The organism is Variovorax sp. J31P179, assembly GCF_030316985.1.
GTDB lineage: Bacteria > Pseudomonadota > Gammaproteobacteria > Burkholderiales > Burkholderiaceae_C > Variovorax > Variovorax ginsengisoli_B.
On sequence record NZ_JASZYL010000004.1, the window covers coordinates 167866 to 279041 of the forward strand.

General features: G+C 67.5%; 103 protein-coding genes (2 of these 103 only partly in view). 57 read left to right on the forward strand and 46 right to left on the reverse strand.

What is annotated here, in order from left to right:
* Positions 1–179 carry the 5' portion of a hypothetical protein gene (locus tag QTI17_RS11850; RefSeq protein WP_286519694.1) on the reverse strand. 1 nt of this gene lie to the left of the window's left edge, so only the first 179 of its 180 coding nucleotides appear in the window; the start codon lies at positions 177–179; the stop codon is cut by the window's left edge — 2 of its three bases fall inside, at positions 1–2.
* Between the two features lie 88 nt (positions 180–267).
* Here QTI17_RS11850 and QTI17_RS11855 point away from each other — a divergent pair, with 88 nt between their 5' ends.
* Positions 268–1470 (forward strand): M20 aminoacylase family protein, encoded by a 1203-nt coding sequence (locus QTI17_RS11855; protein ID WP_286533313.1) that lies wholly within the window; start codon positions 268–270, stop codon positions 1468–1470.
* 33 nt (positions 1471–1503) lie between these two features.
* On the forward strand, positions 1504–2481 hold the full coding sequence (locus tag QTI17_RS11860; protein WP_286533314.1) for a tripartite tricarboxylate transporter substrate-binding protein: 978 nt from the start codon (positions 1504–1506) through the stop codon (positions 2479–2481).
* 23 nt (positions 2482–2504) lie between these two features.
* On the opposite strand, the gene QTI17_RS11865 is transcribed toward QTI17_RS11860, so the two are convergent.
* From QTI17_RS11865 to QTI17_RS11890, 6 genes are all read right to left on the reverse strand, one after another.
* Positions 2505–3428 carry a c-type cytochrome gene (locus tag QTI17_RS11865; protein WP_286533316.1) on the reverse strand — a complete coding sequence of 308 codons (924 nt, stop codon included), beginning with the start codon at positions 3426–3428 and terminating at the stop codon, positions 2505–2507.
* Positions 3429–3529: 101 nt separating this feature from the next.
* Positions 3530–3850 (reverse strand): hypothetical protein, encoded by a 321-nt coding sequence (locus QTI17_RS11870; RefSeq protein ID WP_286533318.1) that lies wholly within the window; start codon positions 3848–3850, stop codon positions 3530–3532.
* Between the two features lie 92 nt (positions 3851–3942).
* Positions 3943–4113, reverse strand: coding sequence for a hypothetical protein (locus tag QTI17_RS11875; RefSeq protein ID WP_286371840.1), 171 nt, complete (start codon positions 4111–4113; stop codon positions 3943–3945).
* Between the two features lie 35 nt (positions 4114–4148).
* Complete coding sequence (gene dbpA / locus QTI17_RS11880; protein ID WP_286533320.1) at positions 4149–5546, reverse strand: ATP-dependent RNA helicase DbpA; 1398 nt, start codon at positions 5544–5546, stop codon at positions 4149–4151.
* A gap of 8 nt (positions 5547–5554) precedes the next feature.
* Positions 5555–5827, reverse strand: a complete 273-nt coding sequence (gene infA, locus QTI17_RS11885; protein ID WP_286519699.1) for a translation initiation factor IF-1 — start codon at positions 5825–5827, stop codon at positions 5555–5557.
* Between the two features lie 54 nt (positions 5828–5881).
* Complete coding sequence (locus QTI17_RS11890) at positions 5882–6130, reverse strand: hypothetical protein (RefSeq protein WP_286533322.1); 249 nt, start codon at positions 6128–6130, stop codon at positions 5882–5884.
* A 392-nt stretch (positions 6131–6522) separates the two neighbouring features.
* Between QTI17_RS11890 and QTI17_RS11895 the strand changes: the two genes are divergently transcribed.
* On the forward strand, positions 6523–7599 hold the full coding sequence (locus tag QTI17_RS11895; protein WP_286533324.1) for a S1C family serine protease: 1077 nt from the start codon (positions 6523–6525) through the stop codon (positions 7597–7599).
* Here QTI17_RS11895 and QTI17_RS11900 read toward each other — a convergent pair.
* Positions 7596–8651 (reverse strand): sugar phosphate isomerase/epimerase family protein, encoded by a 1056-nt coding sequence (locus QTI17_RS11900; protein ID WP_286533326.1) that lies wholly within the window; start codon positions 8649–8651, stop codon positions 7596–7598. The genes QTI17_RS11895 and QTI17_RS11900 overlap by 4 nt on opposite strands.
* Before the next feature lie 164 nt (positions 8652–8815).
* On the opposite strand from QTI17_RS11900, the gene QTI17_RS11905 reads away from it, so the two are divergent.
* Positions 8816–9697 (forward strand): gamma-glutamyl-gamma-aminobutyrate hydrolase family protein, encoded by an 882-nt coding sequence (locus QTI17_RS11905; protein WP_286533328.1) that lies wholly within the window; start codon positions 8816–8818, stop codon positions 9695–9697.
* A gap of 9 nt (positions 9698–9706) precedes the next feature.
* Here QTI17_RS11905 and QTI17_RS11910 read toward each other — a convergent pair whose 3' ends face one another.
* Together QTI17_RS11910 and QTI17_RS11915 are read right to left on the reverse strand one after the other, a co-directional pair.
* Positions 9707–9880, reverse strand: coding sequence for a hypothetical protein (locus QTI17_RS11910; RefSeq protein ID WP_286533330.1), 174 nt, complete (start codon positions 9878–9880; stop codon positions 9707–9709).
* An 11-nt stretch (positions 9881–9891) separates the two neighbouring features.
* Entirely contained in the window at positions 9892–12825 is a 2934-nt protein-coding gene (locus tag QTI17_RS11915; protein ID WP_286533333.1) for a DNA topoisomerase III, read from the reverse strand.
* A 252-nt stretch (positions 12826–13077) separates the two neighbouring features.
* Between QTI17_RS11915 and QTI17_RS11920 the strand changes: the two genes are divergently transcribed.
* Genes QTI17_RS11920 through QTI17_RS11935 form a run of 4 tightly spaced genes read left to right on the forward strand, consistent with a single transcriptional unit; the run spans position 13078 to position 18790 of the window.
* Positions 13078–13704 (forward strand): SET domain-containing protein, encoded by a 627-nt coding sequence (locus QTI17_RS11920; protein WP_286533334.1) that lies wholly within the window; start codon positions 13078–13080, stop codon positions 13702–13704.
* A gap of 2 nt (positions 13705–13706) precedes the next feature.
* Positions 13707–14504, forward strand: coding sequence for a biotin--[acetyl-CoA-carboxylase] ligase (locus QTI17_RS11925; RefSeq protein WP_286533335.1), 798 nt, complete (start codon positions 13707–13709; stop codon positions 14502–14504).
* Positions 14505–14512: 8 nt separating this feature from the next.
* On the forward strand, positions 14513–14695 hold the full coding sequence (locus tag QTI17_RS11930; RefSeq protein WP_286510978.1) for a sporulation protein: 183 nt from the start codon (positions 14513–14515) through the stop codon (positions 14693–14695).
* A 57-nt stretch (positions 14696–14752) separates the two neighbouring features.
* A complete protein-coding gene (locus QTI17_RS11935) occupies positions 14753–18790 on the forward strand; it encodes a Pls/PosA family non-ribosomal peptide synthetase (protein ID WP_286533337.1) in 4038 nt (1345 codons plus the stop codon).
* 21 nt (positions 18791–18811) lie between these two features.
* Here the strand turns inward: QTI17_RS11935 and QTI17_RS11940 are convergent, their stop codons facing one another.
* The 3 genes from QTI17_RS11940 to QTI17_RS11950 form a co-directional block, all read right to left on the reverse strand.
* Positions 18812–20230, reverse strand: a complete 1419-nt coding sequence (locus QTI17_RS11940; protein WP_286533816.1) for a sensor histidine kinase — start codon at positions 20228–20230, stop codon at positions 18812–18814.
* Positions 20231–20308: 78 nt separating this feature from the next.
* Complete coding sequence (locus tag QTI17_RS11945) at positions 20309–20983, reverse strand: response regulator (protein ID WP_286510980.1); 675 nt, start codon at positions 20981–20983, stop codon at positions 20309–20311.
* A gap of 29 nt (positions 20984–21012) precedes the next feature.
* Positions 21013–21486 carry a MarR family winged helix-turn-helix transcriptional regulator gene (locus QTI17_RS11950; protein WP_286533340.1) on the reverse strand — a complete coding sequence of 158 codons (474 nt, stop codon included), beginning with the start codon at positions 21484–21486 and terminating at the stop codon, positions 21013–21015.
* 145 nt (positions 21487–21631) lie between these two features.
* Between QTI17_RS11950 and recA the strand changes: the two genes are divergently transcribed.
* The 4 genes from recA (at position 21632) to QTI17_RS11970 (ending at position 24139) form a co-directional block, all read left to right on the forward strand.
* Complete coding sequence (gene recA / locus QTI17_RS11955; RefSeq protein WP_286533342.1) at positions 21632–22753, forward strand: recombinase RecA; 1122 nt, start codon at positions 21632–21634, stop codon at positions 22751–22753.
* An 8-nt stretch (positions 22754–22761) separates the two neighbouring features.
* Positions 22762–23211, forward strand: coding sequence for a recombination regulator RecX (gene recX, locus QTI17_RS11960; RefSeq protein WP_286533344.1), 450 nt, complete (start codon positions 22762–22764; stop codon positions 23209–23211).
* Positions 23212–23279: 68 nt separating this feature from the next.
* On the forward strand, positions 23280–23687 hold the full coding sequence (locus QTI17_RS11965) for an Xre family toxin-antitoxin system antitoxin (RefSeq protein ID WP_286533346.1): 408 nt from the start codon (positions 23280–23282) through the stop codon (positions 23685–23687).
* Positions 23687–24139: an RES family NAD+ phosphorylase gene (locus QTI17_RS11970; RefSeq protein ID WP_286533348.1), complete on the forward strand. Its 453-nt coding sequence runs from the start codon at positions 23687–23689 to the stop codon at positions 24137–24139. The genes QTI17_RS11965 and QTI17_RS11970 overlap by 1 nt, the downstream gene beginning before the upstream one ends.
* A 21-nt stretch (positions 24140–24160) precedes the next feature.
* Here QTI17_RS11970 and argC read toward each other — a convergent pair whose 3' ends face one another.
* Positions 24161–25084, reverse strand: a complete 924-nt coding sequence (gene argC / locus QTI17_RS11975; RefSeq protein ID WP_286533350.1) for an N-acetyl-gamma-glutamyl-phosphate reductase — start codon at positions 25082–25084, stop codon at positions 24161–24163.
* A gap of 180 nt (positions 25085–25264) precedes the next feature.
* On the opposite strand from argC, the gene sucC reads away from it, so the two are divergent.
* The 16 genes from sucC to QTI17_RS12055 all read left to right on the forward strand — a co-directional run bounded on the left by sucC (position 25265) and on the right by QTI17_RS12055 (position 42722).
* Positions 25265–26428: an ADP-forming succinate--CoA ligase subunit beta gene (gene sucC, locus QTI17_RS11980; protein WP_286533352.1), complete on the forward strand. Its 1164-nt coding sequence runs from the start codon at positions 25265–25267 to the stop codon at positions 26426–26428.
* Positions 26429–26438: 10 nt separating this feature from the next.
* Positions 26439–27332 (forward strand): succinate--CoA ligase subunit alpha, encoded by an 894-nt coding sequence (gene sucD / locus QTI17_RS11985; protein WP_286509620.1) that lies wholly within the window; start codon positions 26439–26441, stop codon positions 27330–27332.
* Between the two features lie 94 nt (positions 27333–27426).
* Positions 27427–28107 carry a TerC family protein gene (locus QTI17_RS11990; RefSeq protein WP_286533354.1) on the forward strand — a complete coding sequence of 227 codons (681 nt, stop codon included), beginning with the start codon at positions 27427–27429 and terminating at the stop codon, positions 28105–28107.
* A 29-nt stretch (positions 28108–28136) separates the two neighbouring features.
* Entirely contained in the window at positions 28137–28946 is an 810-nt protein-coding gene (locus QTI17_RS11995) for a Stp1/IreP family PP2C-type Ser/Thr phosphatase (RefSeq protein ID WP_286519721.1), read from the forward strand.
* Positions 28947–29010: 64 nt separating this feature from the next.
* Entirely contained in the window at positions 29011–29667 is a 657-nt protein-coding gene (locus QTI17_RS12000) for an FHA domain-containing protein (RefSeq protein WP_286533356.1), read from the forward strand.
* 45 nt (positions 29668–29712) lie between these two features.
* Positions 29713–31980, forward strand: a complete 2268-nt coding sequence (locus QTI17_RS12005; RefSeq protein WP_286533357.1) for a CHASE2 domain-containing protein — start codon at positions 29713–29715, stop codon at positions 31978–31980.
* Between the two features lie 36 nt (positions 31981–32016).
* Positions 32017–32829: an MBL fold metallo-hydrolase gene (locus tag QTI17_RS12010; RefSeq protein WP_286533359.1), complete on the forward strand. Its 813-nt coding sequence runs from the start codon at positions 32017–32019 to the stop codon at positions 32827–32829.
* A gap of 50 nt (positions 32830–32879) precedes the next feature.
* Positions 32880–33173 (forward strand): helix-turn-helix domain-containing protein, encoded by a 294-nt coding sequence (locus QTI17_RS12015; protein ID WP_286533361.1) that lies wholly within the window; start codon positions 32880–32882, stop codon positions 33171–33173.
* Positions 33170–34435: a type II toxin-antitoxin system HipA family toxin gene (locus tag QTI17_RS12020; RefSeq protein ID WP_286533363.1), complete on the forward strand. Its 1266-nt coding sequence runs from the start codon at positions 33170–33172 to the stop codon at positions 34433–34435. Before QTI17_RS12015 ends, QTI17_RS12020 begins: the two co-directional genes overlap by 4 nt.
* A gap of 202 nt (positions 34436–34637) precedes the next feature.
* A complete protein-coding gene (locus QTI17_RS12025) occupies positions 34638–35084 on the forward strand; it encodes a pilin (protein WP_286533364.1) in 447 nt (148 codons plus the stop codon).
* 83 nt (positions 35085–35167) lie between these two features.
* Positions 35168–37153 (forward strand): hypothetical protein, encoded by a 1986-nt coding sequence (locus QTI17_RS12030; protein WP_286533366.1) that lies wholly within the window; start codon positions 35168–35170, stop codon positions 37151–37153.
* Positions 37154–37170: 17 nt separating this feature from the next.
* Entirely contained in the window at positions 37171–38148 is a 978-nt protein-coding gene (locus QTI17_RS12035) for a glycosyltransferase family 2 protein (protein ID WP_286533367.1), read from the forward strand.
* A gap of 62 nt (positions 38149–38210) precedes the next feature.
* Positions 38211–39533 carry a lipopolysaccharide biosynthesis protein gene (locus QTI17_RS12040; RefSeq protein WP_286533368.1) on the forward strand — a complete coding sequence of 441 codons (1323 nt, stop codon included), beginning with the start codon at positions 38211–38213 and terminating at the stop codon, positions 39531–39533.
* A 33-nt stretch (positions 39534–39566) separates the two neighbouring features.
* The gene (locus tag QTI17_RS12045) at positions 39567–40658 is read left to right on the forward strand and encodes a glycosyltransferase family 4 protein (protein ID WP_286533369.1); all 1092 of its coding nucleotides are present in this window, start codon (positions 39567–39569) and stop codon (positions 40656–40658) included.
* A 16-nt stretch (positions 40659–40674) separates the two neighbouring features.
* Positions 40675–41592 carry a glycosyltransferase family 2 protein gene (locus tag QTI17_RS12050; protein ID WP_286533370.1) on the forward strand — a complete coding sequence of 306 codons (918 nt, stop codon included), beginning with the start codon at positions 40675–40677 and terminating at the stop codon, positions 41590–41592.
* Positions 41589–42722, forward strand: coding sequence for a glycosyltransferase family 4 protein (locus QTI17_RS12055; protein WP_286533372.1), 1134 nt, complete (start codon positions 41589–41591; stop codon positions 42720–42722). The genes QTI17_RS12050 and QTI17_RS12055 overlap by 4 nt, the downstream gene beginning before the upstream one ends.
* A gap of 3 nt (positions 42723–42725) precedes the next feature.
* Here the strand turns inward: QTI17_RS12055 and QTI17_RS12060 are convergent, their stop codons facing one another.
* Both QTI17_RS12060 and QTI17_RS12065 read right to left on the reverse strand, forming a co-directional pair.
* Positions 42726–43532 (reverse strand): hypothetical protein, encoded by an 807-nt coding sequence (locus QTI17_RS12060; protein ID WP_286533374.1) that lies wholly within the window; start codon positions 43530–43532, stop codon positions 42726–42728.
* On the reverse strand, positions 43469–44635 hold the full coding sequence (locus QTI17_RS12065; protein ID WP_286533376.1) for an ArnT family glycosyltransferase: 1167 nt from the start codon (positions 44633–44635) through the stop codon (positions 43469–43471). Before QTI17_RS12065 ends, QTI17_RS12060 begins: the two co-directional genes overlap by 64 nt.
* A gap of 65 nt (positions 44636–44700) precedes the next feature.
* On the opposite strand from QTI17_RS12065, the gene QTI17_RS12070 reads away from it, so the two are divergent.
* The gene (locus QTI17_RS12070; RefSeq protein ID WP_286533377.1) at positions 44701–45561 is read left to right on the forward strand and encodes a class I SAM-dependent methyltransferase; all 861 of its coding nucleotides are present in this window, start codon (positions 44701–44703) and stop codon (positions 45559–45561) included.
* A 1-nt stretch (position 45562) separates the two neighbouring features.
* On the opposite strand, the gene QTI17_RS12075 is transcribed toward QTI17_RS12070, so the two are convergent.
* Positions 45563–46750: a glycosyltransferase family 4 protein gene (locus QTI17_RS12075; RefSeq protein WP_286533817.1), complete on the reverse strand. Its 1188-nt coding sequence runs from the start codon at positions 46748–46750 to the stop codon at positions 45563–45565.
* Between the two features lie 116 nt (positions 46751–46866).
* Here QTI17_RS12075 and QTI17_RS12080 point away from each other — a divergent pair, with 116 nt between their 5' ends.
* Both QTI17_RS12080 and QTI17_RS12085 read left to right on the forward strand, forming a co-directional pair.
* Positions 46867–48150, forward strand: coding sequence for a nucleotide sugar dehydrogenase (locus QTI17_RS12080; protein ID WP_286533378.1), 1284 nt, complete (start codon positions 46867–46869; stop codon positions 48148–48150).
* Between the two features lie 365 nt (positions 48151–48515).
* Positions 48516–48758, forward strand: coding sequence for a hypothetical protein (locus QTI17_RS12085; RefSeq protein ID WP_286533379.1), 243 nt, complete (start codon positions 48516–48518; stop codon positions 48756–48758).
* A gap of 15 nt (positions 48759–48773) precedes the next feature.
* Here QTI17_RS12085 and QTI17_RS12090 read toward each other — a convergent pair whose 3' ends face one another.
* Genes QTI17_RS12090 through QTI17_RS12115 form a run of 6 tightly spaced genes read right to left on the reverse strand, consistent with a single transcriptional unit; the run spans position 48774 to position 56273 of the window.
* Complete coding sequence (locus QTI17_RS12090) at positions 48774–52946, reverse strand: PilC/PilY family type IV pilus protein (RefSeq protein WP_286533380.1); 4173 nt, start codon at positions 52944–52946, stop codon at positions 48774–48776.
* A 19-nt stretch (positions 52947–52965) separates the two neighbouring features.
* Entirely contained in the window at positions 52966–53577 is a 612-nt protein-coding gene (locus tag QTI17_RS12095) for a pilus assembly PilX family protein (protein ID WP_286533381.1), read from the reverse strand.
* Complete coding sequence (locus QTI17_RS12100; RefSeq protein ID WP_286533382.1) at positions 53574–54782, reverse strand: PilW family protein; 1209 nt, start codon at positions 54780–54782, stop codon at positions 53574–53576. The genes QTI17_RS12095 and QTI17_RS12100 overlap by 4 nt, the downstream gene beginning before the upstream one ends.
* Positions 54779–55201 carry a type IV pilus modification protein PilV gene (gene pilV, locus QTI17_RS12105; RefSeq protein ID WP_286533383.1) on the reverse strand — a complete coding sequence of 141 codons (423 nt, stop codon included), beginning with the start codon at positions 55199–55201 and terminating at the stop codon, positions 54779–54781. Before pilV ends, QTI17_RS12100 begins: the two co-directional genes overlap by 4 nt.
* The gene (locus tag QTI17_RS12110) at positions 55198–55815 is read right to left on the reverse strand and encodes a pilus assembly FimT family protein (RefSeq protein WP_286533385.1); all 618 of its coding nucleotides are present in this window, start codon (positions 55813–55815) and stop codon (positions 55198–55200) included. The genes pilV and QTI17_RS12110 overlap by 4 nt, the downstream gene beginning before the upstream one ends.
* Positions 55809–56273, reverse strand: a complete 465-nt coding sequence (locus QTI17_RS12115; RefSeq protein ID WP_286533386.1) for a type IV pilin protein — start codon at positions 56271–56273, stop codon at positions 55809–55811. The genes QTI17_RS12110 and QTI17_RS12115 overlap by 7 nt, the downstream gene beginning before the upstream one ends.
* Before the next feature lie 472 nt (positions 56274–56745).
* Between QTI17_RS12115 and QTI17_RS12120 the strand changes: the two genes are divergently transcribed.
* Positions 56746–58137: a PglL family O-oligosaccharyltransferase gene (locus QTI17_RS12120; RefSeq protein WP_286533387.1), complete on the forward strand. Its 1392-nt coding sequence runs from the start codon at positions 56746–56748 to the stop codon at positions 58135–58137.
* Here QTI17_RS12120 and moaC read toward each other — a convergent pair.
* Entirely contained in the window at positions 58122–58601 is a 480-nt protein-coding gene (gene moaC, locus QTI17_RS12125; RefSeq protein ID WP_286533388.1) for a cyclic pyranopterin monophosphate synthase MoaC, read from the reverse strand. The genes QTI17_RS12120 and moaC overlap by 16 nt on opposite strands.
* 55 nt (positions 58602–58656) lie before the next feature.
* On the opposite strand from moaC, the gene QTI17_RS12130 reads away from it, so the two are divergent.
* On the forward strand, positions 58657–60234 hold the full coding sequence (locus QTI17_RS12130; RefSeq protein WP_503011042.1) for a M48 family metalloprotease: 1578 nt from the start codon (positions 58657–58659) through the stop codon (positions 60232–60234).
* Positions 60235–60255: 21 nt separating this feature from the next.
* Here the strand turns inward: QTI17_RS12130 and QTI17_RS12135 are convergent, their stop codons facing one another.
* From QTI17_RS12135 to QTI17_RS12145, 3 genes are read right to left on the reverse strand one after another with little or no spacing between them, the layout of a single operon-like run.
* Positions 60256–60612 carry a phage holin family protein gene (locus QTI17_RS12135; RefSeq protein WP_286519753.1) on the reverse strand — a complete coding sequence of 119 codons (357 nt, stop codon included), beginning with the start codon at positions 60610–60612 and terminating at the stop codon, positions 60256–60258.
* Positions 60613–60632: 20 nt separating this feature from the next.
* On the reverse strand, positions 60633–61097 hold the full coding sequence (locus QTI17_RS12140) for a hypothetical protein (protein WP_286533389.1): 465 nt from the start codon (positions 61095–61097) through the stop codon (positions 60633–60635).
* 56 nt (positions 61098–61153) lie between these two features.
* Positions 61154–61891 (reverse strand): TerC family protein, encoded by a 738-nt coding sequence (locus QTI17_RS12145; RefSeq protein WP_286533390.1) that lies wholly within the window; start codon positions 61889–61891, stop codon positions 61154–61156.
* A 416-nt stretch (positions 61892–62307) separates the two neighbouring features.
* Here QTI17_RS12145 and QTI17_RS12150 point away from each other — a divergent pair, with 416 nt between their 5' ends.
* Positions 62308–62760 carry a DUF3717 domain-containing protein gene (locus tag QTI17_RS12150; RefSeq protein ID WP_286533392.1) on the forward strand — a complete coding sequence of 151 codons (453 nt, stop codon included), beginning with the start codon at positions 62308–62310 and terminating at the stop codon, positions 62758–62760.
* A gap of 9 nt (positions 62761–62769) precedes the next feature.
* Positions 62770–63069, forward strand: a complete 300-nt coding sequence (locus QTI17_RS12155; protein ID WP_286533393.1) for a DUF2007 domain-containing protein — start codon at positions 62770–62772, stop codon at positions 63067–63069.
* A 15-nt stretch (positions 63070–63084) separates the two neighbouring features.
* Here QTI17_RS12155 and QTI17_RS12160 read toward each other — a convergent pair whose 3' ends face one another.
* Both QTI17_RS12160 and purB read right to left on the reverse strand, forming a co-directional pair.
* Positions 63085–63645 (reverse strand): YaeQ family protein, encoded by a 561-nt coding sequence (locus tag QTI17_RS12160; RefSeq protein WP_286533394.1) that lies wholly within the window; start codon positions 63643–63645, stop codon positions 63085–63087.
* Positions 63646–63727: 82 nt separating this feature from the next.
* Entirely contained in the window at positions 63728–65107 is a 1380-nt protein-coding gene (gene purB / locus QTI17_RS12165) for an adenylosuccinate lyase (RefSeq protein ID WP_286533395.1), read from the reverse strand.
* Positions 65108–65229: 122 nt separating this feature from the next.
* Here purB and QTI17_RS12170 point away from each other — a divergent pair, with 122 nt between their 5' ends.
* Positions 65230–65841 (forward strand): glutathione S-transferase N-terminal domain-containing protein, encoded by a 612-nt coding sequence (locus QTI17_RS12170; RefSeq protein ID WP_286533396.1) that lies wholly within the window; start codon positions 65230–65232, stop codon positions 65839–65841.
* Positions 65842–66210: 369 nt separating this feature from the next.
* Here the strand turns inward: QTI17_RS12170 and QTI17_RS12175 are convergent, their stop codons facing one another.
* A complete protein-coding gene (locus QTI17_RS12175; RefSeq protein ID WP_286533398.1) occupies positions 66211–66834 on the reverse strand; it encodes a glutathione peroxidase in 624 nt (207 codons plus the stop codon).
* A gap of 128 nt (positions 66835–66962) precedes the next feature.
* On the opposite strand from QTI17_RS12175, the gene QTI17_RS12180 reads away from it, so the two are divergent.
* A complete protein-coding gene (locus QTI17_RS12180) occupies positions 66963–67820 on the forward strand; it encodes a ferritin family protein (RefSeq protein ID WP_286533399.1) in 858 nt (285 codons plus the stop codon).
* A gap of 15 nt (positions 67821–67835) precedes the next feature.
* Here the strand turns inward: QTI17_RS12180 and QTI17_RS12185 are convergent, their stop codons facing one another.
* Together QTI17_RS12185 and glnE are read right to left on the reverse strand one after the other, a co-directional pair.
* Complete coding sequence (locus QTI17_RS12185; RefSeq protein WP_286533401.1) at positions 67836–68843, reverse strand: septal ring lytic transglycosylase RlpA family protein; 1008 nt, start codon at positions 68841–68843, stop codon at positions 67836–67838.
* Complete coding sequence (gene glnE / locus QTI17_RS12190) at positions 68836–71619, reverse strand: bifunctional [glutamate--ammonia ligase]-adenylyl-L-tyrosine phosphorylase/[glutamate--ammonia-ligase] adenylyltransferase (RefSeq protein WP_286533402.1); 2784 nt, start codon at positions 71617–71619, stop codon at positions 68836–68838. Before glnE ends, QTI17_RS12185 begins: the two co-directional genes overlap by 8 nt.
* Before the next feature lie 25 nt (positions 71620–71644).
* On the opposite strand from glnE, the gene QTI17_RS12195 reads away from it, so the two are divergent.
* From QTI17_RS12195 to QTI17_RS12210, 4 genes are read left to right on the forward strand one after another with little or no spacing between them, the layout of a single operon-like run.
* Positions 71645–75742, forward strand: a complete 4098-nt coding sequence (locus QTI17_RS12195) for a YhdP family protein (RefSeq protein WP_286533404.1) — start codon at positions 71645–71647, stop codon at positions 75740–75742.
* A 22-nt stretch (positions 75743–75764) separates the two neighbouring features.
* On the forward strand, positions 75765–76580 hold the full coding sequence (locus QTI17_RS12200) for a carbon-nitrogen hydrolase family protein (protein ID WP_286533405.1): 816 nt from the start codon (positions 75765–75767) through the stop codon (positions 76578–76580).
* Positions 76581–76587: 7 nt separating this feature from the next.
* Positions 76588–78636, forward strand: a complete 2049-nt coding sequence (locus QTI17_RS12205) for a two-component system sensor histidine kinase NtrB (RefSeq protein WP_503011043.1) — start codon at positions 76588–76590, stop codon at positions 78634–78636.
* Positions 78637–78647: 11 nt separating this feature from the next.
* Positions 78648–79274: a response regulator transcription factor gene (locus tag QTI17_RS12210; protein WP_286509668.1), complete on the forward strand. Its 627-nt coding sequence runs from the start codon at positions 78648–78650 to the stop codon at positions 79272–79274.
* A 6-nt stretch (positions 79275–79280) separates the two neighbouring features.
* On the opposite strand, the gene QTI17_RS12215 is transcribed toward QTI17_RS12210, so the two are convergent.
* Both QTI17_RS12215 and QTI17_RS12220 read right to left on the reverse strand, forming a co-directional pair.
* A complete protein-coding gene (locus QTI17_RS12215; protein WP_286533407.1) occupies positions 79281–79931 on the reverse strand; it encodes a YiaD family glycine zipper/OmpA-like lipoprotein in 651 nt (216 codons plus the stop codon).
* Positions 79932–80136: 205 nt separating this feature from the next.
* Complete coding sequence (locus tag QTI17_RS12220; RefSeq protein ID WP_286533409.1) at positions 80137–80274, reverse strand: hypothetical protein; 138 nt, start codon at positions 80272–80274, stop codon at positions 80137–80139.
* Here QTI17_RS12220 and mltA point away from each other — a divergent pair.
* Positions 80273–81409 carry a murein transglycosylase A gene (gene mltA / locus QTI17_RS12225; protein ID WP_286533411.1) on the forward strand — a complete coding sequence of 379 codons (1137 nt, stop codon included), beginning with the start codon at positions 80273–80275 and terminating at the stop codon, positions 81407–81409. The genes QTI17_RS12220 and mltA overlap by 2 nt on opposite strands.
* Here mltA and QTI17_RS12230 read toward each other — a convergent pair whose 3' ends face one another.
* Both QTI17_RS12230 and QTI17_RS12235 read right to left on the reverse strand, forming a co-directional pair.
* A complete protein-coding gene (locus tag QTI17_RS12230) occupies positions 81410–81565 on the reverse strand; it encodes a hypothetical protein (RefSeq protein ID WP_286519775.1) in 156 nt (51 codons plus the stop codon).
* A gap of 47 nt (positions 81566–81612) precedes the next feature.
* Positions 81613–82101, reverse strand: a complete 489-nt coding sequence (locus QTI17_RS12235; RefSeq protein ID WP_286533413.1) for an Lrp/AsnC family transcriptional regulator — start codon at positions 82099–82101, stop codon at positions 81613–81615.
* Between the two features lie 106 nt (positions 82102–82207).
* Here QTI17_RS12235 and mdeB point away from each other — a divergent pair, with 106 nt between their 5' ends.
* From mdeB to QTI17_RS12260, 5 genes are all read left to right on the forward strand, one after another.
* Positions 82208–84865 (forward strand): alpha-ketoglutarate dehydrogenase, encoded by a 2658-nt coding sequence (gene mdeB, locus QTI17_RS12240; protein ID WP_286533414.1) that lies wholly within the window; start codon positions 82208–82210, stop codon positions 84863–84865.
* A 61-nt stretch (positions 84866–84926) separates the two neighbouring features.
* Entirely contained in the window at positions 84927–85814 is an 888-nt protein-coding gene (gene ltnD, locus QTI17_RS12245) for an L-threonate dehydrogenase (protein WP_286533415.1), read from the forward strand.
* Between the two features lie 19 nt (positions 85815–85833).
* The gene (gene otnI, locus QTI17_RS12250; RefSeq protein WP_286533416.1) at positions 85834–86658 is read left to right on the forward strand and encodes a 2-oxo-tetronate isomerase; all 825 of its coding nucleotides are present in this window, start codon (positions 85834–85836) and stop codon (positions 86656–86658) included.
* The gene (locus QTI17_RS12255) at positions 86655–87857 is read left to right on the forward strand and encodes an amidohydrolase family protein (protein ID WP_286533417.1); all 1203 of its coding nucleotides are present in this window, start codon (positions 86655–86657) and stop codon (positions 87855–87857) included. Before otnI ends, QTI17_RS12255 begins: the two co-directional genes overlap by 4 nt.
* A complete protein-coding gene (locus QTI17_RS12260) occupies positions 87854–88312 on the forward strand; it encodes a RidA family protein (RefSeq protein ID WP_286533419.1) in 459 nt (152 codons plus the stop codon). The genes QTI17_RS12255 and QTI17_RS12260 overlap by 4 nt, the downstream gene beginning before the upstream one ends.
* Here QTI17_RS12260 and acs read toward each other — a convergent pair.
* Positions 88306–90291, reverse strand: coding sequence for an acetate--CoA ligase (gene acs, locus QTI17_RS12265; RefSeq protein WP_286533420.1), 1986 nt, complete (start codon positions 90289–90291; stop codon positions 88306–88308). The two genes, QTI17_RS12260 and acs, sit on opposite strands and share 7 nt — an antisense overlap.
* A 163-nt stretch (positions 90292–90454) precedes the next feature.
* On the opposite strand from acs, the gene QTI17_RS12270 reads away from it, so the two are divergent.
* From QTI17_RS12270 to QTI17_RS12285, 4 genes are all read left to right on the forward strand, one after another.
* The gene (locus QTI17_RS12270; protein ID WP_286533422.1) at positions 90455–92428 is read left to right on the forward strand and encodes a hybrid sensor histidine kinase/response regulator; all 1974 of its coding nucleotides are present in this window, start codon (positions 90455–90457) and stop codon (positions 92426–92428) included.
* Positions 92425–93186, forward strand: coding sequence for a response regulator transcription factor (locus QTI17_RS12275; protein WP_286533423.1), 762 nt, complete (start codon positions 92425–92427; stop codon positions 93184–93186). The genes QTI17_RS12270 and QTI17_RS12275 overlap by 4 nt, the downstream gene beginning before the upstream one ends.
* 135 nt (positions 93187–93321) lie before the next feature.
* Complete coding sequence (locus tag QTI17_RS12280) at positions 93322–93630, forward strand: DUF485 domain-containing protein (RefSeq protein ID WP_286533424.1); 309 nt, start codon at positions 93322–93324, stop codon at positions 93628–93630.
* Positions 93627–95351, forward strand: coding sequence for a cation acetate symporter (locus tag QTI17_RS12285; protein WP_286533425.1), 1725 nt, complete (start codon positions 93627–93629; stop codon positions 95349–95351). Before QTI17_RS12280 ends, QTI17_RS12285 begins: the two co-directional genes overlap by 4 nt.
* On the opposite strand, the gene QTI17_RS12290 is transcribed toward QTI17_RS12285, so the two are convergent.
* Positions 95248–95973: a 3'-5' exonuclease gene (locus QTI17_RS12290; RefSeq protein ID WP_286533426.1), complete on the reverse strand. Its 726-nt coding sequence runs from the start codon at positions 95971–95973 to the stop codon at positions 95248–95250. The genes QTI17_RS12285 and QTI17_RS12290 overlap by 104 nt on opposite strands.
* Positions 95973–97823, reverse strand: a complete 1851-nt coding sequence (locus QTI17_RS12295; protein WP_286533427.1) for a putative nucleotidyltransferase substrate binding domain-containing protein — start codon at positions 97821–97823, stop codon at positions 95973–95975. Before QTI17_RS12295 ends, QTI17_RS12290 begins: the two co-directional genes overlap by 1 nt.
* A gap of 5 nt (positions 97824–97828) precedes the next feature.
* Between QTI17_RS12295 and QTI17_RS12300 the strand changes: the two genes are divergently transcribed.
* Complete coding sequence (locus QTI17_RS12300) at positions 97829–99094, forward strand: bestrophin-like domain (RefSeq protein WP_286533429.1); 1266 nt, start codon at positions 97829–97831, stop codon at positions 99092–99094.
* Between the two features lie 26 nt (positions 99095–99120).
* Here the strand turns inward: QTI17_RS12300 and QTI17_RS12305 are convergent, their stop codons facing one another.
* The 7 genes from QTI17_RS12305 to QTI17_RS12335 are packed head-to-tail and all read right to left on the reverse strand — an operon-like array spanning position 99121 to position 105726.
* Entirely contained in the window at positions 99121–99786 is a 666-nt protein-coding gene (locus tag QTI17_RS12305; RefSeq protein ID WP_286533432.1) for a TetR family transcriptional regulator C-terminal domain-containing protein, read from the reverse strand.
* Between the two features lie 40 nt (positions 99787–99826).
* Positions 99827–100795, reverse strand: a complete 969-nt coding sequence (locus QTI17_RS12310; RefSeq protein ID WP_286533434.1) for a PDR/VanB family oxidoreductase — start codon at positions 100793–100795, stop codon at positions 99827–99829.
* A 10-nt stretch (positions 100796–100805) separates the two neighbouring features.
* Positions 100806–101825 carry an ABC transporter substrate-binding protein gene (locus QTI17_RS12315; RefSeq protein ID WP_286533436.1) on the reverse strand — a complete coding sequence of 340 codons (1020 nt, stop codon included), beginning with the start codon at positions 101823–101825 and terminating at the stop codon, positions 100806–100808.
* A gap of 35 nt (positions 101826–101860) precedes the next feature.
* Positions 101861–103252: an FAD-binding oxidoreductase gene (locus tag QTI17_RS12320; RefSeq protein ID WP_286533438.1), complete on the reverse strand. Its 1392-nt coding sequence runs from the start codon at positions 103250–103252 to the stop codon at positions 101861–101863.
* Entirely contained in the window at positions 103249–104130 is an 882-nt protein-coding gene (locus tag QTI17_RS12325; RefSeq protein WP_286533440.1) for an ABC transporter permease, read from the reverse strand. Before QTI17_RS12325 ends, QTI17_RS12320 begins: the two co-directional genes overlap by 4 nt.
* A complete protein-coding gene (locus QTI17_RS12330) occupies positions 104108–104902 on the reverse strand; it encodes an ABC transporter ATP-binding protein (protein WP_286533442.1) in 795 nt (264 codons plus the stop codon). Before QTI17_RS12330 ends, QTI17_RS12325 begins: the two co-directional genes overlap by 23 nt.
* A gap of 2 nt (positions 104903–104904) precedes the next feature.
* Complete coding sequence (locus tag QTI17_RS12335) at positions 104905–105726, reverse strand: creatininase family protein (protein ID WP_286533443.1); 822 nt, start codon at positions 105724–105726, stop codon at positions 104905–104907.
* Between the two features lie 187 nt (positions 105727–105913).
* On the opposite strand from QTI17_RS12335, the gene QTI17_RS12340 reads away from it, so the two are divergent.
* The 5 genes from QTI17_RS12340 to QTI17_RS12360 form a co-directional block, all read left to right on the forward strand.
* Complete coding sequence (locus QTI17_RS12340) at positions 105914–107152, forward strand: NAD(P)/FAD-dependent oxidoreductase (protein ID WP_286533444.1); 1239 nt, start codon at positions 105914–105916, stop codon at positions 107150–107152.
* Positions 107153–107222: 70 nt separating this feature from the next.
* Positions 107223–107738, forward strand: coding sequence for a DUF1269 domain-containing protein (locus tag QTI17_RS12345; RefSeq protein ID WP_286533445.1), 516 nt, complete (start codon positions 107223–107225; stop codon positions 107736–107738).
* Between the two features lie 48 nt (positions 107739–107786).
* Positions 107787–108935: a cytochrome c oxidase subunit II gene (locus tag QTI17_RS12350; RefSeq protein ID WP_286533446.1), complete on the forward strand. Its 1149-nt coding sequence runs from the start codon at positions 107787–107789 to the stop codon at positions 108933–108935.
* Positions 108932–110683 (forward strand): cytochrome c oxidase subunit I, encoded by a 1752-nt coding sequence (ctaD, locus tag QTI17_RS12355; RefSeq protein WP_286533448.1) that lies wholly within the window; start codon positions 108932–108934, stop codon positions 110681–110683. Before QTI17_RS12350 ends, ctaD begins: the two co-directional genes overlap by 4 nt.
* Positions 110684–110739: 56 nt before the next feature.
* A protein-coding gene (locus tag QTI17_RS12360; protein WP_286533450.1) for a cytochrome c oxidase subunit 3 family protein crosses the window boundary here: on the forward strand, positions 110740–111176 show its 5' portion. 187 nt of this gene lie beyond the right edge of the window; only the first 437 of its 624 coding nucleotides appear in the window; the start codon lies at positions 110740–110742; the stop codon falls past the right edge of the window.

Here is a 111176-nt window from a genome sequence, read left to right on the forward strand (position 1 = left end):
CAGGCCGTATCGGTCCGCTTGGTGACCTCGCTCAACTGGAGCTCGATGCGGAAGAGTCGCTCGTTCAGGATCGCGGTCTGCAGCCGCAGCGCCTCGATGATCGCGCGGGTCGGCGCGTCGGGGGCATGGGTCGACAGCTCCTGCAGTTCGTGCAGCTTGTTGCGCAGTTCGTTGCTCATGGCAAGGCTCCATCGGGGTCGGTACCGCGCATCGTAGTCGGCCTGCGTCAGAATGCGCTGCTATCGTTTTCTCGTAGACCGGACCCCCATGAAGCTCGCCGAATCCTTTGCGGACGTTTCCCGCTTCGTCGCCATCCGCCGCGACATCCACGCCCACCCCGAACTCGGCTTCGAGGAGCACCGCACCTCCGAGAAGGTGGCGAGCCTGCTCGAGGAATGGGGCATCGAGGTGCACCGCGGCATCGCCGGCACCGGGCTGGTCGGCGTGCTGCGCCGCGGCAACGGCAAGCGGACCATCGGCCTGCGCGCCGACATGGACGCGCTGCCGCTGCACGAGGCCAACGAATTCGCCCACAAGTCGACCCACGCCGGGCGCATGCACGCCTGCGGCCACGACGGCCACACCACGATGCTGCTGGCCGCCGCCTGGCACCTGGCGCAGCAGGGCGCGGCTTTCGACGGCACCGTCCACTTCATCTTCCAGCCGGCCGAGGAGATGGGCAAGGCGGGTGCCAGGAAGATGATCCAGGACGGCCTGTTCGAGCGCTTCCCGTGCGACGCGGTCTTCGCGCTGCACAACTTCCCGGTCGGCGACGTCGGCCGCTTCGCGCTCAACGAAGGCGCGCTGATGGCATCGAGCAACACCTACAAGATCACGCTGCGCGGGCGCGGCACGCATGCCTCGATGCCGCACACCGGCCTCGACCCGGTCGGCGCGGTCGTCGCGCTGGCGCAGGCGCTCGCGACCCTCGTGCCGCGCACCATCGCCAGCACCGAGCGCGCCCTGCTCGCCGTCACGCAGCTGCAGGGCTCCGATGCGCCGAACGTGATCCCCGATGTCGCCTCGGTCGGCGGCACGGTGCGCACCTTCTCGATCGCCGCCCTGGACCTGATCGAGGCGCGCCTGCGCACCGTCGCCGAGGGCATCGCCGCGGCGCACGAGTGCACGGCCGAGGTGAGCTTCGTGCGCGCCTCGCCGCCGGTCGTCAACCATCCGGCCGAGGCCCGTTTCGCCGCCGAGGTGATGCGCGAGGTGGTCGGCGCCGACATGGTCACCGACGACTTCCCGGCCGTGATGGGGGCCGAGGATTTCGCCCACATGCTGATGGCGCGGCCCGGCTGCTACGCCTTCCTGGGCAACGGCGACGGCGACCACCGGCTCGACGGCCACGGCCCGGGGCCCTGCATCATCCACAACACCTCGTTCGACTTCAACGACCAGATCATCCCGATCGGCGCCAGCTACTTCGTGAAGCTGGTGGAGCGCTGGCTCCCGGTCGGCGGCCGCTGAGCGCACTTTTTTTTCTTCCCACAACAAGAAAGCATGCAGATGTCGAATCCGTTGACCCGTCGATCCCTGGCCGCGGCCGCCGCCTGGCTGGCATTGGGCGCCGCGCTGCCGGCGCGCGCGCAGCAGCGCGTGATCCGCATCGTGGTGCCCTTCGGCACCGGCGCCGTGCAGGACACCGTGGCGCGCGCCTTCAACAACGAGTTGGGCGCGGCGCTCAACGCCGCGGTGATCGTCGAGAACCGGGCCGGCGCCGGCGGCACGGTCGGTGCGGCCCTGGTGGCCAAGGCGCCGCCGGACGGCAACACGCTGGTGCTGGCGGCGGCCAGCCACCACATCGCAGGCTTCCTCTACAGCAAGCTGCCCTACGAGCCGCTGAAGGACTTCGTGGGCGTCGCCAACCTCGGCAATGCCGGCTACGTGCTCGCGGTGGCGAGCGACCTCGATGTCGCGAACACCGCCGACTTCATCAAGCGGGTCAAGGCCAACCCCGGCAAGTACAACTACGCCTCGGCCGGCAACGGCAGCGCCACGCACCTTGCGATGGCGTCCTTCCTGGCCAGGGCCGGCCTGGAGATGACCCACATCCCGACCAAGTCGACCGGCGAGGCGGTCAACGAGGTGCTGGCCGGCCGCGTGCAGGCCGTGATCTCGTCGAGCGTTGGCGTGATGGGATTCCAGAACGACCCCCGCATGAAGCTGCTGGCCTCCACGGGCCAGGCGCGCAGCCAGTTCCTGCCCACGTTGCCCACCGTGGCGGAAAGCGGACTGCCGGGCTATGCCTTCGACTCCTGGATCGGCCTGCTCGCACCGGCCGGCACGCCCAAGGCCGAGGTCGAGCGCCTCAATGCGGCCACCAACAAGGTGCTGGCCGATCCGGCGATCCAGGAGCGCTTCAAGCGCCTCGGCGTCGAGCCGCGCAGCCAGAACGCCGAAGAGTTCCAGAAGCTGCTGCGGGCCGACTGGGACGCGATGGGCGCCGTGGTCAAGGCGTCGGGCGCGAAGGTCGACTGAGCCGGTCGGCCTGGCCGGTCGCACTAGCCGTGCGGGCTCGGCGGCAGGCTCTTCAGGAACAGGTACAGCGCCTGCACGTCGATGTCGCTCATTTCGCGCAGCGATCCGAAGGGCATCACCCGCACCGGCGTGCCATCGGGCCGCGTGCCGCTCCTGAAGAGCTGCTGGAAGGCGGCCGCATCGGCATAGCGCGTCATGGCCGTGCCCTCGCCGGGCGTCAGGTTGGCCGCCGCGGGCCAGTCGGGCGGCCCGCCGGGGATCTTGCCCCCATTGAGCTTCTCGCCATGGCAGCCCAGGCACATGTTGGCCACGTAGGCGCCGTGCTTCAGGCTCAGGCCTTCGGGCACCGGCGGCTCCGGCGGCCGCCCATGGTCGATCTTGGCGGCGGCGTCCCGCATCAGTCCGAAGCCATAGAAGGCGCGCACCGGCAGCGGCAAATCGACCACCGGGCCACCGCCGCTCGCCGGCGGCATGTGGCGCAGGTGGGCGACCAGCGCGGCCAGGTCGTCGTCGGTGAAGCGGTTGTAGTCCTCGCTCGGCATCACCATCAGGGGCCGGCCCAGCGGATTGACGCCGTGGCGGATCGAGCGCTCCCAGTCGGCCGGCGTGTAGCCGGCGACCACGCTGCCCGGACCCGGGCTGATGTTGGGCCCGGCAATGCGCATGCCCTTGCCGTCGTCGAGGAACACCTTGCCGCCGCCCTGGGCGCCATGGCAGTCGACGCAGCCGCGCGAGGCGAACAGGTAGCGGCCGCGTTCGATCGCCGCGGCGTCGTCGCGGAACGCCACGCCCCGCGCCGGGATGTCGATCTTGCGTTGCATCTTCCGTTGCGCCAGCTGGTCGCCGGCGAACAGGGCCGCCGCGGCCAGGGCGACCAGCAGCGCCAGCGCCAGCAGGATGCGCTTGAGCCAGCGCCGGCCCGGATGGGTGAGGGATGGATCGGTCAAGAAGGGACCTGTGCGTGTGAAAACGCATGATGGCGTACGTTTAGTACTGCCGTCCATACCACCTTTGCCAGAGGACCTGGCCGACCGGGAGACGGCCGCTTCTAGCCCGACGCCGCGTCGAGCGGCGGGCAGTCCCAGCCCAGCAGCTCGGCCAGCCGCCGGACGATCCACTCGGCTTCCGCGCCCGACACCCCGGCGTCGGGCACCGCCAGACCGGCGTGGATCCGGCGCAGGATCTCGTCCTCCGAGGGCACCTCGACGTGATGCAGCACCTGCGCATGCGCAACCAGGTGGTTGGCCAGGTCCTCGCAGATCTCGTAGCGGGCGCGCACGACCGCGATCGGCTCGGCGAGGCGTTGCCTGGTGTCGGTGTAGACCGCGAAGAACGAGGGCGGGATGTCGATCTGGTAGTCGTCGGACATGGGTGCAGGCCTGGGATCCAAATGAAAAACGCGCCCGGGGGCGCGTTTCGAGAGTGCATGCGCCGCGGCGGCGCAGACGACCCGGTGGGCGATCAGCCGCCCTTCTTGGCCCGCTTGCCGGGGTTCTTCTTGCTGCGGGTCGCGGTGCCGCGCTCCAGGCTCACCTTTTGGCCGCCACCCGACTTGGGGACGTTGTAGCCGGGTTGCGGGACGGGCTTGGGGGTGGCAATGCGGTCTGCCTCGGTGCGGATTTTCTTGGGCATGGAAAGCTCAGGTGATAAGAAATCGAAGGACGTAATTAAGCCACATCGTCGAGCAGCCGCACTTTGACGGTCTTGCCCTTGACGCGGCCGGTGGAAAGCTTGTGCGCAGCCTCGCGCGCGATGCGCCGATCGACCGCCACGTATGTGGAGAATTCGTTGACGTTGATCTTGCCGACCTGGTCGCGCGTGAAGCCGGCCTCGCCGGTCAGCGCGCCCAGCACGTCGCCGGCGCGGATCTTCTCCTTGCGACCGCCGACGATCTGCAAGGTGGCCATCGGCGGCTGCAGCGGACCGGCGGCATCGGCCGTGAGCTCGGCCAGCGGATGCCATTCGGATTCGCGGCCCTGCAGCTGCTCGATCTTGCCGACGCTGCCCATCTCGTCCATGCTCGCGAGGTTGAGCGCCAGGCCTTGCGCCTCGCCGCGGCCGGTGCGGCCGATGCGGTGGATGTGGACCTCGGAGTCGGGCGTGACGTCGACGTTGATCACCGCCTCGAGGTCGGCGATGTCGAGGCCGCGCGCCGCGACGTCGGTCGCCACCAGCACCGAGCAGCTGCGATTGGCGAACTGCACCAGCACCTGGTCGCGTTCGCGCTGCTCGAGCTCGCCGAACAGGGCCAGCGCGCTGAAGCCCTGGGCCTGCAGCACCTGCACCAGGTCGCGGCATTGCTGCTTGGTGTTGCAGAAGGCGAGCGAGCTTTGCGGCCGGAAGTGGTTCAGCAGCAGGCTGACCGCATGCAGGCGCTCGGTGTTCTTGACCTGGTACCAGCGCTGGACGATCTTGCCCTCTTCGTGCTGGGCCTGCACCGTGATCTGCTGCGGGCTCTTCATGAACTGCGCCGCGAGCTTCTGGATGCCCTCGGGGTAGGTGGCCGAGAACAGCAGCGTCTGGCGCTCCTTCGGGCACAGCCGGGCGACCTTCACGATGTCCTCGAAGAAGCCCATGTCGAGCATCCGGTCGGCTTCGTCGAGCACCAGCGTGTTCAGCGCCTCGAGGTTCAGGCTGCCGCGGTCGAGGTGGTCCATGATGCGGCCCGGCGTGCCGACCACGATGTGGGCGCCGTGCTCGAGGCTGGCCAGCTGGCCGCGCAGGGCGACGCCGCCGCAGAGCGTGACCACCTTGATGTTTTCCTCGGCCCGGGCCAGGCGGCGGATTTCGGTCGTGACCTGGTCGGCCAGCTCGCGCGTCGGGCACAGCACCATGGCCTGGACGGCGAAGCGGCGCGGATTGAGGTTGGCCAGCAGGGCCAGCGCGAAGGCGGCGGTCTTGCCGCTGCCGGTCTTGGCCTGGGCGATCAGGTCCTTGCCGAGCAGCGCCACCGGCAGGCTGGCTACCTGGATCGGCGTCATCTGCAGGTAGCCGAGCTGCGTCAGGTTCGCGAGCGCCTGCGGCGACAGCGGCAGCGTGGCGAAGTCGGTGGCGGGACCGGTCACGGGGAGGGTCAGCGGCGCTGCGAGTTGTTGCCGCCGCTGTTGACCGGCGGCGGACCACGGCGTTCCAGATGGCGGAACGTGATGCGGCCCTTGGTCAGGTCGTAGGGCGACAGCTCGAGCGACACCTTGTCGCCGGCCAGGATGCGGATGTGGTGCTTGCGCATCTTGCCGCCGCTGTAGGCGATCAGCTGGTGGCCGTTGTCGAGGGTGACGCGGTAGCGGGAGTCAGGCAGCACTTCGGTCACTGCGCCGTTCATTTCGATCAGTTCTTCCTTGGGCATGAATTACCTTTTGAATGGGATTGTCGTAATTGGATAGGAAATCGGTGTGCCGAATCAAGCGGCGCAAGGCGTGCGTGTTGCGCTGCGTTCGCGAATCCAGCCCAGGCCCTGGTCGATCGCGTAGCCGACGGCCGCCGCGTGACTGGCAAAACTGGGCGTGAAACGCATCACGCGGTCGTGCGTGCCGCTGCCGCGGCCGGATCGGATCGAGACCGATGCCGCATAACGGCCGTCGTCCAGGTCCTTGATGAGCGGCGAGACAAGGTACTTGCCCACTGCGATGCTGTGTTGAATGATGTCCATCGAAAGCCTTGGCAAATCCGCGACGCCGCGAAATGCCGAAATTGAGATTGAATAAAACGAGCGCAGGCCGGCCGGAAATGGCGCCCACCGGAGCGGACAGCGCGCTGTTCGCTTCAACAAAGTACGAAGGCAGTGGTGGCAAATCTTGGGCGCCCGGTCTGGCGCTCCAACACACTGTGGTGCCGGCTGGTCACGAGGGGCCCGGAGATCTCCAGAATCTCCAGCCTGGCCGGCAAATGACGAAAGTGCTTCGTCGTTAAATCGAAACGAACCCCGGATTATATCCGATCTGGCATGACAGTTGCTATTTCAGCTTCGTGACACTCCGCCCGGCGCTTGCGGGAGAGGCGCTTGCGGCGCACCATGGCGCCATCGTTCCAAGGAGCGCTGCCATGCAAAACCACCCCTTCGCCAAGCGGCCGCCGGCGCCGCCCCGGCGCTGGTGCTCGCAGTGGGTCGGGGTTTGGCTGGCCGCGCTGGCATGGCTCCCGCTGGCGCAGGCGGCCACCCCTGCGACGGCGGTCGATGCCGCCCGGGCCGAGGCCCAGGTGCAGGCGCTGCAGCGCGCCGGCGACGCGGTCGTCGCGCTCGAGGTCACGGCCACCGAGGGGGCCACCTCGGCCGAGAACCTGGGCCGGCAGCGCAGCGGGTCGGGCGTGGTGATCGGGCCCGACGGGCTGATCCTCACGATCGGCTACCTGCTGCTGGAGGCCGAGACCATCGAAGTCCTGACCCAGGACGACCGCCGGCTGCCGGCTCGCCAGGTGGCCTACGACCTGGCGACCGGCTTCGCGCTGGTGCGCCCGCTGGTGCCGCTGCCCGGCATCGAGCCGGTGCCCCTGGCCGGCGTCGGCGGGCTGCGGCCGGGCGAGCCGCTGCTGGCCGCCACCGGCGCCAGCGGCGGCACCGAGGTGGCGTTCACGCGCCTGGTGGCGACCCGGCCGTTCTCCGGCAACTGGGAGTACCACATCGACATCGCCCTCTTCACCAGCCCGCCGATCGCCAACCACAGCGGCGCCTCGCTGTTCAACCGCGATGGCGAGCTGGTCGGCATCGGCAGCCTGCTGGTGCGCGAGGCGGGTGGCCCGAACCGCCTGCCGGGCAACATGTTCGTGCCGGTCGAGCTGCTGCGGCCGGTGCTGGCCGAGATGCAGTCGACCGGCCGCACCCGCGCCAGCGTGCGGCCCTGGCTCGGGCTCTCGTCCTTCGAGCGCGATGGGCATGTGCAAATCGTGCGTGTCGACCGCTGGGGGCCGGCGCTCGAGGCCGGCCTGCAGCCAGGCGACGTGGTGCTCGAGATCGACGGCGTCCGGGTGGCGACGCTCGAGGCTTTCTACAAGCAGCTCTGGACCCGGCCGGACGCCGAGGCCGACGTCGAGCTCACCGTGCAGCAGGGCACGCAGATCCGCAAGGTCAAGGTGCACGCGGTCGACCGCATGCGGACCTTGCGCAAGCCGCAGGGGATCTAGGCGATCCCCAGCATCTTCCGGTTGGCCGCCCTGTCGGCCCCGCCGCCGGCGAAGTCGTCGAAGGCACGATCGGCCACGCGGATGATGTGGCGCTTGATGAACTCGGCGCCTTCGCGCGCGCCGTCCTCCGGGTGCTTGATGCAGCACTCCCATTCGAGCACCGCCCAGCCCGGGAAGTCATACGCCGCCATCTTCGAGAAGATGGCGCCGAAGTCGACCTGGCCGTCGCCGAGCGAGCGGAAGCGCCCGGCGCGGTCGATCCACGACTGGAAGCCGCCGTACACGCCCTGCTTGCCGGTCGGATTGAACTCGGCGTCCTTGACGTGGAAGATCTTGATCCGCTCGTGGTAGTGGTCGATGTAGGCCAGGTAGTCGAGCTGCTGCAGCACGAAGTGGCTCGGGTCGTACAGCAGGCAGGCGCGCGGATGGTTGCCGACCCGCTCGAGGAACATCTCGTAGCTCACGCCATCGTGCAGGTCCTCGCCCGGATGGATCTCGTAGCAGACGTCGACGCCGGCCTCGTCGAAGGCGTCGAGGATCGGCTTCCAGCGCCGCGCCAGTTCGTCGAAGGCTTCCTCGATCAGGCCGGCCGGGCGCGGCGGCCAGGAGTAGAGGTAGGGCCAGGCCAGCGCGCCCGAGAAGGTCGCGTGCGCCGTCAGGCCGAGATGGGCCGAGGCCTGCGCCGCGTAGTGCAGCTGCTGCACGGCCCATTGCTGCCGCTTGACCGGATCGCCGCGCACCTCGGGCGCCGCGAAGCCGTCGAAGCCGGCGTCATAGGCCGGATGCACCGCCACCAGCTGGCCCTGCAGGTGGGTCGACAGCTCGGTGATCTCGAGGCCGTGGCGGGCCAGCGTTCCCTTGACTTCGTCGCAATAGGTCTTGCTCTCGGCCGCCTTGCGGAGGTCGAAGAGGCGCGCGTCCCAGCTCGGTATCTGCACGCCCTTGTAGCCCAGGCCGGCGGCCCAGCCGGCGATGGCGTCGAGGGAGTTGAAGGGCGCCGTGTCGGCGGCGAACTGGGCCAGGAAGATGGCCGGCCCCTTGATCGTCTTCATGTGCTTGTCTCCGGGTCGTGGGGCATCGATGATGCCATCGCGGCATGCCGTCCGACAGTGCGTCAGCCTGGCCGTCGCAGTGCACGTCGCGCCGGAAGGCGACACAATGGCCACTGCCACTCCACATAGCAGGGCCGCGGGGCACTCGCGGCGCAACAGAGCCAATGTCACAAACCGTTTCGGGGCGCCTCAAGATCGGTCTTTCCGCCTGCTTCTCCCACGCCGATCCCGCGCGCTCGCTGTTCACCAACAAGACGCTGCAGTATGTGGAGCAGTCGATCACGCACTGGCTGATGTCGGCCGGCGCGATGGTGGTGATGGTCCCCTGCCCGACCGGCGCCACCGCGCGCGGCGACACCAAGCTGTCGCATTACGCCGAATGGCTCGACGGCGTCGTGATGCACGGCGGCGCCGATGTCTGGCCCGGCAGCTACGGCGAGGTGCCGCTCAAGGACGCCTGGGTGGGCGACCGCATCCGCGACCTCTACGACCTGGCGCTGGTCGAGGCCTTCGAGCAGGCCGGCAAGCCGATCTTCGGCGTCTGCCGCGGCTTGCAGCTGATCAACGTGGCCTTCGGCGGCACGCTCTACCAGGACATCGAGGCCCAGCACCCGAACGCGCTGCGGCACCGCGACGCCGAGACCTACGACCAGAACTTCCACGAGATCAGCATCACGCCCGGCTCCCGCCTTTCCAAGCTCTACCCGGGCATGGAAAGCGCGCGCGTCAACAGCATCCATCACCAGGGCGTCAAGGACCTGGCGCCGGGCTTCGAGGTCGATGCGTGGAGCATCCCCGACCGCATTCCCGAAGCCATCCGCCGCAAGGGGAACCGCGGCCGCAGCTACATCGCCGCGACCCAGTGGCACCCTGAGTTCCATACCTACGGCGCCACCGACACCGTCGACGACACGGCCATCCTGCAAGACTTCCTGTGGGCCTGCGCCACCGCCAAGGTCAGCCCCCGGGGGCCGCTGCGCAGCGCCCCCGGCCGCATAAAAAACCGGGCGGCACGGCTGCTGCGGCAGGCCCTCCTGATGCGTTGAGCCGCGCCGTCAGCGGCTCTGGTTCTTGACGTTGCTGACGTTGGCGTCGATCGTGCCGAACACGGTGATTCCGCTGCTGCTGCTCGCGGCACTGCCGCCGTCGGCGCCCGAGGCACCGCGCGATGCACAGCCCGCCGCCAGGCAGAGTGTGGCGGCGAACGCAGCCGCAATGAGTGTCTTCATGCGAATCCCCTTCATGCGCCGAGATGCTTGCCGACGATGCCGGCCAGCTCGAACATCGTGACCTGGTCCTTGCCGAACACCGGCTTGAGCTTGGCGTCGGCATTGATGGCGCGCTTGTTGGCCGCGTCCTGCAGGCCGTTGGCCTTGATGTAGTCCCACAGCTTCTTGATGACCTCGGTGCGCGCCACCGGTTCGGCGCCGATCACCGCGGCCAGCGCGTCGCTGGGCTTGAGTCCGGCGCCCGGCTTGCGCGGCGCCTTGGGCGCGGCGGCCTTCTTCGCCGCCGCGACCTTCTTGGCCGCCGTCGTCTTGGCTGCCGCCTTCTTCGCTGCCGCCGGCGCCGCCTTGGCGAAGGTCTTGCGCGGCGGGAACTTGCTGGTCCGCGGCTCGAACTCGAAGGTCACCTTGCCCTCGTCCTTGTTCCACGTGAGAAAGGCCTTGAAGGCGCGGCGGGTGCGCATCGAGACGAACTTGTCGAGCAGGTCGGTCTTGCCGGTGGCCAGCAGCTTCTCGACCTGGGCCCGCTCGATCGGCTGCTGCAGGATGATCTTGCCGGTCTTGAAGGTGCAGCTCGGCGTCGGCTGCGCGGTGGTCGGCACCGATTTCTCGCAGACGTAGTTGCTGCCGTGCTCGAACACCGGCGCGCCGCAGACCGGGCACGGGCCCACGGTGTCCTGCTGGCTGAAGTCGACGATCTCGCCGGTGTCGGCGTTCTTGTCGTCGCCGAAGTCGAACTCCAGCTTCCAGTTCTTCGCCTCGTCGTCGAACTTCAGGATGATCTCGGAGGTGAAGGGCCACCCGGCCTTCGAGCGGAAGCCTTCCAGCGGGCCGATGTGCTTGTCGCGCAGCAGCGCCTCGGCCTCGGCCACCTCGAAGGTGCGCCCGGCCGGCGACTTGCCGAACGAGAAGCCGCAGGGCTCTTGCCCCGGCTTGCCGGTGCAGCTGTAGCGGCGGTAGTTCTCCTTGACCACGCCGCCGCAATTGGGGCACGGCGTCGCCAGCGTGGCGTAGTCGCCGGGCACGGTGTCGCGGTCGTATTCCTTGGCCTTCTTGACGATGTGCTCCGTCATCTCGGCGATCTCGCGCATGAAGGCCTCGCGGCTCAGCTTGCCGTGCTCCATCTGCGCGAGCTTGTATTCCCATTCGCCGGTCAGCTCGGCCTTGGAGAGTTCCTCGACGCCGAGACCGCGCAGCAAGGTCATCAGCTGGAAGGCCTTGGCGGTCGGGATCAGTTCGCGGCCTTCGCGGATCATGTATTTCTCGGCCAGCAGGCCTTCGATGGTGGCCGCGCGCGTGGCCGGCGTGCCCAGGCCCTTCTCCTGCATGGCCTCGCGCAACTCGTCGTCGTCGATGGTCTTGCCGGCGCCTTCCATCGCGCCGAGCAGCGTGGCTTCCGAATAGCGCGCCGGCGGGCGGGTCTTCAGGCCCTTGAGGTCGACCGATTCGGCCTTCACGACCTCGCCCGGCTTGACCGGCACCAGGCGCTTGCCGTCCTTGTCGTCTTCCTTCTCGTCGTCCTCGGCTTCCTTGCCCCAGATCGCCAGCCAGCCGGCCTTCACGAGCACCTTGCCGTCGGTGCGGAACGGGTACTTCTTGCCGCCCTGCTCGACCGTGCTGATGCGCGTCGTGACCTGGTACTCGGCGCTCGGGAAGAACACCGACATGAAGCGCCGCACCACGAAGTCGTACAGCTTCTGCTCGGCATCGGACAGGCCGCTGGGCGCCTGCAGGGTCGGGATGATCGCAAAGTGGTCGCTGACCTTCGCGTTGTCGAAGATGCGCTTCGACGGCTTCACGTAGTTGTTGTCGACCGCCTGCTGCGCGAAGGGCGCGAGGTGCTTCATGCCGCTGTTGGCCAGCATCTTCATCGTGTCCTTGACCACCGGCAGGTAGTCCTCGGGCAGCGCGCGCGAGTCGGTCCGCGGATAGGTCAGCGCCTTGTGGCGTTCGTAGAGGCTCTGCGCCAGCGCCAGCGTGGTCTTGGCGCTGAAGCCGAAGCGGCCGTTGGCCTCGCGCTGCAGCGAGGTCAGGTCGAACAGCAGCGGCGATGCGCTGGTGGTGGGCTTGCTCTCTTCGGTGACGGTGGCGGGCTTGCCGCGCGCGGCGTCGGCGATCTCGCGCGCCTCGCGCTCGTTCCAGACCCGGTCGGCACGCTGCTCGGGGTCGGGCACGCCGTCGGGGCCGGGCGGCGGCTTCTTCCAGTTCGGGTCGAACCACTTGCCCGGGTAGCTGCCGGCCTCGGCCAGGAAGCTGCCGTGCACTTCCCAATAGTCGCGGCTGACGAACTTGCGGATCTTTTCCTCGCGCTCGACCACCACCGACAAGGTCGGCGTCTGCACCCGCCCGACTGTGGTCAGGAAGAAGCCGCCGTCGCGCGAGTTGAAGGCGGTCATGGCGCGCGTGCCGTTGATGCCGACCAGCCAGTCGGCCTCGGAGCGCGAGCGGGCGGCGTCGGCCAGGCCCTGCATCTGCTTGTCGGTGCGAAGCTGGTCGAAGCCGTCGCGGATCGCCTGCGGCGTCATCGACTGCAGCCACAGCCGCTTGACCGGCTTGCCCAGCGGCGCCTTGCCGCCGGCGTATTGCTCGATCAGGCGGAAGATCAGCTCGCCTTCGCGGCCCGCGTCGCAGGCGTTGACCAGCTGGGTCACGTCCTTGCGCTTGGCCTGCTTGACCACCGCGTTGAGCCGCGTCTTGGTTTTGTCGACCGGCTTCAGGTCGAAGCGCGGCGGGATCACCGGCAGGTTGGCAAAGCTCCACTTGCCGCGCTTGACGTCGAATTCTTCCGGCGCCTGGATCTCGACCAGGTGACCCACGGCACTGGTGACGACGTACTTGTCGTTCTCGAAGTGCTCGTCGTGCTTGTCGAACTTGCCGGCCACCGGCGTCAACGCGCGCACGATGTCCTGCGCCACCGAGGGTTTTTCTGCAATCACCAACGTTTTCATTCAACCAATCCTATTCATTCAGTCCACTTCCGCATCCCCCGACAGGGGTTGCCCCCTCCCCTGGCCGCCCCACGCGAGGCGGGGCTGGGGGCGGCCAGGCCGCCACCGGGCCGCCCCAAGGCGGCCTGCGCCCCCTCGGGGGGCAGCGAACCACACGAAGTGGGGAGCGTGGGGGCGACATTTACAATCGGCGGTTCTCGCGTGCGTACGCGCACGCGCATGCGTACATATTCAAACTAACAGACTTCGGCGATGCCTTCCAAATCCCCCATTTCCGGCGGCCGCCGAATCCAGACCCGTCGCTCCGGGGTCCACGGCAACGGCGTCTTCGCCGTGCAGGATATTGCAGAAGGCGAAACGCTCATCGAATACAAGGGCGAGATCATTTCCTGGAAGGAAGCCCTCCGGCGCCATCCCCACGATCCGACCCAGCCGCAGCACACCTTCTACTTCCACGTCGACGATGACCGCGTGATCGACGGCAATGTCGACGGCAACGCCTCGCGCTGGATCAATCACTCTTGCGAGCCGAATTGCGAGGCCGACGAGCAGAACGGCCGGGTTTTCATCAAGGCGCTGCGCAACATCGCGGCCGGCGAAGAGCTGAGCTACGACTACGGGCTGATCATCGACGAGCCGTACACCAAGAAGCTGCTGTCCGAGTTCCCCTGCTGGTGCGGCTCGGCGGACTGCCGCGGCACGCTGCTGGCGCCGAAGGACGACGACGAGGTCAAGAAGAAAAAGAAGAAGAAAAAGGCCAAGAAAAAGGCCGAAAAGAAGGCTGCAAAGCAGGCCGACAGGCAATCCGCCAAGGCCGACAAGAAAAAGAACGCCAAGGCTGAAAAGGCCGAGAAGGCCGAGAAGGCCGACAAGCGCTGAGCATGCCCGCCCCCTGGTTCGAAGACGAGATCGCGCAGAGCCTGGCGCCGTTGCTGCCCGGCATCGGCGTCGAGGTGGTGCCCGAGATCGGTTCCACCAACACCGAGCTGATGCGCCGTGCGCGCGAAGGCGACAACGCCGCGGTGCTGCTCGTGGCCGAGCGCCAGACCGCCGGCCGCGGCCGCCTGGGGCGTCCCTGGCAAAGCGCCCAGGACGCCCGCGAGCCGAGCTCGCTGACCTTTTCGCTCGGCCTGTCGCTGGCCCCGCGGGACTGGTCCGGCCTGTCGCTGGCGGTCGGCGTCAGCGTGGCCGAAAGCCTGGACCCCTCCGGCGCCGCTGGCCTGGGACTCAAGTGGCCGAACGACCTGTGGGTCGGCGAACGCAAGCTCGGCGGCATCCTGATCGAAACCGCCCTGCTCCAGCCCGATGTCGCCGAGCGCTACCTCGTGATCGGCATCGGCATCAACATCGGCGCGCGCGAAGCGGCGAACCTCAGCACCCCGCCCGCCTGGCTGAAGGAATGGCGGCCGGGCGCGACGCCGGGCGAGGTGCTGCGCGAGATCGCCGCATCGCTGGTGCGCGACGTGCTGCTGTTCAGCGGCAGCGGCTTCGTGCCCTTCGCGGCCCGCTTCGCCGCGCGCGATGTGCTGCGCGGCCGCGAGGTGCGGCTCAGCGACGGCACCGAAGGCCACTGCGAAGGGGTCGGATGGGGCGGCGAACTGCTGGTCCGGACGGCCTCGGGCGTCCAGATGATCAGCAGCGCCGAAGTCAGTGTCCGGCCCCGTCCCGCCCCGATTTGACAGGACCCATGCGCCTGGTCGTCATCCTCCTGCTCGTCGCCAACCTGGGCTATTTCGCCTGGACCCGCGGCGCGCTGGCCCTCTTCGGCGCCGAGCCCGCGCGCTTCAGCGAGACCGAGCCGCAACGTCTGCAGCAGCAGGTCCGCCCGGAGATGCTGCAGATCCGCAAGGTCGAGCCCACCAAGCCTTAGCCGGCGCGCCGAAGCCAAGGCGGTGCGCCAGCAGCACCGCTGCATCAGAACCCGTCCATGTTTCGCCCGAACCCTGCCCTTTTCCCCCACGCCGACCCGTTCGACGCCTCTCCCATCCTGCGCGGCCCCGAGCGGCCCGAACTCATTCGAGACGAGGTCCTGGCGTCGTTGTTCGAGGCCACCGCCCAACGCGTTCCGACCCGGACGGCGCTGATCTTCGGCGATCGGCGGCTGAGCTACGGCGAACTGGACGCGCAGGCCGACCGTTGCGCATCGCGGCTCATCGACGACGGCATCCGCCCCGGGCAGATCGTCGGCCTATGGCTGCCGCGCGGCATCGAGCTGCTGGTGGCGCAGCTGGCGATCGCCAAGACCGGCGCCGCCTGGCTCGCGCTGGATGCCGACACGCCGGTCGAACGCATCGCCGCCTGCCTGGACGATGCCGGTGCCGCGGGCATCCTGAGCTGCAGCGAGTTCGCGCCCCGCCTGGCGGCCATCGGCCGACCGCTCTGGCGGGTCGAGGCGCTGCTGGCCGAGGGCGTCCCGGCGGGCGCGCTGCGGCGGCGCGCCGCGGCGCTGCCCGAGCACCCGGCCTACGTGATCTACACCTCGGGCTCGACCGGAAAGCCCAAGGGCATCGCCATCAGCCAGCGCAGCATCTGCCACTTCCTGCGCAGCGAGAACGAGATGCTGGGCGTGCGGCAGGACGACCTCGTCTACCAGGGTTTCTCGGTCGCCTTCGACATGTCGTTCGAGGAGATCTGGCTCAGCTACCTGGTCGGCGCGACGCTCTGGATCGCGCCGAAGGCGCTGGCCTCCGACCCCGAGGCGCTGCCGCAGGCGCTGGCCGTGCACGGCATCAGCGTGCTGCATGCCGTGCCCACGCTGCTCGCCCTCTTCGGCCAGGACGTGCCGAGCCTGCGCCTGATCAACCTCGGCGGCGAGGCCTGTCCGCCCTCGCTGGTGGCGCGCTGGGCCCGGCCCGGCCGCCAGCTCTTCAACAGCTACGGCCCGACCGAAACCACGGTGTCGGCCAGCATGGCCGAACTGGCGGTGGACGACCCCGTCACCATCGGCCTGCCGCTGCCCAACTACGCGCTGCTGGTGATCGCTACCGACATGGCGGCCGGCCCGCGGCTGCTGCCGCGCGGCGAGATCGGCGAGTTGTGCATCACCGGGCCCGGCGTCGCGGCGGGCTATCTGGGGCGCCCGGAGCTGACGGCCGAGAAGTTCCTCCCCAACCCCTGGTCGCGCGACACCGACGATGCCCGGCTGTATCGCACGGGCGACCTGGCCCGCATCGACGAACTCGGGCGCGTCCAGTGCCTGGGCCGGACCGACGACCAGGTCAAGATTCGCGGCTTTCGCGTCGAGCTCGGCGAGATCGAGGTGCTGCTGGCGCAGCAGCCGGGCGTGGGCACCGCGGCCGTGGTCCTGCGCGAGGTCCAGGGCGTCGACCAGCTGATCGCCTTCCTGGTGCCGGAGGGCAGCGCCGAGGTCTCGGCCCCCGCATTGCGCTCGGCGCTCGCTGCGCGGCTGCCGCCCTACATGGTGCCGAGCCGGATCGAGCTGCTGCCGCAGATGCCGCGGCTGAGCTCCGGCAAGATCGATCGCAAGGCCTTGAAGGCGCAGCCGCTCCCGGAAGCCGCCGCTCTCGCCGGCGATTCGGACCGCCCGGAGACGGCCGCCGAAGCCGCACTGTTCGCGGCGCTGGCCACGCTCTTCCCCGGTTTCCCGATCCGGCGCGATTCGGATTTCTTCGACGAGCTCGGCGGCCATTCGCTGCTGGCTGCGCGGCTCGCGTCGATGCTGCGGGCCGATCCGCGCTTCACCCGGATCACGGTGCGCGAGATCTACCGCAACCGCACGGTCGGCGGCATCGCTGCCGCGCTGGAGGCCAGCGGCAGCCAGACTGCCGAGCGCGTGCCCGACTGGACGCCGCCTTCGGCCTGGCGTCGCTGGCGCTGCGGCCTGGCGCAGGCGCTGGCCATCCCGGCGCTGGTCGCCATTCGCATGGCGCAGTGGCTGGCGCCTTTCTTCACCTACCACTTCTATACGGGCAGCCCAGGCGATTCGGTTCCCTACGCGGTGACGATGTCGGTGGGCGCCTTCCTGGTCGCCACGGTGCTGGAGTTCGTCTTGGCCCTGGCCGGCAAATGGCTGATCGCCGGCCGGCTGGCGCCGGGCCGCTACCCGCTCTGGGGCCTGACCTATTTCCGCTGGTGGCTGGCCGACCGGCTGGTCGATGCGGCGCCCACCTATTTCATCAGCGGTTCCTCGCTCCACGCCTGGTGGCTGCGGGCGCTGGGCGCGCGCATCGGGCGCGACGTGATGATCGGGTCAGTCAAGCTTCGCGCGCCCGACCTGTTCTCGGTCGGCGACGGTGCCAGCATCGGCAACGCGGTCAACTTCGAGAACGCGCGCGTGCTGTGCGGCGAGCTGCGCCTCGGGCCGATCGCCATCGGCGCGCAGGCCCACGTCGGCTCCTACGCGGTGCTGGAAGGCCATACCCGGATCGGGGACTGGGGCCATCTCGACGCCCAGTCCGCGCTGGCCGAGGGCCAGGCGTTGCCGGCCGGGCGCATCTGGAGCGGTTCGCCGGCGCGCGATGCGGGTGCCTTCGACCCGGCTTCGCTGCGCCCGCGCCCCGCCGTCAGCCGGCGCCGGCGCATCGGCGAAGGGCTGTTCTTCTTCACCGGCGCCCTGCTGGTGGCGGCGCTGTTCTTCCTGCCCCTGTTCCCGACCTTCATGCTGATCGACGTGCTGGACGACTTCGACCGCTTCCCCTGGCTGGAGACCAACGGGGTCGTGATGCAGCTGCTGAAGTACTTCGTGCTGGCGCTGCCGGCGGCGGCGGTGATGATCGTGCTCACCGCGCTGGTCTCGGCCGGCATCCGCTGGAGCGTGCTGCCGCGCCTGAAGAGCGGCAGCTGGCCGGTGCACAGCAACGTCTACTGCGGCAAATGGCTGGTCAACCAGATCCAGGAGTCGAGCCTGGCGGTGCTGCACGGCGTCTACGCGACGATGTTCGCGCCCGCCTGGTACCGGCTGCTCGGCGCCAAGGTCGGACGCAATGCCGAGATCTCGACCGCGCTGGGCGTCGTGCCCGACATGCTCACCCTCGGCGAGGGCAGCTTCATCGCCGATGCGGTGCTGCTGGGCGACGAGGAGATCGACGGCGGCTGGATGTCGATGCGCCCGACGGTCATTTCGCGCCGCAGCTTCGTCGGCAACGGGGCCTACATCCCGGATGGCACCACCCTGCCCGAGAACGTGCTGATCGGCGTGCTCGGCCGCGCCCCCGATCCGGCCGCGGTCCAGAGCGGCGACACCTGGGTCGGCTCGCCGGCGCTGCGCCTGCCGGCGCGCGAGGTCGTCACCGGCCATCCGGAAGAACTGACCTTCAACCCCTCGCCCATCCGCAGGCTCGGACGCGGCCTGGTCGAGGCCTTCCGCATCGTTGCGCCGCACGCCATCGTGATCGCCGCGGGCTACACCATCGTGCTGGCCGTGATGCCCTCGGCGGCCGCGGGCCATTGGGGCGCCGTCGTCGCCTACCTGACCGTCGATGGCCTGGTCTTCGGCCTCGCGACCTTCGTCTTCGTGGTCCTGTTCAAGTGGCTCTTCCTGCGCCGCTACCGCCCGCTCGCGGTGCCGATGTGGACGCCCTTCGTCTGGCTCTCCGAGGCCGCGACCAACCTCTACGAGGGCATCGCCGTGCCCAACTTCATGCACTACCTGCGCGGCACGCCCTGGCTGCCGCTGGCGTTCAACCTGCTGGGCGCGAAGATCGGCCGCGGGGTCTACCTGGACACCACCGACCTCACCGAGTTCGACTGCGTGCGCATCGGCGACCACAGCGAACTCAATGCCCAGTGCTGCCCGCAGACCCACCTGTTCGAGGACCGCGTGATGAAGATTCATCACGTGGACATCGGCGCCCGGGTCAACATCGGCCCGCGCAGCATCGTGCTCTACGGTGCGACGGTGCACGACGGCGCCCAGCTCGGTCCGCTCACGCTGGTGATGAAGGGCGAGAGCATCCCGCCGTTTTCGCGCTGGAGCGGAAACCCCGCCGCGCCGGTCGCCGCCTGACCGAGACCCAGGCCGCGTTCGTCAGGCGTGCGGGTCCGGCCCGTGCGGGCGCCGGCCGCCGTCGCGGGTGTCGATGCGCAGGCTGACCAGCGTGCCGGGCGGCCGCTGGCCCGGATGGGCATCCTCGAGCCGGACGGTGGCGCTGTGCTGGCGGGCGATCTCCAGCACGATCGGCAGGCCCAGGCCCGAGCCGTCGGCCTCGTTGCCGAGCACCCGGTAGAAGGGCTGGAACACCAGCTCGCGCTCGTGCGCCGCGATGCCGGGCCCGTTGTCTTCCACCTGCAGCACCAGGACCTGGCCGAAGGGGTCGGCCAGCACCCGCGCCGTCACGACGCCGGGCCGATCGGGCGTCGACGGCGTGTAGTTGAGCGCGTTGTCGACCAGGTTGCGCACCAGTTCCTTCAGCAGCGTCGGGTTGCCCTCGAACACCACGCCCGGCGAACCCGTCTCGGCGCCCTCGTAGCCGAGGTCGATGCGCTTGTCGATCGCCCGCGGCACGGCCTCGCGCACCACCTCGATCGTGAGCCGGGCCAAGTCGCAGGGCTGGCGCCCGATGTTGGCGCCGCTGCCCTCCGCCCGGGCCAGCGACAGCAGCTGGTTGACGGTGTGCGTGGCGCGCACGCTGGCGCGCCCGATCTGCTTGAGCGACTGCTTGAGTTCGTCGGCGTTGGCGCCCTCGCGCTGGGCCAGGTCGGCCTGCATCCGGAGGCCGGCCAGCGGCGTCTTCAGCTGGTGCGCGGCATCGGCGAGAAAGCGCTTCTGCGTCCCGATCGAGTCGTTGAGCTTGTTCAGCAGCTCGTTGACCGACAGCACCAGCGGCACGACTTCCAGCGGCACCGAGGATTCGTCCAGCGGGCTGAGGTCGCCGGGCTTGCGCTCGCGGATCCGCGCCTCGACCACCGACAGCGGCTTGATGCCGCGCACCAGCGCCAGCCAGATCAAGAGCACGGCCAGCGGCAGGATCGCGAACTGCGGCAACAGCACGCCCTTGATGATCTCGGTCGCCAGCACCGACTGCTTCTCGCGCGTCTCGGCCACCTGGAGCAGCGCCAGCGGCACATCCGGCGGCTGGCCCGCCACCCAGAGCGAGGCGATCCGCACCTTCTGCCCGTGCATCTGGCCGTCGCGCAGGTAGACCACGCCGGGCACCGGCGGATCGTCGGTGCCGGGGAACGGCACTTCGCGCTCGCCGCTCAGCAGCGTGCCGTGGACGTCGAGCAGCTGGTAGTAGACCCGGTCGATCTCGTCGCTGCCGAGGATCTCGCGCGCCGGCTGCGGCAACACGAACTTGATCTGCCCGTTGTCGGTGTCGACCAGCCGGGCCAGGGTCTGGATGTTGGACTCCAGCGCCCGGTCGAAGGGCGCATTGGCGATGCCCTGCGCCACCAGCCAGGTCACGCCGATGCTGACCGGCACCAGCAGCAGCAGCGGCGTGAGCATCCAGTCGAGGATCTCGCCGAACAGGGAGCGCTGGGCGCGCTGGAAGAGTTTGACCAAGCGGGTGCGGCGCGCCGGGGATCAGGAGGGGATCTTCTCGAGGCAGTAGCCGAGCCCGCGCACGGTGGCGATGCGCACCGGCCCCTTCTCGATCTTCTTGCGCAGGCGGTGGATGTAGACCTCGATGGCGTTGAGGCTGACCTCCTCGCCCCATTCGCACAGGCGCTCGACCAATTGGTCCTTGCTGACCAGCCTGCCGGCGCGCTGCAGCAGCACCTCGAGCAGGCCGAGTTCGCGCGCCGACAGCTCGATCATCTTGCCGTCGATGGTCGCCACCCGGCCCGCCTGGTCGTAGACCAGCGGGCCATGCTTGATCGCGTTGCTGGTGCCGCCCATGCCGCGCCGGGTGAGGGCGCGCACGCGGGCTTCGAGTTCCTGCAGCGAGAAGGGCTTGGCCATGTAGTCGTCGGCGCCGTAGTCCAGGCCCTTGACGCGTTCCTCGACGCTGTCGGCCGCGGTCAGCACCAGCACCGGCAATTGCGAGCCGCGCGCACGCAGCCGCTTGAGAATCTCGAGGCCGTGCAGGTTGGGCAGGCCGAGGTCGAGGATCAGCAGGTCGAATTCGCTGTTGGTCATCAGCGCGGCATCGGCCTGCGTGCCGGTCGCCACGTGGTCGACTGCCGAGCCCGAGGTGCGCAGGCTGCGCAGCAGGGCATCGGCCAGCACCTGGTCATCTTCTGCAATGAGTATCCGCATGGTGCCGTGCCTCCAGACAACTTGGAATTCTAGGCCGCCGCATAGGCTTCGAGACCGATGGTTACCACGGTGGCGATCTCGCTGCCGACGCTGGCGCGGAATTCGTCCTCGGCCTGTGCGACGGCACGGCGGAAGGCCTCGAGCCAGGCCAGCCCGTCGGTCGTGAACAGCACCCGCCGCGCCCGCGCGTCGAGCGGATCGGGCCCGCGCTGGACCAGGCCCCAGGCCTCGCACTGGTCGACCAGCGTGGCCATCGCCTGCTTGGTCATGCCGGCTCGCTCGGCCAGATCGGTCAGCCTCGAGCCCTCGCGCGCCAGGTGGCGCGTGATGTGGATGTGGGCGGCGCTCACCTGGGCCCGGGCCGCCAGGTTCGACAGCGCCAGCGGCACCTCGGCGTCGTGCGCCATCAGGCTCAGCACCCGCTCGTCGAAGCGCCGCATCGCGTGGCCCAGCAGGCGGCCCAGGTGAGTCTGGCGCCAGGCGTCGTCGGAGGGTTTGTCCATGGCTTCAAATGGTAAGGCAAACTGACCAAAAAATGGATCGCCGGAACCATATCCCTCGCTACACTACTGTTCAAGCATCCAGCCTGTGATTAAAAGCAGATCGATGCGGCCTCTACAACCCATTGATATTCAAGGAGTTTTCCACATGGACGCACTCGTCAAAGGCACCAGCATCTCGGTCCCCAACAGCGAAAAGGCCAAGGCCCTGCAGGCCGCCCTGGCCCAGATCGAAAAGCAGTTCGGCAAGGGCACGATCATGCGGCTGGGCGAGGGCGAGGCCCTGGAAGACATCCAGGTGGTTTCCACCGGCTCGCTGGGCCTGGACATCGCACTCGGCGTCGGCGGCCTTCCGCGCGGCCGTGTCATCGAGATCTACGGCCCTGAATCCTCCGGCAAGACCACGCTCACCCTGCAGGTCATCGCCGAGATGCAGCGCCAGGCCGGCACCTGCGCCTTCGTCGATGCCGAGCATGCGCTCGACGTGCAATACGCCCAGAAGCTCGGCGTCAACCTGTCCGACCTGCTGATCAGCCAGCCCGACACCGGCGAGCAGGCGCTCGAGATCGTCGACTCGCTGGTGCGTTCCGGCGCGGTCGACCTGATCGTGGTCGACTCGGTCGCCGCGCTCACGCCCAAGGCCGAAATCGAAGGCGAGATGGGCGACTCGCTGCCCGGCCTGCAGGCCCGCCTCATGAGCCAGGCGCTGCGCAAGCTCACCGCCACCATCAAGAAGACCAACTGCATGGTCATCTTCATCAACCAGATCCGCATGAAGATCGGCGTCATGTTCGGCTCGCCCGAAACCACCACCGGCGGCAACGCGCTGAAGTTCTACGCCTCGGTGCGGCTGGACATCCGCCGCATCGGCACCATCAAGAAGGGCGACGAAGCCATCGGCAACGAGACCAAGGTCAAGGTGGTCAAGAACAAGGTGTCGCCGCCCTTCAAGACGGCCGAGTTCGACATCCTGTTCGGCGAGGGCATCAGCCGCGAGGGCGAGATCATCGACATGGGCGTCAACGCCAAGATCGTCGACAAGTCGGGCGCCTGGTACGCCTACAACGGCGAGAAGATCGGCCAGGGCCGCGACAACGCGCGCGAGTTCCTGCGCGAGAACCCCGAGCTGTCGCGCGAGATCGAGAACAAGGTGCGCGAGTCGCTGGGCATTCCGCTGCTGGCCGCGGCGGTCGAGAGCGCCGGTGCCGACGCCGACAAGCCCGAAAAGGCGGAGAAGGCCGACAAGGCCGACAAGGCCGACAAGAAGTAATCACCCGCATGGCCTTCAGTGCGCCATCGCTCAAGGGGCGCGCCCTGCGCCTCTTGAGCCAGCGCGAGCATTCGCGCGCCGAGCTCGAGCGCAAGCTCAAGAAATACGAGGAAGAGCCCGGCACCCTGGCCCAGGCCCTCGACGAGCTGGCGGCCAAGGATTTCATCAGCGAGGCGAGGGTGGTGCAGTCGGTGCTGCACCAGCGGGCGGCCCGGCTGGGCGCTGCCCGCGTCCGCCAAGAGCTGCTGCACAAGGGCATCGCGCCCGAGGCGGTGGCCGAAGCGGTGGCGGGGCTGCAGGGCAGTGAGTTCGACCGTGCGCTCGAGGTCTGGAAGCGCCGCTTCGGCGTCCCGCCCCAGGATGCGACCGAGCGCGCCCGCCAAGTCCGATTCCTGATGGCGCGCGGATTCGCCGGCGCGGTCGTCGCCAAGGTGCTGCGGCACGACCCGGACGAATAAAATCCAATTTCAGCCATTTGGCGTAGACTGGTTGCCAAATGGCAAACCCTTCTATTGCGAGCGAGCAAATGCAGCGAACCCTCTCGTTTTTCGGGGACGGCGACATGCCATTAGCTCTCGGCGAAGCCAATGCCTTGCCCTTGCTCCGCCCGGCCGCCGTCGAGCGCCTGGCCCGCAAGCTCGACGTCGCTGAAACGCGCCTGCTCGATGTGTCCAGCATTCCGACGCGTACCTTTCACCGCCGGCAGAAGCTCGACCAGCCCCTGAGCGCGACCGAGTCGGATCGGCTCCTGCGCATAGCGCGCGTGGCGAGCGAGGCCGTGCGCGTGCTGGGCAGCGAGGAGAAGGCACGACGCTGGCTCTCGAAGGACAACAGGCTGCTGGGCGCCCAGCCGCTCGAATTGCTCGCCACCGACGGTGGCGCGTGCGCAGTCGAAGCCGAGCTGCATCGGATCGACTGGGGAGACTTCTCCTGATGCGGGTCTACCGCATCAGCAAACCGGCTTACGTGGTCAACGCGCTGTCGGGGCAGGGCGCAGGGCTGTATCCGGGACGCTGGAACTCGATCGGCGTTCGGCTGGCCTATGCGGCCGGCTCGGTCGCGCTTTCCATGCTCGAAATGCTCGTGCATGTCGACAAGGAGGACGTGCCGATCGGCCGGCGCCTGCTGTCATACGAACTGCCCGACGACGGCGTTCTTGAACTGCGCCATTTGCCATCCGGATGGAGCGACCTGCCGTATTCGATTGCGGTGCAACAGACCGGCGATCAGTGGCTGGCCAGCGCTGCTTCGCTGGCCTTGCGCGTGCCGAGCGCCGTGGCCCGGCACGAATTCAACCTGCTGATCAATCCGGCCCACCCGCGGTTCGACGAGGTCGCCTTGGTGGCCAATGAAGCTCTGGCGCTCGATGAGCGCCTCTTCAGATAGCGCTCGGCGCCCGAAGCGGTCTCAAATCCCCAGCATCAGCTTGAGGTTCTGCACCGCCGCGCCGCTCGCGCCCTTGCCCAGGTTGTCGAGCCGGGCAATGACCACCGCATGCCGGTGATCCTCGTTCGGGAACACGCGGATCTCCAGCTGGTTGGTGTCGTTGAGCGCCAGCGCGTCGATCTTGCCGTCGGCGGTTGGCGGCAACACCTTCACGAACTGTTCCGGCGTGTTGCTCTTCGCGTAGTGGGCCGCCAGCGCGTCGTGCAGATGGGCGGCGCTCGGGCGGTCGGGCAGGTCGTCCAGGTGCAGCGGCAGCTGCACCAGCATGCCCTGCTTGAAGTTGCCCACCGAGGGGATGAAGACCGGACGGCGGGTGAGACCGGTGTACTTCATGATCTCGGGGATGTGCTTGTGCTTGAGGCCCAGCGCATAGGTCTCGAACAGCGGCGCCTCGCCCTTTTCGTAGGCCTCGATCATGGTCCGGCCACCGCCCGAATAGCCGCTGACCGAGGGCAGGGCGATCGGGAAGTCGGGTGGCAGCAGTCCGGCGTCGACCAGCGGGCGAACGATCGCGATCGCGCCGGTGGCGTAGCAGCCGGGGTTGGCCACGCGCTCGGCCTTGGCGACCGCGTCCGCGTGTCCGGCCATCAGTTCGGGGAAGCCGAACACCCAGCCGGGCGCCGTGCGGTGCGCGGTCGAGGCGTCGATGATCTTGGGGCGGCGGCCGTCGAGCTGGTCGATCAGCGCCACCGATTCGCGCGCCGCGTCGTCGTGCAGGCACAACACGACCAGGTCGACCCCGGCCATCAGCGTGCGCTTGGCGGCGACGTCTTTTCGCAGCTCGGGCGCGATGCTCACGAGTTCGATCTGCGGCATCGACTGGAGCCGCTCGCGGATCTGGAGGCCGGTGGTTCCGGCTTCGCCATCGATGAAGACCTTGGGCATAGGGGGGCCTCGTGTGCCTTGGGAGTAAATACGTATTGACCACAAAGTGGGGTCAATTGTTGGTGCGGCGCACCATGATACAGTTCCCTGCTGTCCGCCGCCCCCGCCGCCAGGCGCCGTGGCCCGTGGACAGCAACCACATTCTCCCGATCTCAACCCCTCGTTCCGAGAGACACCCTCATGAAGATTCACGAGTACCAAGGCAAGGAAATTCTTGCCAAGTTCGGCGTGCCCGTACCCCGCGGCATCCCGGCGTACACAGTTCAGGAGGCGGTCGAGGCCGCCCAGAAGCTCGGCGGCCCGGTCTGGGTCGTCAAGGCCCAGATCCACGCGGGTGGTCGCGGCAAGGGCGGTGGCGTCAAGGTCGCCAAGTCGATCGAAGACGTCAAGAAGCTGGCCGGCGAGATCCTCGGCATGCAGCTGAAGACGCACCAGACCGGCCCCGAAGGCCAGAAGGTCCGCCGCCTCTACATCGAAGACGGCGCCGACATCCAGAAGGAATACTACGTCTCCGTCGTGACGGATCGCGCCACGCAGAAGGTCGCGTTCATCGCCTCCAGCGAAGGCGGCATGGACATCGAGGAAGTGGCCCATTCCACGCCCGAGAAGATCGTCACCGAGTTCATCGACCCGCTGACCGGCCTCAACGATGCCCAGGCCAAGAAGATCGCCGACGCCATCGGCATCCCGGCCGACTCCACCGCCCAGGCCGTGGACGTCTTCAAGAAGCTCTACACCTGCTACATGGAAACGGATGCCTCGCTGGTCGAGATCAACCCGCTCAACCGTGACAGCAAGGGCAAGATCATGGCGCTCGACGCCAAGTTCAACTTCGACAGCAACGCGCTGTTCCGCCACCCCGAGATCGTCGCCCTGCGCGACCTCGACGAGGAAGACGCGGCCGAAGTCGAAGCCAGCAAGTTCGACCTCGCCTACATCAGCCTCGACGGCAACATCGGCTGCCTGGTGAACGGCGCCGGCCTGGCCATGGCGACCATGGACACCATCAAGCTGTTCGGCGGCGAGCCGGCCAACTTCCTCGACGTGGGCGGCGGCGCCACCCCCGAGAAGGTCACCGAAGCCTTCAAGATCATGCTGAAGAACAAGAACGTCGAGGCCATCCTCGTCAACATCTTCGGCGGCATCATGAAGTGCGACACCATCGCCACCGGCGTGATCGCGGCCTGCAAGGCCGTGAACCTGCAAGTGCCGCTGGTGGTGCGCATGAAGGGCACCAACGAAGTCGAGGGCAAGAAGCTGCTGGCCGATTCGGGCCTGCCGATCATCAGCGCCGACACGATGGCGGAAGCCGCTCAGAAGGTCGTTGCGGCCGTCGCCAAGTAAGGAACAAGTCATGTCGATCTACATCAACAAAGACACCAAGGTCATCACGCAAGGCATCACCGGCAAGACCGGCCAGTTCCACACGGAAAAGTGCCAGGAATACGCGAACGGCAAGAACTGCTTCGTGGCCGGCGTGAACCCGAAGAAGGCCGGCGAGTCGATCTTCAACATCCCGATCTACGCCTCCGTCAAGGAAGCGGCCTCGCAGACCGGCGCCACCGTGTCGGTGATCTACGTGCCGCCGGCCGGCGCCGCCGCCGCCATCTGGGAAGCGGTCGAGGCCGACCTCGACATGGCGATCTGCATCACCGAAGGCATCCCGGTCCGCGACATGCTCGAAGTGCGCAACAAGATGCGCGCCAAGGAAGCCGCCGGCGGCAAGAAGACGCTGCTGCTCGGCCCGAACTGCCCCGGCCTGATCACGCCCGACGAGATCAAGATCGGCATCATGCCCGGCCACATCCACCGCAAGGGCCGCATCGGCGTGGTCAGCCGCTCCGGCACGCTGACCTATGAAGCCGTGGCCCAGCTCACCGAGATCGGCCTGGGCCAATCGTCGGCGGTCGGCATCGGCGGCGACCCGATCAACGGCCTGAAGCACATCGACGTCATGAAGGCCTTCAACGAAGACCCCGACACCGACGCCGTCATCATGATCGGCGAAATCGGCGGCCCCGACGAAGCCGAAGCGGCGCGCTGGTGCAAGGACAACATGAAGAAGCCGATCGTCGGTTTCATCGCCGGCGTCACGGCGCCTCCCGGCAAGCGCATGGGCCACGCCGGTGCGCTGATTTCCGGCGGCGCCGACACGGCGGATGCCAAGCTGGCGATCATGGAAGAGAGCGGATTCACGGTCACGCGCAATTTCTCGGAGCTCGCCAAGCGCCTCAAGGCACTCCTGTAAGTCGCCCCGCGTTCTTGCTGCCCACACAGAGAAGAAGCGCCCGCAACCGAGTTGCGGGCGCTTTTTCAATCAAATAACAGTGGAATAAAGAGACATGGAATTCCTTCAAACCACGGACTTCTGGATCGGTCTGCTCAAGATCGTCTGGATCAACATCATTCTCTCGGGCGACAACGCGGTCGTGATCGCGATGGCCGCCCGCTCGCTGCCGCCGCAGCAGCAGCGCACCGCCGTCCTGTTCGGCTCCGGCGCCGCCGTGGTGCTGCGGATCATCCTGACAGTGGTCGCGGCCAAGCTGCTGGCCTTGCCGTACTTGCAGATCATCGGCGGCCTGCTGCTGCTGTGGATCGGCACGCAGCTGCTCAGCGGCGAAGAGGAGGGCGATGGCGAAGGCAAGGAATACGGCAGCATGATGGCCGCGGTCCGCACCATCCTGCTGGCTGACCTGGTCATGAGCCTGGACAACGTGATCGCGGTCGCCGCGGCCGCGCAAGGCAGCATGGTGCTGCTGATCCTCGGCCTGGCGATCAGCATCCCGCTGGTGATCTTCGGCAGCACCCTGATGATCAAGCTGATGGAGCGCTTCCCGATCATCGTCATGCTCGGTGCAGCCTTGATCGGCTGGGTGGCCGGCGAAACCATCGTGAGCGACACCATCCTGCGCGATATGCTTACGGCCAATCCGTGGCTGCATTACGCGGCAGCTGCGGCCGGCGCGGTGTTTGTCGTCGCTGTCGGAAAATGGCTGCAGAAGCGATCCCACGCCGCAGCCTGACACGCCGCAGTCCATCCACCTCCTGATCCATGGCGAATCCCGGTACTTCAGTTTCCAACGACCCCGGCGTCCTGAGGTGGGATTTCGCCGCGCTGACCGATCCGGGCCGGGTGCGCGCCAACAACGAGGACACCATCGCCTTCGAACCCTCGCTGGGGCTGGTGCTGCTGGCCGACGGCATGGGCGGCTACAACGGCGGCGAGGTGGCCAGCGGCATGGCGATCGCGCTGCTGCAGGCGAGTTTCGGCCGCTGGCTCGCGCATGCCGGGCCGCAGGCGCATCCGAAGGCGATCAAGCGCGCCCTGCAGGCCGGTACCGACGAGGCCAACGCGGCCATCCTCGAGGCCGGCATCGCGAACGTGCAGCTCCAGGGCATGGGGACCACGCTGGTGCTGGCGGCCTTCGGTTCGCATCGCGCCATCGTCGGGCACATCGGCGATTCGCGCTGCTACCGCCTGCGCGGCGACCAGCTCGAACTGCTGACCCGCGACCATTCGCTGCTCCAGGAGCAACTCGACGCCGGGGCCATCACGCCCGAGCAGGCCGTGATGTCGCCGCACCGCAACCTCGTCACCCGGGCGCTCGGCATCGAGCGCCACGTCGACCTCGAGATGCACGAGCACGGTGTGATGCCAGGCGACCTGTTCCTTCTGTGCTCCGACGGACTGTCCGAAATGGTGTCCAGCGCGCAGATTTTCACGATTTTGTTACAAGATATCGGCTTGCCGGAGAAAGCAACACTTTTGGTTGCAACTGCGAACGACAATGGCGGCCGGGATAACATTTCGGTTGTCCTGGCCCGGGCGGGTGGGACCCAGGCCCCTGGTGCCACTGGATAGAGAAGGTCTTCAAACTGTGCTGCCAGGGCCCTGTGAACAAAACAACGAGATCCAGGAGTCGGCCATGCCGAAATTGATCGTGTCGATCGACGGTGTCGTGATCAAGGACGTCACGCTCGCCAAGGACCGGACCACGCTGGGGCGCCGGCCCTACAACGACATCGTGGTCGACAATCTCGCGATCAGCGGCGAGCATGCCGTGCTGCACATGATCGGCAGTGATGTCTACCTGGAAGACCTCAACAGCACCAACGGCACCTACGTCAACGGCCGCGCCATCAAGAAGCAGGCGCTCGAGCAGAACGACGTCATCGAGGTGGGCAAGTACAAGATCCGCTTTCTGGCCGGCGCCGCCGCGGCGACCGAGAGCCTGCTGCCGGTCCGACCCGCCCCCCCGCCACCCTCGGGCCCGATTCCGCTCTCGTCAGCGCCCACCGTGCAGTCGCCGCTCGGCGGCGGCACGGCCGGCGCGGCCGTCATGCGGGTGCTCTCGGGCTCGGCCGCGGGGCGCGAGCTGTCGCTGCAGAAAGTCGTCACGACCATCGGCAAACCCGGCCTGGCCGTCGCCGCCGTCACGCGTCGGCTGCACGGCTACGTGGTGGCGCCGATCGACGGCGAGACCCAGCTCAACGGCGAGCCGCTCGGCAGCGAGGCCGTGGCGCTGCAGGACGGCGACGTGCTCGAGCTCGGCGGCACGCGGATGCAGTTCGTCATCAGCTGACCGCGCCCTGAAGCAGCCGCGCCGTCTTCGACCGCGGGTGGCCGGATGAACCTGCTGCGCCGGCACGGCGCGCGCATCGCCATCACGCTGCTGCCCGTGGCGCTGGCCCTGGCGCATGTGCTGGGCGGCTGGCAGCTTCCCTTCGTCGACCGGCTCGACCGCTTCATCTACGACGTGCGGCTGCGGGCCACCTTGCCGGGCACGCTCGACCCGCGGATCGTCATCGTCGACATCGATGACCCGAGCCTGCAGGCGCTCGGCCAATGGCCCTGGGGCCGTGACCAGCTCGCCCGCCTGACGACCGAGATCATGGAGCGGCAGCAGGCGCGGGTGCTGGGTTTCGACGTGCTGTTCGTCGAGCCCGATGCGAGCTCGGGCCTCGAGGCCCTGCGCCAGCTCGCGCAAGGGCCGCTGCGGGAGCGGGCCGGGCTGGCCCGGGAGATCGAGCAGCTCGCGCCCTCGCTCGACCGCGACGCCGCCTTCGCGAAGACACTGGCCGGCCGCCGGGTGGCGCTTGGCTTCTACTTCACCCAGACCCGGGTCCCGCGGACCAAGGGCGCTCTGCCGGCGCCGGTCCTGCCGCCCGGCACCTTCCCCGAGGGCCGCGACTACACGACGCGCTGGAACGGCTTCGTCGGCAGCATCCCGCAGTTGGCCGAGGCTGCGCCGGCCGGCGGCTTTCTCAACGTGGTGCTCGACGGCAGCGTGGACGGCGTGATCCGCGCGGTGCCGCTGATCGCGCGCTACGACGGCGAGAACGCCCAGCCCGGGTACTACGAATCGCTGGCCCTGGTGGTGTACCGGCTGGCTGTTGGCGACACCGGCCTGGCGCCGGCGTTCGCGCCGGCCGGACCGGGAAGCGCGCCGCCGCCGCTGGAGGCGCTGATTGTGTCGACCGGGGACACGCGGCTGCGCGTTCCGGTCGACGCCAGCGCCAGCGTGCTGGTTCCGTTTCGCGGCGTAGGAGGGCCGCGCGGCGGGTCCTTCCGCCATGTGTCCGCGTCCGAGGTGCTCCGCGGCGGCTTGGCCGCGGGAGAGCTGAAGGACAAGATCGTGCTCGTCGGATCGACCGCCCCGGGCTTGCAGGACCTGCGCTCGACACCGGTCGGTGCCGACTTCCCAGGTGTCGAAGTGCACGCCAACATCGTCTCTGGGCTCCTGGATTCGAGGCTGCCGGCAGTTCCGGACTACGCGCTTGGCTACGAGCTCGTGATGCTGCTCGCGGCCGGGCTGGCGCTGGCCTTCGGCCTCTCGCTGAGCGCCGCGGCGCGTGCGGTCGGGGTGGCGCTGTCGATCTGCGCGGTGCTGATCGGCGTCAACTCATGGCTCTTCCTGCGCGCCGGGCTGGTGCTGCCGCTGGCGCTGTCGCTGCTGATGGTCGCGCTGTCCTTCGTGCTCAACATGAGCTGGGGCTATTTCATCGAGGGCCGCTCGAGCCGCGGCCTGGCCCGCCTCTTCGGCACCTATGTGCCGCCGGAGCTGGTGGACGAGATGCGCGCCGATCCGGGCCGCTACAGCATGCGGGCCGAAAGCCGCGAGCTCACCGTGATGTTCTGCGACATGCGCGGATTCACCGGGATGGCCGAGCAGATGGCCCCGGCCGAGCTTCAGGCCTTCCTGAACATCTTCTTCAGCCGCTTGAGCGAGATCATCAGCGCCCGCCGCGGCACCGTCGACAAGTACATGGGCGACTGCGTGATGGCCTTCTGGGGGGCGCCGGTCGAGACCGCCGATCATGCCGAGCTGGCCGTGCAGGCGGCCATCGAGATGGTCGCCGCGGTGCGGGAGCTGAACGGCGGCCGCCGCCAGTCCGGGCTACCGGAGGTCCAGGTCGGCATCGGCATCAACACCGGCGTGATGAGCGTCGGCGACATGGGTTCGGCCGTGCGCCGCAGCTACACGGTGGTCGGCGATGCGGTCAACCTGGCATCGCGGATCGAGGGGCTGGGCGTGCACTACGGCGTCGAGATCGTCGCCACCGAGGCCACCCGGCGCGCGGCGCCGGGCTTCGCTTGGCAGGAACTCGACACGGTCCGGGTCCAGGGCAAGGCGCGGAGGGTACGCATCTTCACGCCCATCGGGCGGTCCGACAGCGTTGGCGCCGACGTCCAAAACGAGCTGCAACAGTGGGATGGAGTGCTTTCCGCCTATCGCCTGCAGGATTGGTTACAAGGACAGGCTATGCTGTCGGCCCTCGTTGCCGCGGATGCCAAAAAAGTCCTTTACCAGCTGTATGCACAACGTTTAGCCTCGATGTCGTTGCAGCCCAATGATCCCGAATGGGACGGCGCAACCCGGTTCGATTCGAAGTAGCGGCCTACGGGCTGGAAAGTCAAAAGGTCTCGCGAAATGCAGGTGCGTGTGTTGGGGTGCTCCGGCGCCATCGCCAAGGACTGCCGCACGACCTCCTTCCTGGTCGATTGCGACCTGCTGGTCGACGCCGGCACGGGCGTGGGCGACCTCACGCTCGACGAGATGTCGAAGATCGACGATGTGTTGCTGACGCATTCGCACCTCGACCATGTCGCCGCCCTGCCTTTGATGATCGATGCCATCGCCAGCCGCCGCACCCGGCCGCTGCGCGTTCATGCCTTGCGCGCCACCATCGAGGCGCTGCGCGCGCATGTATTCAACAACGTCATCTGGCCCGATTTCGCCAGCATCCCGAGCCGCGAGGCGCCATTCGTGACCTTCCACGATCTGGTGATCGGCCAGGAACTGGAGCTGGGCACCCGGGCCTTGAAGCACATCGAGGTGCTGCCGGCGGTCCATACGGTGCCGGCCTGCGGATTCGCGGTGCGCTGCGCGCAGGGCGGGCCGCATTGGGTGTTCAGTGGCGACACCGAACGCAATGCGCCCTTCTGGACCCGCGTGAACCAGCTCGACGTCGCGATGCTGGTCATCGAGACCGCCTTCAGCAACCGGGAACAGGCATTGGCCCGGCGCAGCCTGCACCTGTCGCCGGCGACCTTGGCGGACGAACTGGCCCAGATTGCGCCGGGGCGCAGCTATCCGATCTACATCACGCACACCAAGCCGGCCGAGACGGAAGAGATCATGAGCCAGATCGACGGCATCACGCATGGCTCGCGCATGCGCGCCGGCGGCGACGCGGGGTGGGACATTCGGTGGCTGCAGGCGGATGAGGTGCTGCAGACCTAGTTTGCTACTCATGCGTTGCATTTTTTCTCTCAAATGGAATAATGCAATGCATGGATAGCAAAATCGCCACGCCGATCTCTTCGCTGTCCGAGGTCGGCGCCACCGTTCGCAGCGCGCGCCGCCGCAAGAAGCTCTCCCAGACCGCATTGGGCGAGCGCGCCGGCCTGTCGCGCATGCCGGTCTACCGGCTCGAGGCCGGAAAGGACATCTCCCTGGCCTCGCTGCTCGCCATGCTGGCGCCGCTTGGCCTGGCGCTGAGCCTGGACCCGCGCGAGCCAGGGCCGCTGCGCGCGGCGGACCTGGCGAAGGCCTTCGCGCACCTGCAGGAGCCCGACGAGACGTGACGGCATTGCCCGAAAAACTGCGGGATCTGCAGCTGGCGGTTCATGGCCGGCCGCAGGCCTTGCTCGCCAAGCGGTCGATCTATTCGCTGGTCTATGAAGCGGAGGCGCAGCACCAGGTCGGCCTGGGCCTGCCGATCGCCGACCGCGTGTTCCAGGACGGCGACCTTTTTGCCGCCCTCGACATGAACCTTCCCGAGGGCTATCTGTTCGAGCGCATCCTGGCGCGTTTCGGCAAGTTCCAGGTCACCAAGATGCATCTGCTGGCCCTGATGGGCGCCGGCGCCATCGGCCGCGTGGCCTACCAGGTGCCTGGCGAAGCGCCGCTGGGCGTGGGGGCCGCCGGCCTGGTCTCGCGCGACGACCTGCTCGCCGGCGGGCGCAGCGACGCCTTGTTCGAGGAACTGGTCGACGCCTTCATGGGCCCGGGCACGGGCCTGGCCGGCGTCCAGCCCAAGATCATGGTGCCGGTGGCCGACAAGGCGGTGGTGCCCGGCCCCAACGCCATCGTCAAGGCCGAGGGGCCGCGCTACCCAGGCCTGAGTGCCAACGAATGGCTGTGTCTGGAAGCCGCCCGCCACGCCGGCCTGCCGGTGCCGCGCGCCGATCTTTCGGCCGACGGCAAGCTGCTGGTGCTCGACCGCTTCGACATCCTGCCCGACGGCAGCCGCCTTGGCTTCGAGGACATCGCGGCCGTCATGCAGCTGCGTGTGCGGGAGCGACTTTCAAGCCGCAAGTACATCGGCAGCTACGAGGACGTGGCGGCGGCGCTGCGCCTGGTTTGCAGCGAACCGGCGCCGGCGTTGCACCAGTTCTTCAAGCTGCTGGTGCTGACCGTGCTGCTGCGCAACGGCGACGCCCACCTCAAGAATTTCGCCGTGCTGTACGACGACGACCGGGTCTGGCCCAGCCCGGTGTACGACCAGGTGACCACGGTGCTCTATCCCTACGAGCGGCCGGGCGGCATCGAGACCGTCGACCACACCCTGGCGCTCAAGTGGCGGCGCGGTGGCCGCAGCGGCGACAAGTCCCCGGCCCGGAGCTATCCGAACCGGGCGGAACTCGAGGCTTTCGGCCGCGATGTGTGTGGCGTGCATCATCCGGGCGCGGTGATTGAGCACAGTTGTGAGGCGATGAGTGAGGCGCTGGCGGCGGCGCATGCGGCGGTGCCGGGGGAGTTGCTGGGGCGGATGACGGAGGTTTGGGATGGGGCTCGGGCGTGGATGCGGGTGGGGAGTGGGGCGGGGCGGGGGGCGCGGGTATGACGTGGGTTGGCAGGCGGGTGACAAAAATGTCATTCGCCGTCGAAGCGCTGCAACAGTTTTCGTCACATGTTGTAACTAGAACGTGAACAACTGCACGTGAAAAGCGGCGCGCACGGGCGAAATCGGGGGTGGCACGGATGCTGCGGTTACATGTCCGCACCGGGGGCCCGCCTCGGGCTCTACAACTAACTGGAGTGAATGAATGAACCGTCGGAATATCGCACGCAACGTGCAAAAGGGTTTCACCCTGATCGAATTGATGATCGTTGTGGCGATCATCGGTATCTTGGCTGCTGTGGCGCTGCCGGCTTATCAGGACTACACGAAGCGCGCCCGCGTTTCGGAAGGTCTGGGTCTGGCTTCGGCTGCGAAGACCGGTGTTGGCGAATACTTCGCATCCAAGGGTACCTGGCCTGCAGACAACGCCGCTGCCGGGCTTGCGCAGGACGTTTCCATCGTCGGCAATGCCGTGAGCAAGGTGACCGTCGCCAGCGGTGTCATCACGATCACTTACACCAGCCTGATTGCTGCAAGCAACCCCACGGTCACGCTGACCCCGTCGAGCGCGAAAGCCGGCAGCGTTGGTTGGAAGTGCGCGGCAGGCAATACCGCGATGTCGGCCAAATATCTGCCGTCAGAATGCCGCTGATCAGCGCTTAACTTCCACCCGAAAGAAGGCACGTAAAGTGCCTTTTTTCTTTTGTGCCAACCGAAATCGATCGAAGGAGTCCCTTGGAAGCCACTTTGACTAGCTCGCGCACCGGCAACTCATCCGGCATCAAGTGGTTGCGTTGGGTCATCCTGATGGTGGTCGTTGCGGCCTGCTATGCGCCAGGACTGCAAGGAAGCTTCGTCTTCGACGATGACGTCAACATCCTTCAGAACCAGCACCTCCGGATCTCGTCGATGCAGTGGACAGATCTGTGGGCCGCAGCGAGTTCGGGCAGCGCAGGTCCGCTCGGGCGCCCCGTCTCCCTTGTCTCATTCGCTCTGAATCTCTTGCTGTGGGGGTCGGATCCGTATTATTTCAAGCTGGTCAACCTGCTGATCCACCTGGGCAACGCGCTCCTGATCGGCGCCCTGGCGCAGAGCCTCGTTGGGGCGCTGTCGTCAAGAGACTTGCCGCCAAAGGATGGCGATGCTGTCGACGGATGGTCGGGCTGGATGGTTGCGGCGCTGTGGGCATTGCATCCGATCAATCTGACGGGTGTCTTGTATGTCGTGCAGCGGATGACCAGCCTGTCCACCTTCTTCGGACTTTGCGCGCTTCTGGTGTTCGCAAAATACCGGGAGCGAACGTTCGCATCCGCCGACCTCGGAAATCCCGGGTTCGCAGCCATGGTCGCCGTGCCAGCCGTCTTGTCGTTGCTGGCGCTCTCGGCGTTGGCCAAGGAGAGCGGACTTCTGTTCGCTCCGCTGCTGCTGTGGATCGAGTACTTCGCCTACGGATTCCGCTTCAACCGCAAGCCCCTGCGCCTGCTGGGCGTGGAAGTACGGCACATTGCGTCCGCGCTCATCGCGGCGACCTGCATCTATGCGGTGTTTTTCAAGATCCCGAGCATGATCATGCCGGCGGCGTTTTCGAACCGGGATTTCGATGCGCGCGAACGCTCGCTCACTGAGGCGCGGGCGATTTTCTACTATTTACGGCTGATACTATTTCCGCGAAATTCCGAGCTCTCGCTCTATCACGATGATTTTGTGATCTCGCGCTCGCTCTGGGACCCCGTCACGACGGTTCTTTCGGTGGCAGGATTGCTGGCGATCAGCGCCGTCTCCCTCGTCCTCAGAAGACGATTTCCTGCCTTGTTGTTCGCATGGGGCTGGTTTCTTATCGCGCACGCGCTGGAGTCGACCGTTTTTCCGTTGGAGCTCGTGCACGAGCATCGAAATTATTTTGCAACGATCGGCCTCTTCATGTTGCTGCCCATGGCCTTGGCACACGTCAGCAAGATGGAGTTGAAGCGCTTGTTCGTCGTGTTGTTTGCAGGCTATCTCGCCCTGATCGGGTTCATCACGCACGTCCGCGCTCTCCAGTGGTCAAACACTGTCGATTGGGCCGCCTTGGAGGCGTCCAATCATCCGGCATCGGCGCGCGCCAACTATGAATTGGCGCGCAATTACATGATCCTGATGCACAACACCGAAGAAAAGCGCTTCGGAGATCTGGCGGATCAGGCGCTCTTGCGTGCGACGGAATCATACCTGCCGGGGGTGCTGCCATTCATGGCCAGGATTCAGTTCGCCTACTTTCGTGATCGGCAACCGGACCCTTCAATGATCGAGAGAGTGAAATTCGGACTTCGGAACTGGCCTTTTTATACAGTCAACACCGCCACCCTGGGCGCATTCGTGACCTGTCAGATTGAAAAAAAATGCCGAATGGCCGACGAGCAGGCGCTCGACATTCTTGACACAGCGCTTGAAAATCCGAGGATCAGGAAGAGTGACGTGGCCGAAATAAAAAAATTGCAGGCGCAGTACTACATCAACAGATTCGACGATCTGAAGAAGGGCACGGATTTGATCTCCGAGTCAATACAGATCAACGAAGATCCGGGCAGTCGCATCATGTTCGCGCAGGCATTGGCCATGCAAGGAAAATTCAAAGCGGCGCTGGCACAGATGGATATCGCCGAAGCTCTGGACAAGAACTTCATCTATCGTCAACAGATCGCGCATGAGCGCGATGCCATGAGGCAGGCTCAACAACGATGATGCCTTACAGTACAAACATGTCGAGTTCTCCGCTCCTTCCCCGCCATGATGCCGCTTTCGCATTCGGAAATGACGACTTTGAGACCGCCAACCAAATGCCCGAGTCAGGGGTGGCTCAATGGCACGAATTCAGCGTCGTCATTCCCGCGCGAAACGAGGCACAAGGTCTGGCCAGGCTTCTTCCCGATTTGCTTGCTGCGCTTCCAGGCGCCGAAATCATCGTTTCAGACGACGGTTCGACCGATGGAAGCGCCGAGTTGGCGCGGTCGCTCGGCGTACAAGTTGTCCGCCGGCCGTACGGATCCGGAAACGGCTCGGCGATCAAGGCCGGCGCGCGGGCTGCGACTCGAGAGTGGATCGTGTTCATGGACGGCGATGGTCAGCATCGAGCGCAGGATGTCACGCGCCTGATCACCCGGCTGGAAGAAGGCTATGAAATGGTGGTCGGCGCGCGCGGTGCCGGTGGGCAAGCAAGCCGTCACCGTGGCTGGGCCAATGCCTTCTACAACCGACTCGCGTCCTGGATGGTCGGTCACGCCGTCAAAGACTTGACGTCCGGTTTTCGCGTCGTACGCCGCAGGAAATTCAAGGAATTCCTTCATCTTCTTCCGAATGGATTTTCATACCCCACAACCAGCACGATGGCCTTTTTCCGTGCCGGCTATCCGGTCGCCTATGAGCCCATCGAAGTTCAGCAACGGATCAAAGGCACCAGCAGCCACGTGAAGATCTGGCGCGACGGCTTGCGCTTCCTGCTCATCATCTTCAAGATCGGAACGTTGTTCTCGCCGGTCAAGCTGTTCGCCCCGATCGCTGGCGGCTTCTTCTGCACCGGGGTCGCCTACTACCTCTATACCTTTCTCACGCAGCATCGATTCACCAACATGAGCGTTTTGCTGTTCAGCGCCTCCGTCATCATCTTTCTTATCGGGCTTATTTCAGAGCAGATTACAGCGTTGATGTACGGAAGCACCGGGGCTGGTGAGAAAGAATAGCAGGCGTTCCCGTTGATGCCGACCCAGCGAAGCAGACGCATCTCCGAATAAAGAAACGCACTATGGCGCTGAGTGGTCGTGGGCGGATATTCTATGGAACAGCAATTTGGTCGTTCATAGCAAAAGCTGCTGCGGGCATCTGCCTGCTTCTTTCCATGCCGATGGTCATCGCAGCCTTCGGCATAGAACAGTTTGGTGCTTTTGCAACATTGAGTTCGTTCGTGGCGATCGCGCCGCTTCTCGATTTTGGATTTGGCAATTCAGCGCTGAACCTGATTTCGGATGCCAGAGGGCGTCAAGCTGAGCGCGAGTGCTCTTTTCTGCTCAAACTGGCCGCGATCACGGCCGCGAAAATTGCCCTGCTGTTGTCGGTTCCGGCGGTGGTGGCTGTCTTCTTGTCGCCATGGTGGTCGATCCTCGGCTTGCTGCGAGACATGGATCAGCCTGCCAAGCAGGCCGCCGCCATCGGTGGGCTCGCTTTCATCGTCAATATTCCATTGGCAGTGGGCGCTAGAGTTCAACTCGCTCTGGATCAGGCCGCTTCGGCATTCAGGTGGCAGACCGCGGGACAATTGATCGCTCTGGCCGCGATCTACCTGGTGTGTCAGAGCAAATCGGCAACCTTTCCCATGCTCTGCGCAGCCGGAATCCTGCCGCCAACGTTGTGCGCCGCCACAAACTGTTTTCTGATGCTGCGACGTCGGGCGTGGCACTCCGTTGATCAAGATGATCGCGCCCTCATCACCGAGCTGGCTCGAAAGTTGCGTCGTCAGAGTTGCTCGTTCTTCATGCTGCAGATATCTGCCGTCCTGGCCTATTCGAGCGATCTGGCCATCATCTCTTCGAGACTCGGGGCCACCGATGCAGCAACATACGCAGCCTCGCAAAGAGTCTTCTCGATCATTCCCACGGCGGCGTCGCTTCTGTGGGCACCGCTCTGGCCACAATATAGGCGAGCGCTGGCTGCGGGAGAGTTCGGCTGGACCCGGCGAACCTTCAGACGATCGTTGCTTTTGGCCGTCGGCGGCGCTTCGGCGCTGGCCGCCGGCACCTTCATCGCACTGCCATGGATCGTTGCGGTGCTGGGACACGGGAAAATCAGTCCGGCAGTTTTTTTGAATGCCGGATTTGCCGTCTGGGTGGTGCTTGATTGCGTAGGAGGGGCAGTTGCCGCGCTGCTGAACGCCGGAAACATACTCAGATTTCAATTGATTCTGGCGCTTGTGTTTGCACTGGTGAGTTGTTCTGCGAAAATCGCGCTTGCTCCCGCACTCGGCGTGTCTGGAATTCCCTGGATCACATGCTCTGCCTATGCAGGGTTGGTGCTTTTTCCAATTTTCATGGCGCGCCGGCGGATCGCTCGGGCACTTTTCGCCTCACATTGAATGACGAATTCAGGATCAAGACGGCCAGCAGTGATGTTCGACGGGACTGTCTTTGCCGATCAAGCGTACGGCGGCGTAAGCCGATATTTGGTGGAGCTGGCTCGAAACATCGTTTTGGACGGGCGTATGGCGGCAACAGTCCACGCTCCATTCTATGTCTCCAAGTATCTCGACGATCTCCGAGCAAAGGGGGTTCAAGTTCAAGGTCGAAGGCTCCCTGTGTTCCGAGGTACCAGCCTGATCGCCCGAAATCTGAATCGACTTCAAAGAGTAGACCAGAAATACGACGTTTTTCATTCGAGCTGGTATCCGGAGCGTCGACCGTGTGCCCGAGAAAAAATCCTCGCCATATCCGTGTACGACATGATTGCCGAACTCTTTCCTGGCGAAGTATCCAATGCAAAATCTCAGTCCTTCGAGAAAAAGACAGCACTGAATCTTGCAGATGTCATTTTTGCCATATCGGAAACAACGAAAAAGGATTTGATCGAAATTGCCGGGGTCGAGGCGGAAAAAATCGTCGTGACCCCGCTCGCGACATCGATTTTCGAGATTCCTGTCGACCGCGAGTCGAATAAGTCAGGCGTTCCGTACATTCTCTATGTAGGGCGGCGTGCCGGCTACAAGAATTTTTCGTCTCTGCTCGAGGCCTTCACGTCCAGCACGATGATTAATTCAGAGTTTCAGTTGGTGTGTTTTGGTGGTGAAAACTTTTCAAGAGATGAAACAGAGCGTTTGCGAAAGCTGCCTGCGAAGGGCCCAGGCAGCGTGATTCGAATCTCGGGGAACGATGTATCGCTTGCTCAGCGATACGCGGAAGCGGCACTGTTCGTCTGCCCATCGAAATACGAAGGCTTTGGCATTCCGCTCCTCGAAGCGATGGCTTGCGGTTGCCCGGTTGTTTCCACCAGAGCAGGCTCCCTGCAAGAAGTCGGGGGAAATGCGCCTTTCTATGCCCCGGACCCGACACCAGAAGCATTGAAATTTGCCATGGAGTCCATCCTCTTCGATCGAAGCGCTCTCGATCGAGGCACAGAGGCTGGTCTCAGGCAAGCCAGGCAATTCTCGTGGCGCACGACCGCCGAAAAGACCGTAGATACATATCTGCGCCACATCCGAATCTAGATGGATCGGAATTTTCGTGAATGACATCCCGGAGCCATCGGCGATCGAAGATCTCTACGTCATCCTGACGGATTTCAACGGCTTTGCACAGACGCGGCAGTGCCTCGCAGCGCTGTCTGGGGGATTCGGCGGCTTGCCCCGGATCATTGTGGTAGACCATGGTACGACTCCGGAAACCAAGCAGGGACTGGCCCGAGAATTTCCCGAAGTCACGCGCGTTGAAGCGTCGAGTGCACTTTGGTGGGCCGGTGCGATCAACGCGGGAATCGAATTCGCCATGGCGGCAGGAGCGACTTGCATCATGTTGCTGAACAATGACTGCTATGTCCGACGCGACACCCTGTTTCATCTTTTTGAGCTGTCGAAAAAAAATCCCGGCGTGGTCATTGCGCCGATTCAGTGCGATTCGCAGTCCGGATCGATCGAATCGCTGACCATCGAAAGCAATTTTCTTCTTGGTTTCCCAAGCAAGCCAGACGCGACTTCGGCGAAGAAGGCCGAATTCGAGAAAGGTCTGATCCCGGCTGAATTGATAGGCGGAGGGCGCGGTGTCTTGATTCCGGTCGCAATATTCAGGCAGATCGGTGTGTTTGACGAAGCTGCCTTTCCCCACTACTGGGCGGATCATGATTTTTATCTGCGAGCGCGCGCCGCCGGGATTGAACTCCGGGTCGCGTTGCATGCGCTGGTGGATGTCGACACCGCCCGTACCTCCATGGCTTCAGCCGTGGCGCGGATGAGTTTTTCAGAATTCAGGGAAAGCCTGCATTCGATTCGCTCGCATCGCAGCATTCCGCATGTCGCGCCGCTCTTCAAGAAATACTATCCGTTGCGAAGCGCGTACATGCTGGGCGTTTTTTTGTATACGCTTCGCTATCTGTTGAAGTATCTGGCCGGACGCATATTTCTGGCGGTGAAAAAGATGATCCCATGAACATACTGGTTGCGACGAAACGCCGTTATACCGGAAAGGACCTGCTGGATCATCAATATGGCCGTTTGTTCGAAATTCCGGAGGCCTTGGCCGACCAGGGACATCGGGTCACCGGCCTGGCTTTGAGCTACAGGGGGCAGAGCGAGGGCCTGCATCAACCCCGAAAGGTCGCCTGGCACGCCGTGTCTGCCTTTCCTTTTGAGCCCTTGGGGGTTCTTCGCTACTTGAGAAAATTCGAACACCTTATCGATGCAGTGCGGCCGGACGTGGTCTGGGTCAGCTCGGATGCATGGCATGCCATTGCTGCGGAGATCGTGTGCCGCCGTCGAGGTGTTCCTCTGGTCGTCGACTTGTACGACAACTACGAGAGCTTTGGTCTGACTCGGGTGCCTGGCATTGCTTCGCGATTCAGGGCCTCTTGCAGGGCCGCAGCGGGATTGACGGTCGTGGGTGATGCCCTGAGGGAGAAGGTGGTCGACGAATATCGTTTGGGGGCCAAGCCCATCGAGGTTGTTGGCAACGCTGTAGACAGATCCGTCTTCTTCCCCCGGAACAAGGATGAGGCACGACGATCTTTGCGCCTTCCTCCGGATGTCCGCATCATCGGAACGGCCGGGGCACTGGACAGCAGCCGGGGCATCGAAGACCTGTTCGGGGCGTTCAGCGCACTGGCCGGTCGGCATGGCGACCTTCACTTGGCGGTGGCTGGTCGGAGGGACGCTTCGACCACGCTCCACGCGCACGACCGGATATGGGATCTGGGGGTTCTTTCTTCTTCGGAAATGCCCTCGTTCTGGAGTGCCCTCGATGTTGCGGTGATCTGCAACAAGGACAGCGCGTTTGGTCGCTATTGCTATCCCCAGAAATTCCAGGAGATCGTGGCCTGCGAGACTCCCTTCGTTGCAGCCGACGTCGGCGAGATGGCCCGCATTTGCCGAAACGACCGGTCTTTTCTGTATCGCCTCGGATCTGTGGATTCGCTCGCCGATCGAGTGGGCGAGGCGCTGTCGGGGCGGATGCGGCCTGCCAGCCTGCGTGCCTCCGATTGGCGCGAGCGGGCGACGGTCGTGGAAGCGCTCATGGATCGCGTCTGTTCTTCACGGCGGTCGGGGTCGCCAATGTCGCACTGACCGTCACCGCTGCAGCGCATAGAGATTGACAGGTTCAGACGCCCACGTGAGGCGATAGGTCTCCGCTGCCCTGGCGATCTCTTCCGGTCGCCGCGAGTCCATGTGAACGATGGCGCAGGGAGCCGCCCCATCGTCACTCGTTCGGTCTTGGTATCGCTGCGACACGTTCATAACTTCGATGTGCTCGATCCGGATGTCCGAAGGCCTGGCGCCGGTGACGAGCACCCACAACGGATACTCCCAGTCATCTCCTTGGAGCATCAATCCGATCTTCCTGCAGCCTTGATCTCGAAGGCGCTGCGCCGCCTCGACATACTTCAGGTACAAGTCGGGTCGCTTGGCAAAGTATTGCTGGTTCCGAGGAACGGCGAGCACGCTCCTCTCGCCGAGAAGCGGCTTCTGCGAGGAGAGAAGAAGGGCTGGGGCAGAAGCCAGGGCAAGGATCGCAGCGATGGCGACGATCAATTTTGTGCTCGCGATGCGATGCGCCATCCAGCCAATGACCGGCGTCCACAGCACGAACAATGGGAGATGCAGCCGGCTGTTCCAAGGCTGCCACCGCAAGTAGGCGCAAAAAAGGAGATAGCCGCCGATGAGGGCCAGGGCATAGGCGCAGACGATGGGGGACCGGTATTTGCGGCCCCGGAAGAGACAGACTGCGCAAGCCGCCGCGATCAGAAGCAATTGAACCGGATTCCCCGCCGTGTCTTCGTTGACCGACATGCCAGCGACACGGAATTCGGTATTCAGGTAGGTGGTCCTGGGATCGTTAGGCGAAATGCCGATGACTTCGTGAATGCTCGTGACCAACGCGGACACCGCACCATCGAGCGGCGTCGACGTGCCGAGGTGCAGCCTGCGTTTCGGACTGCGTTCGAGACCATGACGGCCGTCGAGAAAGTGTCGTTGCTGTAGCGATAGCCGCCGGTCTCCGCACCGGGGCCCAGGGGGCTTGCATAGAGAGACAGATTGCGCGACCAATGACCCAGGTTCAACACGAACGCCAGCGCGCACGCCAGCGCGACAGCCTTGATGTGGCGACCTTCCTTGCGGACAAGCAGCCAGGCACCGAGCGCGAGAACGAACGGAAAAGCGAAGACGTACGCCGTTCCTTTCGACAACACTGCAAGTCCAAGGGACAGGCTGAGACCGATGAAGTGCGCCTGCTGCCTCGATCCCTGGATGATTCGGACCCCGAAGTAGGCGAAGCAGACCAGCCAGAACGCTACGGCGTAGTCGGTCTGAGTGGACGTGGCTTGGAGAATCCCCATGGGAATCGAAGCACACACCACCATCGTGAAGATCTGGGCGCGGCGATCGGCTCCGAACTGTCGGGAGATCGCGGAAACGCCAACCAGCGCCCCGGCCATGCACAGCCATTGGACGAAGTTCGCGAATCGATCTCCCCCGCTGAGCAATTGAGCTTGCAGGATCGCAAACTCGGCCCAGGGGTTGGAGTGCAACTGGCGAAGGATCGCCGTCGGGTAGAAGTCCGCGCTGCCGTTCTGCACCCAGTGGGCGACCCGACTCATGTGGTAGGTCATCGAGTCCCAGGTATTGGGTGGCGCGCAGGCCGCCAGCACCGCGGTCAGGATCAAAATGCCAATCACATAGGCCGACATGACTCGTTCCGCCGCGTCGACGCCGACGACGATTCCGGGACGCCGCAATGCATCGATCGCAGCGCTTGCCCGTACCTTCGAACCGAGGACCACGGCAAGAATCGCCCAAACGGCGGCGACGGACGTGAAATCGAGCAGGCGGAGGGCCCCGAGGACTTCGGTGACGGCAACCGTCGCGGCGCCGAAGCAGGCCGCGGAGAGCAGCAAGGCCTCGCGTCGATCTTTGGCGCCCTGCCTTTGCCAGACCAGAACATAGGAGAGCGCAAGGCACAGGGGTAGGAGGAGAATCATCGGTCCCGATCAATCGGCTGCGGGTCGAGCCACCTTCGCACTCCCGGCGGACTGCATTCTGACCGATGGCGCCTGTGTTCATGCAGGGCGCGTGGACGATCGCTGGCCATTTCGCGCATTCGGTTCTTCACCGGGTAAAGTCCGAACGCATGACATCGGTTCACTCATGTCGTCTTTGTGGCGGCCCGCTCTCCAAGGTGTTCAATACCCGTTTGCTGAAGAAGCACGATGTTGCCTTTTTCAAATGCGACAGCTGCGACTCGCTGCAATCAGAAGAACCCTACTGGCTCGACGCCGCCTACGCGGTGAGCCTGTCGAGGTTGGACACCGGAGCCGGCCAGAGAAACATGATCAGCCTGGCCGGAGCCCTCTCAGTTGCCAAGTTGTTCGGCGCACGGAACCTGATCGACATGGGTGGCGGCGATGGTCTTCTCTGCCGGCTCCTGCGTGACTACGGTCTGAACTGCTATGTGACTGACAAGTTCGCCGCGCCCACGTATGCCCAAGGCTTCACCGAACCGAACTTCGCCAAACCGGAAATGATCGTCGCTTTCGAGGTGATCGAGCACTTCGCGCAACCCGCTTCTGAACTGGCGGCGATTTTCGATGCCGGCGCCAATGTCATCATGCTGACGACGGAGGTCTATGACGGTCAAAGCGAAGACTGGTGGTACTTGGCCCCGGAGACGGGGCAGCACATCTTCTTCTATAGCCACAAGGCGATGCATCTCATTGGCGAGCGCTACGGATATGACTTTGTGAAGATCGGCCGTTTCGCCTTGTTTACCAAGGGCAAGGTGAAGCTGCAATGTTTCGCCGCATCACTCCTGCTTCGAGGCCCCAGCCTTGCTTTGGTTCGCGCGTTGGTGCAGTTGATGCCGGCGCCTGGGGTGGCCAAGGATGTGGATTTTCAGAGATCAAAGTGACCTATTCTGGCGCGCCTGCTCCCAGAGCCTCGGCCAACTGCTTTCCGACGCGATCCCAGGAAAAACGCTGGGCGAAGGCTGCCATGGAGTCGCCGTCCAGCGGCCGCTCAAGCAGCGCGATGGCTGCTGAGGCAAAGCCCGAAGAGTCTCCAGGTTCAATCAGGCGGCCCGATCGATTCTCGGACACCGCATCGGGAACCCCCCCGGTTCGATAGGCGACCGTCGCGAGACCATGTGCGGCCGCTTCGATCGCCACCATGCCGAAGCCTTCCGGGTCGTTGGGCAGTTCCAGGACGGGGAAGACATGAAGGTCCGCACTCCTGTAGGCGCTGGCCAGTTCCTGGCGGTCGGAGATGGTGCCGACGAAGCGAACGTTGGCGCCGACGCCGGCGTTCAGCGCCTCAGCCTGGATACTCTCGATGCTCTGGCCGGCAGCCGCCAGCGCGTGAACAGGTGCGTCACCGATGACAACCAGAATGCATTGTGGGAACGACGCCACGATGCCAGGCAGGACATCTCTTACGAACTCCAGAATGCCTTTCCGGCGCGTTAAACGTCCAACTGAAATGAGCAGCTTTCCCTGGCCGAGGCCGTGCTGATGCCGAAAGTCGGCTTCGTGTTCCGCGCTGTGGCGGCACGAATCGCCCGGCAACTCGACGCCGGGATGGATGACCTTGATTCTGTGCTCGCGCACCCCTGCCGCGAGCGCAAGCATTCTCGTCGCCGAACTGTTGACGATGACCATGTCCGCGCGGGCAATCAGTGGCAACCAGAGGCGTCTGTAGACGGCATGGTCGATCGCCAGGTCCAAACCGTGCGTGTAGACGGCGGATCGCGCGCCGGACAGCTTTGCAGCGATGACGGCTATTGGCGCCGTCAGACCGCTGCCTGCCAGAATCACGTCGGGGCGCCAGCCACGCGCTATCTGTATGCCCCGGACGAAAGCCTGCAGCAGGAACCGTCCCATCTTCGTGCTGCCGACCTCATCGATCTTGACGCCGTCCGGCGCAATCGACGCGCTGCCCTTGGGCCCTATCACCCGCACCTGCCCATAGCGAGACAACTCTTGCGAGACGTGCCAATTGAGTCGTTCCATGCCGCCGATCAGCGGTGGCAGATTGCGTGTAACGAGGAGAATCCGCAGTGTACGATTCGCCGCAGTCGAGGGTTCGTTGCCAGGGTGTTTCATCAAGCTTGCTGATTCCTTTGGTGCTTGTGCCCAAAACGAACGGCTTGCCGATTTCCGTCGTGTGCATCGACGGAAATCCGCGTCGAGCCGATCGGTAAGCCATTAGGAGTGTTGATTTGAACCAGGCAGATGTACACGCTGTTGGCGTGATCGGATTGGGCTATGTCGGGCTGCCCCTCGCGCTGCGCTTTGCCGAAACCGGCATTCGCGTCCTGGGCTTTGACGTCGACGAGTCGAAGATTCGCGCCATCGGCGAAGGCCGAAGCTACATCAAGCACATTGGCGACGAGGCGGTGCAGCATGGGTGCAGTCTGGGATTCTCAGCGACTTCCGACTTCTCTCGCGCGAGCGAAGTCGATGCGGTGATCATATGTGTCCCGACGCCGCTCAATGCGCATCGCGAGCCCGACATGCGCTTCGTGATCGGCACCACGGAAGCGCTGGTGCCCCATCTTCGGGCCGGTCAGTTGATCTCGCTCGAAAGCACGACGTATCCCGGCACCACGGAAGAAGAACTTCGGCCGCGCATCGAATCGCGAGGCTTCAAGGTCGGCGAGGACATTTTTCTCGTCTTCTCGCCCGAGCGCGAAGACCCGGGCAATCCCCACTTCCGAACCCAGACCATCCCCAAGGTCATCGGTGGCAGCACGCCGGCCTGCCTCGCTGCCGGCGTCGCGCTCTACAGCCGCGTGATCGACAAGGTCGTACCCGTCAGCTCCACGCGAGCCGCGGAAATGACCAAGCTTCTCGAAAACATCCACCGGGCCGTCAACATCGGCTTGGTCAACGAGATGAAGATCATCGCCGATCGCATGGGCATAGACATCTACGAAGTCATCCGTGCAGCGGCAACCAAACCCTTCGGTTTCGTCCCCTACTACCCCGGCCCGGGCCTCGGCGGCCATTGCATCCCGATCGACCCCTTCTACCTGAGCTGGAAGGCGCGGGAGTTCGGCGTCAACACACGCTTCATCGAACTCGCCGGCCAGGTCAACAGCGACATGCCGCTGTGGGTGATCCAGAAGGTGAGCGACGCGCTCAACGAACGCGAACGCGCCGTGAAGGGCAGCCGCATCCTGGTCCTTGGCATCGCCTACAAGAAGAACGTCGACGACATGCGTGAATCGCCAGCCGTCGTGCTCATGGAATTGCTCGAGGCACGCGGCGCGATCGTGGCCTACGCGGACCCGTGGGTGCCCGTGTTCCCGACCATGCGCGAGCATCACTTCGACCTCTCGAGCGTCGAGCTCACGCCCGAGTCCGTGGCTTCGTACGACGTGGTGCTGGTGGCAACGAATCATGATGTGTTCGACTACCCGATGATTCAGGCGAACGCCAAGCTGATCGTCGATACGCGTGGCGTCTACCTGGAGCGGGCGTCCAACGTCGTGCGCGCCTGAGCCCGCTTCATCCGCCAAGTCTCGTCGCTATACTGCGGTCGTCACGTCATAAAAAGGCGTGATCGGGATTGGCGTCCCAAAGCACCGCTGCGACACAAGCCGCAGTCTTACCGCAGAGGGTCTGCGGCTTTGTCGTTCGTGCCACCATTTTCTGGCGGCTCGGACGGGGAGCCGCAAGGCTCGCCGGTTCGCGCAAGCGGTGCCCGGTACGCCAACCTGTTCGAGTCGACGCCACCAATTGGCGTTGGGGGCGGCGGTCGCAGCAATTCGCACCGCTTGGAGCCCATCATGGCAAAACCCCCTCTCGCACCCGCGCACTCCCCCGCAACCCCGCCCAAAGCCGCGCCATCGACGTCGCCGACCGTTTGGGCGACCTGAAAGACGTCTACCGCGCCAGTGTCTGCCTCGAACGTTTCATCCGCCCCTTTCACCTGCGCGAGCATGACGAGTTCAGCGCCACGCCGGCGGAACTGGGCGCTCTGGTGGCAGCCGTCAATGCGGAGTTCGAGCACCGCATCCAAGCCATCGATGCCGCCTGCGATGCGCTGCAGAAGGTGCTGCGCAAGGCGGCGCGCAAGGCCTTGAAAGCAAAGGCGAAAGCCCAATAGTCGCGCTGCCGCATCTCAATCAATCGCCGGCACTTCCCGCCAGTTCAACAACCTCACCGCGGTCCCTGCTCCCGTCTGCACCCCGACCCGGCGAAGTTCCCCTTGAACGTCGCCCGAAATCAGCCTCACTCGGCTATCGACGCCCAGGAACTTCAAATCGGTGATCGCCGCCGAATTGCTCACATAGGACAGTGTTCCCTCCGGCGTCAACGCTGATTTGCCCGAGCCGAAGTTGACGGCGTAGATCCGGCTCTGCCCCGACGGGCTGCAGGCGTTGCCGGTCGTCAGCAGCGACGAGAACGCCACGATGCCGCTGTAGGCCGTCGGATTCGAGACCGCGCGCCAGGCGACGCTGTTGGTGCTGCCAAGATCGATGTACCAACCGACCTTGTTGGCGAAATCGAGAGCTGTCGCGCTGATCAGGTCATCGACGCTGATACCGGTCAGGTTCGCTCGGGTCAGCGGATAGGACACGCCCGAAGGCAACCCGCTCGAAGTGCCGAAGGCCGTTGCGGTGCCGTCGATGAAGGCATAGAAGGTCTGGCTTCCGCTGGTGTTGATGTCGACCGTGTCCAGCAGCTGTCCGGTCCCGAACATGACATAGCGCTTGCGCGTTTTCGGGTCGATTTCGACCAGCGGCTGCGACGTGATGGGCTGCGCGTTGCCGCCCGTCGCCGCATCGGCCACTGTCGCCAGCAGCAGCGGCGCCGGGTAGCTGCCGGTCGTCGCCCTGACATCGAAGCGCCACATCTGACCGTTCAGGTCGCCGGCGTAGATCGCATCGGCCGTGCCGTCGGTGAAGTCCTTGATGTATGCCGTGGCCTGTGCCAGGCCCGGGGCCGCCGTCGCTGTCGCCACCTTTTCGAGCAAGTTGCCGTTGCGCGGGTCGACGAAATAGATGTAGCCGGTGGTGCTGGCGTTGCCGTCGACGTAGCCCGAGGTGAAGACCACCACCCAGCCGTACTTCGGCGTCTTGATCACCAGCGGTGCGCCGAAGCTGTAGCCCATGGTGCTGTCGGTGAACTCCCAAAGGACTTTGTCCTTCACGATCGCCTCGGTCGTCATGCCCGCGGGATTGGTCACGTCGATGGCATAGAAGCTCTTGCCGCCCTTGCCCAGCCCGCCGATGACCACCGTGCGCCAGTCGGAGTTCGTCGCGTTCGTGGTGGTCTTGACGCCGGCCGCATAGTTGAAGTCGATGTCGAAGGCCAGCGGCGTCGCGTCGACGTAGTAGCGATGCTCGTAGTCGGGGTTGCCAAGTTGGGCCAATCCGTTGACCGTGGGCGTTGCCGGATCGCTGGGGCCGCTGAACAGGGCGCTCGGCACATAGGCGAACTGTTCCTTGCCCGCTTCCGAGCCGCTCAGGGCACCGTTGAAGGCGTGCATCATCCCGTCGTTCGCGCCCACATAGACCATGGTCGGGCGTGTCGCCCAGGTTGTCTTGAAAGTCGCATACCCAGGATTGATCGATTCGGAGTACCGCATCGAGGGCGGAGCTACAGGCGTGACCTTCGCATTCACGATATCGCCGAGTAGCGCGAGGCGCTGCCGGTAGGGGCGCGACGTGGCGGCCGCAGTCTTTTCGTTGCTCCGATCGCCGCGCAGGTAGTTGAGGTAGTTGGCGCTGTCGTCGGTCGCCGCGGGCGTGTCCCACGGCGTGTTCAATGTTGCTTTCAGCCCGGCCGGAAGGCTCCCCGCCCGGAATGGAACACCGAGCCTCGTCGCGCCGTCCCAGGTGGCGATGCGGCGTCCGGTGTCCCATCCGGTGCCGGCCAACTGGGCTTCGTAGGTCGTCGCGCTGCTCCATACTGCGGTCGACGATGGCGTGCCGTCGCTCGCAAAGGTGATGTTGCTGGCCGTCAGCACGCCGCTCCAGCCGTTCGAATCGTATTGCGAGGCGTACGATGCCGCGCCCGTGGACGACACCTGGACAGTGGAGAGCGAGAAGGACGTGGTGTAGGCCTTGATGGCGTTGGCGATGCTGGCGAACGCCCGGGTCAGGCCATCGACCATCTGGTCGGGCCGTCCTGCAGTGAAGTAGTTGTCAGGCCGAGCCTGGACGGTGTTCGTTCGCACGTCGGTGAGCGTCTCGCCGCTCGTGGACCACCAGGTCTGGGGAATGTTGCCGACGAAGTTGTACGGATCGTAGTCGCCTGGCACCTTGAGGCCGCCGAACTTCGCTGCAAGGTAGAACTGGTTGTTGGCCTGGAATGACTGCTCCAGCACGTCGACCCAGTAGGTCTGGACCGTCTGCTTGCCGATCGTCTTTGCAACCCCGGTGACGTCGGGACGAATGTCGGTGGTGTTCGCGTCGTACGCAAGACCGGCGATATACGCGGAGTTGTTGCGCCCGCTGTAGTCATTGGTGCTGCCGATGTTGCCCAGTCCCTGCAGTGCCCCGACCTTGTTGGTGGCGGTGACCGCATTCACCGGGTCGGTCGCGAATTCGGCGGGCATGGCCGGTTCGCGCGTCCTGTAGTCGGCGTTGCCAGGCACGTTCTTGTCGACGTGGGTATAGATGTCGCCGATGCCGAGCACGAAGTTGCGCTGGCACGAGTACTGGATCGGATCGTCCCAGTTGGTGATCACGGGGAAGCCGTCGAGCATCCGGGTCTTGGTCCCCGTGTCGGTGGTTCCAAGGTTGCTCCACGACGGCACGTTGCCCAGGTTCTTGTAGTAACGCAGCACCGAGTAGTACATCTCGCTGACCGGGTCATAGTCCTTGTAGTTGCCGGGAATCAGCTGCCCGAACTTGTTCAAGTAGTTGATGACGCCGCTGTCCTGGATGGTGATGCCGGTCGCGGTGGTCGTATTGCTCGCATCGGTCGGGTTCGGGTTGCGCACGAACTGGCCGGTGGTCGAACTCCACTCCTTCTGACCATTGTCCGTGTCGGGCAGGCCGGGTTGCGGCTGGTTGGGGCCGACGAATTTCTGGCTCGCGCGCATGACGCCGCCGTCGCGCTGGTCGCTGCTGTCGTTCAGGTAGCCGAAGGCGCTGAACCGCATGCGTTGCGAGTATTTCTGAATCAAGCCTTCAGGCTTGTAGTTGTTTCCGTATTTCTGGCAGTTCGATTCGAGGGTCAGGCCGGCGATCGGCGCGCAGACCTTCACGCGCATCGTGTAGTCGACGGAGGTGCTGCCGGTGGTGAAGGTCGAGTAGTCGCTACTCGAGGGTTTTTTCCATTGGAACTGAAGCTGGGCGCCCCCGTTGCCCTGGTAGAACTCCAGTGTGATGTTGAAGCTCTGCCCCGCGGTCATCGCCACGGCTGCACTGGTATCTGTCGTCGTGCCGTGATCGGTCCAGTTGTCGATCACCTGGACGTTGTTGACCCAAAGGCGCACGCCGTCGTCCGACAGCGTTCGAAAAAAGTAGTTACCGGCCTCTGGTGCGGTGAATGATCCGGTGTAGCGGGCGGAGAAATAGTTGCCGCTGACGCCAGGTGCCGGGCTCGCGCCATTCCAGATGTGGTTGGCGTCGTCGTTGACTACCGTGGCGGTCGCGCCGCCGTAGAAGCCTTTGTACTGGCTGCTCGTGCCTTGGTAATACTCGCCCTTGAGGGGACGGCCTCCCGTCAGGGTCTCGCTGGTGACTCGCATCTTGAAGCCCATGTTCTGGGCCTTGATGAGCACCGAGCTTGCCGCCGTCGTGTTGGGCGTGGCGCCTGCTATTTCAGCGGTCGGCAGGTAGCGGTCGTCGAAGAGGCTGCGATTGCCGTGCCAGCCTTGTTCGAGAATGGTGAGGTCGACGTCGTCGACCACGCGCCGACCCCCCGTCATGGCCCAGCGGAAAGGATCGATGGTCGTGGTCCCGGCCCAGTTCAGGAAGTTGCCGCTCCAGTAGCCCGAGCACTTGTGCGCTGTCGCCATCGCGACCGGATTGAAGTAGCTCTTGTCGCCGGTGTTGGTGTCGTTGGGCGTGCTGTCGACCACATACGCGTAGCACTTGTTGGGATCGAAATAGCCGAGGAAAGTGGCGGCGCTGGAATAGTTGTCGGTATGGGCCGTGCGCGAGGCCGTCGGCCATTCGACCGACAGCGCCAGCGCCAGGTTGCCAGGCACGTTGGATGTCGCGAACACCGGTTGATTCGCCAGGCTGGCCGCGCCGATGACTCCATGGGCGCCAAGCAGCATGGCTGCCAAGGCGACGGCGCGGGCAGCACCTGCGCAGCTCGATGAGAGTTTTTTCATGATGAGCCTGCTGGCTTTCTTAGAGATCGGGCTTGGTGAACGAGGACTGCAGGAAGACCTGCGTGTTCCGCGGGCCGTCGACCCGGATGGTCAATCGGTAGATCAGGGAGGAAGGTGGCGGCAAATCGTCCTTCGCGCGCTGGCTGCTGCCCCCGAGAACCTGCGTCGTGAGCGGCGCGTAGACGCATCCCTTGGCGCCCAATGACGCCGGCGTCCCGACGTCGTTGCACATGCGGTCGATGAGGTAGCGGATGGTTACGGCGTCGTTGTCGTTGCCGATCTTCTTGCTCGCCTTGGCGTCGTATGCCGTGTTGCTCAGCAGGGCGGTGGGAATGCCCCGGTCGTTGACCGGCAGGGTCGTGGCGCTGTAGTTCTCGGCCTTCATGTCCGCCGTGTCGGCCGATCCGGCCAGGGCGCCGGTCTTGAACAAGGTCATGACCTGTGCCGCGGCCAGTTCGCCGCGATTGACCAGATCCCGCTTGAAAGCGAGGTTGCCGGCACTGAAATACGACGAGTTCATCGAGCGCACGACTGCGACGCCACCGGCCAGCAGCACGACCAGGATGATCAGGCAGAACAGCAGCACGACGCCGCGCTCACGCGGGCGCCGCAGGGCAATGGGTGTCGTCATGTGGTTGGCAGCAACAGCACGTTGCGCAAGGGGATGGTGAACTCGACCACGCGATGGCGATAGTTCTGCTCATCGGCGCTGATGGGAATGGTTTTGTGCAGCGACGCTGCGAGGTCGCCGAAGACGGTGATGGCAGCCGGGGCAACCTTGTTTCCGCTGGCGTCGGCCTTCTCCTGCTGGCTGCTTCGCAGGACCAGGGCGATGCGGACCGCCGCGATGCTGCGTGCGGTCAGCGGCGTCGTCATGACGTTGTTGACGTAGTAGGGGTCGGTGGCGGTCGTGGAGGGTGCCACCCAGCCGGTGAAGGCGCCGGTGGTCGGATTGACCATGCCGTAGAGCGCATTCATGCGCACCACCCCTTCGACGATCGCCTGCGGGGCGTCGCTGCCGTTGCTGTTCAGCAGGTCGTAGCTGAAGAGGGTGCGGTTGTCGCCGATGCCGAACAGCTGGAACTGCATGTCGGTGGCGCCGACATTGCCGAGCGGCGTGAAGTATGCCGCCCCGCTGTCGGCCATCGTTCCGAGTGCCGCATTGCCGGCCTTGAAATAGGTGCCGCCGAGCAGCAATGCGTCGTTGTTGGGGGTTGCGAGAACGCTGTTCGCGCCGTTCACCTGTTCGAGATAGCAGTCGGGCGTGCCGACCTGGCTGATGAGCGCCATGTCGCCGTTGGCCAGGCCGATCGTGTTGTCCAGACGGAACGTGTCGTAGTCGGTATTCATCGAGCGGATGGCGCGCGGCACGGCCCCCGCGGCGCCGTTCCCGCCCATCACTGCGATCACATCGGACGATCCGTCGATGCCTTGCTGCGCGCCGATGAGGACCGGTGCGACCCGCAGATTCGCACTGCCGGCAGCGCCACCGAGAAAGCCTTGGAATGGCGCCGGAAATGCCGTCGCACGCGGCAGGATGGCCGCATTGGCGCGGCTCACATTCAACTTGCAGCCGAAGATGCCGAGGTCCCACGACTGCGTGAAACCTGAACCGGCGCTGCGCATCGCGCGATCGAGCAGGTAGGAGCCATAGGCACCCGACTGGCCCATGTCGTTGGTCGACAAAGTCGTGCGCTTCTGGGCCTCGCCGAAGGTGACGGCGCTGGTCACGGCCAGCGTGACGATCAGGCCGATCACGACCGCCACCATAAGTTCGATCAGGGTCATGCCGCGCTGTAGCTGCGGGCCGCGCGCCTCGTGGATGTTCGGCTTCATGGGATGATCACCTTGGTAACGAGTGTGCTGTCCTGTACCACGGTCCGGCTCGGCGCCCGCCAGGTGATGAGGATGTCCGCCGAGTGGTCGACGGCATCGGCCGTGACCGTTCCCACTCCCCCCGGAAGCCCGCCGCCGGTCGCATTCGCCACTTTCAATTGCCAACTCGCGAGCGTATCCGCCGGCACCGTCAGGGAGTTGTTCAGCCACATGGTGGTCGCGATCTCATTGGCCAGCATCGCGGCGCGGTTGCGGTCTTCTGCATCGGTCGAATAGCTGATGGCGCGGGCCTGCAGGCCGATCAGGCCCAGGATGCCGAAGGAAAAGAGCAGGATGGCGACCAGCACCTCGAGGAGGGCAACGCCGCCCTGGCGGCCGGCTCTTGGGGCTCTTGGGATAGTGGGGCGTGGCATGGTCATGGGCAGCCGTCCGGGTGATCGCTCGACAGGGTCTTGGCCGGGTCGCAGAGGCGCACCTGGCCTCCCAGGGCCACCGTCACGCGCAGCGGCCGATCGACGCCAGCCACCGCGTCGGTGTAGGAGATGTCGTAGGTCTGCATCGGCGGCGTGTTGGTCGGCAAGATGCATTCGCCGGCGTTGGTGCCCGGATCGGAGTTGGCCACCAGCCGCCCGATGGAGTTGAAACAGATCGATTGCGGCCCGGTGATGGTGATGGAGGAATCCAGTTCGGCGATCACGCCCGCCTCGATGAAATCGCTGGTGTCGGTCGTGAGTCGCTTGACCGTCTTCGCCGCCCAATTTTTTCCGCTCGTCTTCGCGGTGTAGGTGCTCGTGGTCGGCTTGTCGTCGGTGAGCGAGAACACGACCTGATAGCTCCTGCGCAGGGCCTCGGCCTGCGCCAGCCGGATGCCATCCTGCAGGGAGTCGCTGGCAGCGCGCAGCCGGCTGTTGCGAATCCAGGTGCTCATCGCCGGCATCGCGAGGCCGAGCAGGACGGCCATCACCACCAACGTGACCATCATCTCGATGATGGTGAAACCCGCGACGCGAGGCGCGGCGCGATGCTTCAACACGTCTGGCCCTTCTTCATGATCCAGGAGGTGGCGCAGGTGTTCCAGCCGGAACCGGCCGGTACCTGCGTGGTGGCGCGCACGTTCGCCTGATCGATCGTGTAGACGAAGCCGGCTGTCGCGCCGCTGCCGGTGGCGGCCAGTGTGTAGGTGGTTGCGGTGGGATCGACGGAGCAGCTGAGGGTGAAGGTGCCCACCTGGCGCTGGGCAGCGTCCACCTGGCAAGGCGTCGTGTACGAGCCCACCGTGATGTACGTCCGGTTGTCCTGAAAGAACCGCTCCATGTTGGCACGCATGGTCGCCAGCCCCGAAGTGGCGTCGACCACCTGCCCGCGTCGGATGTAGTCCGAGTACGCCGGGATCGCGACGGCCGCGAGAATGCCAATAATGGCCACGGTGATCATGAGTTCGATCAACGTGAAGCCACGCAGGTGACGACGGCGCTGGAACGTGTATTGCACTGAGATGCCCTTGATGCGTGTTGACGAACGTGACAAATTGTCACCAAAGCGGCGCTGAACACCCGACCGCTCGTCAGCGTCTTCCCTCCTTCTGTCGCCGCTGAGTCAAAAAGTGTGAGCTTTTTCATAACGAGACGTGGTCGTTTAGCTTAGCAATTCGTGCATTCATCGTAGGTGAGCAATCACTGCGGAATCCATTTCAATTGTGTCGACGTCGCTGATTGCCCTGGTTTTTCTCTTTCCGTTTGCAGCGGGGCCCTCGGTCAGCGTGTGGCAACAACTGGCTGCGTGGATTGGCGTGGCGCTTTTGGCCGTCGTGGGACCGAGGGCGCCGCTGGCGCGGCCGTTGGTCGTCTGGCTCATGGCCGCGGGATCGGCGCTGGTCTTGGGGCACCTGGGTGCAGAAACGCCGGACGGTGGGCCAGTCGTTGCATTGGCGGCGATCGCGATGGCCGCCACTGTCGGCGCAGGTATGTCCCGGTCGCAGTCGCGGAGTTCGCTGCCACTCGGTCTCCTCATCGCCGGCCTCCTCAACGCCGTCCTCGGCCTCCTCCAGTACTACGGCTGCGCCGAGCCCCTGGTCCCCTGGACCACCGCCCCCGAACCGGGCCAGGCCTACGGCAACCTGCGCCAGCGCAACCAGTTCGCCTCCCTGATCAGCATGGCGCTGATCGCGGCCTTGTGGCTGCACGCCGTGCACGGTCGCCGGGTCCGCGCCGCCCTGGCACCGGCCGCCCTGCTGCTGCTCGTCGCCGCCGCCGCCGCGACCTCCCGCACCGGCCTGCTTCAACTGCTGCTGATCGCCGGCGCCTCCGTCTTTCTGGCCTGGCGCGAGCGCCGGCGCGGTCCTGCGCGGCCACTCCGCCTTCCGCACCCCCTGGTCCTCGTCGCGCTGGTGCTGGCCTATTTCACAGCCTCCTGGCTGCTGCCCCACCTCGCCGGCCCCGAGGTCGAAGGCATGCTGGCCCGCCTGCGCGACGGCGCTCCGGACGCCCACAGCCGGCTCGTGCTCTGGCGCAACGTCATCGACCTGATCGCCCTGCATCCCTGGGCCGGCTGGGGCTGGGGCGAGCTGAAGTTCGCCCACTACAGCACGCTCTATGCCGGTCCGCGCTTCGTCGAGATTCTCGACAACGCCCACAACCTGCCGCTGCACCTCGCGGTCGAGCTCGGCATTCCGGCCGCCCTGCTGGTCTGCGGCGGCTTCGGCTGGCTGGTGTGGTCCGCCCGTCCGTGGCGCGAGGCCGACCCGGCCCGGCTGATGGCCTGGGGCCTGCTGGCCGTCATCGTCCTGCACAGCCTGCTCGAATACCCGCTGTGGTTCGGGCCGTTCCAGCTCGTCTTCGGCCTGTGCCTGGGTTTCCTCTGGCCGGCACCGGCAGCGGCCGCGGCGCCCCCGCGATCGTCCCGGGTCCTGCCGCTGGCGGCGCGTGCCGCCCCGATGGCCTGCGCGCTGGCCCTGATGGCCGTGGTCTGCTATGCCGCCTGGGACTACACCCGCATCAGCCAGGTCTACCTGGCGCGCGACCAGCGGCTGCCGGCGTATCGCGACCACCCGCTCGACCAGGCGCAGCGCTCGCTGCTCTTCGAGGCACCGGTCGCCTTCGCCCGGTTGACGCTGACGCCGGTCGACCTCGCCAACGCGGCCGAGATGCATGCGCTGGCGCAGCGCGTGCTGCACTACTCGCCCGAGCCATCGGTGATCGTCAAGCTGATCGACAGCGCCGTGCTGCTGGGCGAGGCGGACGAGGCGGCCGCCCAGGCCGCGCGCTTCAAGGCGGCCTTCCCGCACGAATACAGCCGCTGGCTCGCCGGCCTGCCACTGGCCGACGACGCGGCCGAACAGCCTCAGTCCGCCACGTAGCTCCCAGACGTGCCCCCGTGCTTCTCCAGCACGTGCACGTCGTTGATGCGCATCCCGCGGTCGACCGCCTTGCACATGTCATAAATGGTCAGCAGCGCCACCTGCACGGCGGTCAGCGCCTCCATCTCGACGCCGGTCGGCCCCACGGTCTCGACGGTCGCGGTGCAGGCCACCTGCGGCGCGCCGCCATCGGCCAACGCAAAGGCCACCGCCACGCGGGTCAGCGCCAGCGGATGGCACAGCGGGATCAAGTCGCTGGTCTTCTTGGCGGCCTGGATGCCGGCGATGCGCGCGATGCCGAGCACGTCGCCCTTCTTGGCGGTGCCCGATTCGATCAGCGCCAGGGTCGACGGCATCATCTCGATGCGGCCGGTCGCCACGGCCACGCGGTGGGTCGCGGGCTTGGCCGCCACGTCGACCATGTGCGCCTGGCCCTGGTCGTCGAAATGGGTGAGAGAACTCATTGTGTGAACGTTCCGCTGAGTGCAGCATCATACGAGCCCGAGCCATGGACGAGGAATGCCACGCTTGACTCCCACCGACCCATCCCTTCCCCCCGCGGCGCGGCGCGCCAGACGCCTCCTGCGCGGCCTGTGCGCCGGCCTCCTGATGGCCGCCCAGGTCGCGCTGCCGCTGCGCGCCCAGGCCCAGCTGCCCGGCATGGGCGATGGCGGCGAGATGACCGCCGCCGCCGAACGCCACCTGGGCGACCAGATCGCCCGCGAGCTCTACCGCGACCCGGACTACCTCGACGACCCGGTGCTGGTCGAGTACGTGCAGGACATCTGGCAGCGCCTGCTGGCGGCGGCGCGCGTGCGCGGCGAGCTCACGCCCGAACTCGACGAGCGCTTCGCCTGGACCATCCTTTTGGGCCGCGACCGCACCATCAACGCCTTCGCGCTGCCGGGCGGCTACCTCGGGCTCAATCTGGGGCTGCTGGCTGTGGTCGGCAGCCGGGACGAGCTGGCCACCGTGCTCGGCCACGAGCTGTCGCACGTCACGCAGCGCCACATCGCGCGCGTCATGGCCAAGCAGAGCCAGCAGCTGCCGTTGATGCTGGCGGCCATGGTTCTCGGGGTGATCGCGGCCAGCAAGAGCCGAAGCGGCGATGCCGGCCAGGCCATGATCATGGGCAGCCAGGCGGCCTTCATGCAGAACCAGCTGAGCTTCTCGCGCGACATGGAGCGCGAGGCCGATCGGGTCGGCTTCGGCGTCATGACCCAGGCCGGCTATGCGCCGCAGGGCGCGGCGGCGATGTTCGAGAAGCTGCAATACGCCGCCCGGCTCAACGACAACGGCTCCTACCCCTACCTGCGCAGCCACCCGCTCAACAGCGAGCGGATCGCCGACATGCAGGGCCGGTTCCAGTTCAAGCCCGGCAACGCGGCCGCACTGCCGCTGCTGATGGACCACGCCATGATCTCCGCCCGCGCCCGGGTGTTCACGCGCCCCGGCGTCGACGTGCTGCGGCAATGGGTCGATGCGGCCGGGGCCGGCGAGTTCGCGCGCAGTTCGCCGGCGCAGCAGGCCGGCACGCTCTACGCGGCCGCGCTGTCGGCCAGTGAACTGCGCGACTTCAAGGCGGCCCGCTCCCTGGTCCAGCGGCTGATCGCGCGCACCGCCGGCGATGCGCCTTCGGCGCGGCTGGCGCGCCTGCTCTCGGCCGAGATCGAACTTGCAGCGGGCGCGCCGCAGGCGGCCGCGGCGCTGCTCGATCCGAAGGCCAAGGACCGCCCCGAAATGCTGCTCGCGGCGCAGGTCGCAGTCGCCACCCACGCCCCGGCGCCGATGATCCCGCCGCTGCGCGACTGGGTTGCGACCCATCCGCGCGACGCCACGGCCTGGCGCATGCTGGCCAACCTGTACGGCGCCAACAACGAGCCGGTCAGCGCGATCCGCGCCGACGCCGAGTCCAACGTCGCCACGCTCGACCTGGCGGCCGCGCGCGATCGATTCAAGGCGGCGCAGGACCTGGTGCGCAAGCCCGGCTCGGTGCCGATCGACCACTACGAGGCGTCGATCATCGACACCCGCGCCCGCGCGGTGGACGCGCTCCTCAGGGAGCAGGCCGCCGAGGAAAAGCGGCCACCCAGGTAGCGGCCGCGCAGCGCGCGGGCCTCAGGCCTGCTTCGAGAACAGTCCGCCGAGCGCGGACTCGATCACCACGCCGAGCAGCGAATAGATCAGCGAGCCGACCAGCGCAGCAAAGAAGCTGTTGACATGGAAGCCCGACAGCAGGCCCGACGCCGCCCAGAAAAGCAGGGCGTTGATGACGAACAGGAACAGGCCCAGCGTGACGATCGTGACCGGCAAGGTCAGCACCACCAGCACCGGCCGCACGAACATGTTGAGCAGCCCGATCACGGCCGCCGCCAGCAGCGCCGAGGTATAGGTGCTGACCTGGACCCCGCTGTAGAGATAGGCCACCGCCAGCAGCGCCAGCGCGCTCAGCAGCCACTTGATGAGAAGTCGCATCAGGTGCGCGGCGGTCCAGGCTACTCGGAGAGTTCGTTGGCCAGCACCAGCAGCGCGCCCATGCCCACCATCGCGCCGGGCAGCGCCCAGCCCGAGTGGCCGGCCGGCGCGACATCGGGCGCCACGGGCTCGAGGTCGACGCCGATCTTCGGCCGCCGGGCGTCGACCACCCGCGCCGCGCCGTGCTCCAGCTTCAGGCGCTGGGTCAGCTCGGGGAGCGGCCCCTTGGCCAGCACGGGCATCACCGGCGCGCCGCCGTGCGTGAGCACGGGCAGCAGCTGCTCCTGGACCTTGGCGAACCACTTGGCACGCCAGTTCTCGCGGGCACTGTGGCTCACCCATTTGCTGATGCGGCGGGTCATGCGCGGGGCGCACGCCACGAGCACCCATGCGCTCACCTCGGCGCCGCCGGCCGCGGCGGGAGGCCGGGCGAGGAATTCGCGCGCGTAGGCCGCGTCGTCCACGTACAGAATGACCTTTTCCATGGTTGCTCCTTCTTGGGTTGGTTGGAGTGGGAGAGACATCGACGGAAGAAATCGCTTCAGGCGGCGACCGTTTCGGCCGGCTTCGGGCGCCGCGAGGCCACCCACTTGCCGATCACCAGCACCAGCAGCGCACCGATGACGCCGGCCGCGTAGCGCACCACGTCGCTCTGCGGCAACTTGGGCACCCAGGTCCAGGCCGCCGGATTGGCCACCGACGGATCGGACACCGCCATGGTGCCGGCGATCCAGCCGAGCAGCATGCCGCCCAGGGTGATGATCAGCGGGAAGCGGTCCATCAGCTTGATGACCAGCTGGCTGCCCCAGACGATGATCGGGATGCTCACGAGCAGGCCGAAGACGACCAGCGGCATCTGGTGGCCTTCGCCGGCGCCCTGCGCGGCGCCAGCGATCGCGATCACGTTGTCGACGCTCATCACGAGGTCGGCCACGATCACGGTCTTGACCGCGGCCCAGAGCTTGTCGCTGGCCGCGATGTTGCCGTGGGCGTCGTCATGCTCGGGCGCCAGCAGCTTGACGCCGATCCACAGGAGCAGGATGGCGCCGGCCAGCTTCAGGAACGGAATCGCCAGCAGCGTGAGCGCGAAGAAGATCAGGACCACGCGCAGCACGATGGCGCCCGCGGTGCCCCACAGGATGCCCTTGGTGCGCTGGGCCGGCGGCAGTTTGCGGCAGGCCAGTGCGATCACGACCGCGTTGTCGCCACCCAGCAGGATGTCGATCATGATGATCTGGCCGACCGCGACCCAGAATTCGGGGGTTAGAAATTGCTCCATGAAGTCCTCTCTGATTTCGTTTCACTTCCGCTCGCGTGGATCGGTGGAGGCGTTGACTTGAGAGAACGGAGTTCCGGGAAATGCAACGCTTCGATCAAAACCGCGAGGGCTTGTATCGAAGGTCTTGCATGACAGCACGCGGCTGCCCGACAGGCCGGAAGTTTTTTGCTTCGTATTGACGACCTGGCGAACCCACTCCCTCGGGAGCAAGTGGGAGCTACTCCCCTTCGTGGCCGGAATTAGAGCATCGAGGGCGGGGTGTTGCAACCGGACTCGTCCGGGTCCTTAAAGCGAAAGAGCCTGGATGCCCCGTGAATTTGGAAGTTGATGCTATTGATTTGATAGCATTCAATTCCTTCAACGAGTGCGGGCCATTGCCCGGACTATGATTCGCGCTCGCTTTTTTTCGTCTGTCCATGGCCGCCATTCACATCACCGACATCGAGGCCGCCATCAACTACTGGCGCGAGAGAAAACCCTCGCCCGACGGCATCACGCTGGCGCCCGAACTGCGCGCGCTGGCCGAGGTCTACGCGCTGATGGTGTTCCACCACGAGGACGAGGTCGACGAGGTCGGCTTTCCCGCCAAGGCCTGGGCCGCCTGGCTCGCCTGGTACCAGACCACGCCCGACACGCCCTGCATCGCGATCTGCTCCACCAGCCAGGGCGACGACCAGTGCAAGGGCTGCGGGCGCAGCTTCGACGAGGTCCAGCACTGGCCCGCGATGACACCGGCCGAGAAGCGCTCGACCTGGCGCCGCATCACGATGCAGGACACCGCCTGGCGCTTCAACAAGTACGCCGAGCGCGCCCGGGAGGCCAGCCAGGTCCGGGCCGACGAGGCGCCGCCGCCCGATCCCGCGGGCTGAACAGACGCCATGCGCCGCCTCGCCCAAGCCCCCAACCTGGCGCTCGCCACGCTGTGGGTGCAGATGCTGCGCGACGATGGCGTCGACGCCTCGGTGCAGCGCGAGTATCTGGGCGCTGCCGCCGGGCAGTTGCCGCCTGATCAGTGCCTGCCGGAAATATGGATCGAGGACGACGCCCAGTTCGAGCTCGCCGAGCGGCTGCTGCATGCGCTCAGGCACCGTCCGCAGCGCCGCTGGGAGTGCCGCTGCGGCGAACTGGTCGAGGGCGGCTTCGACCAGTGCTGGCGCTGCGGCGCCCCGATGCCCTAGGCTGAGCGCGCCCTGCTAGCGCAGCCTCACGGGCTCGATGTCGATGCTGCGGCTGCCGTCGCCCAGCATCAGCGTGCCTTCCTGGATCGTTGCCTGCAGCTGCATCGAGCGCTGCGCCAGCGCCGCCAGCGACTGCGAAGCCGCCGTCGGCACCCGGAACACCTGCAGGTTCTGCGGCCGGGTCAGCTTGTTCTCGACGCCGCGCCACCAGATCTCGGCCGCGTGGTTGAAGCAGTAGACGATCACCGAATCGGCCTTGCCGCAGGCCTTGATGACCGGCTTGTCCTCGGGCTGGCCGACCTCGATCCAGAGCTTCACCTGGCCGGTGAAATCGCGCAGCCAGACATCGGGCTCGTCGGGATTCGACAGGCCGGCGCCGAAGGCCAGCGTGCCGTCGCCGTTGCAGACGTCCTGCAGCTGGTGGGCATTGAGCGCCAGCGCGACCAGCCGGATCATCATCCGCTCGTCGGTCTCGCTGGGGTGGCGCGCCAGGGTCAGCGCGTGGTCGGCGTAGTAGTTGTGGTCGATGTCGGCGACCGCGAGACTGGCCTTGAAGATGGTGGACTTGAGTGCCATCAGATTCGCCGCCGGGCCGCCCCAAGGCGAATCAGCCCCCTCGGGGGGCAGCGAGGACACGAAGTGCCGAGCGTGGGGGCCTTCATGCCCGCCGGGCCAGTTCGGCGGCCTTGCCGATGTAGCTCGCGGGGGTCATGGCAAGCAAGCGGTCCTTTTCTTCTTGCGGAATCTCGAGCGAGCGGATCAACCCGTGCAGCGCCTCGGCCGTCACCGTCTTGCCGCGCGTGACTTCCTTGAGCTGCTCGTAGGCGCCCTGCACGCCGAAGCGGCGCATCACGGTCTGGATCGGCTCCGCCAGCACTTCCCACGAGCGGTCGAGGTCCTGGGCCAGCGCCTCCTCGTTGAGTTCGAGCTTGCCCAGCCCGGTCGCCAGGCTGGCATAGGCCAGGGTGGCGTAGCCGAAGGCGACGCCGATGTTGCGCAGCACCGTGCTGTCGGTCAGGTCGCGCTGCCAGCGGCTGATCGGCAGCTTCTCGCTCAGGTGGCGCAGCACCGCGTTGGCCAGTCCCAGGTTGCCCTCGGCGTTCTCGAAATCGATCGGGTTGACTTTGTGCGGCATCGTCGAGGAGCCGATCTCGCCCGGCTTCAGCCGCTGCTTGAAATAGCCCAGGCTGACGTAGCCCCAGATGTCGCGCGAGAAGTCGACCAGGATGGTGTTGGCGCGCGCCACGGCGTCGAACAGCTCGGCCATGTAGTCGTGCGGCTCGATCTGGATGCTGTAGGGCTGGAAAGTCAGGCCCAGGCCGAGCGGCGCGGGCGTCTCGACCACCTTGCGGCTGAAGGCTTCCCAGTCGAAATCGGGCCAGGCGGCCATGTGGGCGTTGTAGTTGCCGACCGCGCCGTTCATCTTGCCCAGCAGCTGCACGCCGGCGATCTGCGCGCGTGCCTTGGCGAGGCGCACCGCGACGTTCGCGAGTTCCTTGCCGACCGTGGTCGGGCTCGCGGTCTGGCCGTGGGTGCGCGACAGCATCGACACGCCGGCGAACTTGCCGGCCATATCGCGCAGGGTGGCGATCAGGCCGTCGATGGCCGGCAGCATCACCTTTTCGCGCGCGGCCTGGATCTGGAGCGCGTGGCTGGTGTTGTTGATGTCCTCGCTGGTGCAGGCGAAATGGACGAACTCGGAGGCGGCCAGCAGTTCCGGGCGGGCCTCGAACTTGGACTTGATCCAGTACTCGACCGCTTTCACATCGTGGTTGGTGGTCTTTTCGATCTGCTTGATCGCGACCGCGTCGGCTTCCGAGAAGTTGGACACCAGGCCGAGCAGGTACTTTCGGGCGCCGCCCGTGAGGGGCTTGAATTCGGCGAAGCCGCAGTCCGAGAGGGCGATGAACCAGGCCACCTCGACCTGCACGCGCCGGTGCATGTAGCCCTGTTCGCTCATCAGCGGACGCAGCGCCGAGAGCTTGGCCGCATAGCGGCCGTCGAGGGGGGAAAGGGCGGAGACGGTGGAGAAACTCATGGGCCAATTTTAGGTTGCGGCACGGCTGAAGCAATTTCGCCGGGCTTCGCCCAGCATTCCGTGACGCGCATTCCCCTAGAATCAAAGCGCTACAACGATGACCCAGATGGGGGAGTGCCTGCATGAAACTGATCGGATCCGCTGCCAGCCCGTACGTGCGCAAGGTGCGCGTGGTCATGGCCGAGAAGCGGCTCGATTACCAGTTCGTGATCGAAGACGTCTGGTCTGCCGATACCACGATTTCCAGTTCCAACCCGCTCGGCAAGGTGCCCTGCCTGATCATGGACGGCAGCGAGGCGATGTTCGATTCGCGGGTGATCGTCGAGTACCTCGACACCCTGTCGCCGGTCGGCAAGCTGATCCCGCAGCAAAGCCGCGAGCGCGCCGAGGTCAAGACCTGGGAGGCGCTGGCCGATGGCGTGATGGACGCCGGATTGCTGCTGCGCATGGAGGCCACCTGGGTGCACCGCGCCGACAGCGAGCGCAGCCAGGCCTGGATGGACCGCCAGCGCGGCAAGATCAACAACGGCATCGCCGCCATGGCCAAGGGCCTGGCCGACAAGCCCTTCTGCAGCGGCATCCACCTGAGCCTGTCCGACATCGCCGTCGGCTGCGTCCTGGGCTGGCTCGACTACCGCTTCCCCGAGATCGACTGGCGCGCCGACCACGCCAACCTGGCCAAGCTGTTCGACAAGCTCATGCTGCGCCCCAGCTTCGCTGACACCAAGCCCTGACCCCCCAGCGCCCCAATGAAAAAGCCCCGCACGCGGGGCTTTTTGCTTCTCGAGGCCGGCGCAGCCAGGCCCGTTGGTGAAACACCGCGGAACTGGCTTTGCCAGGCCGCTGGTGTTGCCCCCGGCAGGGGGTGGGCGTCCGGACACGCAGTGCCGGACAACCTGGGGGCGAGCAATAAAGATGTTACGAGGCGCCCCGACGCGAAGGAGGGAGGGAGGGAGGAGGAGAAGAATCGCCTCGGGATTTCAACCTGGCGGCAAGCGCCCGGAAGACCTCGCAACATAAAAACCGACCGGACTTTCGTGCCCGGAAACGGTATGAGCGTGGACCGACGAGCCGGTTCCCTGGCGATACGTAAGCGTTTGTGACTAGTTGGAAGTTGTTGCCGGTTGTGAAGTCACCGACGCCAGCGGCGCCGCGCCCAACTGCTTTTCGATCTCCCGCACGAACGCGCGGTCGTCAGGTGCCGTCATGCTGGAGTAGGCGTCCACCACCTTGCCGTCGCGGCCGATCAGGTATTTGTAGAAATTCCATTTCGGCGTCGTGCCGGAGAGCTGCGCCAACTGCTTGAAGAGCGGGCTGGCATCAGCGCCTCGCACCGATGATTTCGCGAACATCGGAAATTTGACGCCGAAGGTGCTTTCGCAGAAGTCGGCGATTTCCTTGTTCGAGCCGGCCTCCTGGGCGAAATCGTTCGACGGGAAGCCCAGCACGACGAGCCCTCGCGACCGGTATTTGCTGTCGAGGGCTTCCAGCCCCTTGTACTGGGGCGTGAAGCCGCAAAAACTCGCGGTATTGACCACCAGCACGACCTTGCCCGCGTACTGGCACAGGGCCTGCGGCTTTTCGTCCTGGAGCCGCGGAAAAGTGTGCTGAAGGATCGCAGGACAGCCGGCCGCGGCGCCCTGCGCGGCGGCGCCGGTCGGCAGCAGACCGGCAGCCAGCACGATGGCTGGGAAAAATGGCACTAACAGACCGAGGGGTATTCGCATGGCGGTGTTCCCGAGTGAAAAGCAGCGCGAATGGGCAAGTTTGCGGCGCGCGGACCTACATCATCGCGCGCTTGTCACAGGCGCGATAAGCCTGCCGACTAAAATCCGTCGGCTTAAGAAAGACATTGATGCTTTATCCGGAACTCTTCAGACAACTCGAATCTGTCCGCTGGGACATGGACAAGGATATTCCTTGGCAGTCTTTCGACGCAAGCCGGCTCACCGAGGAGCAGGCGCAGACCATCAAGATGAACGCGATCACCGAGTGGGCGGCGCTGCCGGCCACCGAGATGTTCCTGCGCGACAACCGGCATGACAGCGACTTTTCGGCCTTCATGTCGATCTGGTTCTTCGAGGAGCAGAAGCACTCGCTGGTGCTGATGGAATACCTCAAGCGCTTCAGCCCCCAGCATGCGCCGACCGAGCAGGAACTGCACGACGTGCGCTTCGATTTCGATCCGGCGCCGCCGCTCGAGACCCTGATGCTGCATTTCTGCGGCGAGATCCGCCTGAACCACTGGTATCGCCGTGCCGCCGAGTGGCACACCGAGCCGGTCATCAAGCACATTTACACCACGCTGAGCCAGGACGAGGCGCGCCACGGCGGCGCCTACCTGCGCTACATGAAGCGGGCCATGGAAAAGTTCGGCGACGAGGCCCGTTCGGCCTTCACCAAGGTCGGCGTGCTGATGGCCAGCGCCCGCCGCACGGCGCAGGCGCTGCATCCGACCAACCTGCACGTCAACAAGGCGCTGTTCCCGAACGACACGATCCAGAGCCGGGTGCCCGATCCCGACTGGCTCGAGCACTGGCTCGACAAGCAGATCAAGTTCGATTCGGTCTGGGAGAACAAGGTCGGCGAGCGGATCCTGCACAACCTGAGCCTGCTGATGAACCGCAGCTTCAAGACCGTCCAGGAACTGAACCGCTACCGCAAGGAGCTCGCGGCCACCCTCGGCCCCAGGCCCGAATACCAGGGCGCCTGAACCCGGAACAGGGTCTCAGCGGCGCTCGACGATCACCGGCGCCAGCTGCAGGCCGTTGCGGACTTGTTCGGCCGCCTCGCGGGCCGTGTCCCGCGAGGCATAGGGGCCTGACTGCAGGCGGTGCGTACCGTTCTCGCTGAACACATTGAGGGTGCTCGCCAGCGGCGGCATCTCGCGTGCCACCTGCTGCTGAAAACGCTGGGCGCCTTCGCGCTGGCTGAAGGCGCCGAGCTGGACCCAGAAACCGGGCCCGGCGGCCGCCGTACGCGGCGCCGGCGTGGCCGGCTGGGCGGGTGCCGCGGCCAGCGGCGTCATCGGCGGCAGCGCCGCGACTTCCATGGCGTCGTAACGCGACGTGGCGACCACGGGTGCAGTCAGCGCCGCGGGCACCGCGACACCGTCCGCGGCGGCCACGGCGGCCACGGCGGCGGTCGGCGCGGCCTGCTGGGCCAGCACCGGGGCATCGCCGCGGCGCCAGGCACCGGTACGGATGTCCTCGTTGGTGAGGCGCTCGATCTCCACCGGCGCGACGCCGCGCAGCAGGTCGAGCTTGAGGGCCGCGGTGTAGCTCAGATCGATGACCCGGTCGTCGCGGAAGGGGCCGCGGTCGTTCACGCGGACGATCACTTCGCGGCCGTTGGCCGGGTTGCGCACCCTTGCGTAGCTCGGCAGCGGCAAGGTCTTGTGGGCCGCCGTCATCGCGTACATGTCGTACGGCTCGCCGCTGGCGGTCGATTGGGCGTGGAACTTGCGCCCGTACCACGAGGCAAGGCCGGTTTCGCGGAAGGGCCGGTCGTCGGTGATCGGCACATAGGAGCGGCCGAGCACCGTGTAGGGCTTGCTGGTGCCGCCGCTGCCGCGGATCGGTTCGACCCGGGGTTCGGCATCCGGGACCTGGCCCAGGCCCGAAGGCGGATTGGCATCGGCACCGTCGCGGCCGCCGCGCGGCCCGCTGGCGCAGCCCGCGAGCAGCACCAGCGTCGCCGCCGCGAGCCACGCTGAAGCGTGCCGCTGGCTAGCCAAAGACCGCCTTCCAGAGCGCCAGCATGGCCTCGCGTTCGGCCACCAGGGTGCTCATCGGCACCTGGGTCGGCTCCTCGTTGAGGCGGGCCCGGTGCTGCACCCGGCGCAGTTCCCGGTAGGCCGCGGCGGCGGCCTCGCCCACGCCTGCGGGCAGCAGCTTGGCCGCTTCGGCACGCTGGAGCAGCGCGATGTTGCCGACATTGGGCACCAGCTCGGGATGCGCCTTGGCCTCGGACAGCACCAGGAACTGCACCGCGAACTCGGCATCGACCATGCCGCCGGCGCTGTGCTTGACGTCGAAGAGAGCGGGCTTGACCGGCCGCGCGGCGCTTACCTTGGCGCGCATCGCGACGATCTCGGCCTTGAGGGCCTCGCGGTCGCGCGGTGCCGTGATCACGGCTTCGCGGATGCGGTCGAAACGCTCGACGTGAGCCGGCTCGCCCAGCACGCAGCGCGCCCGCGTCATGGCCTGGTGCTCCCAGGTCCAGGCGGTGTTGCTGCCGCGGCCCAGCTGGTACTTCTCGTAGGCATCGAAGCTGGTGGTCAGCAGGCCTGAATTGCCATTGGGGCGCAGCGCGGTGTCGATCTCGAACAAGTCGCCCTCGCGGGTCTTGACCGTGAGCCAGTTGATCAGCTTGCGGACGTAGGCGGCATAGACTTCGCCGGCACGCTCGTCCTCGTCGTCGTAGACGAAGACGATGTCGAGGTCGCTGCCGTAGCCGAGCTCCTTGCCGCCGAGCTTGCCGTAGCCGATGATCGCGAAGCGCGGCTGGTCGCGGTGCGGATTGCGCACCTGGGGCCAGCACCAGCGCGCGGTCACGCGCAGCACCGCGTCGGCCAGGGCGCTCAGGTCGTCGGCCACCTGCTCGACCGTGATGCGGCCATCGAGGTCGCGCGCCAGCGTACGGAACAGCTCCGCGTGGTGGGCGTGGCGCAGCAGGTTCAGCAGCCGCTCCTCGTCGGCCTCGCCGGTCTGCGTCAGCGAGCGGTGGCGGTCTTCGAGCTCGCGCTCGAAGTCGGCGGCGACGAAGCGCCCGGACAGCATGGCGCTGCTGGCCAGTTCGTCGATCACGCCGGGGTGCTTCAGCAGGTAGCTCGCGGGCCATTTGGCCGAGCCGAGCAGGCGCAGCAGGCGCTCTTGCACCGCGGGCCGCTCGACCAGCAGCGCGATGTAGCTGTCGCGGCGCAGCAGCGGCTCGATCCAGTCGGCCCAGCGCAGCGCGGCATCGACGTGGCGGCTGATCTGGCCCTGGGCATTGCTGTCGGGCTCGCGCAGCCACAGGGCGGTGCGCTGCACCAGCTGGCGCAGGCGGGCCCGGGTGTCGTCGCGCAGCGCCAGCACCCGCGGGTTCTCGTTCCAGGCCCGGACGCGCGCGGCGAACGGTGCCGGCAGCGATTCGAGCAGGTCGCTCATGTCGAGCGGGGCGGGGGCCGAAGCGCCGCCCTTGCAGCCGCTGCAGGGCTTCTTGCCGCCCAGCAGCTTGTCGAACTCCTGGGCCACGAATTCGCGATGGGTGTCGAGCTGGGCCAGGAAGGCGCAGCAATCGGCGAAGCCGAGCGTGAGCGCGATCCAGTGCAGGTCGTCGTCGTTGACCGGCAGCACATGGGTCTGCTGGTCGTCCAGGTACTGGATGCGGTGCTCGACCCGGCGCAGGAACTCGTAGGCCGAGGCCAGCGCGTCGGCCGCTTCCTGCGGCATCAGCCCGGCGCGTGCCAGCCGTTGAAGCGCATCGAGCGTCGGCCGGGTCCGCAGTTCGGGGAACTGGCCGCCGCGCACCACCTGCAGCAACTGCACCGTGAATTCGATCTCGCGGATGCCGCCGCGCGACAGCTTGACGTCGTTGGCGCGCTCGGGCCGGCCGGCGCTGCGGCGTGCCGCCTGTTCGCGAATCTGCCGGTGCAGCGTGCGCAGCGAATCGAAGACGCTGTAGTCGAGGTAGCGGCGGAAGACGAAGGGCAACACCGCGCTGCGCAGCGCCTGGGCCGAGCCGTCGGCCACCACCGCGGCGGGCGCGACCACCCGGCTCTTGAGCCAGGCGAAGCGCTCCCATTCGCGGCCCTGGACCTGGAAATACTCCTCGAGGGCGTCGAGCGAGACCACGCTCGGCCCCGAATTGCCGTTGGGCCGCAGGGCCAGGTCGACCCGGAACACGAAGCCGTGTTCGGTGGTGTCGCCCACCAGCGCGTAGATCCGCTTGACCGCCCGCGCGAAGTATTCCTGATTGGCCAGCCTCGAGCGGCCCTCGGCGTTGCCGGCGGTCTCGCCGTCGTGGTCGTAGAGGTATATCAGGTCGATGTCGCTCGACACGTTGAGCTCGCGGGCGCCGAGCTTGCCCATGCCGACCACCCAGAGCTGGGACCGCCGGCCGTCGGCCGCGAGCGGTGCGCCGTGGGCTTCGTCGAGCTCGGCGCAGGCCTCCCGGCAGGCGACGTCGAGCGCGAATTCGGCCAGCTGGGTGACCGCGGTGGTGACCACGGCCAGCGGCGCCTGCAGGTCGCAGTCGAGCGTGATGAGGCGTTCCATCACCAGCTGGCGAACGATGCGCAAGGCGTCGGCGACGTTGTCGCCGCGCTCGCGCAGGGCCCGGTACGCTTCGGCCATGTGGGGCCGCGTGGGCTCGCCTGGCGGCAGCAGCGACAGCTCGGCAGCGTAGCGCCGGCGCAAGCGCTGGATGAAGCGGGACGATGCCGACAAAGGCGGCGAATCGGATGATGCTGGCGGCCGAAGCGTGGCGCTGTCGGCGGCGGTGGAACCCGGCTGGGAGCTGGCGGTCATAATTCCTGACACAGCGCGATCCTCAATGAACGACACGACGTCTTCCCCTTCACGTCTGCTCAAGATCACCGCTGCGACGGCGCGCTGGTTGTTGGGTTTGCTGATCGGTGCATGGCTCCTGCTTGCGCTGTCAGTCGTTGTCCTACATCTCTGGATTGTGCCGCGAATCGGAAACTACCGTGGCGCACTGGAGGCGCAGGCCACACGGGCCATCGGCGTACCCGTGCGCATCGGCTCGATCAGCGCCCGGTCGGGCGGCCTTTTCCCGGCCGTCGAGCTGCGCGACGTGGTGCTCATGGACGAGCGCAGCCAGGAGGCGCTGCGGCTCGAGCGGGTGGTGGCCAGCGTGTCGCCGCGCTCGCTCTGGAACCTCAGCTTCGAACAGCTCTACATCGAGCGGCCGCAGGTCGACGTCCGGCGCGATGCACTCGGCAACATCCACGTCGCCGGGCTCCACATGCCGAACGACACCAGCGGCGGCGGCGCTGGTGCCGACTGGTTCTTCGCCCAGCGCGAACTGGTCGTGCAGGGCGGCACCGTGCGCTGGACCGACGAGCGGCGCCAGACCGCGCCGCTGCTGCTGTCCGATGTGCAGTTCGTGGCCCGCAACGGGGCGCGCCGCCACGCCATGCGCCTGGACGCCACCCCGCCCCCCGGCTGGGGCGAGCGCTTCACGCTGCGCGGCCAGTTCCGCCAGCCGCTGCTGTCGGTGCGCAGCGGCAACTGGCGCAGCTGGGACGGCCAGCTCTATGCCGACCTTCCCTACCTCGACATCGCCCGGCTCGACGGCTATGTCGACCTCGACGCCCGGATCCACCAGGGTTCCGGCGGTCTGCGCCTCTGGGCCGACGTCAATGACGGCGAGATCACGGGCGGCGTGGCCGATCTGGGACTGAGCCGCATCGACGTGTCGCTCGGCAAGGCGCGCGAGCCGCTCGTGCTGCGCGACGTCACCGGCCGCCTGACCGGCAAGCGCGGCGACGGCACGCTCGAGTTCGCGACCACCCGGCTGCAGTTCGACACCGCGGACCACATGCGCTGGCCCGGCGGCAACCTGTGGTTCCAGCACGCGGACGCCAAGGGGCGCACGGCGGAGCGCACCGCCCTGCGGGCCGACCGGCTCGACCTCGCGGCGCTGGCGCTGATCGCCGACCGGCTGCCCTTGGGCGAGGCGTTCCGCAAGCAACTCGAGGCCTACCAGCCGCGTGGCATGGTCGAACACATCGAGGCCAGCTGGCAGGGCCCCGCCGGCGAACCCTCCGGCTACCAGCTGAAGGGCCGCATGAGCGGCTTCAGCGTGGCGTCTCAGCCCGGCGTGCCGGCCCCCGCGCCGGCGACGCCGGCCGGGGCGGCCGGCACGTCCGCCTCGGCGCCGCACGTGCCGGTCGGCAGTCCCGGCGTCAGCGGCGCCACGGTCGATTTCGACGCCAGCCAGGCCGGCGGCAGCGCCATGCTGTCGATCGCCAGTGGCGCGCTCGACCTGCCGGGCGTGTTCGAGGAGCCGGTGGTGCCGATCGATCGGCTGTCGACCCAGCTGCAGTGGAAGCTCGATCGCGGCGCGGTGCAGGTGCAGGTGTCGAACCTGCGTTTCGCCAACGTCGATGCCGAAGGCGAGGCCCAGGCCAGCTGGCGCACCAGCGACCCGGCCGTCTCGCACAGCGCCGATCGCTACCCCGGCGTGCTCGACCTGCAGGGCAAGCTCACACGCGCCGACGGCACCCGTGTCTGGCGCTACCTGCCGCTGCACATCCCGAAGGCCACGCGCGACTACGTGCGCGACGCGATCACCAAGGGCACAGCAAGCGCGGTCGACTTCAAGGTCCGTGGCGACCTCTGGGACATGCCCTTCATGGACCCGAAGCAGGGCGATTTCCGCATCGCCGCAAAGGTCGCGGATGTCAGCTACGCCTATGTGCCGCCGGCGCCGGGCGCGACCGTGGTCTGGCCCGCGCTGAGCGGCCTGTCGGGCGAACTGGTGTTCGAGCGGGCCGGCATGCTGGTGCGCAATGCGCGCGGGCGACTGGCGGCGGCCCAGGCCGTCGAGGTCACGAAGGCCGAAGCGCAGATTGCCGACATGTCGCACCATGCGCCGGTGCTCAAGCTCGACGTTCAGGCCAAGGGGCCGCTGGGCGAGGTGCTGCGGGTCGGCGGACCGCTCGCCGGCGAGGCCGCCCCGACCCTGGCGGACATGCGCGCGACCGGCAATGCCGACTACAAGCTGCGGCTCGAGCTGCCGCTCGAGGCGATGGACAAGACCAAGGTGCAGGCCGCCATCGCGCTCGCCGACAACGAGCTGCAACTGGTGTCCGGCGCGCCGGCGCTGACGCAGGCGCGCGGCACGCTGAATTTCACCGAAGGCGGGTTTTCGCTCGCCGGCGTGCAGGCGCGCGGCCTCGGTGGCGCCATGCGCATCGACGGCAGCGGCCGCTTCACCGGCAAGCAGGAGCTGGAGCTGCGCGTCCAAGGTACGGCCAGCGCCGAAGGCCTGCGGGCGGCGCGCGAGATCGACTGGCTGGCCCGCCTGGCCAAGAACGCGACCGGCAGCGCGCCCTATGCGGCCAGCTTCTCGGTGCGTGAAGGCACGCCCGAGTTCTTGCTCACCAGCAGCCTGCAGGGCCTGGGGCTCCAGTTGCCGGCGCCGATGGCCAAGGAGGCCCAGGACGCCATGCCGCTGCGGGTCGAGAAGAAGATCGTGCTGCGCGAGGCCCGCGGGGCCGGCGCTGCGCCGCAGCTGCACGACCAGATCTCGCTCGAGCTGGGCAAGGTCGGCTCGGCCAGCTATGTGCGCGACGTCTCGGGCCCCGAGGCGCGGGTGCTGCGCGGCGCCATCGGCATCGGCCTCGCGGCTGGCGAATCGGCGCCGCCGCCGGAGCGCGGCGTGGCCGCCAACATGCGTTTCGAGCGGCTCGACCTCGGTGCCTGGCAGGCGCTGTTCAGTGCGGCCACCGGCAAGGCGCCCGAAGCCGTGGCGAATGTCGACAGCGGCGACGACGCGCTGGCCTACCTGCCGACGACCATCGCGCTGCGGGCCCAGGAGCTGGTGTTCGGCGGCCGCACGCTGCACGACGTGGTGCTCGGCGGCACGCGCGACGGCCAGCTCTGGCGCGCCAACGTCGACGCGGTCGAGCTCAGCGGCTATGCCGAGTACCGCCATGCACAGGCGGGGCGCCTGTATGCGCGCCTGGCCCGACTCAAGATCGCGCGCAGCGAAGCCACGGCGGTCGAGTCCCTGCTCGACGAGCAGCCGAGCACCCTGCCGGCGCTCGACATCGTGGTCGACGACTTCGAGCTCTTCGGCCGCCGCCTCGGCCGGGCCGAGATCGATGCCGTGAACCGCGGCGGTGCCGGCCGCGAATGGATGCTCAACAAGCTGACCCTCAGCAATCCGGACGCCACCTTCAACGCCCACGGCAGCTGGGCCGCGCCGCCCGGCGCCAGCGCAGGGCGCGACCAGCGCCGCACCGCGATGGATTTCAAGCTCGACATCGTGGACGCCGGTGCGCTGCTGAACCGCTTCGGCATGAAGGACGTGGTGCGGCGTGGCCGCGGCCGGCTCGAGGGCCAGGTCAACTGGACCGGCTCGCCGTTCTCGATCGACTACCCGAGCCTCGGCGGGCAGCTGCAGATCGACGTCGAATCGGGCCAGTTCCTGAAGGCCGACCCGGGCATTGCCAAGCTGCTCGGCGTGCTGAGCCTGCAGGCCTTGCCACGGCGCCTCACGCTCGATTTCCGCGACATCTTCAGCGCCGGCTTCGCCTTCGACTTCCTGCGCGGCGATGCCAAGATCGCCAACGGCGTGGCCTCCACCAACAACCTGCAGATGAAGGGCGTCAACGCCGCCGTGCTGATGGACGGCTCGGCCGACATCGCGCGCGAGACGCAGAGCATCCGGGTCGTGGTGGTGCCCGAGATCAGCGCCGGCACCGCGGCGCTGGTGGCGACCGCGATCAATCCGGCGATCGGACTCGGCACCTTCCTGGCGCAGATGGTGCTGAGCCGGCCGCTCATCGCGGCGGCCACGCAGGAGTTCCAGATCGACGGCACCTGGACCGACCCCAAGATCACCCGCGTGCCGCGGCGCGCAACGCCCGAAGCGCTGGCCGAGCCGCCGGCGCCGCGCTAGAAAGAAAAAGGAGACCACCGCCATGAAAGTCGCAGCCATCCAGATGGTGTCGGCCATCGCCCGCGAGGCCAACCTGGCACGCGCCCACGACCTGCTGGCCGAAGCCGCCGCCGCCGGCGCCGAACTGGCCGTGCTGCCCGAGTATTTCTGCATGATGGGGCGCCGCGACACCGACAAGCTGGCGCTGCGCGAGACCGCGGGGGCCGGCACGGTGCAGAGCTTCCTGGCCGATGCGGCGCGCGAGTTCGGGCTCTGGATCGTCGGCGGCACCTTGCCGATCGAGACCGACGACGACCAGCATGTCTTCAACAGCTCGCTGGTCTACGCGCCGGACGGCGAGCGCGTTGCGCGCTACGACAAGATCCACCTGTTCTTTTTCGACAATGGCCGCGAGCGCTACGACGAACGCCGCGTGATCGCACCGGGCACCCAGCCGGTGTGCTTCGACCTGCCCTCGCGCGACGGCCACGCCTGGCGCATCGGCATGAGCGTCTGCTATGACCTGCGGTTTCCGGAGCTCTACCGGGCGCTGGCCCGCCAGGGGGCCGAGCTGCTGCTGGTGCCCAGCGCCTTCACGCGAACCACCGGCGCTGCCCACTGGGAGGTGCTGCTGCGGGCCCGGGCGATCGAGAACCTGGCCTGGGTGGTGGCGCCGGCGCAAGGCGGCACGCACGAGAACGGCCGCCAGACCTGGGGCCAGTCGATGGTGGTCGACCCCTGGGGCACGGTGGCGGCGCAGCACGCCGAGGGCGAGGCCGTGGTGCTGTTCGATGTCGATGCCGCGCAACTCGAGGCCGCGCGCGCCCAGCTCCCGGCGCTGGTCCACAGCGTGATCTGAAGCCGAAGTGTCCGCGCCTTCCCTGCCCGCCGCCCGCGTCCTGCGTCCCGCCTTCGCGCGGCTGCGCTTCCTGCGCTCGTTCTGGCGCCGCTGGTTCCTCTGGGTGCTGCTGGCGATACTGGTGCTGGCGCTGCTGGTCACGGTGGTCTGGCTGGCCGGCCGGCACGAGGTCGAGCAGACCCAGACCGTGCTGGACCGCGACACGGCCGATGCGGTGGCCGACCTGCGCGACGGCCTGCAGCGCAACGTCCAGACCTTGCGCGCCTCGCTGGCCGGCGGGGTCGACCGCGAGCAGTGGGAGGGCCGGGCCTCGGCCTTGTTGCGCGATCACCGCGAGTGGCTGCGTCTCGAATGGCGCGACCCGGCACTGCGCCCGCTCGCCGCGGTCGATTCGCCCTATCGCCGCAAGGTGTTCGGCGACAACGAGCGCGGCCCCGAGCAGATCGACGTCGAACAGGCCTGCTCGACCGCGCGCAAGCTGGGATCGGCGGCCTATTCGCCGAGCCACTACGTGGCCTCGGTGCAGGGCAGCGGCGGCCTCGAGGTGCTGGAGCTGTGCGTCCCGGTCGAGGGCGGCGGCTACCTGGTGGCGGCCTACTCGCTGCGCGATACGCTCACCGAACTGCTGGCGCCGATGCTCAGCCGCGGCCAGGAAGTCGCCTTCACCGAGTCCGACGGCACCCGGCTGGTGGCGATCGGCGCGCCGCGGCGCATCGGCACCCGGGTCTTCACCTCGCAGCAGCTGATCGACCTGCCGGGCGTCACCCTGATGCTGCGCGTCGACGGCTGGCGCGCCGTGCCGGACCTGTTCCCCAACATGCTGACCGCGCTGGTCACGGCGATCTCGATCGCGCTGGTGTCGGTGCTGGTGCTGCTGGCGCGCGACACCCGGCGGCGCCTGCGGGCCGAGCGCGATCTCGGCGATGCGCTGGCCTTCCGCAAGGCGATGGAGGATTCGGTCATCACCGGCCTGCGCGCGCGCGACCTGCAGGGCCGCATCACCTACGTCAACCCGGCCTTCTGCGAGATGGTGGGCTTCAGCGCCGAGGAACTGATGCGCAGCGACGTCGAGGTGCCCTACTGGCCGACCGAGCTGGCGCACGAGTACCAGCGCCGGCAGGCGGTGCGGCTGGCGGGCGCGACGCCGCCGCGCGAGGGCTTCGAGTCGGTCTTCATGCGCAAGGACGGCAGCCGCTTCCCGGTGCTGATCTTCGAGGCCCCGCTGATCAACGCGCAAGGCTCGCAGTCGGGCTGGATGAGCGCCTTCATCGACATCAGCGAACAACGCCGCGTGGAGGAGCTCTCGCGCGCCAGCCAGGAGCGGCTGCAGGCCAGCGCCCGGCTGGCCACCGTGGGCGAGATGGCCTCGCTGCTGAGCCACGAACTGACGCAGCCGCTGGCCGCGATCGCCAGCTACGCCAGCGGCTCGCTCAACCTGCTGGGGACGGACGGGCCGCCGCAAGACGGCGACCGGCAGGAGGTCGCGATGGCGGTGCGCCGGATCGCCGAGCAGGCCGATCGCGCCGGCCAGGTGATCCGCAGCGTGCACGACTTCGTGCGCCGGCGCGATCGCACGCGCGAGTCGGTGACGCCCCAGGCGCTGGTCGACGCGGTGCTGCCGCTGGTGCGGCTGCAGGCGCGCAAGCTCGGCGTGCGCGTGGAGCTGGCCCTGGACGACAACCTGCCGGCCGTGGTCTGCGACCGCACGCTGGTCGAGCAGGTGCTGCTGAACCTGGCGCGCAACGGCATGCAGGCGATGGACATGCCCGAACTGAGCGAGCGCGTGCTGCGCCTGCGGGTCGTTCGCGCCAGCGGCAGCCCGGGCCCGGACGCACGCCGCTGGCTCGAGTTCTCGGTCGCCGACCTCGGCTGCGGCATCAGCGACGAGGTGGCGTCGCGCCTGTTCACGCCTTTCTTCACGACGCGCCCCGACGGCATGGGCCTGGGCCTGAGCCTGTGCCGTACGGTGGTCGAGCAGCACGGCGGCGTACTGATGCACGAACCGCAGCGCCCGCGCGGCACCATCTTCCGATTCACCCTGGCCACCGCAAGCTGACACTTCAAGCCATGCAACCCCTGATCGATGCCCTGATCTTCATCGTCGACGACGACGCCAGCGTGCGCGAGGCCCTGGCCTGGCTGCTGCGATCGCGGCGCCTGGTGAGCGAGCAATTCGCCAGCGCCGAAGCCTTCGAGGCCCGTCTGGCCGAGGAGCCGCTGACCGACCATCCGCATTGCCTGCTGCTCGACGTCCGCATGCCGGGCACCAGCGGCCTGGTGCTGTTCGACCGCCTGGCCGAGCGCGGCCTGCTCGACGCCATGCCGGTGATCTTCCTGACCGGCCATGCCGACGTGCCGACCGCGGTCGATGCGGTCAAGCGCGGCGCCTTCGACTTCTGCGAGAAGCCGTTCTCGGACAACGCGCTGGTCGACCGCATCGAGCACGCGCTCGGGGCGTCGCTGCGCGCGGTCGAGGCCAGGCGCACGCGCCAGCTCTTGAAGCGCCGCATCGACGAGCTGACGGAGCGCGAGCGCGACGTGATGCGCTGCGTGGTCGAGGGGCTGCCGAACAAGCTGATCGCCGATCAGCTGGCGATCAGCGTGCGCACGGTGGAGGTGCACCGCGCGCGCGTGTTCGAGAAGATGGAGGTCAAGTCGGCGGTCGAGCTCGCCAACCTGCTGCGCGGGGTCTGAACCCGATCAGCCCTGCGGGCGTTCGCCGACGAAGATCTCGACGCGGCGGTTCTGCGCCCGGCCGGCTTCGGTGTTGTTGTCGGCGACCGGCTCGCGCGAGCCGCGGCCTTCGGTGCGGATCGCGCCGGCCGGCACGCCGCGCGCCACCAGGTAGTCGCGGGTGCTCGCGGCGCGTTCGATCGACAACGGGTTGTTGATGGCATCGGTGCCGGTGCTGTCGGTGTGGCCGATGATGCGCACCTCGGCGTTCGGGTTGTTGCGCAGGCCGCTGGCGAACTGGTCGAGCACCGGCGAGAAGTTGGGCTTGATCGCCGAGCGGCCGACGTCGAAGGAGATGTCGCTCGGGATCGCCAGCTTGAGCTCGTTGCTGGCGGTCTGGGTGACGGCCACGCCGGTGCCCCGGGTGGCGGCTTCCATCTGCTTCTTCTGGTTCTCCATGCGCTGCGACCAGAGGTAGCCGCCGGCCGCACCGGCGAGCGCACCCACCGCGGCGCCGGTGCCCGCACGGCCGCCGGTCGCCGAGCCGATCGCCGCGCCCGCCAGTGCGCCCACGCCGGCACCGATGCCGGTGTTGCGCTGGGTGTCGGTCATGCCGGTGCCGGCGCAACCGGCGAGAACGAGGGCGGCGGCGGAGGTGGCGAGTACGAGTTTTTTCATGTCGGTCCTTCTGGGGATGCAATACAAGGAAGAACCATTATCCGGAGCGAATCGCGCAAATCCGGTGACGCGGCCGTGTCGGCTTGTAACGGTGATCGGCGATGGGATCTCTCTAAACCCTTGTCGCATCTGGTTGTGCTGCTATCTTTTCGGTAGCGTATGGCGCGCCGGCCCACAGTCGTGTGCGGCGCCGGACTACCGCGATTCAATCCCTTTTCGGGGGCTCCTGGGCATCGTCGCGGTCGTCCAGTTCGCCGCCCTTGCGGCCCGAGAACATGGTCCACCAGACGATCAGCACCAGCGCGATCGCGGCCGCGAGGGCTTCAAGCAAAATCAGACCCATGAACAAAGGACTCCGGTGGCTGGTGGGACTCGCGATCGTAGCAACGCTCGCGGGCTGCAGCTTCAGCACACGACAGCCCGAGGTGCCGCTGGCAACCCCGAGCACGCCCCCGCCACGCGATCTCGGCCCCCTGGGCGGCTCGCTCACCCATCCCAAGAGCCGCTGGACGCCGGTGCCTTGGTCCGAGCTGCCGGGCTTCAACGAGGACGCCCTGCACGAAGGCTGGGTCGCGATGGTCAGCAACTGCGCGCGGCCCAACGCCGCCATCGCGCCGCTCTGCCGCGAGGTGCGCCAACTGGCGCTGGCCGAGCCGGACCAGCAGCGCGAATGGATGATGCAGCGGCTGCAGCCGTTTCGCATCGAGTCGCTTGCGGGCCCGAGCGAAGGCAAGCTCACCAGCTACTACGAGCCGGTCTTCGATGCCACGCGGCGGCCGACCGCGACCCACACGGTGCCGCTCTACCAGGCGCCGGCGGGCCTGGTCCCCAAGCGCCCCTGGTACACCCGCCAGGAGATCGACACGCTGCCCCAGGCCCAGGCCGCGCTGCGCGGCCGCGAGATCGCCTGGCTGGCCGATCCCATCGACGCGCTGATGCTTCACATCCAGGGCTCGGGTCGACTGCGCATCACCGAGGCCGACGGTTCGCAGCGCATGGTGCGCGTGGCCTTCGCGGCCACCAACGAACAGCCCTATCGCAGCGTCCAGCAATGGCTGTCGAGCCAGGGCGCGACCAAGGTCAGCCTGTGGCCGGACGACACCAAGCAGTGGGTGGCGCAGAACCCTCAGCGCGCGTCGCAGCTGCTGTGGAGCAATCCGCGCTACGTGTTCTTCCGCGAGGAGCCGCTCAATGAAGTCGACGCGGCCTCGGGGCCGGTGGGCGCGCAGGGCGTGCCGCTCACGGCCGGCCGCTCGATCGCGGTCGACCGCGACAGCATTCCCTACGGCACGCCGGTCTGGCTCGCCTCGCCGGGGCCGGCCGTGCCGCTGGCCAAGCTGGTGGTCGCGCAGGACACCGGGAGCGCCATCGTCGGCGCGGTGCGGGCCGACTATTTCGCCGGCACCGGCGCCGATGCGGGCCGGGTCGCTGCGCGAGTCAACCAGCCGCTGCGGCTCTGGGCGCTCTGGCCGAAATAGTCAGGCGTTCATCTTCACCACGAAGATCGTGAGCGCGGTGACCATCGCGATGTGCATCAGGAACTCGAGCCGCCGCTCGCGGGGTGCGATGAGGAGGGCGGCGCCGGCCACGACCAGCGTCAGGGCCCCGAACATGAGATCGAAAGAGATATCCACCAAACCGCCGTCCTTGCTGTCACACGGGCCTGCACCAACACGGATTATCAGTGAGCGCGCACGGGCTCCTGCGGCCGGGGCAGCGGCAGCGCGGTCTTGTAGCGCACCTGCTTGAGCGCGAAGCTCGAGCGGATCTTCTCGATGCCGGAGATCGGCGTCAGCTGTTCGAGGATGAACTTCTCCAGCGCCGCGATATCGGCCACGGCGACCCGGATCAGGTAGTCGCTGTCCCCGGTCATGAGGTAGCACTCCATCACCTCGTCGTGCTCCGCGATGCGCTGCTCGAAATCGGACAGCGACTGCTTGCTTTGTGTCTTCAGGCTGATCGAGATGAAGACGTTGAGGCCGAGCCCGAGTGCGCCGGCATTGACCAGGGCCACGTAGCGCTGGATCACGCCGCCGGCCTCGAGCGCCTTCACCCGCGCCAGGCAGGGCGAGGGCGACAGGTGGATGCGGCGCGCCAGTTCGACGTTGGACAGGCCGCCGTCGCGCTGCAGCTCGTCGAGAATGCGCAGGTCGATGGTGTCCAGTTGCATGAAATGCTGTCCAGCGGCAAAAATGCAGAATTCTATGCGGTGGACTGGGCCGGAAAGGCACGGAATCGGCACCCCATTCCATCGCGAACGGCCTAGATTGCAGTTCATGAACGCCCCGATCCCCTTCGACCCTTTGCGCGCCCTGATCGACATGCCCCTGCACGATCCCGATCCCGTCGAAACCGCCGAGTGGCGGGCCGCCTTCGTGGCCCTGGCCGACGCCCACGGGCCGGAGCGGGCGCGCTGGATGCTGGACGAACTCGCACGGCTGGCGCGGGCCCAGCGCATCGGCTGGGAGCCTGACCTGTCGACGCCCTACGTCAACACCATCGCGGTCGACGCCCAGCCGGCCTTCCCCGGCGACCTCGCGATGGAGGAGCGCCTGGCCTCGCTGATGCGCTGGAATGCGCTCGCGATGGTGGTGCGCGCCAACCAGGCCTATGGCGAACTCGGCGGCCACATCGCCAGCTACGCCAGCGCGGCGGACCTGTTCGAGACCGGCTTCAACCACTTCTTCCACGCGCGCACCGACGCCCACCGCGGCGACCTCGTGTTCTTCCAGCCGCACAGTGCGCCCGGCGTCTATGCGCGCGCCTTCCTCGAAGGCCGGCTCGGCGAGGAGGACCTGCGCCACTACCGGCAGGAGCTCACCGCGCCCGCGTTCACCGAAGGCCAGGGCGCACGCGGCCTCAGCAGCTACCCGCACCCGTACCTGATGCCCGACTTCTGGCAGTTCCCGACCGGCTCGATGGGCATCGGGCCGATCAGCTCGATCTACCACGCGCGCTTCATGCGCTACCTCACGCACCGCAACCTGCTGGACTGCGAAGGCCGCAAGGTCTGGGGGGTGTTCGGCGACGGCGAGATGGACGAGCCCGAATCCATGAGCGCGCTGACGCTGGCGGCGCGCGAGAAGCTCGACAACCTGGTCTGGGTGGTCAACTGCAACCTGCAGCGCCTGGACGGCCCGGTGCGCGGCAACGGCCGCATCATCGACGAGCTCGAAAAGCTGTTCGCCGGCGCCGGCTGGAACGTCATCAAGCTGGTCTGGGGCAGCGACTGGGACGGCCTGTTCGCCCGCGACCTCACGGGCGCGCTGGTGCGGGCCTTCTCGAACACGGTCGACGGCCAGATGCAGACCTTCGCCGCCAAGGACGGCCGCTACAACCGCGACACCTTCTTCGGGCAGGACGCGGAGCTGGCGCGGCTCGCCGAGGGCATGACCGACGAGCAGATCGACCACCTGAAGCGCGGCGGCCACGACCTGGTGAAGATCCATGCCGCCTATGCCGCGGCGGCCGCGCACCGCGGCCGGCCGACCGTGATCCTGGCCCACACCAAGAAGGGCTACGGCATGGGCAGCGCCGGCCAGGGCAAGATGACGACGCACTCGCAGAAGAAGTTCGACGACACCGACCTGATCGCCTTCCGCGACCGCTTCAAGCTGCCGCTGACCGACGAACAGGCCACCACCGCCGCCTTCTACAAGCCGGCCGACGACAGCGCCGAGATGCGCTACCTGCTGGCCAAGCGGGCCGCGCTCGGCGGCAGCATGCCACGCCGCGTCACCGACTGCGACACCGTCGCCAAGCCCGACATCGGGGCCTATGCGCAGTTCGCGGTCGCGGCCGCCGGCAAGGAGATGAGCACCACCATGGCCTTCGTGCGCATGCTGGGCAACCTCATGAAGGACAAGGCGCTCGGCCCGCGCGTGGTGCCGATCGTGGCCGACGAGGCGCGCACCTTCGGCATGGCCAACCTGTTCAAGCAGGTCGGCATCTATTCGAGCGTGGGCCAGCGCTATGCGCCCGAGGACATCGGCTCGGTGCTGTCGTACCGCGAAGCGACCGACGGCCAGATCCTGGAAGAAGGCATCAGCGAGGCCGGCGCCATCGCCAGCTGGACCGCCGCCGCCACCAGCTACAGCGTGCACGGGCTGGCGATGCTGCCCTTCTACATCTACTACTCGATGTTCGGCTTCCAGCGCGTCGGCGACCAGATCTGGGCCGCCGCCGACCAGCGGCCGCGCGGCTTCCTGCTCGGCGCCACCTCCGGGCGCACCACGCTCGGCGGCGAAGGCTTGCAGCACCAGGACGGATCGAGCCATCTCATTGCCGCCACCATCCCGAACTGCAAGGCCTACGACCCGGCCTTCGCGGGCGAGATGGCGGTGATCGTCGATGCCGGCATCCGCGAGATGATGGTCGAGCAGAAGGACGTCTTCTACTACGTCACCCTGATGAACGAGAACTACGCCCAGCCCGACTTGCCGGCCGGCGCGGAAGCCGATGTGCTGCGCGGTTGCTATCGCTTCGATGGATGGAAGGGCGCGCAGCCGGCATCCACCGAGGCGAAGGTCACGCTGCTCGGTTCCGGCGCGATCCTCACCGAAGTCGTCAAGGCGGCGCAGATGCTGGCCGAAGAGGGCATTGCCGCCGAGGTGTTCAGTGTCACGAGCTGGAGCGAGCTCGCGCGCGACGGGCGGGTCTGCGAACAACGCGCGCTGGCGGGCGAGGCCGAGCCGGGCGCGCCGTTCATCGCGCGGCAGCTGGCGGGCGGCAGCGGGCCGATCATCGCCGCGACCGACTACGTGCGCAGCGTGCCCGAGAGCGTCCGCGCCTTCCTGCCCCAGGGCCGGCGCTTCCTCACGCTCGGCACCGACGGCTTCGGCCGCAGCGACACCCGCGCGGCCCTGCGGCAGTTCTTCGGCGTCGATGCGCAGAGCATCGTGCGCGCGGCCCGGCACGCGCTCGGATCGCGTTGAAGCGGCCGGGGAGGGCGCCTATGATGGCGCGCGCGTTGCGCGAACCCATCTAGGACACCTCATGAACAGAGCAGGACTCATCGGCCTGGGCGCCATGGGCGCTGGCATTGCCGCCACCTTGCGCGACCGCGGCTACGAGATGCACGTGTGCGACGCGCGTCCCGGCGCGGCGGTGCGCTTCGCCGAGGCCGGCGGCGTCGCCTGGGCCACGCCGGCACAGGTCGCGCACCGCTGCGAGGTCGTGATCTCGGTCGTGGTCAACGCCGCGCAGACCGAGGAGGTGCTGTTCGGCGAGGGCGGCGCCGCCGCCTCGATGAAACCCGGCAGCGTGTTCGTGATGTGCTCGACGGTCGACCCCAACTGGTCGATGGCGCTCGAGGAGCGGCTGGGCGCGCTGGGCATCCTCTACATCGACGCGCCGATCTCGGGCGGCGCCGCCAAGGCGGCGAGCGGCCAGATGACCGTGATGAGCGCGGCCCGGCCCGAGGCCTACGCGCGCGCCGACGCTGTGCTCGACGCCATGGCCGGCAAGGTCTACCGGCTCGGCGACCGCGCCGGCGCGGGCAGCAAGGTCAAGATCATCAACCAGCTGCTGGCCGGGGTGCACATCGCGGCGGCGGCGGAGGCGATGGCCCTGGGCCTGCGCGAAGGCGTGGCCCCGGACGCGCTGTACGAGGTCATCACCCACAGCGCCGGCAACAGCTGGATGTTCGAGAACCGCATGGCCCACGTGCTGGCCGGCGACTACACGCCGCTGTCGGCGGTCGACATCTTCGTCAAGGACCTCGGGCTGGTGCTCGACACGGCGCGTGCCAGCAAGTTCCCGCTGCCGCTGGCCTCGACCGCGCACCAGATGTTCATGCAGGCCTCGACCGCCGGCTTCGCGAAGGAAGACGACAGCGCGGTGATCAAGATCTTCCCGGGCATCGAACTGCCGCCGTCCCACTGACCGTCCCTATCATCGAACCATGCCACGCTTCGCCGCCAACCTTTCCATGCTCTATCCGGAGCTCGATTTCCTCGATCGCTTCGAGGCCGCCGCCAAGGATGGCTTCGCCGCCGTGGAGTACCTGTTCCCCTATGCCTACGAAGCGCGGGAGCTGGCCTCGCGGCTGGCCGCCAACGGTCTGAAGCAGGTGCTGTTCAACGGCCCGCCCGGCGACTGGGAGCGCGGCGAGCGCGGCCTGGCCTGCCTGCCCGGGCGCGAGGCCGAGTTCCGCGACGGCATCCTGAAGGCGATCGACTACGCGGCGGCGCTCGACTGCCCGCGCATCCACGTCATGGCCGGGCTGGTGCCCGAGGGCGTCGAGCGCGAGACCGTGCAGCCGACCTACCTCGAGAACCTGCGCTGGGCTGCCGTCGAGGCGGCCAAGGCCGGTCGCGACGTGCTGATAGAGCCGATCAACACGCGCGACATCCCGCGCTTCTTCCTGAACCGGCAGGACCACGCGCACGAGCTCGTCGAGGCGGTGGGCGCGCTCAACGTGCAGGTCCAGATGGACCTCTACCACTGCCAGATCGTCGAGGGCGACGTGGCGATGAAGATCCGCAAGTACCTGCCGACCGGCCGGGTCGGCCATTTCCAGATCGCCGGCGTGCCCGATCGCAACGAGCCCGACATCGGCGAGCTGAATCATCCTTACCTGTTCGAGGTCATCGACGAGGTGTCGGCGCAATGCGGCTGGCAAGGCTGGGTCGGCTGCGAGTACCGGCCGCGCCGCGGCGCCGTGGCCGATGGAACCTCGGCCGGGCTCGGCTGGCTGCGCGGCCTGCCGCGCGCGGCGCGCGGATGACGGCGCCCTCGAGGCTGGAAGCCGTCCGCATCCCGGCGCGCCTGCGGGGGTTTCAGGCGGGCGAAGCCGAGGTGTTCGATGTCACGCTCTCCGGCGCGCAGGTCGAGGCCATCGTGCCGTCCCGCCAGCCGGCGCGCGGCACCTTATTGAGCGCGATGGTCGATGCACATGCCCACATCGACAAGAACTACACGGTGCGCGAGGCCGGCGCGGCCGAAGGCAACCTGTTCGCGGCGATCGAGCGCATGGCGGCGCATCGCGCGCGCTGGACGGCGCAGTCGCTGCGCACCCGCATGCTGCGGGCGCTGGACGAAGCCTGGCGCGCCGGCACCCGGGCCCTGCGCACCCATCTCGACTGGGGCGGCGCCGAGGCGCCGGTGTCGCTCGCTGTGTTGGAGCAGCTGCGCGACGAATGGCGTGGCCGCATCGAGCTGCAGTTCGTCGCGCTGGCGCCGCTCGACCTGTTCGCCGAGGCCGACGCGGGCGAACGCATCGCGCAGGCGGTGCGGCGGGCGGGCGGGGTGCTCGGCGCCTTCGTGTATCGCAACGACGGCATCGTCTACAAGCTGGGGCGGGTCTTCGACCTCGCGCAGCAGCATCGACTGACGCTGGACTTCCACGTCGACGAAGGCCTCGATGTCGAAGCGACCGGCCTGCGCACCATCGCCCAGCTCACGATCGCACGCGGCCTGCAGGGGCGCGTCGCCTGCGGCCATGCCTGCTCGCTGTCGGTGCAGGACGACGCCGCCGCCAACGACACGCTCGCGCTGTGCGCCCAGGCCGGCATCCACCTGATCGCCTTGCCGAGCACCAACCTCTACCTGCAGGGCGCCTGGGACCGCACGCCGGTTCAGCGCGGCATCACGCGGCTGCGCGAAGCCGCGGCGCACGGCCTGCGGCCGAGCCTCGCCACCGACAACGTGCAGGACGCCTTCTATCCCTATGGCGGCTACGACCTGGTCGAGACCTTCGGCCTCGGCGTGCAGATGGCGCACCTGGCGCCAGCCGCCGACTGGCTCGACGCCATCACCGTGAGCCCGGCCCGCGCCCTGGGGCTGGCCTGGGACGGGCGCATCGCGCCGGGCTGCCCGGCCGACCTGGTGCTGCTGGCGGCCACCGACGAATACGAACTGCTGGACCCGCATGGTCGACGCCGCACCGTCATCCGCGCGGGCCGTACCCTGGAGAACATCCCATGAGCATGGGCAAGCCGATGGCCAACTACGCCGCCGCGAAACGCGTCGGCGACTTCGTCTTCATGAGCGGCGTGGTCGCGGTCGATCCGTCGACCCGCCGCGCGGTGGCGGGCTACGACGACATCCCCGACGCGGCGCGCACCGCCTTGCGCACGCTCGGCTACGCCACCGGCCAGATGTCGGTCGACGTGTTCGAGGCGCCCATCGTGGCCCAGAGCTGGTTCGTGCTCGAGCGCATCCGCCAGATCGCGGCCGAGCACGGCGGCACGATGGACGACGTCGTGAAGCTGGTGCAGTACTTCCGCCGCCTGCCCGACTACGCGCCCTACAACCGGGTGCGCGGCCTGTTCTACCCGGGCCAGCCGCCGGTCAGCACGGTGGTCGAGGTGTCGCGCTTCCTGCCCGGGGACGAGGTGCTGATCGAGGTCGAGGCGACGATGTACCTGCCTGCTCAATAGGGCTGGCCGAGCTGCTCGAGCACGGCGGGGTTTTCGAGCGTGCTCACGTCCTGTGTCACCGCTTCGCCCTTGGCCAGCGTGCGCAGCAGCCGGCGCATGATCTTGCCGCTGCGGGTCTTCGGCAGGTTGTCGCCGAAGCGGATGTCGCGCGGCTTGGCGATCGGGCCGATCTCCTTGCCGACCCAGTTGCGCAGCTGGTCGGCGATGCGCCGGGCCTCGTCGCCGCTGGGCAGCGGCCGCTTCAGCACCACGAAGGCGCACACCGCCTCGCCCGTGGTGTCGTCGGGCCGTCCCACCACCGCGGCCTCGGCCACCAGGTCGGTCATCGCCACCAGGGCGGATTCGATCTCCATCGTGCCCATCCGATGGCCGCTGACGTTGAGCACGTCGTCGATGCGCCCGGTGATGGTGAAGTAGCCGGTCGTCTTGTCGCGTATCGCGCCGTCGCCGGCCAGGTAGTAGCGGCCCTGGAACTCCTCGGGGTAGTAGCTGGCCTTGAAGCGCTCCGGGTCGTTCCAGATGGTGCGGATCATCGACGGCCAGGGCTTGCGCACGACCAGGATGCCGCCCTGGCCCCAGGGCAGCTCGTTGCCGGCCTCGTCCACCACGGCCGCGTCGATGCCCGGGAACGGCAGGGTGCAGGAGCCCGGCACCAGCGGCGTGACACCAGGCAGCGGCGTGATCATGTGGCCGCCGGTCTCGGTCTGCCAGAAGGTGTCGAGCACCGGGCAGCGGCCGCCGCCCACGTGGCGGTGGTACCACTCCCAGGCCGCCGGGTTGATCGGCTCGCCGACCGATCCGAGGATGCGCAGGCTCGACAGGTCGTAGTGGCGCGGGTGCACCGCGTCGTTGCCCTCGGCCATCTTGATCAGCGAGCGGATCGCGGTCGGCGCGGTGTAGAACACGCTGACCTTGTGGTCCTGGATCATCTTCCAGAAGCGGCCGGCATCGGGGTAGGTGGGCACGCCCTCGAACACCACCTGGGTCGCGCCGATCGCCAGCGGGCCGTAGGCGATGTAGGTGTGGCCGGTGACCCAGCCGATGTCGGCCGTGCACCAGAAGACGTCCTCGGGGCCGAGGTCGAAGGTCCACTGGCAGGTCAGCGCCGCATGCAGCAGGTAGCCGCCGGTGGCGTGCTGCACGCCCTTGGGCTTGCCGGTCGAGCCCGAGGTGTACAGCAGGAACAGCGGGTGCTCGGCGTTCACCCACTCGGGTTCGCAGACCGGCTCTTGGGCTGCCGCGAGATCCGCCATCCACAGGTCGCGCGGCGACTGGAAGGGCACCGCGCCGCCGGTGCGGCGCGTCACCAGCACATGGCGCACGCTGTCGCAGCCGCCGAGGACCAGCGCCTCGTCGACGATCGCCTTCAGCGGCAGCTGCTTGCCGCCGCGCACCTGCTGGTCGGCGGTGAGCACCATCACGGCGCCGGTGTCGGCGATGCGGTCGCGCAGGGACTGCGCCGAGAAGCCGCCGAAGACCACCGAATGGATGGCGCCGATGCGCGCGCAGGCCTGCATCGCGACCACGCCGTCGATCGACATCGCCATGTAGATCACGACCCGGTCGCCGCGGCCGACGCCCAGCGACTTCAGCACGTTGGCGGTGCGGCAGACGCGCGCCAGCAGGTCCTGGTAGCTGATCCGCGTGACGCTGCCGTCGTCGGCCTCGAAGATGATGGCGGTCTTCTCGCCCAGGCCGTTCTCGACCTGGCGGTCCAGGCAGTTGTACGACGCGTTGAGCGTGCCGTCGGCGAACCATTCGAAGAAGGGCGCCCGGCGGTGGTCGAGCACCTGCGTGAAGGGCTGCTTCCAGGCGATCAGCTCGCGCGCCAGGCGGCCCCAGTACGCGTCGGGGTCGGCCTCGGCCTCGGCGACCAGCCGGTCGTAGGCGGCGCGGCCGGAGATCCGGGCGCGTTGCACGGTGGCCTCGGAGGGCGGGTACAGCGTGGCGGGAAGGGCGGGGGCAAGGGTCGGTTCCATGGCGTGCTCCTGGTGCGTGGATGAGGGATGTACGGCCGTGATCACTCGACGGCGCCGCCCGTTTGACGGCTGTCAAGTGCGTCTCGGGCGAGGTCATCAACAATCAAGAGCCATAGGATGTCCGACGAACATTGCAGGAGACACATTCAAAAATGACGAATGTTTGCAGCCCGGGAAGGTGGCCGGGGTGATCCGCACGCTGGAGCGCTACCTGACGCTGCAGGCGGGGCTCGACCTGCTGGACCAGGGCCTGTCGATCTTCGACGCCGACCTGCGCCTGGTGGCCTGGAACCGCGCCTACGTCCGCCTGCTCGGCTTCCCCGACGAGATGGCCTACATGGGGGCGCCGTTCGAGAGCTTCATCGGCTTCAATGCCCGGCGCGGCGAGTACGGTCCGGGCGACCCGCAGCAGCTGGTGGCCGAACGCATCGCGGCGGCGCGCCACTTCGCACCGCACCAGATCGAGCGGGTGCGGCCCGACGGGCGGGTGCTGCTCATCCGCGGCGAGCCGGTGCCGGGCCACGGCTTCGTCACGCTCTATTCCGATGTCACCGAGCAGCGCCGTGCCGAGCAGATCATCCGTCGCCACAACGCCGAGCTCGAAGACCGGGTGGCCGCGCGCACCGCCGAGCTGCAGCACAGCGAGGAGCGGGTGCGGCTGATCATGGACTCGATCCCCGCGCTGGTGGCCTACTTCGACCACCGGCGGGTCTACCGCTACCTCAACCGCGGCTACCACGACTGGTTCTGCGTCGACACCTCGCGCCCGGAGGCCGTCAGCGCCAAGGCCTTCCTGGGCGACGCGGTCTACGCGATGGTCAAGCCGCAGGTGCTTCGGGCCCTCGCCGGCGAAACGCAAAGCCTCGAATACGAGCTCCAGACCTGCGACGCGCGCCGCCTCTGGGTGCGGACCTCGCTGGTGCCGCAGCGCAGCGCCGAGGGGCGGGTCGTCGGCTGCTTCGAACTGACCTTCGACATCACGCAGGAGCGGCGCTCGCAGGCGCTGCTGGCGCGGGCCCAGAAGCTCGATTCGCTGGGCCGCCTGACCGGGGGGCTGGCGCACGACTTCAACAACATCCTCACGGTCGTGATCGGCAACCTGGCGGCGCTGGCCGAGGCCCGGCCGAGCGATCCGGCGCTGGACGACTATGTGCATCCGGCGCTCGACGCCGCGCGCCGCGGGGCCGAGCTGGTGCGCGGCCTGCTGATGTTCGCCCGGCGCCAACCGCTGCAGGCGGCGGCGGTGCATGTGGGCGCGCTGGTCGACACCGTGGCCCGGCTGGTGCGGCGCTCGCTGCCCGAGACCCTGCGGCTCGACATCGACGTCGATGTCGGCGAACTGCCGCTGTGGACCTGGATCGATGCCACCCTGCTCGAGCAGGCGCTGGTGAACCTGGTGCTGAATGCGCGCGACGCGACCGGTCCCGACGGACGCATCGTGCTGCGGGCCCGGCGCGTTCGCATCGACGCCGCGGAGGCGGCTCCACTGCAGCTGTCCGCGGGCGACTGCGTGCGCATCGAAGTCGAGGACGACGGCAGCGGCATGGACGCCGACACCCTGGCCCATCTGTTCGACCCCTTCTTCACCACCAAGCAGCCGGGCAGCGGCACCGGACTCGGCATGGCCGTGGTCTACGGCTTCGTGAAGCAGTCGGGCGGCGCCATCGACGTGCGCAGCGCACCGGGGCGCGGCACCACGGTGTCGGTATGGCTGCCGGCGGCCGAGCCCGCACCGGCGGACGGCGCGGCCGACAGCACCCGCCCGACCGGCAGGCCGCCGGCCGCCTCGATGGGCCTGGCGCTGCTGGTGGACGACGACGCCCAGGTGCGGCGCGTGATCCGGCGCAGCCTGCTGGAGCTGGGCTATTCGGTGCTCGAAGCCGACGGCGGCGCCGACGCGCTGAGCCTGCTCGAACACACGCCGGACATCGTGCTGCTGCTGTCCGACGTCGTGATGGGAGGCGGTGTCGACGGCCTCGCCGTGGCACGGGCGGCGCGCGAGGGCGGCCGCGCCCGCGCCGTGGTGCTGATGAGCGGCTATGCGCCGGGCGACCTGTCGCGGCAGGTCGACTTTCCGATGCTCACCAAGCCTTTCAGCACCGCACAGCTCGCGCAAGCGATCGAGGAGGGCCGATGACGAACGAACACCATGGCGCAGGACTGACCCACCGCGCCGGCGCCGACGAGGCGAACCCGCCGTCGCTGGTCTACGTGATCGAGGACGACCCGGCCGTGGCGCGGCTGGTGCTCGCCACGCTGGCCGAGTTCGGCTTCAATGGCGAAGGCTTCAGCACCGGCGCGAGCGTGCTGCGGCGGCTGCAGGTCGAGAAACCCGACCTCTGCATCGTCGATCTCGGCCTGCCCGACATGGACGGCATCGATCTCATGCGGCGCATCCAGGCGGCGTCGAACGCGGGCGTGCTGATCCTCACCGGCCGCGGCCATCCGGCCGACCGCGTGATGGGGCTCGAGCTCGGCGGCGACGACTACGTCACCAAGCCATTCGAGGCCCGCGAGCTGGTGGCGCGGGTGCGCAGCATCCTGCGCCGGCGCAGCCTGGCGCCGGGCCAGGCCACGGGGCAGAGGCGCTATGCGTCGTTCCTGGGCTGGCGCATCGACTGCGCGGCCAACGTGCTGCGCGCGCCCGACGGGAGCGAGCATCTGCTGGGCACGGCCGAGACCCAGGTGCTGCGCTGCTTCGTCGAGCGCCCGCACCAGATCCTCACGCGCGAGCAGCTGATGGGCGCGCGCGACCTGCTGCCGACCGACCGCAGCATCGACGTGCGCATCTCGCGCCTGCGCAGAAAGATCGAACGGGATCCGCACGAGCCGGCCATCATCAAGACCGTGTACGGGGCCGGCTATCTGTTCGCCGCGAATGTGCTGTGGGAGTAGGTCCGCCGAGATCGGTCTCGATTCGGCCTCGAAAGCTCCGCGCATTGCATCGCAATGTGACGAATCATTGCACCGCACCCCGCGCGGGTCGGCCGCATCCCAGAATCCGCCGAACCGTAGTCCAGGAGACGAATCATGAGCGACCCCGTGGTGACGAAGATCCAGTCCAACCCCAAGTACCTCGAGCTTCGCCGAAAGCGCAACCGCTTCGGCTGGTGCCTCACGGCGCTGATGATGGTCGTGTACTACGGCTACATCGCGCTGATCGCGTTCAACAAGCCTTTCCTGGCGCAGCCGATCGGCGGCGGCGTGACCACCATCGGCATCCCGATCGGGCTCGGCGTGATCGTCTTCACGATCCTGATCACGGCCTTCTACATCCGCCGCGCGAATGGCGAGTTCGATCGGCTGACGGCCGAGATCATCCAGGAGGCCACGCGATGAAAGCGCGTCACGCCGCTCTTGCCGCGCTGCTGGCCAGCGCCTCCGGCTGGGCCGCTGCCGCCGGCGCCGACGTCGGGCAGGTCACCAAGCAGCCGACCAACTGGATCGCGATCGCGATGTTCTCGGGCTTCGTGCTGCTGACCTTGTGGATCACCAAGTGGGCCGCCTCCAGGACCAAGTCGGCGGCAGACTTCTACACCGCCGGCGGCGGCATCACCGGCTTCCAGAACGGGCTGGCGATCGCCGGCGACTACATGTCGGCGGCCTCGTTCCTCGGCATCTCGGCCGCGGTGATGGCCACCGGCTACGACGGCCTGATCTATTCGATCGGCTTCCTGGTCGGCTGGCCGGTGATCACCTTCCTGATGGCCGAGCGCCTGCGCAACCTCGGCAAGTTCACCTTCGCCGACGTCGCCGGCTACCGCTTCCAGCCCGGCCCGATCCGCGCCTTCGCGGCCTCGGGCACGCTGGTGGTGGTGGCCTTCTACCTGATCGCGCAGATGGTCGGCGCCGGCCAGCTGATCAAGCTGCTGTTCGGGCTCGACTACTGGGTCGCGGTGGTGATCGTCGGCGCGCTGATGATGGTCTACGTGCTGTTCGGCGGCATGACGGCCACCACCTGGGTGCAGATCATCAAGGCCGTGCTGCTGCTGGCCGGCGTGACCTTCATGGCGCTGATGGTGCTGGCGGCCTTCAGCTTCAGCCCCGAGGCGCTGTTCGCCAAGTCGGTCGAGGTGCGCACGCAGATCGCTGCCAATGGCGGCAAGAGCCCGCTCGAGGCCTCGGCCATCGGACGCAGCATCATGGGACCGGGCGGCTTCGTGAAGGACCCGGTCTCGGCGATCTCCTTCGGCATCGCGCTGATGTTCGGCACCGCCGGTCTGCCGCACATCCTGATGCGCTTCTTCACGGTGCCCGATGCCAAGCAGGCGCGCAAGTCGGTGTTCTGGGCCACCACCTGGATCGGCTATTTCTACCTGCTGATCTTCATCATCGGCTTCGGCGCCATCACGCTGGTGCTGACCAATCCCGAGTTCGCCGACGTCGCGACCGGCACCATCAAGGGCGGCGGCGGCGCGGCCAACATGGCGGCGGTGCTGGTGGCGAAGTCGGTCGGCGGCAATGTCTTCTACGGCTTCATCTCGGCGGTGGCCTTCGCGACCATCCTCGCGGTGGTGGCCGGGCTCACGCTGTCGGGCGCCTCGGCGGTGTCGCACGACCTCTACGCCACCCTGATCAAGAAGGGCAAGGCCGACAGCCGCGCCGAGCTCAGGGTGTCGCGCATCACCACGATCGCGCTCGGCGTGGTCGCGGTGATGCTCGGCATCGCCTTCGAGAAGCAGAACATCGCCTTCATGGTGTCGCTGGCCTTCGCGGTGGCGGCCTCGGCCAATTTCCCGGTGCTGTTCATGTCGGTGCTCTGGAAGGATTGCACGACGCGCGGCGCGGTCGTCGGCGGCTCGCTCGGGCTGGTGTCGTCGGTGGCGCTGACCATCGTCTCGCCGTCGGTCTGGGAAGCCACGCTGGGCCACCCCGCGGGCTCGGCCTGGTTCCCCTATGCCTCGCCGGCGCTGTTCTCGATGACGCTGGCTTTCGTCGGCATCTGGCTGTTCTCGATCACCGACCGAAGCCGCCAGGCGCAGCAGGAGCGGGCGGCGTTCCCGGCGCAGCAGGTGCGCTCGGAGACGGGCCTCGGCGCCTCGGGCGCGTCGGGTCACTGAGGGCGTTCAGCTTGACGAAGGCCAGCGCCGCCATCACCGCATCGTCCAGCGCATCGTGCGCGGGGCGCTGCGGCAGGTCCAGCGCGGTCATGATGGCCGCGAAGCGCAGGTCGATGTCGCCATGGCGCAGGTGCGGCGAGCGGCGCCGGTTCACATGGTCGTAGTAGAGCGCCGAGACCTCGATCTTCGGTTGCGGCAGCCCCATGCCCAGCATCGGGAACAGCACGCGGTCGATCATCGCGACGTCGAACTCCAGGTAGTAGCCCACCAGCGGCCGGCTGCCGATGAAATGCAGCAGCGCCTGCACGGCGGCCTCGGCCGCCAGTCCCTGGGCCAGGTCGCGCTCGCGCAGCTGGTGCACGCGCGCGCTGCCGGTCGCTACGCTGCGGCGCTCGGGCCGCACCAGCAGCTCGAGCCGCTCGCTGCACATCACGCAGCTGCCACGGATGCGCACCGCGGCGATCGCCACGATCTCGTCGCGCCGCGTGTCGAGGCCGGTGGTCTCGCAGTCGATCGCCACCCACTCGTCGGCGGGCGGCGGGTCCCACATGAAACGAAAGCGCGGATCGGCCAGGTGCTGGAGCAGCCACCATCGCTTGAGGGCCGAGAACCAGCCGGTCATCACAGCGCGTCCAGCCGGAAGCTCAGGCGCAGCATGCGGCGAAAACGTTTCACCACCTCGAGCGTGTCCTTGAGCAGGTCCCGCTCGAGGCTGCTCATGCGGGCCGGATCGACCTGCCCCGACACTTCGTGCCCGGCCGCCTGCTCCGCCAGGCCGGCCTTGAGCCGCAGGCCCATGAAGAAATAGAGGCTCTCGAGCAGGTCGGCGGCGAACTCGCGCTCGATCCGGCCGGCCGCGACCAGGGCCTCGAGGCGTTCCGCGGTGGAGGTCGCGTCCAGGCCGGCGCGCAACGCCAGGCTGCGCACGCCGTGCACGATCGGGAACAGGCCCTGCTTCTTGACGTCGAAGTGCGGCGCCGTGGGCTCGCCGAAGGCCAGCAGGCGCTGCCACCAATGCGAATCCTCGGCGAAGGCGTCGATGGCCGCGGCGAAGCGCGCCAGCATCGCGTCGTTGTCGGTGGCCAGCGAGAACAGCCGGGCCCGCACGCCCGCCAGCAGCGTCGTGTCGCCGGCCACCGCGTGGGCATCGAGGAAGATCGCCAGCGCCATCAGCCGTTCGCCGTCGGGCTGCAGCAGCCACTGGCAGGCGCGCTCGGCGAGTTCGGCCTGGCCGGCGCGCCACTGGGGGTTCGAGACCATGACGCCGCCTGGGCATTCGGGCCAGCCGAATTCGATCAGCGCGCGGGTGAGGCGCTGGCAGATCGCGTCCAGGTCGGCCGGCGGCGCGTAGCCGTCGCGCAGCAGCAGGCCGTTGTCCTGGTCGGTCTTCTGCAGCTGCTCGCCGCGGCCCTCGCTGCCCATCACGAACAGGCAGCTGTTGGCGACCAGCTCGGGCGGCGCGATCAGTTCCCAGGCCCGCTGGAACAGCTGGCCGTTGAGCGCCTGCACCAGCGTGGCGATCTGCCCGACCCGGGTGCCGCCGCCGTGCAGCAGGCCGACCAGCTGCGTGACGTGGGCGCTCGCGCGGGCCAGTGCCTGCAGGTCCTGCGCTTCGGCGATCTCGCGGTTGATCAGGTAGGAGTGATTGGACAGGAAGCTGAACAGGTCGAGCGCCTCCAGCACGCCCACCACCCGGCCGCCGTCGCCGCCGCCGTCGTCGGCCATCACCACCACGCGGTGCACCCGGTGCCGCACCATCACGATCAGTGCGTCGCCGACCGGGGCCGCCGCGTCGACCGTGATCAGGCCGAAGCTGCTGACCTCGCGCACCGGCAGCCGGTCCAGCGGCGTGCCGTGCAGCACCGCGCGCTGCAGCGCCGTCACGGTGAAGATGCCCAGCCGCGGAGCTGGCCCGGACAGGTCCCGCACCAGCACGTTGGTGCTGCGCTCGGCCTGCAGCAGCCGCACCACCGACAGCACGTCGCAGTCGGCATCGACGAAGTGCGGCGCCCGCACCGGGATCGCGTCGACCCGCGCCAGCGCCAGCGACTGCAGCTCGTGCTGGCCGACGCGGCCGGCGATGGCGGCCAGCTTGTTCGACAGATCGGAGAACAGCAGGGCGCCGAAGGTCGCGTTGCGCGCGATCAGTTCGGTGACGACTTGCCGCGCGAGCTGGTAGGCCAGCACTTCCTCGGCGGCCACGAAGCGTCCGCCGACCTGTCCCGACAGCAGGCTGCGGCCGTCGAAGGTGTCGTGCGGGCCGAAGCTCGCCACCGCTTCGCTGCCGCCGTGTTCGAACTGCTGCACGAAGCCCTTGATGACGACGAACAGGTGGGTCGGCGCCATGCCGGCCTCGAGGATCGCCTCGCCTTCGCGAAAGTAAGCGATGTCGACATGGGCGCGCACCCGCTCGCGCTCCTCGGCCGTGAGGCAGTCAAAGGGCGAATGCTCGAAATCGAAGGCGCTCGGCATGGCCGATGATCGAACAAAGCCTGCCGCGGCACCACCCTGTGGCGTCAAGCTTTCGCAAGGTCTCGAAGCGCAGCGTGCCAGTCGGCCCTTTCGTTGAATTTTGCACACTTGGGTCGGTCGAAGCGCGGCGCTGCCCGGCAGGCGTTTGTATACTTCAGGGCCCGCCTGCGGGCGGAATCCCGAATCGCGCCGCGCGACGCGCGCGGCGCCAATCTCCCGGCTCGGCCGCCCTGCTGCCGATCCTTCGCGGCAGCCTCCGGCCCGCCCATAACCCTTGCGATGGCGCGAAGCGCATGCCTTGCGTGTGCACGTCCGTCGTCTGCGTCTGTCCGATGCGGCCGGCGCTGCCGGATCGTCCGCGCGCCGCGCGGCTTTCGCATTTTCCTGATCTGCGTATGTTCCCGATTGAACTCAAGACCTTTGGTACTTCTCTTGCCCAGGCGCTCGACGGCATCACCCCCGCGTCGCTGGCGCTCTTTCTGAGCTGTTTCGGCCTGTTGTGGCTGTCGGCCCAGTTCGGGGCGCGGATTCTGGGCAGAAGGACGCCGGCCGGCGCGGAAGGCGGAGAGGATTTCCGGATGATCCTCGGGGCCACGCTGTCGCTGCTCGGCCTCATCATCGGCTTCACGCTGTCCATGGCCATCAGCGGGTTCAACAGCCGCCAGGGCGGCGAGGAAGCCGAGGCCGGGGCCATCCGCACCGCTTACCTGCGCGCCGACCTGCTGCCCCAGGCCGAGGGAGAACGTCTGCGCAGCACGCTGTCGGCCTACCTGGGCGAGCGCCTCCGCTTCTACGAGAGCGCCGACCCGCGCACCTACGCCGAAAGCCGCCGCGCCGCGCAGGAACTGCAGGACGATCTGTGGACGGCGACCAACGCGGCGGCCATCGCGCAGAAGAATCCGATCACGTCGCTGGTGGTCGCCGGCGTGAACGAGGTACTGAGCGCGCAGCAGAAGACATACGCCGGCTGGCGCGCCCAGATTCCGCTGGCCGCCTGGCTGCTGCTGGCCACGATCGCGGTGTTCTGCAACGCCCTCGTGGGCTACAACGCCCGTCACCTGCGGCGCAAGGCCGGGCTGTTTCTCGTGCTGCCGATGACGATCTCGCTGTCGTTCCTGGTGATCTCCGAAATCGACGTGCCCGGGCGCGGCATCATCCGCGTCAAGCCGGTCAACCTCCACTATGTGTCCGAGGTCACGTCAGGACACACTGCGCCGCCCTGTCCTGCGCCCTCGTGTGCCGCGGATGCGGCGAAAAGCGCAGGCGACTGAGCGGCGCAGCGCCGCCGTCCGCGCTGCTACCGGACCCCGGCGCCCTTCAGCAGGAATTCGGTCACCTGCTCGATCAGGTAGCGGCGGTCTTTGTCGTCGCTCTCGGCGACCTTCCTGAACAGCGCCACCTGCGTCGCGTGGTCGGCGTAGAACTGGGTCACGGCCCAGAGATGGAACAGGAACAGGATCGGGTCCACCGGGTCCATCAGGCCCTGGTCGATCCAGTTCTGGATCACGGCCGCCGCCTGGTCGGTGCGCTGCTGGCTGTGGTCCATCATCGGCCGCAGCACCGGTGCGCCGCGCATCATCTCGGCCGTGAAGATCCGCGAGCGCAGCGGATGCTCGAACGAGAACACCATCTTGCGGTGGATCAGGTCGCTGAGCACCTTGCGCGGGCCGAAGGCCTCGTCGCTGAAGCCGAAGACGCCGATCCAGTCGTCGATGATGCCCTGCAGCACCTGGCGGTACAGCGCTTCCTTGCTCTCGATGTAGTAGTGCAGCTGCGCCTTCGACAGGCCGGCCTTGTCGGCGATGGCCTGGGTCGACGCGCCGGCCAGCCCGTCGCTCGCGAACACCTCGACCGCGGCCCGGTGGATCACGGCCAGCAGCTGCGTGTACTTGCGCGCACGGCCGCGTGTGGCGGGCGCGTCGAGCGGCTCGTCCAGGGCGTCGCCGTGGGGTGCGGTGGTCATTGGGTGCGGATGGTGCCAGAGTGGCGGCGCAAACAGGTTCTCACAGGTCGACCACCAGAGCTTCGCCCTTGGCCCGCGAGCAGCACAGTGCCACCTTGTGCGCCCGCTCGCCGCGCGTGAGGCAGAAATCGCGGTGCTCCGCGCCCTCGCCTTCGCCGCCGACCACACAGGTGCCGCACAGGCCCTGCTCGCAGGACACCGGGATGTCGATGCCGACAGCGTGCAGCGCATCAACCGCGCTCTGGTCGCCGGCCACCGGCACGCGGATGCCGCGCTGGGCCAGGTGCAGCACGAAGGGCTTGCCGGTGGCGCAGGCGGCATCGGTCGGCGCCGCGAAATATTCGGTGTGGATCGCATCCTCGGGCCAGTGCGCGGCGGCGCTGCGCACCGCCTGCATGAAGCCGCCGGGGCCGCACACATAGAGCTGGGTGCCGGCCTCGCGCACTGCGAGCAGATCGCGCAGATCGATCTTCTGCGCGGCGGTGCCGGCATCGAAGTGCAGCCGCACATGGGGCGCCAGCAGCGGCTCGCGCAGCGCTTCGGCGAAGGCCAGGTGCTCGGCGCTGCGCACGAACAGGCAGAGCGTGAAGTCGGCGCCGGCGCGTGCCAGCGACTCGGCCATGGCGAGCAGCGGCGTCATCCCGATGCCGCCGGCCAGCAGCAGGTGGCGGCGCGCCTCGGCGCGGACCGGGAAGCTGTTGCGCGGCGCGCTGATCGGCAGCAGGTCACCTTCGCGGACGCGACCGTGCATCGAGGCCGAGCCGCCGCGGCCGGCGGCCTCGCGCTTGACGCCGATCAGGTAGCGCGAGGCGGCGCGGCCGTCCCCGCCGGCGTCGCAGGCCAGCGAATACTGGCGCGAGAAGCCGCCCGGCATGTGGACGTCGATGTGCGCGCCCGCCTGGTAGCCCGGCAGCGCCTGGCCGGCCGGATGCACCAGCTCGAAGGAGAGGATCTCCGGCGTCTGGCGCGCGATGCGCGCCACCCGCACGGTGAGATTGCGCTCGGTCATCGCCGGACCGTCACTTCGCGGCCGCCTTGCGGATGTCGACGCCGGCGCCCTTGTTGACGAACTGCGTGGTGTAGGCGTCGCGATAGTCGAAGTCGGTGGGCTTGTAGAGGCCGGCCGCGACCGTCTTGTCGTAGAAGTCCTTCATGCGCTCGTCGCTCATCGCGCCGATGCCCTTGGTGGTCGCATCGCCGACGTCGATGTGGGCCCGCAGGATCGGGATCGACTTCTCGATGTAGTCGTCGCTGATGTCCGGGTTGATCTTCTTGATCAGCTCGTCGGCCGCCTTGCGGTCGCCGTAGAGGTAGTTCGCGTAGCCGATGTTGGTGGCCTCGACGAAGCGGCGCACCACGTCCGGCTTGGTCTTGACCAGGTCCTGGCGCGTCTCGATGACCATGCCGTAGGTCGACCATCCGGCGTCGGCCAGCGACAGCACCACCGGCTTGAAGCCGGCCTGTTTCTCGACCGCCAGCGGCTCCGAGGTCGCGTAGGCCTGCTGCACCGCCTGCTTGTCGGCCAGGAACTGCGACAGGCTGTAGTTGTAGGGGCGCACCTGTTCGTCGCGCATGCCGTAGGCCTTCTTCATCCATTGCCAGTAGCTGATCTGGCCGTCCTTGGCGAGCAGCACGGTCTTGGCCTTGGCGAGGTCGGCGAACTTGTCGAAGCCCTGGCCCGGGTGGGCGATGATGGCCTGCGGGTCTTTCTGGAAGTAGGCCGCAACGACCACGGTCGGCACCTTCTGCTTGATGTTGTCGAAGGCCATCAGCATGTTGCCGGTCATCAGGAAGTCGATCTTGCCGGCCGGCAGCATCGGCCGGTTGTTGACCTGCGGGCCGCCCTGCTGGATGTCGACGTCGAGCCCGTACTTCTTGTAGGTGCCGTCGGCCAGCGCCTGGTAGAAGCCGCCGTGGCCGGGCTGGGCGCGCCAGTTGGTGGCGATGGTCACCTTGTCTTGCGCGATGGCCGCCAGGGCGGTGCAGGCGAGCAGGCTGGCCAGCAGGGTGCGGGCAATGAAGCGGGATTCGAGTCGCATCGTGGTTCCTTCGGTTGTGTCTCTGTGGAGGGGGTTCAGGCGTCCAGCGCCATGTCGGGGTGCCAGCCGCGCGTTTTTCCGGGGTTCATGAGGCCCATCGGGTCGCTGCGCTTCTTGAAATCGATCTGCTGCGTGTCGATGGTCTTCATGCCGCCGTCCTCGATGGTCACGACATGCGGGTTGAAGACCTGGCAGCCGCCCTGCGACTCGAGCTCGCGAATCACCTCGTACTGGTGGGCCTCGCCCTTCCAGCGCACGAGCAGGATCGAGAAGGTGCCGTACTCGCCGCCGGCGCGCGCGAACTCGTGGTGCTGCAGAACGTCGTCACCGAAGACCGCGATGTGGCGGTCGACCACCGCGGGGTCGAAGGGCTGCGCGTAGGCCACCTGCAGGTAGGTCCAGCTGCGGTCGACCTTGAGCGCCTGAAGGGTGGTGTGGTTGTAGGCGCATTCGTAGGCCGGCGGCAGGCCGGCGGCCTGCAGTTCGGCCTCGGTGCCGGCGAGCGAGACCGTGCCGCCGTGCGCCGCCACCAGTGCGCGGAAGGCCGGCATCGAGTCCGGCGCGACCATCGCGAACATCGCATGGCGATCGGCCGGGAAGTGGTCGCCGAGGTTCGCGTAGTAGGGCGAGAAGCGGGCATCGACCGCCGACAGCAGGAACAGTTCGAGCGCGGGCGTGCTCGCCGCCACGCCGAAATCGAGCACCCGCCGGTAGCTGTCGAACAGCGCGATGCAGTGCACCCACTCGACCGCCGGGCTCAGCGCCACCTCGACCTCGGTCAGGATGCCGTTGGTGCCGTAGGCGTGGTGCACCTGCTGGATTTCGTCGCCGTGCAGCTCGATCACTCGCGGCTCGCGCTCGACCGTCATGATGCGCGCCCGCAGCAGGTTGCCCGGGTCGCGCAGGATGCCGTGGCGGATCGAGCCGATGCCGCCGAAGCCGCCGGCGATGAAGCCGCCGATCGAGGCCACGTGCCAGGTCGAGGGCCACATGCGCAGCGCCTGGCCGGTCTCGGCCACCGCGAGCTCGATGTCGTGCATGCGCGCGCCGGCCTGTACCCGCACGCGGCCGTCGCCGATCTCCAGCACCCGGCTCATCGGCGTGACGTCGAGCACCAGCCCGCCTTCGAGCGGCACGCACTGGCCGTAGTTGCCGGTGCCGCCGGCGCGCACCGTGAGCGGCAGCTTCCACTTGGCGGCCACGGCGGCGGCCTGGCGGACGTCGTCCTCGGTCGAGACCTTGACCACCAGGTCGGCCACGCAGCCGGCGAGTTGCTCGGTGAGGATCGGGCTGTACCAGTAGAAGTCCTTCGACAGTTGCTTGCGCTGGTTCGGCGACTCGATCACGTTCAAGCCGTGCAGGTCGCGTTTCACAGCCTCCCAGTCGATGGCAGCCGGCCGCTCTGGTGCTTTCAGCACGGCGCTCATCTCTCCCTCCTCATCTCGCTCTCGTGCCAGTGGCCGAGCACCGCCCTCGACAGCGCGGCGAAGACGATGAAGATCACGATGCCCAGCAGGGACACCAGCAGCAGTGCCGCGAACATCATCGGGATCTCGGTGCGGAAGCTCGATTCGAGGATGCGCGAGGCCAGCCCGGTCTCGCGGCCCGCGGTGCCGGCCGTGAATTCGGCCACCACCGCACCGACCAGGCTCAGGCCGCCGGCGATCTTCAGGCCGGCCATGAAGTAGGGCAGCGCGCTCGGCGCCAGCAGGTAGCGGAAGGTCTGCCAGGGCGAGGCCTTGTAGAGCTGGAACAGGTCGCGCAGGTTGCTGTCGGCGCTCTTCAGGCCGATCACGGTGTTCGACAGGATCGGGAAGAAGGCCACGATCCAGGCGCACAGCAGCAGCGCCGCCGTGGTGCTCGACACGTAGATCAGGATCAGCGGCGCGATCGCGATGATCGGCGTCACCTGGAGGATCACGGCGATCGGGAAGAGGCCGATCTCGACCCACTTGAAGAGCGCGAAGGCGATCGCCAGCAGCACGCCGCCGACGATCGCCGCGGCCAGCGAGAGCAGCGTGAGCTTGACCGTGAACCACAGGGCGCTCGAGAGCGTGTCCCAGTTGTCGACCAGCGTCGTGAGGATCAGCGAGGGCGCCGGGATGATGTAGTGCGGCACGTTGTTGATGCGCACCAGAACCTCCCATAGCAGCAGCAGTCCGACCACCACCGCGATCGGCACCGCGGTGCGCAGCAGCGATTCGCGCCGCCGCAGCCGCTCGTCGCGGCGCTGCAGGTCGGCCGCCGAGGGCGCGTCGCCGAGCGCGGCCAGCGCCGGATTGTCAGTGATCGATGTCGACGCCATGGAGGGCTCCGTGCAGGGATTGCGACACCGCGGTGCAGTGCGCGTTGTAGCGGGTGGAGGTGCGGAAGGCTTCGCCGCGCGGGTAGGGCTCGTCGATGCGGATCTCGTCGACCACGCGGCCCGGCCGCGGCGCCATCACGACGATGCGGTTCGACAGGTAGACCGACTCGTAGACGCTGTGGGTGACGAAGATCACCGAGAAGCGGTGCTCGCGCCAGATCGCCAGCAGGTCGTTGTTGAGCTTGATGCGGGTCATCTCGTCGAGCGCGGCGAAGGGCTCGTCCATCAGCAGCAGCCGCGGCCGCGTGACCAGCGCGCGGGCGATCGACACCCGCATCTTCATGCCGCCCGAGAGCTCGCGCGGATAGACGTCGGCGAAGCGCGAGAGGCCGACCATCTCGAGCACCTGGGCGACCACCGGTGCGGCCGCATCGCGCGACATGCCGGCCAGCTTGAGCGGCAGCCAGACGTTGTCGAAGACCTTGGCCCAGGGCATCAGGGTCGGCTCCTGGAACACGAAGCCGAGCTCGCGGTCGCTGGTCGACGCGCCGCTGTTCGTGCGCGACCATGCGAGTTCGCCCGAGCTGCTGCGCGTCAGGCCGGCGATCAGCCGAAGCGCCGTGCTCTTGCCGCAGCCCGAGGGGCCGAGGAAGCTGATGAAGTCGTGCTCGCCGCAGTCGAGCGACATGCCCTGCAGCGCGAGCGTGCCGTTGGCGAAGCGCTTGCTGACCTGGCGCAGGCTGACCAGCGGCGGCGTGGAAGCTGAGGCCATGTTCAGCTCCAGGCCGGCTCGTTGGCCAGCCGCTCGATCGGGAAGCGATGCACTTCCTGCAGCAGCTGCACGAAGTTGCGCCCGACGTGGTCGAGCACGGCCTCGCCCTTGCCCGCGGTCGCCCGCGTGGCGTCGCCGGCGGCGCCGGCCGGATTGATGTCGTGCATCTGCCAGCCCAGCTTGCCGGTCGGCGTGATCGACAGGAAGCGGTTCTCCTGCGCCAGGTCCTCGGTCAGCGAGCGGAAGTTGCGGAAGTTCTCGGGCCGCACGTGGTCGGGCGTCAGGTGCAGCATCACCGAGCTCTCGAGGTCGCCGGCATGCACGCCGTGCTTGCCTTCGTGCGCCGTGAAGAGCCCTTCCGGCAGCCCCAGCGTGTACCAGTTGGCCGCCACCACCATCATGTCGTGCGACTCGCGCAGGTCCCGCGCGACGATGTCCATGATCGACATCTGGCCGCCATGGCTGTTGTAGAGCACCAGCTTGCGCACGCCCGCGCGGGCCACGCAGGCGCCGATGTCCTTCCACTGCGCGATCAAGGTCGAGGCCGACACGGTGAGCGTGCCGGGGTAGCGCGAATGCTCGTTGCTCTTGCCGTAGGCCACCGTGGGCAGGAACAGCACCGGCAGGTCGTCCGGCAGGTGCGGCAGGGTCGCGCGCACCATGCCGTCGATGGTCGCGGTGTCGGTCGACATCGGCAGGTGCGGGCCATGCTGCTCGGTGGCGCCGACCGGCAGCACCGCAACCAGGTTGGCCCGGTCCAGGCGGGAGAACTCTTCGCTGGTCAGGTCGGACCAGTAGCGGCTGCGCGGGCGGAGGGATGGCATGGGTGCTTCCTGCATCGTGGAGTAGGCTAAATTATCCATTCGGTAAAAAAAGATTGCCTATCGTTTACCCGAAAGAGGCATCGGGACATTGCAACAGGCTGCAATCCGGGGCCTGGATTCGACCGATCGGTCAAATGAAAACGCCACGCGGGCGTCGATTTAACATCGGTGCACCCCAGGAGTGCCCGTGACCCTCTCGGCTGCCTCGAACACATGCGAAGTGCTGGTGATCGGCGCCGGCCCCGCCGGCAGCGCCTGCGCCCAGGCGCTCGCGGGGGCCGGCCTCGACGTGCTGCTGGTCGACCAGCACGCCTTTCCGCGCGACAAGACTTGCGGCGACGGGCTGATACCGGATGCGCAGCGGGCACTCTCGCGGCTGGGCCTGCTCGACGCGGTGCTTGCACGCGCCCGCGTCGCGACGCATGTGGGCTGCGTCGGCCCGGGCGGCGGCCGGGTCGAACTGCCGGCGCGGCTGGCGGTGCTGCCGCGCCGCGAGCTCGACGAGCTGCTGCGGCGGGAGGCTGTCGCGCACGGCGCCCGCTGGCTCGCGCCGGCGCGCTTCGAGGCGCCGCTGTTCGATGCCGACGGCCGGGTGGCGGGCGCCGGGCTGGCCTTGCCGGACGGCAGCTCGCGGGCGCTGCGGGCCCGCTGGACAGTGCTCGCGACCGGCGCGGCCGCCGGGCCGCTGCTGGCGGCTGGCGTCTGCGAGCGCCGCCTGCCCAGCGGCATCGCTCTGCGGGGCTACGTGCGCAGCGAGGCGCTGGCCGGGCGCGTCGCCGGGCTCGAGGTGGTGTGGCACCGGGCGCTGCGGGGCGGCTACGGCTGGATCTTTCCGTGCCGCGACGGGGTCTTCAACATCGGCGTCGGACTGACGCGGGGCCGGGGCGCCGCTGCCGCGCTGCCCGAGGCCAACCTGCGCGGGCTGTTCGACGCCTTCGTGCGCCTGCATCCGACCGCGCGCGAGCTGATGGCGACCGGCCAGTCCCTGGGGCCCTTGAAGGGCGCGCCGCTGCGCTGCTCGCTCGAGGGGGCACGCTGGTCGCGGCCCGGGCTGCTGGTCGCGGGCGAGGCGGCAGGCAGCACCTACCTGCTGACCGGCGAAGGCATTGGCAAGGCGCTGGAGGCCGGCCTGCTCGCGGCGCAGGCCATCGCCGAGGGGCGCGAGGCACGGGCGCCCGATGGCGCGGTGCGCGCGCGCTACGAAGCCGGCCTGCACGCGCTGAAGCCGCGCTTCGCCGCCTACGAGCAGGCCAATCGCATCAACGAGCACCCATGGCTGGCCGATCTCGTGATCTGGCGCGCGCGCCGCAGCCGGCGCCTGGTGCGTCAGCTCGGCGAAGTGCTCGAGGAAAGCCGCAGCCCCGGCCCGCTAGTGAGCGCCGGGGGCCTGCTGCAACTGCTGCTGCCGCTCGGCGGCTCCTCTTGATTAGGGCCAGCCTTGAGCCTATAAGTCGTTCATGGTTCCTGGCTCGTCGCAAGACGAAAAGGAGGGTGCCGTGAAGAGACGCATCTACTGGCTGATGCCGGACCTGGCCAGCGCCAGGCGTGCCATGCGCGACCTGCTGCAGGCGCGTGTCGATGTCGCCCACATCCATTTCGCCGGGCCCGAAGGCATGGACATGACCGGCCTGCACGCGGCCAACGTGTGGCAGACCTCGGACGTGGTGCATGCGGCCAAGACCGGGTGGACGCTGGGCACCGCCTGCGGCATCGCCGCCGGCCTGGTGGCGGCGCTGCTGTTCCCGCTGGTCGGCGAAGAGCCCGAATGGGGCTTCGCCGCGCTGGTAGGGGTTCTGGGCGGCGTGGTCGGCGCCTGGTCGGCCAGCATGGTCGGCATCTCCATCCCGAGCCCGCGGCTGCAGCGCTTCGAGGGCGCCATCGCGCAGGGCCAGATCCTGCTGATGGTCGACCTGCCGGCGATGCGCGTGCGCGAAATCGAGGACCTGCTGCAGACCGCGCATCCCGAGGCCCGGTTCGAGGGCGAGGAAGGGCAGATCCCGGCATTCCGCTGAGGCGCGTCCGCGCGCCGCAGCGTCGATGCCGACCCCGGGGGAACGCACATGAGCATGGCCGTCGTCCTGCTGCTGATCGTGGTCGGGTCGGTGCTGTTCCACGTCTTCAATCCGTGGTGGACGACCCCGCTGGCCTCGAACTGGCAGCAGATGGACGACACGCTGACCATCACGCTGGTGATCACCGGCGCCTTCTTCGTCGCGATCAACCTGTTCGTCGTCTATGCGCTGGTGCGCTTTCATCATCGCGAGGGCCGCCGGGCGACCGAGCAGCCCGAGAGCAAGCGGCTCGAGCGCTGGCTGATCGGCGGCACGACCGTCGGCATCATGGCGCTGCTGGCACCCGGGCTGGTGGTCTATGCCAACTACGTGCGGGCGCCGCACGACGCGCTGGTGCTCGAGGTCGTGAGCCAGCAATGGCAATGGCGCTTCCGCTTCCCGGGTGCGGACGGCAAGCTGGGGGCGAGCGATGCGCGCTTCGTCGGCGCCGCCAATCCCTTCGGCCTCGACCCGGCCGACCCCGCCGGGCAGGACGACCTGCTGGTCGCGGCCGACGAGGTGCACCTGCCGCTGGGCCGGCCGGTGCTGGTCCTGATGCGCTCGCACGACGTGCTGCACGACTTCTTCGTGCCGTCGTTCCGCGCCCGCATGAACACGGTGCCGGGCCAGGTCAGCCGCTTCTGGTTCACGCCGACCGTCGCCGGGCGCTACGAAGCCCTGTGCGCCCAGCTCTGCGGCGTCGGCCATCCCAACATGCGCGGCTTCGTGGTGGTGCAGGACGTGGCGGCCTTCAATGCCTGGCAGGCCGCGCTGCCGACCTTCGCCAGCACCCAGGCCAAGGCGGCCGCCCCGGCCGGCGCGGCGGCGGGCTCCGCCGTCGAGCAGGGCCGCGCGCTGGCCGACGCGAAGGGCTGCACGGCCTGCCACACGATCGACGGCAGCCCGCGCGTGGGGCCGACCTGGAAGGGCCTGTACGGCAAGACCGAGACCATGGCGGACGGAGGCAGGGCGCTGGTCGACGAGGCCTACCTGCGCGCCTTCATCCGCGATCCGCAGGCCCGCCAGGTGAAGGGCTTCGCGCCGGTCATGCCCAAGATCGACCTGAGCGACGAGGAGCTGGCGGCGCTGGTGGCCTACATCCAGAGCCTCGGCAGTGCGCCGACGCAGGCCGCCACCGACAAGGGGGTGCAGCGATGAAGCCCGCGACCAAGAAGTTCCTGACGCACTATGTCTGGAGCCAGGACCACAAGGTGATCGCGATCCAGTACGCCTGCACCGCCATCGCGGTCGGGCTGGTGGGCGTGGTGCTGTCCAACCTGATGCGCCTGCAGCTCGGCTTTCCGGGCCAGTTCGAGTTCATCAACGCCGAGCGCTACTACCAGTTCGTGACCATGCACGGGATGATCATGGTGATCTACCTGCTGACCGCGCTGTTCCTCGGCGGCTTCGGCAACTACCTGATTCCGCTGATGGTCGGCGCCCGGGACATGGTCTTTCCCTACCTCAACATGCTGAGCTTCTGGGTCTACCTGCTGTCGGTGGTGGTGTTGATGGCGAGCTTCTTCGTCGAGGGCGGCCCCACCGGCGCGGGCTGGACGCTGTACCCGCCGCAGTCGATCCTGCCCGGCACGCCCGGCCATGCGGGCGGCATCGTGCTGATGCTGGTGTCGCTGGTCATCTTCATCGTGGCGACCACGATGGGCGGCCTCAACTACGTGACGACCGTGCTGCAGGCGCGCTGCGAAGGCATGACGCTGCTGCGCATGCCGCTGACCGTCTGGGGCATCTTCGTCGCCACCATCCTGGCGCTGCTCGGCTTCCCGGCGCTGTTCGTGAGCGGCGTCATGCTGCTGCTCGACCGCACGCTCGGCACCAGCTTCTTCATGCCGGCGCTGGTGTCGATGGGGCAGGCGAGCGGCTACAAGGGCGGCAGCCCGCTGCTGTTCCAGCACCTGTTCTGGTTCTTCGGCCACCCGGAGGTGTACATCGTGGCGCTGCCGGCCTTCGGCATCGTCTCCGACCTGATCAGCGTGCACGCCCGCAAGAGCATCTTCGGCTACCGCATGATGGTCTGGGCGATCGTGGCGATCGGCGGCCTCAGCGTGGTGGTGTGGGCGCACCACATGTTCGTGAGCGGCATGAACCCGTACTTCGGCTTCTTCTTCGCGACCACCACGCTGATCATCGCGGTGCCCACGGCCATCAAGGTCTACAACTGGGTGCTGACCCTGTGGCATGGCGACATCCACCTGTCGGTGCCGATGCTGTTCGCGCTGGCCTTCGTCTGCACCTTCGCGATCGGCGGCCTGACCGGCCTGTTCCTGGGCAACGTGAGCGTGGACATTCCGCTCTCCGGCACCTACTTCGTGGTCGCGCACTTCCACATGGTGATGGGCGTGGCGCCGCTGCTGGTGGTGTTCGGCGGCATCTACCACTGGTTCCCGAAGATCACCGGCCGCATGCTGGACGACCGGATCGGCAAGATCCACTTCTGGATCACCTTCCTCGGCACCTACGCCATCTATTTCCCGATGCACTACCTGGGCGTGCTGGGCATGCCGCGGCGCTACTACAGCTTCGAGGGCTACCAGTTCATCCCGGCGTCGGCCTTCAGCCTCAACACCTTCATCACGGTGGTCGCCCTGGTGGTCGGCGCGGCCCAGCTGCTGTTCGTCTTCAACCTCGCCTGGAGCGCCTGGCGCGGCCGGCCGGCCACGGCCAATCCCTGGCGCGCCGCCTCGCTCGAATGGCAGACCCCGACGACGCCGCCGGGCCATGGCAACTGGGGGCCGCAGCTGCCGGTGGTCTATCGCTGGGCCTACGCCTACGGCGTGCCGGGCCAAGGGGAGGACTACATCGCCCAGAGCGCGCCGCCCGAGGCCGGGGGGCTGGAGCCCGAGGCGCGCGGCCGAAGCGAGGGTGAGGCCCGGGGGGCGCCTGCATGAGCCGCCGGGCCGCTCCCAAGGCGAATACCGTAGCGCTGCTGCGCGGAGGTATGCCAATGAACGCCAGCGCTGCCTTGCGCGCCGGCGTCGCCCGCGGCGGCCGGCCGCCCGACACCCGGGCCAGCGCGGCCGGCATCGGGCTGTGGGTGTTCATGGGCGTGGCCACGGCCTTGTTCTCGCTGTTCGTCATGGCCTACGTGATGCGCATGAACGGCAGCGATGCGGTCGCCATCCCGCTGCCCTGGCAGCTCTGGCTCAGCTCGACGCTGCTGGCCATCGGCAGCGTCGCGCTGCAGCGGTCCGCCACCGCGGCGCGCGGCGCCGAACCGGCGCGGGCCCGCCGCCTGCTGTGGGCCGGCGGCCTCTGCGCGCTGGCCTTCCTGGCGGTGCAGCTCTGGGCCTGGCAGGCGCTGACGAGCACGCAGGTGACGCCGGCCGGCAATCCGGGCGCCGCGTTCTTTTACCTGCTCACCGCCATGCACGGGCTGCACGT

What these genes read in the sequence shown, in the direction of transcription:
- QTI17_RS11855 (WP_286533313.1), top strand. Translation starts at nt 268, where the DNA reads ATGAAGCTCGCCGAATCCTTTGCGGACGTTTCCCGCTTCGTCGCCATC.
- QTI17_RS11860 (WP_286533314.1), top strand. Translation starts at nt 1,504, where the DNA reads ATGCAGATGTCGAATCCGTTGACCCGTCGATCCCTGGCCGCGGCCGCC.
- QTI17_RS11870 (WP_286533318.1), bottom strand. Translation starts at nt 3,850, where the DNA reads ATGTCCGACGACTACCAGATCGACATCCCGCCCTCGTTCTTCGCGGTC.
- QTI17_RS11875 (WP_286371840.1), bottom strand. Translation starts at nt 4,113, where the DNA reads ATGCCCAAGAAAATCCGCACCGAGGCAGACCGCATTGCCACCCCCAAG.
- infA (WP_286519699.1), bottom strand. Translation starts at nt 5,827, where the DNA reads ATGCCCAAGGAAGAACTGATCGAAATGAACGGCGCAGTGACCGAAGTG.
- QTI17_RS11890 (WP_286533322.1), bottom strand. Translation starts at nt 6,130, where the DNA reads ATGGACATCATTCAACACAGCATCGCAGTGGGCAAGTACCTTGTCTCG.
- QTI17_RS11895 (WP_286533324.1), top strand. Translation starts at nt 6,523, where the DNA reads ATGCAAAACCACCCCTTCGCCAAGCGGCCGCCGGCGCCGCCCCGGCGC.
- QTI17_RS11900 (WP_286533326.1), bottom strand. Translation starts at nt 8,651, where the DNA reads ATGAAGACGATCAAGGGGCCGGCCATCTTCCTGGCCCAGTTCGCCGCC.
- QTI17_RS11905 (WP_286533328.1), top strand. Translation starts at nt 8,816, where the DNA reads ATGTCACAAACCGTTTCGGGGCGCCTCAAGATCGGTCTTTCCGCCTGC.
- QTI17_RS11910 (WP_286533330.1), bottom strand. Translation starts at nt 9,880, where the DNA reads ATGAAGACACTCATTGCGGCTGCGTTCGCCGCCACACTCTGCCTGGCG.
- QTI17_RS11915 (WP_286533333.1), bottom strand. Translation starts at nt 12,825, where the DNA reads ATGAAAACGTTGGTGATTGCAGAAAAACCCTCGGTGGCGCAGGACATC.
- QTI17_RS11920 (WP_286533334.1), top strand. Translation starts at nt 13,078, where the DNA reads ATGCCTTCCAAATCCCCCATTTCCGGCGGCCGCCGAATCCAGACCCGT.
- QTI17_RS11925 (WP_286533335.1), top strand. Translation starts at nt 13,707, where the DNA reads ATGCCCGCCCCCTGGTTCGAAGACGAGATCGCGCAGAGCCTGGCGCCG.
- QTI17_RS11930 (WP_286510978.1), top strand. Translation starts at nt 14,513, where the DNA reads ATGCGCCTGGTCGTCATCCTCCTGCTCGTCGCCAACCTGGGCTATTTC.
- QTI17_RS11935 (WP_286533337.1), top strand. Translation starts at nt 14,753, where the DNA reads ATGTTTCGCCCGAACCCTGCCCTTTTCCCCCACGCCGACCCGTTCGAC.
- QTI17_RS11940 (WP_286533816.1), bottom strand. Translation starts at nt 20,230, where the DNA reads ATGCTCACGCCGCTGCTGCTGCTGGTGCCGGTCAGCATCGGCGTGACC.
- QTI17_RS11945 (WP_286510980.1), bottom strand. Translation starts at nt 20,983, where the DNA reads ATGCGGATACTCATTGCAGAAGATGACCAGGTGCTGGCCGATGCCCTG.
- QTI17_RS11950 (WP_286533340.1), bottom strand. Translation starts at nt 21,486, where the DNA reads ATGGACAAACCCTCCGACGACGCCTGGCGCCAGACTCACCTGGGCCGC.
- recA (WP_286533342.1), top strand. Translation starts at nt 21,632, where the DNA reads ATGGACGCACTCGTCAAAGGCACCAGCATCTCGGTCCCCAACAGCGAA.
- recX (WP_286533344.1), top strand. Translation starts at nt 22,762, where the DNA reads ATGGCCTTCAGTGCGCCATCGCTCAAGGGGCGCGCCCTGCGCCTCTTG.
- QTI17_RS11965 (WP_286533346.1), top strand. Translation starts at nt 23,280, where the DNA reads ATGCAGCGAACCCTCTCGTTTTTCGGGGACGGCGACATGCCATTAGCT.
- QTI17_RS11970 (WP_286533348.1), top strand. Translation starts at nt 23,687, where the DNA reads ATGCGGGTCTACCGCATCAGCAAACCGGCTTACGTGGTCAACGCGCTG.
- argC (WP_286533350.1), bottom strand. Translation starts at nt 25,084, where the DNA reads ATGCCCAAGGTCTTCATCGATGGCGAAGCCGGAACCACCGGCCTCCAG.
- sucC (WP_286533352.1), top strand. Translation starts at nt 25,265, where the DNA reads ATGAAGATTCACGAGTACCAAGGCAAGGAAATTCTTGCCAAGTTCGGC.
- sucD (WP_286509620.1), top strand. Translation starts at nt 26,439, where the DNA reads ATGTCGATCTACATCAACAAAGACACCAAGGTCATCACGCAAGGCATC.
- QTI17_RS11990 (WP_286533354.1), top strand. Translation starts at nt 27,427, where the DNA reads ATGGAATTCCTTCAAACCACGGACTTCTGGATCGGTCTGCTCAAGATC.
- QTI17_RS11995 (WP_286519721.1), top strand. Translation starts at nt 28,137, where the DNA reads ATGGCGAATCCCGGTACTTCAGTTTCCAACGACCCCGGCGTCCTGAGG.
- QTI17_RS12000 (WP_286533356.1), top strand. Translation starts at nt 29,011, where the DNA reads ATGCCGAAATTGATCGTGTCGATCGACGGTGTCGTGATCAAGGACGTC.
- QTI17_RS12005 (WP_286533357.1), top strand. Translation starts at nt 29,713, where the DNA reads ATGAACCTGCTGCGCCGGCACGGCGCGCGCATCGCCATCACGCTGCTG.
- QTI17_RS12010 (WP_286533359.1), top strand. Translation starts at nt 32,017, where the DNA reads ATGCAGGTGCGTGTGTTGGGGTGCTCCGGCGCCATCGCCAAGGACTGC.
- QTI17_RS12015 (WP_286533361.1), top strand. Translation starts at nt 32,880, where the DNA reads ATGGATAGCAAAATCGCCACGCCGATCTCTTCGCTGTCCGAGGTCGGC.
- QTI17_RS12025 (WP_286533364.1), top strand. Translation starts at nt 34,638, where the DNA reads ATGAACCGTCGGAATATCGCACGCAACGTGCAAAAGGGTTTCACCCTG.
- QTI17_RS12035 (WP_286533367.1), top strand. Translation starts at nt 37,171, where the DNA reads ATGTCGAGTTCTCCGCTCCTTCCCCGCCATGATGCCGCTTTCGCATTC.
- QTI17_RS12040 (WP_286533368.1), top strand. Translation starts at nt 38,211, where the DNA reads ATGGCGCTGAGTGGTCGTGGGCGGATATTCTATGGAACAGCAATTTGG.
- QTI17_RS12045 (WP_286533369.1), top strand. Translation starts at nt 39,567, where the DNA reads ATGTTCGACGGGACTGTCTTTGCCGATCAAGCGTACGGCGGCGTAAGC.
- QTI17_RS12055 (WP_286533372.1), top strand. Translation starts at nt 41,589, where the DNA reads ATGAACATACTGGTTGCGACGAAACGCCGTTATACCGGAAAGGACCTG.
- QTI17_RS12065 (WP_286533376.1), bottom strand. Translation starts at nt 44,635, where the DNA reads ATGATTCTCCTCCTACCCCTGTGCCTTGCGCTCTCCTATGTTCTGGTC.
- QTI17_RS12070 (WP_286533377.1), top strand. Translation starts at nt 44,701, where the DNA reads ATGGCGCCTGTGTTCATGCAGGGCGCGTGGACGATCGCTGGCCATTTC.
- QTI17_RS12075 (WP_286533817.1), bottom strand. Translation starts at nt 46,750, where the DNA reads ATGAAACACCCTGGCAACGAACCCTCGACTGCGGCGAATCGTACACTG.
- QTI17_RS12090 (WP_286533380.1), bottom strand. Translation starts at nt 52,946, where the DNA reads ATGAAAAAACTCTCATCGAGCTGCGCAGGTGCTGCCCGCGCCGTCGCC.
- QTI17_RS12095 (WP_286533381.1), bottom strand. Translation starts at nt 53,577, where the DNA reads ATGACGACACCCATTGCCCTGCGGCGCCCGCGTGAGCGCGGCGTCGTG.
- QTI17_RS12100 (WP_286533382.1), bottom strand. Translation starts at nt 54,782, where the DNA reads ATGAAGCCGAACATCCACGAGGCGCGCGGCCCGCAGCTACAGCGCGGC.
- pilV (WP_286533383.1), bottom strand. Translation starts at nt 55,201, where the DNA reads ATGACCATGCCACGCCCCACTATCCCAAGAGCCCCAAGAGCCGGCCGC.
- QTI17_RS12120 (WP_286533387.1), top strand. Translation starts at nt 56,746, where the DNA reads ATGTCCCGGTCGCAGTCGCGGAGTTCGCTGCCACTCGGTCTCCTCATC.
- moaC (WP_286533388.1), bottom strand. Translation starts at nt 58,601, where the DNA reads ATGAGTTCTCTCACCCATTTCGACGACCAGGGCCAGGCGCACATGGTC.
- QTI17_RS12130 (WP_503011042.1), top strand. Translation starts at nt 58,657, where the DNA reads ATGCCACGCTTGACTCCCACCGACCCATCCCTTCCCCCCGCGGCGCGG.
- QTI17_RS12135 (WP_286519753.1), bottom strand. Translation starts at nt 60,612, where the DNA reads ATGCGACTTCTCATCAAGTGGCTGCTGAGCGCGCTGGCGCTGCTGGCG.
- QTI17_RS12140 (WP_286533389.1), bottom strand. Translation starts at nt 61,097, where the DNA reads ATGGAAAAGGTCATTCTGTACGTGGACGACGCGGCCTACGCGCGCGAA.
- QTI17_RS12145 (WP_286533390.1), bottom strand. Translation starts at nt 61,891, where the DNA reads ATGGAGCAATTTCTAACCCCCGAATTCTGGGTCGCGGTCGGCCAGATC.
- QTI17_RS12150 (WP_286533392.1), top strand. Translation starts at nt 62,308, where the DNA reads ATGGCCGCCATTCACATCACCGACATCGAGGCCGCCATCAACTACTGG.
- QTI17_RS12155 (WP_286533393.1), top strand. Translation starts at nt 62,770, where the DNA reads ATGCGCCGCCTCGCCCAAGCCCCCAACCTGGCGCTCGCCACGCTGTGG.
- QTI17_RS12160 (WP_286533394.1), bottom strand. Translation starts at nt 63,645, where the DNA reads ATGGCACTCAAGTCCACCATCTTCAAGGCCAGTCTCGCGGTCGCCGAC.
- purB (WP_286533395.1), bottom strand. Translation starts at nt 65,107, where the DNA reads ATGAGTTTCTCCACCGTCTCCGCCCTTTCCCCCCTCGACGGCCGCTAT.
- QTI17_RS12170 (WP_286533396.1), top strand. Translation starts at nt 65,230, where the DNA reads ATGAAACTGATCGGATCCGCTGCCAGCCCGTACGTGCGCAAGGTGCGC.
- QTI17_RS12175 (WP_286533398.1), bottom strand. Translation starts at nt 66,834, where the DNA reads ATGCGAATACCCCTCGGTCTGTTAGTGCCATTTTTCCCAGCCATCGTG.
- QTI17_RS12180 (WP_286533399.1), top strand. Translation starts at nt 66,963, where the DNA reads ATGCTTTATCCGGAACTCTTCAGACAACTCGAATCTGTCCGCTGGGAC.
- glnE (WP_286533402.1), bottom strand. Translation starts at nt 71,619, where the DNA reads ATGACCGCCAGCTCCCAGCCGGGTTCCACCGCCGCCGACAGCGCCACG.
- QTI17_RS12195 (WP_286533404.1), top strand. Translation starts at nt 71,645, where the DNA reads ATGAACGACACGACGTCTTCCCCTTCACGTCTGCTCAAGATCACCGCT.
- QTI17_RS12200 (WP_286533405.1), top strand. Translation starts at nt 75,765, where the DNA reads ATGAAAGTCGCAGCCATCCAGATGGTGTCGGCCATCGCCCGCGAGGCC.
- QTI17_RS12210 (WP_286509668.1), top strand. Translation starts at nt 78,648, where the DNA reads ATGCAACCCCTGATCGATGCCCTGATCTTCATCGTCGACGACGACGCC.
- QTI17_RS12215 (WP_286533407.1), bottom strand. Translation starts at nt 79,931, where the DNA reads ATGAAAAAACTCGTACTCGCCACCTCCGCCGCCGCCCTCGTTCTCGCC.
- mltA (WP_286533411.1), top strand. Translation starts at nt 80,273, where the DNA reads ATGAACAAAGGACTCCGGTGGCTGGTGGGACTCGCGATCGTAGCAACG.
- QTI17_RS12220 (WP_286533409.1), bottom strand. Translation starts at nt 80,274, where the DNA reads ATGGGTCTGATTTTGCTTGAAGCCCTCGCGGCCGCGATCGCGCTGGTG.
- QTI17_RS12235 (WP_286533413.1), bottom strand. Translation starts at nt 82,101, where the DNA reads ATGCAACTGGACACCATCGACCTGCGCATTCTCGACGAGCTGCAGCGC.
- mdeB (WP_286533414.1), top strand. Translation starts at nt 82,208, where the DNA reads ATGAACGCCCCGATCCCCTTCGACCCTTTGCGCGCCCTGATCGACATG.
- ltnD (WP_286533415.1), top strand. Translation starts at nt 84,927, where the DNA reads ATGAACAGAGCAGGACTCATCGGCCTGGGCGCCATGGGCGCTGGCATT.
- otnI (WP_286533416.1), top strand. Translation starts at nt 85,834, where the DNA reads ATGCCACGCTTCGCCGCCAACCTTTCCATGCTCTATCCGGAGCTCGAT.
- QTI17_RS12255 (WP_286533417.1), top strand. Translation starts at nt 86,655, where the DNA reads ATGACGGCGCCCTCGAGGCTGGAAGCCGTCCGCATCCCGGCGCGCCTG.
- QTI17_RS12260 (WP_286533419.1), top strand. Translation starts at nt 87,854, where the DNA reads ATGAGCATGGGCAAGCCGATGGCCAACTACGCCGCCGCGAAACGCGTC.
- acs (WP_286533420.1), bottom strand. Translation starts at nt 90,291, where the DNA reads ATGGAACCGACCCTTGCCCCCGCCCTTCCCGCCACGCTGTACCCGCCC.
- QTI17_RS12275 (WP_286533423.1), top strand. Translation starts at nt 92,425, where the DNA reads ATGACGAACGAACACCATGGCGCAGGACTGACCCACCGCGCCGGCGCC.
- QTI17_RS12280 (WP_286533424.1), top strand. Translation starts at nt 93,322, where the DNA reads ATGAGCGACCCCGTGGTGACGAAGATCCAGTCCAACCCCAAGTACCTC.
- QTI17_RS12285 (WP_286533425.1), top strand. Translation starts at nt 93,627, where the DNA reads ATGAAAGCGCGTCACGCCGCTCTTGCCGCGCTGCTGGCCAGCGCCTCC.
- QTI17_RS12290 (WP_286533426.1), bottom strand. Translation starts at nt 95,973, where the DNA reads ATGACCGGCTGGTTCTCGGCCCTCAAGCGATGGTGGCTGCTCCAGCAC.
- QTI17_RS12295 (WP_286533427.1), bottom strand. Translation starts at nt 97,823, where the DNA reads ATGCCGAGCGCCTTCGATTTCGAGCATTCGCCCTTTGACTGCCTCACG.
- QTI17_RS12300 (WP_286533429.1), top strand. Translation starts at nt 97,829, where the DNA reads ATGATCGAACAAAGCCTGCCGCGGCACCACCCTGTGGCGTCAAGCTTT.
- QTI17_RS12305 (WP_286533432.1), bottom strand. Translation starts at nt 99,786, where the DNA reads ATGACCACCGCACCCCACGGCGACGCCCTGGACGAGCCGCTCGACGCG.
- QTI17_RS12310 (WP_286533434.1), bottom strand. Translation starts at nt 100,795, where the DNA reads ATGACCGAGCGCAATCTCACCGTGCGGGTGGCGCGCATCGCGCGCCAG.
- QTI17_RS12315 (WP_286533436.1), bottom strand. Translation starts at nt 101,825, where the DNA reads ATGCGACTCGAATCCCGCTTCATTGCCCGCACCCTGCTGGCCAGCCTG.
- QTI17_RS12320 (WP_286533438.1), bottom strand. Translation starts at nt 103,252, where the DNA reads ATGAGCGCCGTGCTGAAAGCACCAGAGCGGCCGGCTGCCATCGACTGG.
- QTI17_RS12325 (WP_286533440.1), bottom strand. Translation starts at nt 104,130, where the DNA reads ATGGCGTCGACATCGATCACTGACAATCCGGCGCTGGCCGCGCTCGGC.
- QTI17_RS12330 (WP_286533442.1), bottom strand. Translation starts at nt 104,902, where the DNA reads ATGGCCTCAGCTTCCACGCCGCCGCTGGTCAGCCTGCGCCAGGTCAGC.
- QTI17_RS12335 (WP_286533443.1), bottom strand. Translation starts at nt 105,726, where the DNA reads ATGCCATCCCTCCGCCCGCGCAGCCGCTACTGGTCCGACCTGACCAGC.
- QTI17_RS12350 (WP_286533446.1), top strand. Translation starts at nt 107,787, where the DNA reads ATGAGCATGGCCGTCGTCCTGCTGCTGATCGTGGTCGGGTCGGTGCTG.
- ctaD (WP_286533448.1), top strand. Translation starts at nt 108,932, where the DNA reads ATGAAGCCCGCGACCAAGAAGTTCCTGACGCACTATGTCTGGAGCCAG.